We start from the raw sequence: 115,343 nt of genomic DNA on the forward strand, positions 1-115,343 counted from the left end.
ACTTCGGGCACGCGGGCGTGCGGGTCGAGCGAAGGATCGTAGGCGGTAATGCCTACGCCGGCGATGGTATACCGGTGTCGAATGCTGTCAATGGCACGGTATAATGTTTCCGGCGACAGCCCGCCGGGCGTGCTATATTCATTGACGCGAGCATAGTCGGGATCGAGCACGTCCAGGTCCAGGTGCAGGTATATTTTGCCTGCGGGAAGTCGAAAGTCATCAAAGGCATTTTCGGGTTGTGCCAGGGTAGCGGGCGTGATCAGGCGCACCGCCGAAGCGGCCAGCCGGTGGCCTTCCAGGGCATCGACGTCACGTGCGCCCGCCAAAATGATCTTATCCTCTGCCACCGGCGCATAGCCGGGAATTGATTCGGCCAGGGGTGTCCAGCACTGACCGGCAACGATCGAGAGCGCCATGCCGTCGAGGTAGCCGCCGATGGTGGTTTCGGGCGTGTTAAAGTCGCCGTGGCAATCGAACCAGATCACGCCGAGGTCTTCTTGCAGGCCGCTGAGCACGCCCAGGGCGGCGGCATTGCAATTTCCGGTGAACACGAGGGGGAACTCACCCTGTTGTTTGGCCGCGGCGACTTGCTCTGCCACGGCCCGGGCTACGGCAAAGCTCGTGGTGACCTCGGTAGCGAACGGCGTGTCGACAAAAACTTCGGCCTTGCGGGCACGATGGCCCCACGCGGGCAACTGTTGTGCAACGGCATCGATCAGGATGGGCGGCCCGGCAGCCAGACGCTTGCGATGGTGGCCACTGTCGTACGGTACGGAAAGAAGGCATGTTTTCATATGCCCAAAGGTACAAAAAATGAGAAAGGGCATGAAAAGTGGCGTTCGCTGTGCCGACCGTGCGCAGCTGCACACGGACCTGTGGCAGGTGAATAAATTATGATGAATGGTTTTGATAGAAAGATTCTGCGTGTGAATTTTGTTTTATTAATTGTAAACGTTACATTTAATAATATAAGTACGGATCACAACAGTATAATAATGAAATAACCACTATGGCGCACGATTCATTTGTGATTGGAATTGACTTCGGCACAGACTCCGTTCGTTCGATGCTCGTAAACGCCGCGAACGGCGAAGAGCTCGCCACGAGCGTATTTTATTACCCGCGCTGGCGCGACGGCCTGTATTGTGATCCGGCATCGAACCAATTCCGGCAGCACCCGAGCGATTACATCGAAGGATTGGAACACACCGTGCGTGCATGCCTCGAGCAGGCCGGCGGCGATGCGCGCAAGCATGTAAAAGGCATCAGTATAGATACCACGGGGTCGACACCGGTCGCGGTAGACCGAACGGGCACGCCGTTGGCGCTGACCGCCGGCTTTGAACAGAATCCGCATGCCATGTTCCTCTTGTGGAAAGACCACACGTCGGTAGGAGAGGCCGCCGAGATCAACGCCCACGCGCAGGTGTTTGGCGGCAACTACCTGCAATATGTCGGTGGTATATACTCATCCGAATGGTACTGGGCCAAGTTGCTGCATACCCTGCGTGAAGACGCGGCCGTGCGTAATGCGTGCTATACCTGGGTAGAGCATTGTGACTGGATACCCTTTCTGCTGACCGGAGGCCAGCGCGCGGAGGATATTAAACGCGGCGTATGCGCGGCGGGGCACAAAGGATTGTGGGCCGCGGCCTTTCACGGCTATCCGCCCGATGAATTCTTTACATCACTCGACCCGCTGTTGAAAGGGTATGTGCAAACGCTGGGGCGGGAGACCTATACCGCGGCACAGGCGGCCGGTCATTTAAGTGCTGCATGGGCCGCGCGGCTGGGACTATCGACGGAGGTTGTGGTGGGTATCGGCGCATTCGACTGCCACATGGGCGCCGTGGGCGGCCAGATCGAACCGTATTACCTCAGCAAGGTGATGGGCACGTCAACCTGCGACATGATGGTCATCCCCCGGCCGGATATGGAGAACAAACTGGTCAGCGGCATCTGCGGCCAGGTGGACGGATCGATACTACCGGGCATGATCGGTCTGGAAGCCGGGCAATCGGCCTTTGGCGATGTATACGCCTGGTATAAAAAACTCCTGTTGTGGCCGATAGAGAACATACTGGCGGGCTCCTCGCTGATCACGAGCGAAACAGCCCGGGAGCTAACGGCCGAGCTGAGCGACAAACTCATTGCCACCCTTGCCGTACAGGCGGGACAGTTGCCGCTGGACGAGCACGACGAGCTTGCCGTGGACTGGCTCAACGGTCGGCGTACCCCCGATGCCAATCAACGGCTCACCGGCGGAATCATGGGCTTGAACCTCGGCAGTGACGCACCGGCCTTGTTCAAGGCCTGGGTAGAGACGACCTGTTTTGGTGCCAGGGCCATTGCCGATCGGTTCCAGCACGAAGGTATACCGGTGAAAGGCATCATTGCCCTGGGCGGCGTAGCGCGCAAGGCTCCCTACGTCATGCAGGTGATGGCCAACGTCATGAATAAATCGATCCGCATCCATCGTTCGGAGCAAACGTGCGCCCTGGGAGCGGCGATGTTTGCCGCCACGGCTGCCGGGATACATCCGTCGGCGGAGGTGGCCATGCAGGCGATGGGACAGGGGTTTGACCTCACCTACGACCCGCAGCCGGCTGCCGTGCCGTATTACCATGCGCGGTATAAAAAGTATCAGGCCTTTGGCGCGATGATCGAGCAATCGGTCGAACCGTTGCCGGCCGATCCGCAACGTGTTCAGGGAGCCTTCGCCTAACGCCAGTGTGCCATGAAAAAAAATTATGATACTATCCGCACGGCCGCGTATGATGCCAACATGCAACTGCCTAAACTGGGGCTGGTGTTGTTTACCTTTGGCAATGTAAGCGCCGCCGATCACGAGCAGCGCGTCTTTGCCATCAAGCCCAGCGGCGTGCCGTACGACGAGCTGTCGCCGGCCAACATGGTGGTCGTGGATTTCGATGGAAATGTGGTAGACGGCGCGTTGCGACCTTCATCCGATACCAAAACCCACGCGGTGCTGTACAGCCATTGGCCCGACGTAGGCGGTATCGTCCATACGCACTCTACGTATGCCACCGCCTGGGCGCAGGCGCTGACAGACATTCCAATCTTCGGCACAACGCATGCCGATCATACCACGGCCGACATACCCTGTGCGCCGCCCATGGACGACCAGATGATCCAGGGAGACTACGAATACCAAACAGGCCTGCAGATCCTTCAATGCCTGGCTGAGCGCCGGCTGAGCCACCGCGACATGGAAATGATCCTGGTGGGGAACCATGCGCCCTTTACCTGGGGCAAAGACTGTCGCAAGGCGGTCTACAACAGCGCGGTGCTGGAGTCGGTCGCGCAGATGGCCTACCTCACACGCCAGATACAACCCGATGCCGCCCGCCTCAAAGAGTCGCTCATTCGCAAACACTATGAGCGGAAACACGGACCCCACGCATATTATGGGCAATAACAAATCAACGATATAGACAAACGACAACAATCATGACGAACTTGAAGACGCTGGAAGTTTGGTTTCTGACGGGAAGCCAGTTTTTGTATGGCGAAGAAACGCTCCGGCAGGTGGCCGCCCACTCCGAAGAGATCGCCCGGACACTGGATGCCGCGCCGGCCATTCCCGTGCGCGTAGTATATAAGCCCGTGCTCAAAACACCCGAGGAAATATACCAGGTGTGCCAGGAAGCCAACCGGCATGCCGCCTGCATCGGCCTTGTGGCCTGGATGCATACCTTCTCGCCCGCCAAAATGTGGATCGGTGGTTTGAAGATCCTGCAGAAACCATTGCTTCATTTGCACACCCAGTTTAACCGTGACATCCCCTGGTCGGGCATCGACATGGATTTTATGAACCTGAACCAAAGCGCGCACGGCGACCGCGAGTTTGGTTTTATTATGTCACGCATGCGCCTGGAGCGCAAAGTGGTGGTGGGCCACTGGCAGGATGCGTATGTGCACGAACGTCTCAATGTGTGGATGCGTGCAGCCGCCGGGTGGCACGACCTGCAGGGTGCGCGGTTCTGCCGCTTTGGCGATAACATGCGGCAGGTAGCGGTAACCGAAGGCGACAAGGTGGAGGCCGAGATCCGGTTCGGGTATTCGGTTAACGGCTACGGTATGGGCGACCTGGTGCAGGTGATCCGGTCTGTGCCCGATGCAGCCGTCACCGCATTGGTGGACGAATACGAAGCCAGCTATCGCGTGGCCGATGCCTTGCGCAAAGGCGGCGCCCGGCATGCTTCGCTGCAGGAGGCCGCGCGCATCGAGCTGGGCTTACGCGAATTCCTGAAGGCCGGAAACTTCAAAGGCTTTACCGATACGTTCGAAGACCTGCACGGCCTGGTGCAGCTGCCGGGCATTGCCGTACAACGCATCATGGCCGATGGCTATGGCTTTGGGGCGGAAGGTGACTGGAAAACGGCGGCGCTGGTCCGCGCCATGAAGACCATGGGCAGCGGCCTGCCGGGAGGAAACTCCTTCATGGAAGACTATACCTATCATTTTGACCCCGCCAATCCCCTGGTACTGGGAGCACACATGCTGGAAATCTGCGCGTCTATTGCAGACGGCAAACCGTCGTGTGAGATCCATCCGCTGGGCATTGGGGGCAAGAGCGACCCCGTGCGCCTGGTATTTAATGCGGCAGCCGGCCCCGCCCTCAACGCGTCGGTCATCGACATGGGCAATCGCTTCCGGCTGCTGGTGAACGAGGTGGAGGCGGTAACACCCGAACAAGACCTGCCCAAACTGCCCGTAGCCCGGGTGTTATGGAAGCCCTACCCGACGATGTACGAAGGCTGCGCGGCATGGATCCTGGCCGGCGGTGCGCACCACACCTGCTATAGCCAGAACCTCACCGCCGAACACCTGCAGGACTTTGCCGACATGGCCGGTATAGAGTATACACTCATCGGGCAGGATACCGACCTGCGCCAGTTCCGGAACGAGCTGCGCTGGAATGAGCTGTATTACCGGCCCTGACGGGATGGTAGCACCTTTATTTTGACAGTCCGCCGGTGGAAAGTGTTGGTGAAAGTTCGGAGGATAGGGTACCTTCGCTGCTATGGACATCCAGAACTATAAACTTCACAAGAAGATCCTCGTAGCGGTCGACTGTATCATCTTTGGGTTTGACGGCAGCGAGCTAAAGGCGTTGCTCATTAAACGCGGCTTCGAACCCGAGCGCGGCAAATGGTCGCTGATGGGGGGCTTCGTGGGGGAAGACGAAAATGCCGACAAGGCCGCGCTGCGCGTGCTCCACCAGCTTACCGGCATGAAGGATGTTTATGTCGAGCAGCTCCATACGTTCACCGATGTGAACCGGGATACCGCGGGACGGGTTATTTCGATCGCGTACTTTGCGTTGATCAACATTGCGGCCCACAACAAACAGCTGGAGCAGGAACACGAGTCGCGTTGGTTTCCGCTCGACAAAATGCCGGCGCTGATCTTCGACCATAAAAAGATGGTGGAGAAAGCAAAAGCCATGCTGCGTCAAAAGGTTGCGACGCACCCGGTAGGGTTTGAGCTGCTGGCGAAGAAGTTCACACTGCCGCAGCTGCAGAACCTGTACGAGGCGATCTACGAAACAGAGCTCGACAAACGCAACTTTGCCAAAAAGATGCTTTCGTTAGGCATTCTGAAAAAGCTCGACGAAAAAGAACGCGAGTCTTCGAAAAAGGGAGCCTTTTATTATGTGTTCGACACCGTCAAATATCGCAAGATGGAATCGAACGCCCTGAAGTTTATATAACGCCCGCCGCCGGTATACCCACCGTCAGCGCCGGCCTGAGATTACAGAAAGAATTTTGCGTCCCCCGGATACATTCCTGGGACGAATGTTTATATTGAATTGTAATTTGTACAATTAAAACCAGATAACCCATGTTCTCTTCTCCTCACGCATTTTTCGTAAGACTGGCATGCCTGCTTGTGGTGTGCCTGACGACAGTCACTGCTTTTGCACAGGGCACAGCGAATAAGATCTCGATACAGACGACCGGTCCACAAACCACCATCAGCAAACATATTTACGGCCATTTTGCCGAGCACCTGGGCCGGTGTATATACGGCGGTTTTTATGTCGGCGAGAATAACACCAAAGTGCCGCATGTGAAAGGTATTCGCAAAGATGTTATTGAAGCCCTCAAGCAACTGAACATTCCCAACCTGCGGTGGCCGGGCGGCTGTTTTGCCGACACCTATCATTGGAAGGACGGCGTAGGCCCTAAAGACAAACGCCCGAAGATCGTCAACGTGTGGTGGGGCGGTGTGACCGAAGACAATAGCTTCGGTACACACGACTTCCTCGACATGTGCGAGCTCCTGGGTACCGAGCCCTACCTTGCCGCGAACGTCGGCAGCGGCACGGTACAGGAACTGACCGAGTGGCTGCAGTACGTAAACTTCGGCGGGGTAAGTCCCATGTCGGCGTGGCGTAAAGAGAACGGCCGCGAAAATCCCTGGAAAGTGAACTACTGGGGTGTCGGCAACGAAGCCTGGGGGTGTGGAGGCAACATGAAGCCCGAGCACTACGCGAATATATACCGCCAGTACGCTACGTTTATGACCGACTGGAACAACAGCAACAAGCTGTTCCGGATCGCCTCAGGGGCGAACGGTGCCGACTATAACTGGACGGAAGTACTCATGCGCGACATACCACACAACATGCTGGGCGGATTAGCGCTGCACCACTATTCCGTCATCGAGTGGAACAGCAAAGGCCCCGCCACGGGCTTCAGCGAAGAGCAATACTTCAAAACCATGAAGCAAGCCTGGCGCATGGAAGAGCTGGTGACGCGTCACAGCACGATCATGGACAAATACGACCCCGCCAAACGTGTAGCCCTGGTGGTGGACGAGTGGGGCGGCTGGTACGACGTAGAGCCCGGCACCAATCCCGGCTTTTTATTCCAGCAAAACACGATGCGCGACGCGATGATCGCCGGCATGACCCTGAACATCTTCAACAACCACGCCGACCGCGTGCGCATGGCCAACCTCGCCCAGACCATCAACGTTCTCCAGGCCGTGATCCTCACCGACGAAGAAAAGATGATCCTGACACCCACCTATCACGTCATGGAAATGTACAAGGTGCACCAGGATGCCAAACTGCTGCCGCTCACGCTACAAACAAAAGACTATGCCTTTGGCAACGACAAGCTACCCGCAGTATCGGCATCGGCATCTGTAGATGCACAGGGCCGTACGCATATCTCCCTGGTAAACGTCGACGCGAAGAATGCGCAGGACGTTAGTATCGACTTGTTTGGCGCAACGACGCATAAAACGGTTTCCGGCCGTATATTGACTTCGAAAACGTTACAGGATCATAATACATTTGACAAGCCGGCGAATATAAAGCCGGTCGCGTTTAACGACGCAAAGCTGAAAGGCGGAGCGCTGAATGTAACCGTGCCGCCGTTTTCGGTAGTTGTCCTCGAACTGAAATAACCATAGGTGAGGACTTTGCGCCAGATGCAGCAGGTCAAAACCAGGGATATAGCAGAGATGTCGAACTGATACGGCACAGATAACGCACTGATGAAGCAGCCTTTAAGGCGCTGCTATATCGCTGCCATATCCGTGGCGGATGAATGCAAATACACTTCGTCTGATGTGCCGTTGATAGGACGCTGCTCTACGGAAGATAACAAGGAAAGAGGCCGGAAGGCCTCTTTCCCATTTAAAAGCTCTGGAAAACCACTATCGCTCGATCAAAACCTTCTCTACCCGCACGGCCTCTGCTGTCCTTACTTTCACAAAATACAGCCCTCCGGGCAGGTCGTGCGTGATCACCCCCGAGCGCTTCACCCTCGTTTCCAGCACAGGCCGGCCGTGTACATCCTGGATTAGCACAGCCGCCGGTATGGCGTCGGGTAATTCCGGTACCTGCACATGCAGCTGATTGCCCCGGGCGGGATTGGGATACACCGCCACCGCCGATAAAGATCTCTCCTCATACACGGGCATCTCCGATGCTGCCGTGCGGCCGCCGGTGCTGACCGGTATTAGCTGCCATTGCGCGCTATACCAGCCCTCCTGTGCGCCGGCGTATTGCGCGGAGCCGGTTTGGCCTTCGACGTGGATGATGCTGCCGGTTTGCCAGTGGTTGCGCAGGCGTACATACGTGCCGTCTACGTTGTCCTGCAACCATTGGGCGCTCCACCATTCCAGCGTTACCGCCGTGCATTGTACCGATCCGGTTTGGTTTTCAATGTGCATATACTCGCCCGTGCCGCGGTTCTTCAGCCAGAAGTAGTTGGCGTCGATGGCCACCTTCTGCCATTGGTAGTTGTTGTTGGCCGCGGTAGCGCCATAGCCCACGCTGCCGCCCGCATCGTACAGGTACGTGTTTTTCCAGCGGTTGCGGATGGTATAGTAGGTATCCGTCACCGGTGGCGTGCCGGGGTCGGCGTTGTACCACGTGTTGTTTTGATACCAGCCCGTGGTGCTGCGTATCAGGTCGGCCGTCTGGTTCGTGCCGTCGTTAAAGATCAGGTTCGTGGAGGTAACATTCGTAAAGGTATAGCTATACCAGCCGCCGCCGGCGTTGGCCATGCTTACCCCCGGCCAGGTAACGGTGGGGATCGATCCGGCCGGCAGGGTGTTCCAATAGTAGATGCGTAGGGTGGTGCCCCAACTGGCCGGCTTGTAGAAGTATACCGTAAACGACGATGCCGGAGTTACCGTGATGGCGGCGGTGGCCGTCTTGCCGCCACTTACCGTCGTGGCGGTAATGGTTGCGCTGCCGGTCGATACTCCTGTTACTAAACCGCTGCTGTTGACCGTTGCCACGGCGGTATTGCTCGACGCCCAGGTAACGGACTGGTTGGTGGCATTTGCAGGACTGACCGTGGCCGTAAGCTGCTGGGTAAGCCCCACCTTGATGCTGGCGCTTGTCGGGCTGACCGCCACCGACGCGACGGGCACGTCCGGCACATTGGCGTTGGTAAGCACCCGGTATTGAAAGTTCGACAGCGACTGTGTGGCGCCCGCCGTGAGCGTAACGGCCGCGCCCGTATAGGCATCGACATAACTGCCGGCCAGCGCCGCCGGGATCACATAGCTCGCACCGTTGTTCCGCAGGTTGGCCAGCACGACAACCTTCTCCGTGCCCGATACTTTGGTAAAGGCGCATACATCGTTATTGGAATACGTCGTGAGCGTGCCCCGGCGTACGGCGGTACTGTTGGTGCGGAAGGTCAGGATTTTGGTAAAATCGGCCGCCGCCGTTGGGTTGGCGCTCCAGTTGATCTTGACGGTAGTATACGGCCAGGGTATAGCCTGGTTAAAATCCACCTCCTGGCCGCTGGTCAGGAACGGCACGCCTCGCATATAGGCCGAAACCACGAAGTTCACGACGACGCCCGCATGGTTCTGAAACAGCTGAAAGGGCAGGAAGCCGTCCGTGCGGGTTTCGGTGTCGTGGTTCGCGGTGTAACGCACTACCTGTTGGGCGGCGCCGGCATACGTATACTCGGTGTTGGTGACGGATTGAAACAAGGATACAGATCCGCCCTTGGCGACATCCTCCAGCGCATCGTAAAACCATTTATCGCCGAAGTTCATGTCAAAGCCCGCCTGGAAGTTCTCGATCCGGTCGCCTTCGGCAAACATCAGCAACTTGTGCGATGTGATGCCGCGCAGGTTGTTGATGACCGCCGTCCAGAAGGGCAGGGGGGCATTGTTGGCAAAGTCGCATCGGTAGCCGTCGATGTTGGCGGCAAAGATCCAGTAACGCATCGCGTCGATCATCGCGGCACGCATCGTGGTATTGTTCATGTCGAGCGCGGCTACGTCGCTGAACTCCGCGAGCTGTTGAATGACGCCATTCACGCGTACGTACCAGTCGGGATGTTGGGTGATCCACGGATGGTCCCACGACGTTTGGTTGACGACAAAGTCCAGCATGACCGCCATGCCCCGGCTGTGGGCGCCGTCTACGAGCGTACGCAGGTCGGTTAACGAGCCATACTCCGCGCCAACCGCCTTGAAGTCTTTTACACAGTACGGTGATTGTGAGCTGCGCGCATCGGTGCCGTGCGGATAGAGGGGCATGAGGTAGATCACGTTGGTGCCAAGGGCCTTGATCTGGTCCAGGCGGCTGATGACACCCTGCAGGTTGCCGGCCGCGCTGTAGGGGCGGATGTGTACCTGGTACATGTTCACATCGCGGGCATCGGGCACGCCCGAAAACGGGGTGCCGTATGGGGGCGGGTCCTGGGCGTATAGCGCCTGTGCCAGCAGCATCAGGAGTACTGCCAACCCCTGGAGCCGGATTCGGAAAAGGGCGTAAAACAAGGGGAAACGTTCTTTCATAAAGTGTGGTGTTTAGTTTTTTTAGGACGTGGAATTAACGTTTGAATGGCTATATACAAACGTTTGCGTGCGCACAATCAAAGCACGTCCATCACGCTGCCGGAATCAATTTGTCGGTAAAAAATCTAGAAATAAGATGCGCGATAAATGGCTAAGCGGTTCAGCCAGAGCGCGTTGCTGCCGGGGGCGATCTAATGGCGATTAAGAGTGCTCGGATCGTTCACGGCGGGGTAGCCGGTCAGCGTTTGCAAACACTGCGCATTTTGCAGCGCATCGCCCAGGGTGTTGTTGAAGTATACATAGACGTCCTGGCCGGCCTTCAGACTGGCCCCGATATAGGTCGCATACTCGTGCAGTGTCGGGGTATTGTAGCCACCTTTATAGTCACCCGCCGGGCCGTGAAAACGCAAGTAAACTACCGGTCCGGGCACCACGGTACGCGGAGGTTTCGAGCGGGGCATATCGTGAAGGACAAACGAAATGCGCAGCCGCTGCAAGAGCCGGGCGACGGCCTCGTGCGCATACCAGCTTGCATGGCGGAACTCGACACATACATGCCAGGCCGGCGACGTGTTGAGCGTCGTGACACATTCGAGGATCTCCTTCACCCAGGCAAAGCTGGTCATCGTTACGCTCGCCGGAAATTGTATCAGCAGGCAACCCTTCTTACGCCCTACGCCTTCGGCGATCTCCATAAAGCGCTCGATATGCTCCGGGGTGAACGTGAGGTGCCGGTTGTGGGTGATTTCACGCCACAGCTTGATAGTAAACGTAAAATCATCCGGGACATCGGCCGCCCATTTTTCCAACGTAGCGGCCAGCGGCAACTTGTAAAAGGTACTGTTCACCTCCAGGCTGTTGAAGAGGCTGCTGTAATAATGAAGCCGGCTGCCCGCCCGGAAAGCTTCCGGAAAGGTGGCCTTCGGTCCGGGTAATACGATATTACTCGTACCGATGTATAGGGTGCCGGGGGTTTTATACATACGGAAAAGCGTCGGAACATCCGGTTTCAAAAACTGTACCCGGCCGGAACACCCTTGGTGGCACTGTGAAAGGCGTAAATTCTACCATTCCCGTAACATTTCGTACCTCGTAAGATACAGGCTTCGCCTACCTGCCCGGAAGCCGGGAGTACGGGGGTGGCCGTGAAAAACAAGCCGTCGTGCACAACGCACGGCCCCGGCGTAGCATGGCTTCCGATTTCTGCAAGCGAGACAAAATACGCGACGGAGTGCGTGAGGAAATAGTTAAACGGATTCTGTAGACTGACGGAATTTCATACATCCTCTCGGGAATTCCCGGAATACTAAACAGATTTGCAGCCCCAATATCCTCTACCATGAGATGTATACTAACGGTTGCCCTTGTTGCACTATGTTGTACGCCGGCCTTCCTGCAAGACTTTAATCACTATAGAACGGTGCAGTCGCAAGGCCCGGTGCCGAAAGACTTCACAGACCGTTCGGCGGCCAAATATGCCCAGGAGCTTACCAACATGACGCACGACAAGGAGGAGACACGTCGTGAACGCAAGGGGCGGAAGAAATTTTATCTGGAAAGCACTTTCAACCTCGACGAATTTCTCGGCAGCGGAAACGTACTCTTTAACGATGAGATCTCCACGTATACCAACAGCGTTTTACAGGAGGTGTTAAAACCGTACCCCGCCCTGCAAAGCAAGCTGCGCGTATATACTGTCAAGTCGCCGGTCACGAACGCTTTCACGACCAACAATGGTATCGTCTTCGTCAACCTGGGCCTGCTGGCACGCCTGGAAAACGAAGCGCAGCTGGCGTTTGTCCTGGGCCACGAAGCGACCCACTACGAAAAGAAACATGTCATCAACAGCTATGTCAATAACGTCGTGATCGAAGAGTCGCGCGATTATCGCAAGTTGTCTTCGTCCGATAAGGCCTTTGCCAAGAGCTCGTATTCGCGCGAGCTGGAGACCGAAGCCGACCAGGGTGCCATCGACATTTATATCCGGTCGGCCTATAGCAAAGATTCCGTCGGCTCTATCTTCGACGTGCTGCGCAACGGCGATCACCCGATCTTCTGGACACGCTTTGACAAGCGCACCTTCGAGTCGGCCCGCTATATCTTCCCCGACACACTGGTGGCCAAGTCTGTCAAGAGCACCTATCCGCAGGAGGACAACGACGATGAGCTGAGCACGCACCCCGACGTGCGTAAACGCAAGCGCATTGTCGCCCGCAAGTTCCGCGACGGCGGCCCCGGCGACTTATACCGCGTTTCCAAAACAGGATTTGAAAAGGTGCGGAAGATGGCCCGCTTCGAGCTCTGCCGGCTGTACTTGCTCGAACACCTGTACTTTGATGCCCTGGCCCTGGCCATCAGCCTGCAGGAGCAAGACCCGACTTCGGTATACCTGAAGGAAACAGTAGCGAAGGCGTTATACGGCCTGGCCAAAGCCAAGCTGGCGGATGACGAATACCAGCGCCAGGAAAACTGGGCCAGCACCGAGGCCTACCTGGCCGAGTTCTTCAGCCGCCAGACCGCGTATGAGACCAGCGTTACCGCTATGCGCGAATTGAACAAATGCCTGGAAGCAGCGCCCGAAAATAAGGAGATCGCGCTGATGCTCAGTGATATTATCCGCTCGCTGGCCGCCGAGCAAGATGACCTGGAGGAAAGCTTTCTGCGCACGGCCACCGAAAAAGAGATCCCCGAGCTGGAGTATCCCTATACACAGTATGCGTTCCTGGATTTTAAAGACAACGACGAGTTCTTTGAACGGTTTGACAAGCAGATCGCCATCGTCCGCAAAGAGATTGCCGAAAGCAAAAAGATCACCCGGAAGAAAAAGAAGATAAAAGTTAAAGAGAAGCCGCTGGATGTAAACAAGATCGTGGTGGTAAACCCGATCTATAAGAAGATCGACACGCGAAAAAAACAACGGGTGCGTCACATCGAGGCCGAAGAGGTCATGCTGGACATCGATGAAAAGATCGGTGTGGCCGCCGGGCGACTCGACCTGAGCTCCGAGGTGATCAACCCCAACAACGTGACGTCGGGCAGCATCCGCACGATGCAGGCCAACAGCATCCTGAACGACTGGATCGATGAGCAGATGCGTTCCGAAAAACTGCAGGTGAGCCCGATCTATAATGAGATCACAGCATTGGCGGACTCCTATAAAACAGACCACTTTGTATGGATGGGTGGCATCAGTGTTACCCGCAAGCGCCGTGGTAAGGTGTGGCTGGTCATCGCCAGCGCGGCGGCTCCACCCGCGGCACCGTTGCTGATACCGCTGGTGTTTACGCCAAAGGGCCGCAGCATGTATTTCAGCCTGGTCTTTAATGTGCGCACACAGGCGTTGGAAGTTGTCGATGTACGCGCCATGTCGGTGCGTGACAATGCCAACATCCTCCAGTCCAATATCTACTACACACTCCTGAAACTTAAAAAAACCAAAGTAAAAGTATGAGGCTCGGTTGTCTGATCGTATTCATCCTGGGCGCGCTGAGCAGCCAGGCCCAGGTACCCGGCTTTGTGGGAAAACGTTTTTCAGTATTCCTCGACGCCAATCCGTCACCGGCCGTATTTGCGCAGTCGCCCGGCAATAAGCTGATGGTCGACCTCGATGCCGGCACCAACATGGCGACGACAAACCGGTTTGCCTTCAACACCCGTCCGCAGGTAACGGCCGAATACCAGCTCTTTAAGCGCCACGCCATCGGTGTTTCCTACAGCCGGGCCAGCTTTGGCACGACACGGGGCTACTACACGTCGCCACCGGTCGAAGGGCAGGAGTACAGCTATCAATACGATCCGGATGTGGTCAAAGGCGATGCGTTGGGCCTGCACCTGAAGTTTTATTACAGCACTACCGTGGCGCCCATCGGGTACTACCAAACATTGTCGGTGTATTACACACGCCTGAACACCTATGACACAAAAAGCTCCGGCGCCAAACAATTCCGCGACGACTTTAAATATCCCGTGGTGACGATGCAAATGGGCCGCCAGAGCATGCCGTTGAAGAACCTGCTGGTGCGCGCCGGGTTCGAGTTTGGCTGGGCCTTTGTACCCGGTAACTTTTTAACCGAAAGCGAGAGCGACTGGAACGCCGACGATTTCTCGGGCTATAAAGTGCACCAGAGCCTTATGGGATACTATTTGTTCAACCTTACCCTGGGCGTAGGTTACGTTCTGTTCTGATCAATATGCGTAAACGTTTATTCTATATTATTTTGGTGGCGCTGGCCGGCGCCTGTACCCCGGAGGAACAGGACAATCCGTGGATCGGACCTACCTGCTATGATGGCATTCGCAACCAGGATGAAGAAGAGATCGACTGTGGGGGCCGGTGCATGCAATGTGAAGTTTTTGTCCCGGTCGTATCGCCTTGCACCAGTGCGTTAAGTGACAATACGCTTAGAATTAATGATCGGAACGTGGTGGCGGCCATCAGCGATTATTCCTGCGATATCAGCACGGTAGGCTATACTATTGCCATCCTGATCGACGGCGTCGATAGCTTTGTTGTTCACCTGGGCGGATCGGGCAAACCTACCAAAAGCGGTACATACACGATCGTGTCGGATATCTATTCCGTTGGCACGACCGAAGCCGCGATCCACTATGAGGAAAGCGGTTATGATTATCCGTTTACCAACTATGGTGGTACAATATATGTGACGGTGACGAAAGATAAGAAGATCACCGCCGAGTTTTGCAGTGTAACCCTCAACAGCCGGGACTATTGGGGCTATGAAGTATATTACCGCATCGTCTCCGGACGCATCAGCGGGTGCCTGCAGTAAACCGGTTATACGTATCGGACCGTGGGCGAGTGGCTTCTATTGAAGCCGTTCGCCCACGACTGTTTTATAGAAGATCTCGCTATATGATTCGCCAATGGGGATATACCGGTTCTTGATATAGACCTTGGAGTTTCGGAACGAAATGATCTTGTCGATCGAGATCATAAACGATCGGTGGATCCTTTGAAAGTTATCGGGTAACAGATCTTCCATGGATTTGAACGTTGTCAACGTCAGAATGGGGTTAGGCTTGTCGGTGTGGATCTTGAGGTAATCTTTATACCCTTCGATGTAATAGATGGATTCCAGCGGAACCTTGACGATGTTGTGTTCGACCTTGACAAAGATGTAATCGTGTTGTTGTGCGATCTTGTTCTTCAGCACGTCGAGTGCCCGCTCGGCGCCCAGTAAAAAACGGTTGAACGGCACCGGCTTTAGCAAGTAGTCGATGGCGTTGACTTCAAATCCCTGAAACGCGAAATGCTCGTGGGCGCTGACAAAGATCACACGTGGTGGATGCGCCAGGCTTTTGAGAAACTCGATGCCGGAAAGGTCGGGCATGCTTACATCCAGGTAGATCAGGTCGATCTTGCCGGTGTTGAGCACGGTCATCGCGTCCATGGGCCGGAAGAACGATCCCTTTAATTGCAGGTAGGGTACTTTCTCAACGTAGCCGGTTAACAGGTCGATGGCAAGCGGTTCGTCATCGATAATAATACAGTTGATCTTCATGACAACTTATGTTGCAGTAGGGGTTAATAATTCGGTCCAGTCATCCTCTTCGGTAAGGTGTATCTGGAGCGTTATGTGAAAGCATTCGGCCGTCTCGCGGATCTCGAGCGAATACCGGTTGCCATAAATGAGGTCTAACCTCCGTCGGGTATTGGCCAGGCCGATACCACTATAGTGCGTATCAAATTGCCGCCGGTTTTCGGCGTACGGCAGCTTGCTGTTACTGACAGTGAAGAGCAGGGTGTCGCCCGCCAGTTGCAGGTCGATCAAAATGCTGCTGCGGTGATAGTAAGAGATCCCATGCTTGAACGCATTCTCCACAAACATCACCAGCAGCGACGGCTCTATGCGCGCCCGGCGCAGGTCGCCGGCATACGTAAAACGGATCTCGATATTGCCGGTGTCGGGTATGCGCAACCGCTGCAGCGAGATGTAGTCTTCGATGTGTGTGAGCTCCTTCAGCAGTTGCACCCGGTCGCGTTTGGTTTCGTACAATACATACCGCATAATGGATGAAAGCAGCAGGATCGCCCGGCCGGCCGATGGCGACTTCTTTTCGGTCAGCGAGAAGATGGTATTGAGGGCGTTGAATAAAAAATGTGGATTGACCTGGTTCTTGAGCAGCGTCAGCTCCGTACTGATCTTTTCTTTTTCGATCTGCTCTTCGCGCCGGCGTTGTACTTCCCACCGCAGGATCATTTCGAAGCTCGTACCCATGCCAAACAACAGGAGCAGCGGGAATACATGCATCGGCCAGGTATAATTGCCGTTGGGAATGATCGGCGACCCCGGCATCAGACCCATGGAATTGAAGCAATCTTTCAGGATGGTGTTGACGAACATACACACAATCAGCAACACGGCATATGTACCATACTTACGGTTGGTCAGGTAGAAGGGCACAAGCAGGTAGGTATTGACGAAATAAAAGGGGATGGTCAGCAAACCCAGGAGTAGCCAATACTGCCCCTGACTCACCAGCAGGAAATGCGAATCGTGCCGCATCAGGATGGGCCAGGGCATAATAAAGACCACGGCCATGGTGCCATGAAACAGGTGCCGGTATGTATTGGCATTTAACGCGAACCGTATTGGTCTCATCTTCATATTATTGCCCATCGATATAATTGACGACGTCAACTATACATCCAAAAAAAATCAATCTCTTCCGTTCCGTTGGATCTTGTGTAATACGCTTAGGAAAACGTCCAGTTCCTGATCGGTCACGCCCGCCAGGAGTTTGGTCAATACGTCGGCCTCCACGGCCAGGGCCTTGACCATAATCTCGGTACCCTTCTCGGTCAGGACAAGCGACTTCTTGCGGCGGTCCTGGGTATCGGCCTGGCGGACTACGAGCTTTTTACGCTCTAGCTCATCCGTTAGCCGGAGAATGCCCGACTTGTCCTTGTGTAAGATCGACGAGAGCTCTTGCTGGGTAGATTCCTTTGTCTGGTTGATGACGTGCATCAGGGAAAGTTGCTCCTGGGTCAGGTCTACTCCCCGGGCCGGTAGCGCGGTCGCGAAATGTTTGCCGACAAGTTTAAAAGTTTCTCCCATCAATAAGTCCCTCGATAATCGGTGCTCTGCTAAAACTTTGTTCATTATTGGGCTTTTTTCTTAAAAGACTCTGACATTTTACATGGACACCACTTTTACGATGTCTTAGTGGATAATTATCCGGTGAAACGTCAAAAAGCGGAAGCGGTCCCGCAAGCACTCTGCGCACGGAACCGCTACACTATCCTGTCTGTCAGTGTCAGTACAGGTCATTTTGGGTTAACGCCGACTCGCCATTCGAGGTGCTCAGGTCGATTTGACGTTGAGGAATGGGGAAGTGCTCATTCTTACCGGCGATGAACTTTCCTCCCTGGATGTCGGTCGTGATGGTGCTCTCATAGGTAAAGAACGCAGTCAATGCATCCTCGGCAATTTCCCAGCGCACCAGGTCGAAGAAACGGTGGCCTTCCATTGCCAGCTCCAGCTTGCGCTCGAAGTAAATGGCCTTCAGACTGAACTCCCGGCCACCGGCCGTAAAGGCGCCGGCAGGGTATTCTGCTATCTCGTAGGTCGCCGCCGGCGTTGTAGTATAACCGTCGAGTGGCTTGCTGGCGTCTATATACTCGTAGACGAAGTTTTGCGGATCGGCCGCGCGTGCACGTACCTGATTGACATATCCCTGTGCGATGTTATAGTTACCCAACTGCGCTTCCACTTCGGCAGCCATCAGCAATACGTCGGCAAAACGGATCACATTCAGGTTGATGGCCGTACCCGGTGCCCACACACTTTGATCGGAATACTGGTTCTGCGTGGCTTGCATGTAAATGTTCTTTTTCGGCGAGTACGGACCGGCATAGGTTTGGCCCGGGCTGCGGATCCAGTTAGCCCCCGGGTGGTGACCCCAGTCCAGGTAGGGGAGGCCGCGGCGACCAACCGTCCAGTCCAGGCGCGGATCGAGGTTGCCCGTGTCTTCGGTGAACGCCGTGTTGGATGCAACGCCCTGGTCGCTTTTCACCGGGTGGTTGTTGTACTCGTCCAGGTAGGGCAGGCCGTCGTCATCCGTGCGGTACGAGTTTACCAGGTCCTGTGTAGGTTGGAAGAAACCACAGCAGCGGAAGGGGCTGTCGCCATACGGGAAGTTGAGCATGTCGCCCTGGTTGGCGTTGGCAATGCTGCCCGAACCATCGTTGGCAACCATCTGGATGGCAAATACCGACTCGGAGTTGTTCTCCGTAGCGGCATCGAAGTTGTCGTGAAAATGTGCCACCAGCGCATACTTCAGACCGTTGCTGGTGACACCCTGTGACACAACCTGGTCGAAGAGCGCTTTGGCTTCCGGATACTTCTTTTGATAGAGGTACGTTTTGGCCAGGTACGTCATCGCCGCCCACTTGTTCACGCGGCCCACATCGGACTGCGTCGGGGGCAGGTTATCGACTGCGTACTGAAAATCATCTTCGATCTTGGGCCACACGTCTACCGTGTTCACAACCTTGCCCGCTTCCGCAGATGGAATGGTCTCGTCGATCCACGGAATGTTGCCAAAGATCTTCTTCAGTTCAAAGTAAAAGTGCGCCCGCAGGAAACGGGTCTCGGCAGCAACGACCTTTTTCTCGTCTTCGGTCATGTCGGTCGTTTCCGCCATAACCTTCAATACGGAGTTGGTACGATTGATCCCCTCATATACCGTGCGCCACTTACTGTTAAAGTAGGAGTTCGTCGGGTCGGCGGTAAACTTCGCAATGGCGTCCACGGCAGCCTGGTCGCTACCGTCGCTGCCTTTGTGCGCATCGCCGCCCGCGATGGAGCCGAATACCCAGTTGCTCGGAGAAGCCTCCCACGCATTGCTGCCCGACAGATTCTGCACCGAGTTGTTTACATACTGTTGCCCGTCCAGTGCCGCATAGGCCGCCAGCAGCAGTGCATTGACACCCGCCTTCGTCGCCAGCTGGTCTTCGCTCAGCGCACCTTGCGCCGGTATATCGAGCTCGTCCTTACAGCCGCCCAGCAAAAGCCCGGCTGCGACGAGGGAGAGAATAATTTTATGAAATCGCATAATCAAAGCGTTGTATTTTTAAACGATTAGAACGTGATGTTTACACCCACCAGGTATTGGCGCTGGTTGGGATAGACCCCTTCGTCGATGCCGAACGATGTGGTCGTAGAGAACGACTGGTTCAAGCTGCCGCCCGACTGGTTGTTGGTATTGGCCGTCACGCCGATCTCCGGATCCAGGCCCGAGTAACCGGTAATGGTAAAGAGATTGGCGGCTTGTACATAGATACGGGCCCGCTCGAGGTGGAGCTTGCTGAGCGTCGATGCCGGCAGTGTATACCCTATTTGTACATTCTTGGCACGCAGGTAGGACCCGTCTTCTACGAAGTATGAGTTCGGTACGCTGGCAGAGCTGAAAGAACCGACGTTCTCCTGGATCGGAGCCTTGGCATTTCTGTTGGTCTCGGTCCACGAGTCGTACAGTGCCGTCTGACTTTTCGCGCCCTGGAAGCTCGACTGGAAGTCGGTCCACCATTTCACGTTGTTCCAGATGTCATTGCCAAAGGTGCCGTACAGGAAGATACTGAAGTCCCACGCTTTATAGGTAGCCCCCAGGTTGATACCCAGGCTGAAGTCGGGGTTCGGGTTGCCCAGGAACGTGCGGTCGTCTTCGGTGATCTGGCCATCGCCGTTGATGTCCGCATAGCGGAAGCGGCCCACGGCCACGTCGGACTGATACACGGCGTTGGTGTTGCCGGTCGCTTCACGCGCTACGGCGTTGGCGTCGTTGATCTCGTTTTCGTCGTCCCAGAAGCCGGCGACCTGATAACCAAAGAACTGGCCGATGGAGTGGCCGATCGCGTTGCGCACGATGTTGCTGCCGCTAAATCGGCGACCTTCCTGGTCGAAGTAGTCGAAGCCGTCTGTCAGCGTCAGGATCTTGTTGCGATAGGAAGTAAAGGCCACCGACGCATTGAGCTTCAGATCGGGTGTCACGTCGAAGTTCGTCGCGATGTTCAGGTCGATACCCTGGTTGCGCATCTTGGCAACGTTCACAAAAGGTACGGTGCCCATACCCGCCGTACCGGCCAGCTCGGGGTTGTAGAGCAGGTCGCGGATCTCCTTGCGGAAGTAGTCGACCGTTACCTCCAGCTTGCCGTTCCACAGGTTCGCGTCGACGCCGATGTTGGAGTTGATGTTCTTCTCCCACTTGGCGTCGGGGTTGCCGATACGCGTACGCTGAATACCCTCCGACGTCGTGCTGTTGGAACCACCGATGGGATAGTAAGACGACGTACGGTTACCGGCATAGGTAGTATAGGCGTTGGCCGCGTCTACGTTCAGCTGATTCCCCATCACACCGTAACCGCCGCGGATCTTGAGATCGTCCAGCCACGTAATCGATTTCAGGAAGCTTTCTTCGGAAATACGCCAACCCGCGCTTACCGCCGGGAACCATCCGTATTGATAGGTCTTGAAGCGTGACGAACCGTCGCGACGGATCGTTGCACCCAGCAGGTACTTGTCGCTCAGGTTATAGTCCAGGCGACCGATGTACGAGAACAACGCGTCTTCAAAACGGGCGCTGGAGTTTGTCTGCGTGCCCGAACCCGTCGACAATGTCGTTACATCGGGGTTGAACGAAAAGTAGTTTTGTGTGGTCGCCTGGGCATAGGTACCCTGGTTCTTATAGAACTCGGTACCGGCCAGCAGCTTCACCGTGTGTTTGGTGTTGAACGTGTGCTCGTAGCTGACCGTGTTGGTCCAGGTATAGTTGTGACCTGAAAACGAGTTCTCCGTATACGAGTTTGTCGTCGTGTTCTCCTGGTTCTCATACTCCGGGAAGCTGAACGACCGGAAGTTACCGAAGTATAATTCGCCACCAAAGCTGGTGCGTACCGTTACGTCGCGCAAGATGTCGGCCTCGGCAAACATGTTACCAAACAGGCGGCGACTCAGGCCTTTGTTGTTCTTCGTACGCTCTTGTATCGCCACCGGGTTGTCGGCATTGCCCAGGCCCTGGCCGAAGCCGCCGGCGAAGTTGCCCATGATGTCGTACACCGGAATGATCGGCTGCTCGCGGAAGGCCATGCCGATGGCGCTGCCTTCTGTCAACGCGTTGACACGGGGGTTGTCGGTTACCGAGAACGCCAGGTTCTCGCCCACACGCACATGCTCGCTTACGTTATACTGGCTGTTGGACCGCACGGTATAACGCTTGAGGTACGTGTTCATGAGCGTGCCCTGCTGGTTGAAATAGTTTACCGAGAACAGGTAGCTGCCCTGGTTGCCGCCACCGCTCAGCGCCAGGTTGTGGCTGGTGATGGGGGCGGGCTCGAAGATCTCGTGGAACCAGTCGGTGCCGCCTTTGTTGGCGCGGTTGATCCGGTAGAAGCTGTTATACTCGCCCGAGCTGGTATAAAAAGGATTGACCCTGTAGCGTGACGGGTCGACTTCCGGGTCGCCTTCGCTATAGCCTTGTGGAGCGATATAGTCGGGTAGCACCGGCGTTTGACCGTCGCCGTACAGCGGGTCGTCGATCGGCGTGCCGGGCGAGGTGTTGCGTGCCGCCTGGAACTTGAGCTCGGCCATTTCCTGCGGGCTGAGCAGATCCCACACGTTGCCGCTCTTCGGCCGCTGCGTGCCGTAGTATGCATCGTATTGTACTTTCACACGGTCCTTGCCACGCTTGGTGGTGATGATGATCACACCGTTGGCCGCGCGGGAACCGTAAATGGAAGCCGAACCCGCGTCTTTCAACACCTGCATGCTCTCGACGTCGTTCGGGTTGATATCGTTGATATTCTGCGTAGGCACACCGTCTACCACGTAGAGCGGCGCGTTGTTGCCAAAGGTGTTCAAACCGCGGATGCGGATCTGCGGAGCCTCTCCCGGCTGGCCCGAGCCCAGCACGGTCACACCCGGAGCGCGGCCCTGCATCTGGCTGGTCAGCTGGGGCGACGGCTGCAGCGCCATCTCGTTCATGTTGATAACGGCCACAGCACCGGTCAGGTCCTTCTTCAACTGCGTGCCGTAACCTACCACCACTACTTCTGAAAGAGAGGTGATCTCGGGCACCAATGAAATGTCGACGGTCGTGCGGGCACCCACCGGCACTTCTTGTACCGTGTAGCCGATAAAGGAGACCACCAGCACGTCGCTGTCGGTCACCGCCAACTGAAAGTTGCCTTGCTCGTCAGTGGCCGTGCCGTTGGAAGTCCCTTTTACCAGAATGTTCACCCCCGGTAGGGGCGAGTTGTCGTCAGAGGAGGTCACCTTACCGGTAACCTGCCTACCCTGTGACCACCCCACGACGGAGAGGCAGGATAAAAACCATAACAGGTATATCTTTTTCATACGCAGAAAATTTTCAGGCTAAGAAGGACCTTTGCCTACGAATTCATTTAAAGAATAGACTAACCCCCGGGTTATTGTCGACTAACAGGGCATCTCAACCGTCAGCGCAAACATTTCCGGAAACGTTGTAACATTTCCCCAAAACGGACTGATTGGTCGTGTGGATAAATCTAACGGAATGAATAGGTGTTGATAATCAAGGGTATATAAAAAAGTAATGCACCGCAGACGGTGCATGTGAATGTTTAAAAAATGGAAAAACCTTCTTGAGATTTACTTGAGACGCCAGACACCAAACTTCCGGGTCTTTTTTCGCTTGCGCAGGCGGATCACCTGGCTGCGGTCCTGATCGATGCGCACTTCAATGTGCTCGCGCAGGACCATATCGTTCTTGATCTGTACAATGAGCCACGGTATGTCGGCGTGAAAGGTGTCGCCCAGCTGTGATTCGCCCACCTCGATCAGCCGGCTCAGCGATACTTCCTGTTCCCATGACAGGACCGAGAGGATCATGGCGTGAATCGCATCGTATTTTCCCTTCTCGATCTTTAGTTTCTTGCCGCGTTTCGACAACGTATAGATTTCAACCATCTCCATAGCTTCCCAGGTTAAGACCCTTCAGGGCACACATACACCGTCCGTACCACGAAAAATTTTAAGGAAAGATGTGGTACACGAGAGGTGAAAAGAAATGATTTAATCCTGCCGCCACACTGATTATAGACAAAATCAATAATTCAATGGACGGAACGCCCAATTGCCTCGATCAACATAACATCGTATGGATCGGCAGCGTGTGGATGGGAGGATTTCCTATTTCTTAGCCTGCGGCTTCAGGGCGTACCACAGTCCCGCCACAAGCGGCATGCTCAACGTTAACCAGGAGGCAACATGCCAGAAACCCGTTCCGAGCAGTGCCGCCAGCAAACCGAACAATGTCAATGCTCCCAACAGCAAGGGAGTCTTCCAGATGTGTAAAAAAGTAGAACGCATAGTGAGATCAGGATACAGAGGTTACTTCTTCTGCTACGACTTCGCGTCGCGTAAGCTGTTCGCCCTGCGCCTTGCGTCGCGCAAACCACAGGTATAGACCACTGCCCAGCACCACGAGCGTGATGATGTCAAACACCGCCCAGAGGATCTTGAGCGGCAGGCCTCCATAGTCGCCGAAGTGCAACGGCTGCGATACAAACAGGGTGTTGACATACCAGGGCATCGTGCGCATGTCGGTAAGTTCACCCGTCTGTGCGTCGATCAGCGCCGGCTTGATCATGCGCGAGGTCCACGGCGTCGTGCCACGCATAAACACCGCGTAGTGATGCTGGCTGGTGAACATCGTGCCCGGGAAGGCAACGATCCGAACGTCCATGTCGGGGGCCGCGCGGCGTGATGCCGCGATCGCATCGTCAAACGAGCTGAGCGGACCTGCGATGGGCGGTGCCTCCTTATACGGCGCGGTCATTTCGGCCAGCTGGCCCATTTGCCACAGCGCTAAGACTGTTTCCGAAAGCGTATTGATCACACCGGTAACGCCTACCACCAACGCCCACACCACAGTGACAACGCCCAGCAGGCTGTGCAGGTCGAGCCACTTCAGGCGACGCGACTTCTCCGTGCGCACCATGCCGAAATCATACTTGCGCATAATGGGACCGTATAGCATCAGCCCCGAAACGATCGAGAATACAAACAGCAAGCCCATCAGGCCCAGGAACAGCTTACCGCCGATGCCGGCAAACATATCGACATGAAGCTTGTAGACAATGTACATAAAGCCTTCGTCAAATCGGGGCTGGTCCAGTACCTCACCCGTCCGCTCGTCGAGCGCCACGAAGTACGCTACATCGGGCGGCGCGTCAATGGAATCGGCCAGGCTCATCGTGACCACGTTGGGATGGTCTTCGCTCCAGAATACATACCGGATAACGTCGTGGGGACGCTGCGCCTGTCCGGCCGCGAGCACCTTGTCAAGATCCATCCGGGGCGTGTCGGCCGGCATCACCGGTGCTTCCGGCTCCTTGCCCATCAGGTGGTCGATCTCTTCGTGAAAGATCAACGGCAGCCCCGTGAGGCAAAGCATAAACAGAAAGAGCGTACAGATCAGGCTCGTCCACTTGTGGATCGAAAACCAGATACGGACCGCGGTGTTAGATAGGCGCATAGGATATAGAATAGGAAAGAAAAACAGGCGAAGCCCCGGAGCAGTATGTCCGGGACCCCGCCCTAACAAACCAGGACTAATTATTCTGCAGCTTCACAAAACCCCAGGTAAAACCATCGTGGTCTACGTTGAAGGCTTGCGTGGCGCTCGTGCCATTGTTGTCCAGTACATAGTAGCCGTCAACGCCTTCATCGGGGTTGTGTACCCAGAAATAGATGCGGCCGTCTATTTCCGTGATCCCTTGCTCGTTCGCCCATACATAGTGGTGCTGCGGTATGCCGGTGATCTTCGTTGCCTCGCCCGTGGCAATGTCGATGGCGTAGTAGTCGAAGATAATGGCTTCGAAGTTGCTGAAGTCGTTGTTCAGTGATGAGGAAGGCAACTCGATATACAGCTTGCCGTCGCGCACCAGGCCAATAGCGATCGAAGAATTTACATCGTAATCCGTTACACGTATGATCCAGTCTTCGTCCACCTCGGTAGCACCCTTTTTGATACGGATCACAGCAGACTTTGAAAAGTCGCCGCCCAGACCGGGGCTATAAATATACAGCGCACCGTCGTCGCCCAGGGTCCACATCTTGTTGGCGGAAGAGCCCCAGCCGACGGCGTTCACACCGTCGTAAGTAATGACTTTGTCAAGCTTGTTGTCGGCCATGTTAATCACCGCCAGCTCGATGTGATCGATCTGGTCATCGCCGTAGCCCTGACCCTGCGTGGTACCGTAGGTGATGCTGGCATAGAGCTTTCCCTCTTTGGCCGCCAGGATGTGTTTGCCGATCACCTGGTATGCCGCCACCTCTTCTTTGCGCAGGTCGGCGAAGTCGATCTCGCCGGTGCGCTGCATGGTGGTGGGGTTAAAGAGCTGCAGCTTCATGGTGCCGCGGATCTCGTCCTGGTAATACCCGTGCGTGTCGTCCACGATCAGGAATTGCGTAGCGTCGGCAATAAAGCCGTCCTCCTGAATGCTGCCGTCGGCCGTCACCGTGTATCGCTGCAGGCCGGTAGTGCCGGTCGGGCTCGTACGGCTGAAGAGCCAGTTCTTATAGGCGCGGAAGCCGAATGCGTCGGTCACGCTCTTGGACTGAGACGATACGCTCGCCACCGTGCCCGTAGGTTGATCTTTAAAATTGGTGATATAGCCGGCGCCGAACTTTTCAATCGCCGTCAGGATCACGTACTGCCCGCCGGCATCCGATGAATCGTCGTCGCTACACGCAGTAAACAACAAGGTAACCGCCAGGAAGCATGCGCTTAGCTTGAAGAGAGATTTAGTCATAGAACAGTAGAATTTAATAGTTAGCTTATAAAAATATATAGGTCAATTTCAGGTTCAGACTGCGGCCGGCGTTCTGGATCCGGAAGTTGTCGTAGATATCGGCATCCAGGAGATTGCGCGCTTGCGCGCTTACCGAGAATTTTTTCACCGGGAAGTAGGTGAGACCCACCGTGTGCACACTTTGGTTGGGAATGATGTTGTCGGTAGCGAACTTGGCTTTGCCCCACAGTCCCAGTAGTCCGCCCGGCTCGCGATCCCTGGGCACATAGTCCAGGTAATACTCCCGCACAAAGCTGTAATACCAAAATGCCTGGAGCTTGTCCCCCGGTCGGAACACGTTGGTGTGCGCGGTGGTCAGCCCCAGGTTGGCAAAGAAGAATGGCGTATTGCGCAGGCGCGCATCTTCCGTCAGCTTGTTATGGGTATCAAACATGCGGAAATCCTGATAGGTAAAGTTTCCATTGACCTTAAGCCATGACAGGACCGATACGGTCGCGTCGGCTTCGAAGCCCAGGCCGCGTACGTCGTTTACGTTCTCGTACCGGTTCAACAGCAGGTTGTAAGGCACGTTCAGGATCAGGTCGTGGGTAATGCGATAGAAAGAGTTGAGCTCAAGCGTATAGCGATGACGTTTTTCCAGCCGGTAGCCCAGGTTGAAATTGGTGCTGCGCTCAGGCCGCAAAGCAAAATTGGAAACACGCAGGTTACCGTCGCCAAAAAGCTCGCCTTGCTCGGGCAGACGTGTCGACACCTCGGCCGAGAACCGTATGAACGAGTTGCCACGAAAGGTATACCGAATGGCCTCGGCAGCGCCCCAGCGCTCGCGTGTTAGTGAACGATTGATCTCGTCGCCCTCATAGTCGGCGTCCAGGGCACGCGTTTCATAGCGGTAGAATTTACCCGATAGCTCGTGGGTGATGCGCCCGTCGAGAAAGCGCGATTCCCATCCGGCGGCAGCCACCAGCTTATCGTAGTCTGCCGGCACCGAGAGAATATCACGACCGGATGCGGCAAAGGTCAGCCCCAGCGGGTCTCTGCCGATGCGTCCCAGGGTCATATATACTACGTTCAACTCCAGGCGGTGCCGGTCGTTTACCCGATACGCCAGGTTTGTACGCGACGTAAAGTAGGAGAACTCGGTGTCGGCCCGTGTACCTTGTGGCGTCATCTCGCCACGGCGTGCGGGATTCGGTTTAAACACGCCATGCCAGGTATACGTTCCGCGTACGGTGTCCACTTGCTCGGTATAGATCGTGTTGCTGACCAGGAACTGGTCCAGCTGAAGTCGTTTGTTCAGAAAGCTCTTCTTGTAGCGCAGCGTCGGGATCACCGAATATTGCCGGCTGGTTGCGGCGCCAAAGGCCTGGTCCATCGTGGCACCATATTGATTGTCGCGGTGGAGCCAGAACCCCGTAATGCTGAGCCGTAGCTCGTCCGCCCACCGGGTACCGGTCACGCCGCCGTATACCTCGCCGTAGTAATGCTTGAAGGTGTTGTGAAACAGCTTGACCTCTTCTTTGCGCTGGGTAGAGGTCTCTTCGTCTGTTACATCGACGGTGACGTCGTAGTTGTTGTCGGAGTAGTTCACGAACAGGTCGGCGCCGGCAAAGAACTTACGGATAGTGTCCTGGTAATACAGGTTGACCGAGGCCCGGTGTGTATTGAAGGAACCGATCTCATACGACGCTTCGGCATGCTTGGCGTAAGAGCGTTTGGTGATCATGTTCACGGCGCCGCCCAGCGCATCGGCACCCAGCCGCACCGGTAGCACGCCTTTGTAAATCTCGAGGCGCTCCAGCATGTTCACCGGCACCAGGGCGAAGTTGTAGCCTGCGCCCAGGTAGTCCATGGGAATGTCGTCGCGAAAGTATTTGATGGCCTGGCCCTGGAAGCCGTTCAGCATCAGGTTGGCATATGAGCCTAGCCCCCCCGTTTGCCGCACGCGAATGCCGGCGGTGCGGTTCATCAGGTCTGACAGGGTTGCTGGTTGCATGGCAAAGGCACGGGTGCTGATGATCTCAGCCTTGATGGGCTGCTCCCGGGCCAGCTGCGTGTCGGTCTTGCCGACAATCTCCACTTCCGACAACTCGCGGGTGCTTTCCTGCAACACAAAATGGGCGTGTGTCGTCTGGTGGCTGACCGTAACGGTTTGTACCGCGTCCTCATGACCCACGTACCGCACCGTCACGGTGTATGATCCCGCCGGCACCTCCGTCAGCTGAAAAGCACCCCGCGCATCTGTCAGCGTAAACTGGTTTAACGCGGCAATTCCCACCGTGGCACCTACCAGGGCCTCGCCGTTTGAATTTTTGACAAAGCCCTTTATACTAGCAGGAGAGGATGGCTGAGCAGGTGACTCGGTCAACGACAGGGAAAGGGAAACGCTCAAAATGAGCAGAAAAGGGCACTTGCGGGCGGGCATTTTACGGCAAGGGGTGAATTAATTACCTTTGTTTAGACTTATTAAAAATAGGGGACCCAAAAGTGGGCTGATTTAAGAGGGGTTGGATAACGCGAAAAGCAGAATGAATACCGCAAAACACATTATCTGATGAAGCTCCGGTTCTCGTCTGACGACATCCAGGAGCTGAACTTCGTGCGCGAGTATGAAGAGGGCTTTGGGGTGGACACCAGCATCGGCATAAAGGAGGTCAGGTCGTCCTTTTCGTACAAAGGCATCGAATCAAACTCTCACCGCATCTATTTGCCCGGGGTGATCGTCTCTCTGTTCGACGGGGTACGCTCCACAGGCTACGAATATGGCCTGGAAAGTGACTTTCCCTATATGCAGATGCACTTCGAGATCACAACCGGCGGCTGCGAGTATTTTCCCAACGCCGGGGCCGAACCCGAAACGCTCATCTATACCGGCCAGCATTCTTTATTATTCTACCCCGCGCTCAAGGGCCAGCTGAAATACCTGCCCATGGCCAATGCCTTCAGCGTCGAGATCGAGCTGACCATCGATTTCCTGCGCCGCATTTTCAACAACGACCTGGGCGTACTCCGCACCTTTGGCGAGAGCATAGAAAAGCTACAGCCGTCAATCATGGGCAACCGCAGCTATCCCATTACGCCGCGCATAAAAGAGGTGATCTTCGAGATCCGCCGTTGTCCCTATACAGGGTCGCTCAAAAAGATTTTTGTCGAAGCCAAGGTTATCGAGCTGCTTACCCTGCAGATCGATCAGATCAACACCCGCCAGGACAATCCCACGAGCTCGTTTAAACGCGAAGACATCGACAAGCTGCACGAGGTACGCGACCGCATTCTGCAAAACCTGGTGACACCCTATTCCATCGAGCAACTGGCGCGCATGGCCGGGCTCAACCGGACCAAGCTGCAGGAGGGATTTAAGGAAGTATTTGGAAGTACGGTGTTTGCGTATATCACGCAGGCGAGGATGGAGCAGGCCAAGGAGTTGATCATGGATGGCAAGTATGCTTCTATCGCAGAAGTCGCTTCGTTGATCGGATATAAGAACCCGCAGCATTTCACCGCGGCGTTTAAGCGCACGTTCGGGTATCTGCCGAAGGATCTGAAGTATTAAAATCGGGCCTGCACCTTCACTACGCGTTATATTAGCTTTTCCAGTGTATAGCTTTTAACTTGGCGGCATGCTCCGTCGCATTGTATACCTTGTATTGTGTTGTCTGTCGCTTGTGACACTGGCGCAGCCTCCGAAAAATACCATTACGGCGGTGGCGATCAACCACGTGCCCATTGCGGTGACGGATCTGGCCGCGGTAAAAAAGGTTTTTTCCTCGTTAGGATTTACGATCAAAGAGGGACGCGCACACGTCGGGACCACCAACTGCTTTGTAAAATTCTCCGACGGCACGTACCTGGAGTTTGTACAGCCGCTGGACTCTACCCAGGAGATCGGCCGCTTTTACCACGACTTTCTCAAAACGCGCCCCGGAGGTTCGGAACTGGTCATCGAAGTAGAATCGGCCGACAGTGTAGCACACTACCTGCAACGCAAGCAGATCCTCTTTGCGCGGGATCATAACCGCGTCTGGAAAAACGTTACCCCCACACAGCCCGGTGCCGGCGTCTTTTATACGGAATACGCCGACAAGAATTGGCGCGACAAACCCGAATACACCACGCACGTCAACAATGCCACCGGCCTCGGCCCGGTCTATTACCTGGCGGCCGACCAGGACGATGCCACCCGCCATTTTGAAAAGCTCGGCTTTACCGACGCCGGCCCGACAACGTCGCTGCAGGCACCGGTGCGGGCCATGACCATCGGCCGCAGCCGGCTCATGATCCTGGACGCCGCCGAGCCGGGGCGCATGGCCGACTTCTTTGCCAGCCGTGGTCACACCGGCATTTGTGGCCTCTCCATTACCGTATCGTCGTTGGATGTACTGGAAAAACGACTGCGTACGCTCTCCAAACGCGGCATGCTCACGCTGCGCAAAGACGATAAGCTTTACGCGCTGCTTCAGCCATATGCCCTCTTCCTGGAATTTTCCACCCCGGGAACGCCACAAACACACCGGTAGGCCGGCAGTAGTGTAGCGCCGGGCATGGAATTTTCCCCACTCGCCGCATGACCCTCACACGCTACAAACAAAAGAGAACTTTCAGCGCCACGCCCGAGCCGGCCGGAGGCAAGGCAACGGGTACACGACTGCGGTTCGTGGTGCAAAAGCACCAGGCCTCCCACCTGCACTACGACTTCCGCCTGGAAATGGACGGCGTATTGAAAAGCTGGGCCGTGCCGAAGGGACCCAGCATGGATACAGCCGTCAAGCGGCTGGCCATGATGGTAGAAGATCACCCTTACGACTATCGCACCTTTGAAGGCACCATCCCCGAAGGCAACTACGGCGCGGGTACGGTCATCGTATGGGATGAAGGCTACTATAAACCTGCCGAAGGTACCTTCAAAACAAAAGCGGAGGCCGACAAAGCGCTTCGCCACCAGCTCTACGGTGGCAAGCTGAAATTCGTACTGCAAGGCAAAAAGCTGAAAGGAGAATTTGCGCTGGTCAAGGCCAAGGGGCGTGGAGAGAACGCATGGCTGCTCATGAAGCTCGCAGACGACCATGCAACACACGAAGATATACTCTGGCACGATAAGTCCGTGGCCTCCGGCAAAACGGTGGAGGAGATAGCAGCCGGAAAGTCCGCAAAAAGCAGACCTGTAAAAAAGAAAGTCTCTGCTCCCGGCAAGAAGACCCTCGAAAAGGTAGCCCGTGCTACGCACCCTGAAAAAGTAAAACGCCCGACACGTCGCGCCGATAAAAAAAAAGTCCGGCCCGTTGACGGCCTGATCAGGAGCGCGCCGAAACAAGCCTTTGATGCACGGCTAAAACCCATGCTGGCCACACTGGTCGATAAACCGTTCGACGAGCCCGGTTGGCTGTATGAGATCAAGTGGGATGGCTACCGTGCCCTGGCCTGCATGAACAAAGGCGAGGTCATGCTCAAATCCCGCAATGACAAATCCTTTAACGACAAATTCTATCCCGTATACCGGGCGTTGCTGGACTGGAACATCAACGCCATTGTCGATGGCGAGATCATTGTATTGAAAGAAAGCGGCATTTCTGATTTTGGCGCGTTACAGAACTGGCGGAGCGAAGCAGACGGCGATCTTATGTATTATGTATTCGATATACTCTGGCTGGACGGCCACAACCTGTGCGGGCTGCCGTTGTCGGCGCGACGGCAGATCTTACAAAACATCGTGCCCGCAGCGGGCATGATCCGCCTTAGCGATGCGTTTGACGTAACCGGTACCGAATTTTTTCAGGCGGCACAGTCCATGAGCCTGGAGGGAATCATCGCCAAAAAAGCCGAGGCGGAATATATACCCGGCGAACGCACCCTGCAGTGGCTCAAGATCAAAGCCAACAAACGCCAGGAGATGGTCATCGGGGGCTTTACTAAAAACGAAGGCTCCAGCAAACCGTTTTCATCCTTACTGGTGGGCGTCTTCGAGGGTAAGGAATTGGTCTATACCGGCAAGGTGGGCACAGGGTTTAATCAAAAGCTGCAACGGGAAATGGTAGCGCAGTTCAAGCCCCTGATCATCGACCGCGCACCGTTTGCCGAAGAGCCGGACTATAACAAGCCCTCGCGGTTTAACCCACGCCCCGCAAAAGCCACAGCCACCTGGCTCAAGCCCATACTGGTATGTGAAGTGAGCTTTGCCGAGATGACCAGCGACGGCGTCATGCGCCATCCTTCGTTTGAAGGCATGCGCACGGATAAAAAAGCAGGAGAGGTGGTACGCGAAAAACCGAAGCCCGTGCAGAACGCCGTCAGACAAGCGGATCAGGAAGAGAAAAAGAGCATTGTCAGGCCCACGGCAAAACGTGCCCGCAACACTTTATTGAACCCTACGGACGAGACACAGGTCCGCGAGATCGCCGGCCACACACTGAAGTTCACCAACCTCAGCAAAGTCTATTGGCCGGACGACGGTGTGACGAAACGCGACATGCTCAACTACTACTACCAGGTAGCGCCATACCTATTGCCGTATCTCAAAGACCGGCCCCAGTCGCTTAACCGGTTCCCCAACGGCATCCGCGGCAAAAGCTTTTATCAAAAGGACGTAACCGGCAAAGTGCCCGACTGGGTGGCGACATATCAGTATCACAGCAGCGACGAGCTGGACGTGGATAAACACTTTCTGGTGCCCAAAAGCGAAGCCGATATATTGCTCATGGCTTCCCTGGGTTGCATCGAGCTGAACCCGTGGAGCAGCCGCATCGACAAACCCAATCATCCGGATTGGTGTATCATCGACCTCGACCCGGGGCCGACCAACACCTTTAAGCAAGTTATCGAGGCTGCGCTCGTAACCCGGCAGGTACTCGACAGCGTAGGCATACCGTCGTACTGCAAAACGAGCGGCTCGACCGGTTTGCACATTTATATCCCACTCGGCGCGAAGTACACGTATGAACAATCCAAGGAGTTTGCCCGTGTGATCGTGACGCACGTGCACCACGAGATCCCGCGATACACCAGCATCGAGCGTCTGGTAGGAAACCGCGGCGGCAAGATGTACCTCGACTTTTTACAGAATCGCCCCAAGGCTACGCTCGCCGCGCCCTATTCCCTGCGTCCCAAGCCGGGTGCGACCGTGTCCACACCGCTGCTGTGGGAGGAAGTTACGCCGAAACTGAAAATGAAAGATTTCACCATCCACAATGTGGTGCAGCGTCTGCGCGAGGTGGGCGATCTTTTTAATCCCGTATTAGGCAAAGGCATTCAATTGAGCGCGGTGAAGAAGATGAATGAATGACCGCGCCCGCCGCGTGGGGCGAATACTGCCCATCTATACTATACTTTTGATCCGGGAATCCCCGCAGTGCTGGGGAAGCACGGAAGATGAGTGAGTAATACCCGCCCCCGGTGCTCCGCTTGTGACCCAGCGCTTCCGTCTTTTCGATAGGCATTATTTTTTTGCCGTTCTACAAAATTTCAACCCAACAAACATTAACACTATGGCAAAGACAGCGAAGAAAGCAGCGGGCAGATCATCCCGCGCCAAAGCATCTGCAATACCTTCCGATCCGAAACCTGCACTGCTCGAACTTTTCAAAGACCAGATCAAAGACATTTACTGGGCCGAAAAGCACCTGACCAAAGCCCTGCCGAAGATGAGAAAGGCGGCCACATCGCCCGAGCTGCAGGAAGCCTTTGAAACCCACCTCGAGCAGACCCAGGAGCACGTAGCGCGCATCGAGCAAGTGTTTGAGCTGCTGGAAGCCAAAGCACAAGCGAAGAAATGTGATGCCATGGAAGGGCTGGTGCAGGAAAGCGAGAGCATCATCGAAGAGACCGAGAAAGGCACCGCTACCCGTGACGTTGGGCTTATCATCGCCGCACAGAAAGTAGAGCACTACGAGATCGCCGCCTATGGCAGCCTCGCCCAACTGGCCCGCACACTCGGCCTCGAAGAAATCGCCGACATTCTGGGCGAAACGCTGGAAGAGGAGAAAGAGACCGATGAGCTGTTAACCGGCATTGCCGAGAACGACATCAATTACGAAGCGGCCGAAGAAGAAGAGGAAGAAGCCTAGGCCTATGTGTGCAAAGAACATGGACAAGATCCCTTTGCCGAATGAGAACGACAAAGTGAAAGACCTCGCGCCCGACACCGAAGTAAGCACCGGTGAATTCATGACCACCAACCAGGGGGTAAGAATAAACGACGACCAGAATTCGCTCAAAGCCGGCGACCGGGGGCCTACGCTGCTGGAAGACTTCATCATGCGTGAAAAGATCACGCATTTCGACCACGAGCGTATCCCAGAACGTATAGTACACGCCCGGGGCTCTGCCGCACACGGCGTCTTTAAAGTATATAAATCGCTGGCGCCGTACACCCGCGCGGGGTTCCTGCAGGACCCCGGCAAAGAGACGCCGGTATTTGTCCGGTTCTCGACCGTGGCAGGCTCCCGGGGCTCGACCGACCTGGCGCGCGATGTGCGGGGTTTTGCCGTAAAGTTCTATACCGAGGAGGGCAACTTCGACCTGGTAGGAAACAACATGCCCGTCTTCTTTATACAAGACGCCATGAAGTTCCCCGACCTGATCCATGCCGTCAAGCCGGAACCCGACAACGAGATCCCGCAAGCCGCCTCGGCGCACGACACGTTCTGGGATTTTATCTCCCTGATGCCGGAGTCTGCGCACATGGTCATGTGGGCGATGAGCGACCGGGCCATTCCCCGCAGCTACCGCATGATGGAAGGCTTTGGCGTACATACTTTCCGCCTGGTCAACGACAGGAACGAGACGCACTTTGTCAAATTCCATTGGAAGCCGTTGTTAGGTGTACACTCCGTGGCATGGGATGAAGCGCAAAACATCTCGGGGAAAGATCCTGACTTTCACCGGCGAGACTTGTGGGATGCGATTGCCAGCGGAAACTTTCCCGAGTGGGAGCTCGGTCTGCAGATCGTACCCGAAGCCGACGAACATACATTCGACTTCGACTTACTCGACCCCACCAAGATCATCCCCGAAGAGCTGGTACCCGTACAACGGGTTGGCAAGCTGACGCTGAACCGTAACCCCGACAACTTCTTTGCCGAGACCGAGCAAGTGGCCTTTCACATCGGTCACATCGTGCCCGGCATCGACTTTACCAACGACCCGCTGTTACAAGGCCGGCTGTTCTCCTATACCGACACACAACTAATACGCCTCGGCGGCCCCAATTTTCACGAATTACCCATCAACCGTACCATTGCCCCGCTGCACAACAATCAACGCGATGGGTACGGGCGGCACATGATCAATCGCGGCAAGTCGAGCTATAGCCCCAATACCCTGGGGGGAGGCTGTCCCTTCCAGGCGAAGTTCGCCGAAGGCGGATTTACATCGCACACGGAACGCATCGAAGCAAATAAAGTACGCGAGCGTAGTCCCAGCTTCCGCGATCACTTCAGTCAGGCCCGCCTGTTTTTCCACAGTCAGTCCGAACCGGAAAAGAACCACATCGTCGATGCCTTGCGCTTCGAGCTCGGCAAGGTCAAGACCGTCGCGATACGCGAGCGTATGCTCGTGATCCTGGCCAATATCGACATGGGCCTTGCCACGGAAGTAGCGTTTGGGTTGGGACTCTCCATTCCCAAAGAGCTGCCCGGTACGATCAACCAAAGTATACCGGCAGACGCCGACCCGAAAGCCTACGAGTCGGTCAACGTAGAAGGTAAGCTGGCGCGCTCCGAGGCGCTCAGCATGGCCAACACCGTCAAAGACAGCATCCGCACACGCAAGGTAGCTTTCCTGGCGGCGGACGGATTTGACGATGCGGCCGTCTCGATCGTGCGGGCGGCGTTGGAAAACGAAGGTGCCGTGGTCGAGATCATCGCCCCCAAACAAGGGTTTATTCAAAGTGAAGATGAAAAACAGCTCGAAGTACACCATAGCTTCCTCACCGGAGCATCGGTGTTATACGACGCTGTATATGTACCCGGTGGTGTAAACAGCGTGGCTACCCTGGCGGCAGAAGCCAACGCCGTGCACTTTCTCAACGAAGCCTTTAAACATTGCAAACCCATCGCGGCCGACGAAGCCGCCCGGCAGGTGCTCGAAGCGACCTACTTCCACAAGAAGTTACCGCCCGATGCCAACGAAGATACCGTGCTGCGCGAAGGTGTGGTGATCGAGCAGGACCTGAAGGCACTGTCCGACAAATTTATACTCGCCATGAAACAACACCGCTTCTGGGAACGCGAAAAGCCCAGACGGGTGCCGGCGTAAACAATCGATGGAAATAAAAAAACTTGTAAACTATGAAAGCGAACAATCAATATGCCGTCGTTACGGGCGGCACCAGCGGCGTCGGCTACGAGCTTGCCCGGCTGCTGGCAAAAGATGGGTATAACCTGATCCTGGCCGCACGCCACGAGCAGGACCTGGTGCGCGTAAGCAACGAGCTTAAGAACGAGTTCGGTGTAGAGGTGACATACATTTCGAAAGACCTCTTTGTGCCCGATCACGCGTTTGATCTGTACAACGACATCAAAACGAAGAACCTGCAGATCGAAATCCTCATTAACGACGCCGGCCAGGGGCAATACGGCGAGTTCCTCGACACAGACCTGCGGCGTGAGCTGGATATCATCAACCTGAACATCTCCAGCCTGGTGATCCTTACGAAGCTCTTCCTGCGCGACATGGTGGCGCAGGGACACGGCCGCATCATGAACCTTTCGTCGATCGCCAGCAAGATGCCCGGCCCCTGGCAGTCGGTATACCACGGCACCAAGGCCTTTGTGCAGTCGTTTACAGAAGCCGTGCGCAGCGAAGTAAAAGACAAAGGCGTCACCGTCACGGCCCTGCTACCCGGTGCCACCGACACCGACTTCTTCAACAAGGCCGACATGAACAGTTCGAAGATCGTACAGGAAGGCGACCTCGACCTGGCGGCCGATGCCGCGAAGGATGGCTACGAGGCCATGATGAAGGGCGATGACATGGTGGTATCCGGCATGAAGAACAAAATGCAGGTAGCCATGAGCAACGTCACGCCCGACGGCGCGCTGGCCGACAAAATGAAAAAGCAGCAAGGTCCCGCACGGGAGAAAAAGGAAAGACAGATCCATTAATCCCGCAGAAATATGAAAGCAGCACGCATTCATGGACCTCGCAGCGTTACATGCGATACCGTTGACGATCCTGTTATAAAAGAAAACAGCGATGTCATTCTCAAGGTTACGTCCACAGCCATCTGTGGCTCCGACCTGCATATTTACTCCGGCGGATTGCCACAGCCTCGCCCCATGGTGCTCGGCCACGAGTTCATGGGCATTGTAGAGGAAGTGGGCTCCGCGGTCACCAAACTAAAACGAGGCGACCGTGTAGTAGTACCGTTTCCGATTGCCTGCGGTCACTGCTTCTTCTGTTCGCACCACTTGCCCGGGCATTGTGAGCACAGTAACCCGGAGCACTATGGCCCCGAAGGTGGTATCCTGAAAGAAAAGGGCGGCGCGCTTTTCGGTTATACCGATCTGTATGGCGGCTATGATGGCGGCCAGGCTGAATATGTACGTGTGCCCTATGCCGACGTCGGTCCCCGCCGTGTGCCCGATAGCCTGACCGATGAGCAAGTGCTCTTTCTGACGGATATATTTCCCACCGGCTATACCGGTGTGGACTGGGGCGAAGTAAAAGGAGGGGAGACCGTGGCCATCTTTGGCGCAGGCCCCGTGGGCATCATGGCCGCCAAGAGCGCCTGGCTGCGCGGTGCCGGCCGCGTGGTGATCGTGGATACCCTGCCCTATCGCCTGGCCAAAGCGCAAGCCACCGCGGCGTGTGAGACGATCCTCTGGGACGATGATGCCAAAGATGTGATCGAAAAGATCCGCGAAATGACCCAGGGTCGCGGCGCCGATGTGTGTATCGACGCCGTGGGTTTCGAACCCGACCGCAATCTGCTCGATCGTGCCAAAGCCGTCATCAACCTGGAGAAGGGATCGCCGAAGGTACTGGAGGCCTGTATGAGTGCCGTTCGCCGAGGCGGCATTGTGTCGGTATTGGGCGTATACCCGGTGCATTATGACAACTTCCCCGTCGGACAGTTCTTCGACAAGGGCATCGTATTGAAAGGTGGCCAGGCTCCTGCACACAAATACATCGACCAGCTGCTGCAGTACGTGGTAGAAGGCAAAGTAAAGCTCGATGATATCATCACACACCGGTTGCCGCTGTCCCAGGTATCGCACGGTTACAAAATATTCAAGGAGAAAGAAGAGGACTGCGTCAAGGTAGTGCTCGATCCCTGGAAGTAAGGATTGGGGAAAATTATACTAAAGAGAGCGTCTCACATGAGGGACGCTCTTTTTTTACCCTATTGTAGCGCACGTACCACAATTGATGCCGCTCATGTATTAGAATGACATTAGAAATAAAACCTTACCGACACTTCTTCCAAATACGACCAATTATAGTTTAACTTTAGTTCACTAAATGTGTTGACGGGTTAGTATTGAAGGGTTAGCAACGTATTATTATAATCTTTATAGCTCCCAGGTCGATACAACGGGCAGTATATACCTGGCGAGTTTCAATGCAAGTATTGAATGCAATAGCGGGATGACTTACATATTCCGCCGGTCTGTGCTTTATTCTTTTTTCAACCTAAATATCACTGTCTATGAAAAAATCCCTTTTGCTTTTTACCTTGTTTGTGACACTGTTGTGTGTCACGCAGTCTTGTAGCGATGAACAGCAGCAAGCGGTTACCCCGCGCGATGTGAGCTTTTCCCTGGGGTTGCCGGGGGGCGATAATACCCATGGAAGGATGGCTGCAGAGATTCCCGATGGCGCCGCCGTCCTGATCACGCTGACGAAACCCGATGGCACGCCCGTGTTATCGCAAGAGCGCATCAATATTCTACACCTTGGCAACGGCTTGGTGACGGAGCCCCTGCGACTGGAGCCGGGTGAGTACACGATCACCGATTTTTGGATCGTACAGGATTCGTCGGAGGTATTATTCCTGATACCCCAGGCAGGTTCTCCGTTGGCCACGCATGTTTACAGACCGGTGCCGTTTAACTTTTCCGTCAATGTCGATGGTGTCACCAACATTAGCGTGCAGGTAGTCTCTACCGAAAACCAGGAGCCGGAAGATTTTGGGTATGCGTCGTTTGGCATTAGCATAGCGCCTGCGCCAAGCTATTTCCGCATCGCGGTCTTTGTAGCAAGCGAAGGAGGATTGACAATGACGGATGCAGAGGCAGTTTTTATTGAAACATTCGGCCCCTTTGCCGCGCGCCAACTAGCGGCTAAGATCAATACGATCGAAGAAAGCAGTGACTTGAAATGGGGGCGGGGCTTTGTGCTTCGGATCAACAAGCCTGGCTATGTTTCAATCGAACGGACGATGAATTTGTCGGATCTCGCGCTCCACAAAGATACTCCCCTGGAGATCGTGTTAGAGCAGGGGCCTCCTGCCGGCAGCCCTGCCATGATTCTGAGTGGAGCCTGGATGACCGGGCCTGCTCCGGAATTGAATTTTCGCATGGAGGGCAGCGGGGTGCTCTATGCGGAGTGGGGCAATGGCTTTATGGAAAAATTTACATTCAACAGCGGCCTCTTCGGAGAACGATACAACTTTGATTACAGTAGCCTGCACACGATTACCGTTCAGGGAGACCTGGATAAGATTGTGTCCATGACACTCATCTCCTTATGCGACCCGGGATTAAAAGCCATGGATATCCATGCGTTGACCAACCTGCGGCATTTTATATTTGGTCAGGACTTTATGACCCACCGTGGAACCGTAGTAGACCTCGATCTTTCCAGCCAAACCAAGCTGGATAGCATTTCACTGGAATTTCATACGGCGCATGTAATTTTGCCGTCACAGCACAACCTGCATTATGTCAACGTGTATCATTGGGTCGATGATTACAGTGTTTTTGTAGGGAATATTTACAACAACGCTGTGGCAAAAAACATTCGGAACGGGTTCTTCCATTATGGATACCAAACGAACAACCAGCTACCGCAAGATGTTGTAGAGAAGCTGGAAAGCTTGCGAGAAGACCTTGGCTGGGATGTAAGTTACCATTAATACATATACAAAGATAAAGAGGCTGCCTCGATAGGAGGGAGCCTCTTCTTTCTTATAGATCACAAGTTATAAACTTTGTACACGTCTGATTCTAAAACAGATTATAGATCATTAAAAGTTCCCCGGTTAGTATAAATTTCTTCGTGGCGAAATTGTCCTATACACAGTCCTTTTTGTCCTATATTTTGCATGTCTCTTTTTGATGCTGGGCTCGTATAACGGAGTAGAAAATTAAAATATAGTATGAAAACCATTCAAGTTCCCCTCACCGCAGAAGTGAGTCCCGTATCGCAAGCACTCTTTGATCAAATCAAAAAGAAAGTTGGCAAGCTGCCCAACCTGTATGCCACCATCGGTTATTCTGCATCGGCCTTAAAAGGCTTCCTTGACTTTGAAGCATCGCTGAACAGCGGCGTCTTTACACCCAAAGAACGCGAAGCCATCGCCCTGATCGTGTCTGAAATAAATCAATGTGCGTACTGTTTAGCCGCCCACACCATTCTCGCCACCTCCAAAGGTTTTACGAAAGCCGAAACGCTGGACATTCGCCGTGGCCACACCGGCGATGAACGGTTAAACGTCATTCTTCGTCTCGCCAAATCGATCGTTGAGGATCACGGCCATGCCGATCAGGCCCTGGTGGATGATTTCTTTGCCGCGGGATATCCGCAAGCTGCCCTGGTGGAATTGACGGGTCTGGTTACCGCGCGGATCTTCACCAATTATGTTTACGCCCTCACCGACGTGCCGGTCGACTTCCCCACTGCTGAAGCGCTGTAATCGACTATTTCGGGCCAGATTCCGCGTAAAGTCTAGCGATAAACTAATATTATTAGATTTAATAGCTAATTAAGTTAGTTTTTAGCTAGCTTTGCTCTTCCCAAACAGAATGAAAAAAAGAGCCCACCATGTCTGCGGAAAAAGCCGATATCATTGCCACGTTGCAACGCGAGATCCTTCGCCTCGAAGGGTTCCGGCCCGGCAGTCATGCGGCAGGCGATGTTAGTCTGGGACCTTTTCAGGAAGCTTTTCCCAATGGTACATTCCCCGTGGGGGCCGTACACGAATTCCTTTCGGCCAGCATGGAACAAGGTGCAGCCACCAGTGGTTTCATGGCCGGCCTGCTGGCACCGCTCATGGGCGACAAAGGCGTCGCCCTGTGGGTCAGTGCTGCACGCAGGCTTTTTCCACCGGCCTTGCAAGGGTTTGGTATATCGCCGCATCGCTTTATCTTTTTAGACCTGAAAAAAGAACGCGACGTATTGTGGGCCATGGAAGAAGCCCTCAAATGCGGCGCCCTGGCGGCCGTCGTGGGCGAAGTAGGAGAGATGAGCTTTACCGCTTCCCGCCGCCTGCAACTGGCGGTGGAGCAGAGCCGCGTAACCGGCTTTGTTCTGCGGCACGCTAAACGCAACGTGGGCACTACAGCCTGCGTGTCGCGGTGGCGCATCACACCGGTGGCCAGCGAGCCCGATGCGGGTTTACCCGGACTGGGATTTCCGCAGTGGCAGGTCGAGCTGCTGCGCATGCGCAACGGCAAGACCGGTGTGTGGAACATACGGTGGGAAGACAACAAATTCACACCGGTATATAAAACGGAGTCGGTGCACGAACAACAACAACAGGTGGGATGATATGGCGGGCAGGTATGTATCGGTTTGGTTCCGGCACTTGATGACGGATTGGTTCTCGCTCCAGGAGCCCGAACGGCGCAAGCAACCTTTTGTACTCACCGCGCCGGTACACGGCCGCGTAATGATCGTAGCCGCCAACGCCGTGGCCGAAGCCCGCGGCATTCATGTCGGCATGGCATTGGCCGATGCCCGTGCAGTAGAGCCTACGTTGCAGGCACTGCCCGAAAGACCGGGGCTGGCCCGCAAGCTGCTGCACCGCCTGGCCGAGTGGTGCATCCGGTTTACACCGGTCGTTGCCGTAGACCTGCCCGATGGATTACTCCTGGACGTATCGGGCTGTGCCCACCTGTGGGGCGGCGAAACACCCTACCTGCAGGCAATTGTCAGGAAGTTACAGGCCCGTCAGTATGATGTGCAGGCTGCCATGGCCGATACCCCCGGGCGGGCCTGGGGCGTGGCGCGCTTTGGCCGCGCGCCGTGGGTGATCGAACCCCAGCGCCACCTCGACACGCTGCTGACATTGCCGCCCGAAGCGCTGCGGCTCGAAGCCGACGCTGTTGCCCGCATGCACAAGCTGGGACTGCACCAGGTCCGGCAATTTATACACCTGCCGCGCCCATCGCTGCGCCGCCGCTTTGGCGAGTCCTTCTTGCAACGGCTGGGCCAGGCACTCGGCCACGAAGACGAAGTGCTGGCGCCCGTACAACCGGTCGAAGCCTACCAGGAGCGCCTGCCTTGCCTGGAGCCGATCGTCACCGCGACGGGCATCGCCATAGGACTGGAGCAATTGTTACAAACCTTGTGTAAACGCCTGCAGCAAGAGCAGAAGGGCCTGCGCGCCGCAGTGTTGAAAGGATACCGCGTCGATGGCAAAGTAGAGCAGGTGTCGATCGGAACCCATCGCCCGTCGAACAGCCCGCAACATTTGTTTAAATTATTCGAAACATCCCTGCCCACCCTCGAGCCGGCCCTCGGTATCGAGCTGTTCATACTCGAAGCGTCGAAGGTGGAAGAGCACTACGACCACCAGGAGAAGTTATGGGAAGGTCATGGCGGCCTCGATGACCTGCGCCTGTCTGAATTGATCGATCGCCTCTCGGGCCGCTTAGGCCCGGAGGTCATACACCGGTATATGCCGGACGAGCATTACTGGCCGGAGCGCTCGTTCCGCCGCGCGGTCTCCCTGCAAGAGCAACCCACCGCGCCCTGGTGCATAGGCCACTTGCGCCCGGTGCAATTGCTGGCAATACCCGAACGCGTCGAGGTCTCGGCGCTGACACCCGACCATCCCCCCATGCTGTTCCGCTACAAGGGACAACTGCACACCATCGTACGTGCCGACGGTCCCGAGCGCATCGAGCAGGAGTGGTGGCTGCAGCAAGGCCAGCACCGCGACTATTACCGCGTGGAAGATGATGCAGGACGTCGCTACTGGTTGTTCCGCCTGGGCCACTACCACGAAAAAATATACCAATGGTTTATTCACGGCTTCCTGGCCTGATCTGAAAACGGAGGAGACATGTCATATACCGAGCTACAGGTTACAACGAACTTCAGCTTCCTGCGCGGTGCGTCACACCCCGAGGAGATGGTACAGCAAGCCGCCGCGCATGGTTATACAGCCATAGCCATTACCGACCGCAATACCCTGGCCGGCATCGTCCGCGGGCACGTAGCCGCCAAAAATGCCAACATCCGGTATATACCCGCGTGTCGCCTCGATCTGCAGGATGGTCCGCCGTTACTGGCATTTCCCACCACCCTGCAAGGCTATGCCAGCCTGTCGGGCCTGCTCACCACGGGAAACCTGCGGGCTGAAAAAGGCGACTGTCATCTCTATAAACACGATGTCTATACCCAGCTGAAAGCGTGTAAGCTGATCGTGTTGCCCCCGCCGCTCAACGAGCGCTTCGAGCTGGATGCCGGCTTTATACAGGATGTGCAGGAATACCGCGAGGCACTGGGCGAAGCACTATACATCGCCGCCAGCCGCACCTACCGGGGCGATGATGCCAAGCGCCTGTTTCGCATCGACCAGCTGGCGCGGCAGCTGCACGTCCCCATGGTGGCAACCAACGACGTACATTACCATGCCCCCGAGCGGCGCGAGCTGCAAGACATCGTTACCTGCGCGCGAGAGAAATGTACCATTCATACCGCCGGCTTCCGGCTGCATCCCAACGCCGAGCGGTATCTCAAGCCCGTAGACGAAATGGAGCGGCTGTTCCGCCAATATCCCGAGGCATTGCAACGCACCCAGGAGATCACCGCCGCCTGCACATTTTCACTCGACGAGCTGAAATATCATTATCCGCAAGAGCTTACCGAAGAAGGACGCACGCCGCAAGAGGAGCTGACCTACCTTACGTGGAAAGGCGCTCACGAGATTTTCGGCGAAAAGATCCCCGACAAGGTACAGGCGGCTATTCGCTATGAGCTGGCGTTTATGGAGCAGATGCGCTATGCTCCGTATTTCCTGACAGTGCACGACATCGTGCGCTACGCCCGCAAGCAGAAGATCCTCTGCCAGGGGCGTGGCTCCGCCGCCAACTCCACGGTATGTTATTGTTTGGGTATTACCTCGGTAGACCCCTCTAAGTTTGACCTGTTGTTCGAACGGTTCATTTCTTCCGCACGCAACGAGCCCCCTGACATCGACGTGGACTTCGAGCACGAACGGCGCGAGGAAGTGATGCAGTATATCTACGGCAAGTATGGCCGCGACCGTGCCGCCATTGTGGCCACCGTCACGCAGCAGCACCACCGGGGCGCTATCCGCGATGTCGGTAAGGCGATGGGCTTATCCGTCGATACCATCAATCGCCTGGCCGGACTGATCTGGAGCTTTCGCGAAGAAGGCTTCGACCGCGACCGCATTATCAGTCAGGGGCTCAATCCCGATGAGCCCACGATAAAAAAGGTATTAGCGCTCACCGCGCAGTTCATCGGTTTCCCCCGGCAGCTCGGGCAGCATACCGGTGGCTTTATTATCACACAGGGTAAGCTGTCCGACCTGTGCCCGGTGCTCAATGCGCGCATGGAAAACCGTACGTGCATCGAGTGGAACAAAGACGATATCGAAGCGTTGGGGTTTCTGAAGATCGATGTGCTCGCGCTGGGTATGCTTACCTGTATTCGTAAAGCGTTTGTTTTGGCGGAGAAACACCACAATCTCAATCTTACGTTGGCAAATATTCCACAAGACGATGCTGAAGTATATAAAATGATCAGTCACGCAGATACCATTGGCGTTTTTCAGATCGAGAGCCGTGCACAGATGTCGATGTTACCACGCCTCAAACCCAATTGTTTTTATGACCTCGTGATCGAGGTGGCTATTGTACGGCCTGGTCCAATACAAGGTGACATGGTGCATCCCTACCTTCGCCGTCGCAACGGTGAAGAGAAGGTAGAATATCCTTCGCCGGAGCTGGAGGACATACTTAAACGCACCCTGGGAGTGCCGTTGTTTCAGGAACAGGCGATGAAGATCGCCATTGTGGCGGCTGGTTTTACACCCGCCGAAGCGGATGAATTGCGTCGCAGCATGGCTACCTTTAAAGCCAAAGGCCAGGTTTCCTATTTTCGGGACAAGCTCATCCGTGGCATGATTGGGAAGGGATATCTGCAGGAATATGCCGAGCGGGTGTTCCGGCAGTTGGAAGGGTTTGGTAGTTATGGCTTTCCTGAAAGTCATGCTGCAAGCTTTGCGTTGCTGGTATATGTGTCCTCGTGGCTAAAATGTTATTACCCTGATGTCTTTGCCGGGGCCTTGCTCAACAGTATGCCCATGGGGTTTTACCAACCCGCCCAGATCATCATCGATGCGCGTAAGCACGGTGTAGAAGTGCGCCCCATCGATATCAATCACTCGCAATGGGACAATACACTGGAAGAACGTACCGATAAATATTGCGCCCTGCGTCTCGGCTTCCGGCAAGCCAGCGGCCTGCGCCAGGAAGATATGGAAGCGCTCGTAAAGCAGCGCAAGGGCGGATATACATCCATCCATACCCTGCGCGAGGTGGGCGTGCCGCAGGCAGCCCTCGAAGCATTGGCCGAAGCCGACGCCTTTCGCTCGGTAGGCCTCGACCGCCGCCAGGCGTTGTGGGAAGTATCGGTCAAAGATGGCCCGAAGGCATTGTTCCCCGGGCAGCATGCCTGCGAGGCGGTCGAAGAAAATATCACATTGCCGTCCATGGCGTTGTCCGAGCACGTAGTGCAAGACTATGCCGCCACGTCGCTGTCGCTCAAAGCCCATCCCGTCAGCTTTGTCCGTGCACAACTGGATCAGCTGCGCGTTACACCCCTGGGTGGCTTGTCTGCCCTGAAAGACGGCGACCTGGTAAAAGTTGCCGGCCTGGTATTGGTACGTCAACGGCCCGGCACGGCGACCGGTATTTGTTTTATTACCCTCGAAGACGAGACTGGCCCGGGCAACCTGGTCGTCTTCCAGCGCTTGTTTGACAAATACCGTAAAGAGATCATCCAGTCCAAGCTGCTGATGGTACACGGCAAAGTGCAACGCGAAGGCGAGGTCATACACGTGGTCGTGCAACGCTGCTTTAACGTATCGGCCCTGTTACAGGGATTGGTCGGCCCCCGCGAAACGATGGCGGTAGGCCCACGCTCACGCGCCGACGAAACTACCGAACCCACGGCCGTCAGCAAAGACCGGCAAGCCGTGATCCAGGGAAGCATATTCCCCAAGGGAAGGAATTTTCATTAGAAGAACAGACGCTACCGTTTCTTACGGGACGCCTTCGCATCGTCGTTAAAAGCCAGGGCCAGTGATACCCAATAATCCAGATCCTTCTTGGTTTTAGTACCTTCGGGATCGACCAACACAAAGCCTTTCAACACTTTTCCGGTAAAGTCCATCTGCCGGCAGCCTTTGCGCCGGAGAGAAGCATCGTATGCCTCGGGTGCCACGCGCACCATCAGTGCATCCTTCATAATACCCACGCACATTTTACCATCGACCATAAACGCCAGCCCGCCCATCATCTTTTTTTCTTCGACATCTTTTTCACCAAGAGCCGGGTGGAAGGCTAGTGCTTCGCGCGTGCGGTCTGCCAGGGGTTCGTGATAGGCCATGGGAATCTTATTAAAGTATTGAATGAAAGATATCGGTTATATACGGGAGATACAAGCTTATCCGGCTACCGGCAAATGAAACGAGAACGTACTGCCTTTGCCAGGCTCGCTTTCCACCTGTACGCCGCCACCCTGCGCTTCGATAAACTCCTTCGAGATCGCGAGGCCCAGCCCGGTGCCCGTAGGCGTGCCGGGCAGTCCATCGGTCAGCGCGTGCGTCTCGCGCCGGTTGTGCGTTTCAATATAACCGATCTGTACATCCACGCCGTTGCGTACCAGGCCGTGCGCCTCTTGCAGCATGCGATACGTCTTGCCTACACCGGCGCTCATGCCGATGTATACCTTGAACTTGCCGCGCCGGGACTTCCGGATCAGGTTCAGAAAGTGCTGAACAGATTCTTCTTTTTCGCGCATAAAAGAGTCGGCTGGAATCACGGCGTGGTGTTTAAAGAGTACAGAAGCACCCGGTGTGGGTGCTTCTGTGGTGGTGGTGGGCAGCGATATGACATGCCCTAAAAACTTATAGCCAGTGCAGTCGTTACAAAGGTATTGTTTTTTGAAACGTCGTTATCATCTTCGAAGATCGCGTCTTTGCTGGTGAAATGACGCACTTCTACCCGCCACAGGGCGTTGGCGTTGAGCTGATAATCGAAGTTGGCTGAAACGCCCGCGGTCTTAAAGCCGTTCGGTGTACCGGTGGCGATGATCACCCCGTGCGCATCGTGATAATATTCACCCCGCACCGCCAGGGCCAGCTTGTCGCTAACGGTGAACTTCGCAAGGATGATCGGTGAGATCCAGGGGTTGGTCGAGCTGGTCTCCGGGCTCTTTTCTTCTACCCCATAATCAAACCCTACGGTGATGCCCACGTTCTTCGACACCTGAAAGATGCCATAGAAGTCATGGAAATAGCGCATCTGGCGGGCGCTGTCGGGTTTGTCCGTGCCTACAAAGCTGCTGCTGTTCAGCGTAACCTTGTCGGATGGTTTGAAGGTGACCTGGGTGCCGAACGAAGGAAGCGAATTGCCGTCCACCCGCTGAATGCGTTGCCAGCCGTTCAGGATCAGGCCCGACACAAACCATTTACCATTGTCGGTGGTATACGAGATCTTCGCACCCGCTTCGTAGTAGGGCGAATTCTCGGCCATAATGCTGCGCGTCAGCGACCAGCAGTCCTTGCCGACGGCGCTCTCAAAACCGATGTGTGAGCTGAAGATACCGGCATCCACCCACAGGTTCCGCGTAGACGAAAGTCTGACACCGGCGTTGGCTTCGTAGATGTTTTTAAGCACACCCGGCTCCGCCGCCAGGTTGGCGTTGGCATACGTGCCGGTCATGATCGCCAGGTTGGCGCGTACATTTTCTGTCGTATAGGCACCCCGTATAAAACCCAGGTTGATGTTTACTTCGTTATGCCGGTTGTACGCGTATACGAACGGCGGCCGTGTATTGCTGCCGGGTTGGTTAAAATCATACAGATAATAGGCCTCTATATAGCCGCTCACCGCAAAAGGCGAGGGCTTGAGTGTGTCCTGCGCCACATGCGCCCGGACGATGGTGGTGATACAAAGAAGGACGAGAATAAAAGTGTTTTTCATGAATATAGATTGGGTGAAAAGCTACGGGTTTATTTGATCAAGGGCAATGTTCAGGCGGAGTACATGCACCCGGGCCGGGCCGAACAAGCCCAGCAAGGGGGCCTCGGTGTACGTGTTGACCAGGGTTTCCAACGCCTGGGGCGTCACACCCCGCACGTGGGCGATGCGGGCAATTTGCACCCGCGCCGCTTGCGGCGAAATGTGTGGGGCAAGGCCGCTGCCCGAAGCGGTGACCAGGTCGGCAGGAATTTGTTCCTTCGTAACCCCCGGGTTATGCACCAGGAAGGTATCGATGCGTGCCTGGACGACCACCAGGTAATCGGGGTTGCCCGGACCTTTGTTGCTACCGGCAGAACCGGCGGCGTTATAGTCTACCGCCGAAGGCGGCCCCAGAAAACTGGCGGGCAAGTTGGGCGTTGTCGTGGCCGGCGGGAACTTCGCCCTCCAGCATTACCAACGCGATTTTTTCAGTGATCATAGTCGTTGTTGTTTACAATCGCAGTCCCTGGACCAAAGACTGTGCGGAATTTGTAAGGGCTTGTAAATCAGGGTTCTGATCATCGACGGCCCCGCGCCACCCTTCGGATTCCGAAGGGTGTATGCAAAAATGGAAGGGGAGGACGCGCCCCGGCGCTGGGAATGGTTTTTTATCGCATACGGTGGAAATACTAAACAGATCGCGTATGCATATCATATTGGGAGCCACCGGACATATCGGATCGGTGTTGATCAGGCTGCTGGCGGAACGGGGCGAGCAGGTCACGGGTGTGACACGTAACCGGGACAATGTGGCACAGATCGAAGCCGCCGGCGCAACGGCCGCGGTCGTCGACGTGCAGGACACCGACGCGCTGCGCGCACTTTTCAAAAAGGGCACGCGCCTGTATTTACTCAACCCGCCGGGTAATTTTACCGGCGACGCCTCTGCCGACGAAAAGCAATCACTGAGTTCGATCCTGTCGGCCCTGGAAGATTCTTCGATTGAAAAGATCGTAGCCGAATCCACCTATGGTGCCCAGCCGGGCGATCAGCTCGGCGACCTCGACGTATTGTATGGCATGGAACAATCCCTCGCCATGACACAACGGTATGTCACCATCTTGCGCGGCTCGTACTACATGAGCAATTTTGATATGGACCTGCGCACCGCCCGCTCGGTAGGAAAGATCTTCACACTGTTTCCAGTGGATTTCAAGATCCCGATGGTCGCTCCGGCCGACATCGCACACTTCGCCGCCGACCTCTTACTGGAACCCAAGGAAAGCACCGGCCTGCACTACGTCACCGGCCCCGGCGACTATACCCCGCACGATGTTGCCGATGCCTTCGGCAAAGCGCTCGGCAATCCTGTGAAAGCAGTGACCGTTGAGCGCAACAAATGGAAGGAGTTTCTCATGGGAGCAGGTTTCTCGGAAACTTCCGCGGTATCGATGATGAACATGACAGACGTTACGTTGGAACAGAATTTCGAAGTAGCAAAGACCCCGAAGCGTGGTACCACCACCCTGGAAGATTACATCGACAACCTGGTGAAAAACCAGGAACATGAAATGGCATAGATCTGACAGTGTCCCAACCAGGGGTATGGAAAGGAGGGCATCTTTCAATGTACTGAATAATCAAGGTTCTCTAAAGGAGAATATTTCGAAGAGATATTCAATATCTATAAAACTATTGGATATCTATTGGAAAAAGCTTGGTTAACTATTGGATATCTATTGGATATCCTGGAAGATGGGCGAAACTATACCGAATTTTTCAGGGGTAGTTAGTATGCATCTGGCAGGTCTTAGCCCGCTCGCCAGCAGGCCTGTCTGGGGCGACGATCGCCGCTACTCCACGGCATGCCGCAGCAGTTCGCCCTTGATCGTATTTGTGATCTCCATAAACTGATCCAGTGTCTCATCCAGCGCCCCATTTTTGTGCTGCAACGCCCTCCGGAGGTTTTCGATGCATTCGTCCAGTTCCTGGCTCTTCAGGATTTTCAGCGCGGTCTTCACCTTGTGGACCATCACGGCGAACTCTTCGACAGAGTCGAGACCCTCGCCTGCGTGCGACAGGGAGGCTTGCAGCTCCGTTAAATTGCCCGCGATCAGTTTCGACAGATTCGCTTTATACGATGCATCGCCCAGGGTAAAGGCGTCGAAGTTTTCCAGCCATTGCCGTGCGCCGGTGTCGGGTGGAAGGTATTGTGCTATGGCGTGCTTCAGCTCTTGCGGGTCGAACGGTTTGGATACATGTCCGTGCATGCCGGCCTCTTCGATCCGGGAGCGTGTCTCCGCCATGGCGTCGGCGGTAAGCGCGATGATGGGGAGCGTGTGAAAGTACTCGTCGGGTAGTTGGCGAATGGCCCGGGAGGCCGAATAGCCGTCGAGTACGGGCATTTGCAGGTCCATCAGGACGAGCTGATGCGATTTGTCGCGTACCCGTTGGAGGGCCTCCTGGCCGTTGTTGGCAATGGATACCTGGAGCCCCCACTTCTCCAGGAATGTACGGGCGATATATTGGTTGGTGTCGTTGTCTTCTACGAGTAAGACTTTGCCTTTGAGGCGGGTGTCGAGCGCGTCGGGGCGGGCTTCGGTTTGCAGGCTCGTGCCGTGGGTGCTGTCGAGGGTAAGCGGTAGCGTGACGGTAAAGGTAGCGCCGCGTTGGTACTCGCTGGCGACGGCGATCTCGCCCTGCATGAGTAACACCAGGTTACGCGTTATGGCCAGCCCCAGCCCCGTGCCACCGAACTTGCGTGTCGTGTCGGTGCTGGCCTGGGAAAAGCTTTCGAAGATGAGGTCGAGCTTGTCCGGTTCGATGCCGATGCCCGTGTCGTGTACCGTGAACGTTACCTGGCTCAGGTCTGCCGACTTTTTCTCCGACGTTACGGTAATGTATACCTGACCTTGCTTTGTAAACTTGAGGGCGTTGCTTACCAGGTTGGTCAATACCTGGTTGAGCCGCACGGGGTCGCCTACGACGAACGTCGGCACGGTGTTGTCTATCGTCAGCGTGAAGGCGATATTCTTTTCGCGGGCGCGGGGTTCGTTCAGGGCCTGGAGTTGCGCAAGCATCTCGCGCAGGTTGAAGGCAATGGACTCCAGGCTCATCTTGCCCGCCTCGATCTTGCTGAAATCGAGGATGTCGTTGATGATCGCGAGCAGGTGGCTGCCCGAGAACTTCAGCAGCTTCAGGTTGGTGAGCTGGTCGGCACGCGGATCGTTGTCGAGCAGGATGTTGGTGAGGTTGATCACCGCATTCATGGGCGTACGGATCTCGTGGCTCATGGACGACAGGAATTGAGACTTGATCTTCGTCGCCTCTTCCGCCCTTGCCTTGGCCTCTTGTAAGGCGATCTCGATCGCTTTGCGTTCGGTGATGTCGCGGTTGAGGGTTTGTATCCTGACCACCTCGCCGTGTTCGTTGAAAATGGGGTTGGAGTATGCTTCGATCCAAACGTATCCGCCGTTCTTTTTGCGAAGCCGGAAGTGGGGGCTCTGCATTTCATTGCCTTGTTCGGCAATGGTGTCGGGCGGCGTGAGCTTGACAATGTCCTCGGGGTGGATCAGGTCGATGCCCGGGGTGCCGATCAACTCGGTCGGCGTGTACCCCAGGCTCCGTTCCACGGCCGGCGACAGGTATTCGAACCGGTTTTCCCTGTCGAAGACCGCGATGATGTCAAGCGAGTTCTCGGCTAGCATGCGGTGGTGGGACTCGCTTTTCTCAAGCGCGTTCTTCAGCGACGTGATATAGTCCAGGCTGGTGCGCACTTCTTCTTCCGACGCGCGCAGTTCTTCGTTCAGTGAAACCAGGTTATCGTTTGTGCGCTGCAGCTCCTGGTTGGTAGCCGTGATGCTGGCCGTTTGGGAAGCCACCCGGCTTTCGAGTTGTTTGTTGTTGTCTTCCAGCGATGCCAGCAGCGACATGTTGCGGCGCCGGGCGCGGAGGATGACGCCATAAGCGATGACCATGACGGTGCTGATCAGGAGCAATGCGAGGTAAATGATCCGCTGCGCCCAGGAAGTGGCGAAGTCCAAATGCCCCTGGCGAGTGGCCAGGAGCCGCTGTTCTTCCTGCATCAGGGTTCGCAGGTGGTCGTCAACGGTCGAGTCCATTTTACTGCCTTCCCGGACGCGCTGGAGGTATACCGCCCCCGCAACGGATGTGCGGTCGAACATCCGGATCGTGTTCTCCATGTGGCGCAGGCGTGCCTCTATCGCCGGGATCAGCCGGCTGTCCAGGGTTCGGCTTTGCCTGTCATTATCCGAAATCAATAAACGTGTTTTGTTTAAAGTGTTAAAAAGACCTTTCAGGGACTCCTTGTTCAGGTTCAGAAAAGCGCTGTCTCCTGTTAATAGAAAAGCGCGTTGGTTGGTTTCGGCCTGGTGAAAGTTTACTTCGATACGCTGGGCATAATAGATCACCTGATTTGTATGCGATACCCATTCCTGCGCATCCCGCTTTTTGTCGTAGATCCGGTAAATCGTGATGCCGGTGAGAATACAAAGGCATACCGCAATGGCCAGCATCAGCAGGATAGCCTTTCCTTTAGCGTATTGCGATGATACAGAGGCCATGGGGTGGCATTAGTCTTTTTGCGAGGATTTGCGAGGAGTGTAAAGGGCCTCGCCGTTGCGGAACGCCGGTTGCGACGAGGCATGATCTTCCGGCCGCCGAAAAGGAGGGCATCAGGGAAGGGTTTCCAGCAATTTAGCACGAGAAAGGCCCTTTTTGCAAATGTTACACCCGGCGATTTTACGCCTATGTTCATGTATTTTTTTGCTTCCCGTTGCCCAGGACCTGGGAACCTATATCCGGACAGGCACGGCGGTATAGTATATATATTGAGCAACCTCCCGTGGTATGAGGTATATATTCCCATGCATGCCGGTATACACCGGGCATTTAGAATAAATCGTATTACGTCAGGATAATTTCTGGAAAAACGTGCGTGCGCGATTTCTCTACTTTCAATGTATCGTAACAGACCTAATTAAACCAAGATTACATGAGAAAGTATTTTACCAAACGCTTGATGGCGGTGTTGGCGCTTTGTGCGTCGGTGTTGCTGTATCAGCAGGCCGTGGCGCAGGTGGCGGTTTCCGGAAAAGTCGTTTCGGAAGACAACGAGCCGCTGCCGGGGGTGAGCGTGATGTTGAAGGGAACATCGCAAGGGACGACGACGGATGCCGGCGGACAGTTTACCTTGTCCGTGCCGGGGCCCGAGTCGGTATTGATCCTGAGTTTTGTCGGCTATCTCAGTGAAGAAGTCGTCGTGGGCACGCAGACCTCCGTCGAGGTGCGGCTCATGCCCGACCTGCAATCGCTGCAGGAGGTTGTCGTGATCGGGTACGGCACGCAAAAGAAGGAGAATGTTACCACTGCTATTGCCAGTGTAAAAGAAAAGGATTTTACCACGGGGGCTATGCGCGATGCTTCCGAGCTGATCAAAGGCAAGGTGGCGGGTCTCGTGATCGACAATGGCTCCGGCGATCCGGGCGCGGGGCCCAATATCTCGTTGCGCGGGATCGCGACGATCAGCGGGTCGACCACGCCGCTGATCCTGATCAACGGCATCCCGGGTGATTTTAATACGGTGGCGCCGGCCGATATCGTGTCGATCGAAGTATTAAAAGATGCTTCCGCGGCGGCCATCTATGGTACACGGGGCGCCAATGGCGTAATCCTGATCACTACCCGTGGTGGCGAACGCGACCACGCCCCCTCGGTAGCCTACAACCACTACTCGGCGGTTTCCAATATTTACCGCAAACCCGAGTTCCTCGATGCGGGCGAATACCTCGAGCACGCCAAGACCTTCGACTTCGTCAGCAACTATGTGGAGGAGGCCGAAGCCAACGGCGGTGTGGGCGCCACCGACTGGCTGGACCTGATCACCCGCACCGCCTATACGCAGAACCACAACCTGTCGGTACAGGGCGGCGGTGCGTCGTCCACCTATTCGCTGGCCGTAAACTATATTTCGCAGGAAGGCATCTTTCTCAAGTCGGACAACGACGAGTTTCGTGTGTCGCTGGACCTGAACCAGTACCTGCTGGAAGACAAGGTCAAGATCAACGTCAACTTGCTGCGCGGGGTGCAGAAGCGCGGGGCGCTGGGCGACGGCAGCTCGTTCAACCCGCTCATTTACCGCAATGCCCTGATCAGGAATCCGCTGTTGAACGTGAAGGACGACGAAGGCAACTGGATCGATCCGGTCAAGTTCCAATATTACAACCCGCTGACCATGATCGAAGAGACGAACGGTGAGCTCAACAATTCGTGGACACGTCTGACGTCCAACCTCACCGTGGAACCGCTGGCGGGCTGGAAGACCAACCTCATGGTGGCCCAGGAAATGAAGGACGGCTTTGCCGGCTATGCCGAAACCAAAAAGCACTATTCCACCACGCGCAACGGCCGCAACGGCTTTGCCTCGCGCAGCGACACTCACAGCAAAACCAACTACCTGGAGCTGACCTCGCAGTATCAGCGGCTGATGGGCGACCACCATGTCACCGTATTGGGCGGCTACAGCTATCAGTACAACCTGAACGAAGGGGGTTGGGCCAACAACTACGACTTCCCGACCGACAAATATTCGTATAACAACCTGGGCGCCGGCAATGCCATGCGCGACGGGCTGGCGCGGATGTCGAGCTACAAGGACGACAACACGCTGATCGGCTTCTTCGGCCGGGCGGCGTATACATTCCGCGACAAGTTCAACGTGCTGGCCAGTGTGCGGCGCGAAGGCTCGTCAAAGTTCGGCACGAACTATAAATGGGGTACATTCCCGTCGGCATCGGCCAGCTGGCTGATCAACCGCGAGCCGTTCCTGGCGAATGTGTCGGGTCTTACCCTGCTCAAGCTACGGGCGGGCTACGGCGTGACCGGTGTAATCCCCGCGGATTCGTATCGGTCCAAGACGGCGCTGGACTACTCGGGCAGCTTCTTCTATAACAACGGCAAGTGGGTACCGCCGCTGCAGAACAGCTGGAACCCCAATCCCAACCTGCGTTGGGAGAAATCGCAGGAAGTGAACATCGGCGTGGACTTCGAGCTGTTCAACCGTCGCCTGACCGGTAGCATAGACGGCTATTTCAAGAAAACCAAAGACCTGTTGTTCGAGTACCGTGTGCCCACGCCGCCCAACCTGGCCGACCGCACGCTGGCCAACGTGGGCGAGATGGACAACAAAGGTGTCGAGGTCCTGCTGCGCGGCACGCCAGTGCGTACGAGCAATTTCGAGTGGAGCTCGACGGTGACGATGTCACACAACCGCAACGAGCTGCTGAGCCTGTCCAACGACCTGTATAAGATCGAAGGTGACTATATCAACACCGGCGACGCCGGCGACCCCATTTCCATGAGCACGCACCGCGTGGAGGTAGGACAACCTCTTGGTAACTTCTGGGGCCTGAAGTCGGTGGACATCAGCGAAGACGGCCTGTGGGTGATCGAGCTGCCCAACGGCGAGCGCCGCGTGATGGACGACAACGTACTGTCGCAGGATCCCAACCGCCAGATCCTGGGCAACGGCATTCCCAAATACCGGGTGGGTTGGACCAACACTTTCCGCTACAAGAATTTTGACCTGAGCGTGGTGATGAACGGCGCCTTCGGTTTCCAGATCCTGAACTTCCAGCGCATGTTCTATGAAAATCCCAACATCAACTACAACGTGCTGGAGTCGGCCTTCGATAATGTATACGGCAAGCGGCTGCTGGGCTATACGCGCCAGGCATACGTGAGCTATTACATCGAAGACGGCGATTACCTGAAGGTAGACAACGCTACGCTGGGGTATAACGTCAATGTATCGAACCTCAAGTTTATCCGGGGCGTGCGGCTGTATGTCTCCGGCTCGAACCTGGCGACCATTACCGGGTATAAAGGGGTGGACCCGGAGATCCGGCGCGACGACCTGTTGTTCCAGGGCAACGACAACCGGGATAAGTTCCCGTCCATCCGGACCTATACCGTGGGGGTGAATGTAAACTTCTAACAGCGACAGACTAACAGACTATGAACATGCTAACCATAAAACGATTTTTAACAGGCGTGGCCTTTACGACGGCGATGTTTTCCTGTACTGATCTGAACGAGAACCTGTACGACATCATCACGGCGGAAGAGACCGAGCTGACGGCAGACGACCTGACCACGATCATCGCGCCGGCCTTTACCCGATTCCAGACGGTATACTGGGGATGGAACGGCCTCTTTGACGTATACGAAGAATCATCCGACCTGATCGTGACGCCGTTCCGCGTCGGCAACGGGTGGGGCGACCTGTACCTGGATCTGCACAAGCACGCGTGGGGTCCCTTTATCGAGCACGCCAACAACCTGTGGGTAAACGTTTACAACGGCATTACCTATACGAACAAGGCCATGCTCACCATCGAGGGCCTTGCCGACGTGGAAGGCAAAGACACAGCGCTCGCAGAGCTGCGGGCGTTGCGTGCGATCTACTATTACATTTTGTTCGACAACTTCCGTGGTGTGCCGCTGGTGACGCGGTTCGATTTACCGCAGGGCTACCTGCCGGAACACAACACGGGCAAGGAAGTGTACGACTTTGTTGAAAGCGAGCTGACGGAGGTCATGCCGCTGCTGAGTGAAGTGACCGACGGCACAACCTATGGCCGGGTAACGAAGTGGGCCGCCAAGATGACGCTGGCCAAATTGTATTTGAACTCGGAGGTATACTTCGGCACGCCCCGCTGGGACGATGCCCAAGCGCAGGTGCAGGATATTATTGAAAGCGGCGAGTTTGCCCTGCAGGCAAATTATGCAGACAACTTTAAGGTAGCGAACGATGCAGCGTCTAACCTGGAGCAGATCTTCTCGATTCCCTTCGACGATATCAATGCGCCGGGATCGTATTATCCGTACAAGACGCTGCATGCGTTGAGCCAGTCTACGTACAATATGCGGGAGTCGCCGTGGGGCGGAAGCTGTGGGATTCCGCAGTTTATCGATACCTATGACGCAGACGACAGCCGGTTGGCCGAATGCTGGCTGGGCGGTCCGCAGTTTACGAGTGGTGGCGCGCCGATCATGGCGGGGGAAGATGTGCAGTTCGAGTATATCAACTACATGACGAGTGCGGATGCGGCCGAGTTTAATGAAGGCTTCCGGTTTATCAAGTACCAGATCGCGGGGTTGGATGGTAAGGGCAACGATGTGCCGTTCTACCGGTATGCGGATGCGCTGATGATCAAGGCGGAGTGTTTGCTGCGCACGGGCGCCGCCGATGAGGCCGCGGCGATCGTGACGGAGGTAAGGAAGCGGAACTTCCGCAGTGAACCGGAGAAGGCAGAAGTGACGGGGGCGGAGCTACTCGAAGGAAGCCGGTATCACTACGGGCCGTATGAAGCCGGGGTGATCAAAAAAGAGGAAGGCGGCGATGATATACTCTACGGTCGCTTCCTTGACGAGCTGGCGTGGGAGTTTGTGGGTGAGCACCATCGTAAACAGGACCTGATCCGCTTCCAGACGAATAAAGGTAAGTCGGTGTATATCTCGAAGTCGTGGTTGACGCACGCGCCGAGCGAGAAGTTCCGGGAGGTATACCCCATACCGCAGCCCCAGCGGGAGACGAACTCGAATCTGGGACAGAACGACGGATATTGATCAAAATAGTAAAAAAGGCGCCGCAGGGCGCCTTTTTACTACCGTTCATCCCAGTGGGATCGATACCGAATATTCTTTCGATTGGGGAAAGTGGAGGTAATTGGGAATAAATCGTATTAGTAGTAGGTAATGGCGTACAATCCAGGGGGGTGTTCGTGCCCTATTTTTGTCAACAGGTATTTTAACCATATTCATCATGATCACATGGAAAGGCGTGTTTCCTGCGGTAACGACCAAGTTTACGGCAGATGACAAACTGGATTTCAAGGCGTTCGAGAAGAACGTAGAGGCACAATTAAAGGCCGGTGTACACGGCATCATCATAGGCGGAACGCTGGGAGAGTCCAGTGTGCTGTCGCCGGCAGAAAAGCAGGAGCTGCTGAAGTTTACGGTGCAGACGGTGGCAGGCCGCGTGCCGGTGGTGCTTAATATTGCCGAAGGCGCTACGCGCGATGCCGTGCAGATCGCCGAAAGCGCGCAGAAGAACGGCCTGAACGGCCTGATGCTGCTGCCGCCGATGCGGTATAAATCCGACCACCGCGAGACGGTCACCTACTTCAAGACCATCGCGAAGGCCACCGATCTGCAGATCATGATCTACAACAACCCCGTCGACTACAAAGTAGAGGTGACGCCGGATATGTTTGAAGAGCTGACCGAAAGCAAAAACATCGACGCGGTAAAAGAGTCGACGCGCGACGTGGTGAATGTCACGCGCATGGTGAATCGCTTTGGCGATCGCTTCAGCATCATGAGCGGTGTGGATACGCTGGCGATGGAAAGCCTGGTGGTCGGGGCCAACGGCTGGGTGGCCGGTTTGGTGTGTGCGTTTCCGGAGGAAACGGTGGCCATCTATAACCTGGTCAGGGAAGGCCGCATCCAGGAAGCCGTGGAGATCAACCGCTGGTTTATGCCGCTGCTGGAGCTGGACACATTTGCCAAACTGGTGCAGTATATCAAATTGGCGGAAGCCGAAGTGGGCCTGGGTACCGAGACGGTGCGCGCGCCGCGGCTGGTGCTGGCAGGCGAGGAGCGTACACAGGTATTGCACGTTATCCGCGAAGCGTTGAAGAAACGGCCGGTGCTGCCGCGCAGCAATGGGCAATCCGTGAGACCTACCGCGACAGTATAATGGAACAGCAACAGATCGATACTATTTTACAACAGGCCGCCGCGGCATTTGATCGTTACCGCTGGGTAACCGGCGCGGGCAAAGCGGCCTTCCTGTTTAAAATTGCCGATGATATCGCCGCGATCACAGACGAGCTGGTAGCCCTCGCGCAAGCGGAGACGAACTTGCCGGAGGCACGCCTGCGGGGTGAGATCGGACGCACAACGAATCAGCTACGCGAGTTTTCCGCGCTGGTCGACCAGGGCACCTGGGTGCAGGCCACCATTGATACGGCCTTGCCGGAGCGCAAGCCTTTGCCGAAGCCCGACCTGCGCAAGATGCAGGTACCCATCGGGCCGGTGGTGGTGTTTGGTGCCAGCAACTTCCCCTTCGCTTTCTCTACGGCGGGAGGTGACACGGCGTCGGCGTTGGCCGCGGGTTGCTCGGTCATTGTGAAGAGCCATCCCGCCCATCCGCGCACGTCGGCACGTGTAGCGGCGGTGATCGGCGCGGCGGTGAATGCCACCGGCATGCCGCAGCATGTGTTTCAACACATCGAGGACTCCAGCATCGAAGTGGGGCAGCAACTTGTCCGGCATCCGCTGACGCAGGCTGTGGCCTTTACGGGCTCGCAGCAAGGCGGCATGGCGTTGTATCACCTGGCGGCACAGCGGCCGAACCCGATACCCGTGTTTGCCGAGATGGGCAGCGTCAACCCGGTCATTGTGCTGCCCGAGATCATGAAGACGCATGCTGCGTTGCCCGCTACCCTGGCGGCCTCCATCGTACAGGGCGTGGGCCAGTTCTGTACCAACCCCGGCTTGCTGTTTGCCCTGCGTGGCGACGGGCTGGGTAATTTCCTCACGGCGTTGGGCAATGCTATTCACGGCAGCGCACCGGCGAAGATGTTACACCCCGGCATTGCCAGGAACTATAGTATAAAAAAGGCGCATGCCACGGCGCAAGCCGGTGTATCGGTCGTGGCCACGGCGATGGATACCGACGACGATACGCAGGGCGTGCCTGCGGTGGCGCGGGTACATGCACGTGATTTTATCCGCAATCCTGCGCTGCACGAAGAGGTCTTTGGCCCGTTCTCCCTCGTGGTCACCTGCGACAACGCCGACGAGCTGGGCGACGCGCTGGCCGCCTTGCCGGGGCAGCTTACGACTTCGCTGTTCGGCACGGCAGACGAGCTGAAACACTATACGAACCTGGTGCTGGCGTTGCAAAAGCAGTGCGGACGTATGATCTTTAACGGCGTGCCCACGGGGGTGGAAGTATGCAAGGCGATGCAGCATGGCGGACCGTTTCCGGCGACGACCGATGCGCGGTTCACGTCTGTCGGTACGGATGCACTATACCGGTTTGTGCGGCCGTTCTGTTACCAGGATGCGCCGGAGGCGTTGTTGCCTGCCGAGCTGCGGAACGCGAACCCCTTGCAGATCCTTCGCTGTGTGAACAACCGGTGGACCACGGACGACGTGGCATGAACCTGATCTTTATTTTGTAGACCTGAGCATGAAGAAGACATTTTTTTGTATCGACGCCCATACCTGTGGCAACCCGGTGCGGCTGGTAGCCGGCGGGGGACCTGTCCTGGAAGGAAAAAACATGAGCGAGAAGCGGCAACACTTCCTGCGTGAATATGACTGGATCCGCCAGGGGCTGATGTTCGAGCCGCGCGGGCACGACATGATGAGCGGCAGTATACTCTATCCGCCCTGCGACCCGCAGAACGATGTGGCGGTGTTGTTCATTGAGACCAGCGGCTGTCTGCCGATGTGTGGCCACGGTACCATCGGCACGGTGACCATCGCGATTGAAGAGGGCCTGGTGACGCCCCGGCAACCGGGCGTACTGAATGTAGAAGTACCCGCGGGCCTGATCCGCATTGAATATACCCAGCGCGAAAGCGATAACAAGGTAACGTCGGTCAGGATCCGGAATATCAAATCGTTCCTGGCCGCCGAGAACCTGACTGCCGAGTGCCCGGACCTGGGCGAGTTGACGCTCGATGTATCGTACGGCGGGAACTTCTACGCCATCGTCGACGTGCAGCAGAACTTTCCGGGGCTGGAGCATTTCCGCGCCGAGCAACTGATCGGCTGGAGCCGCGCGCTGCGCAAGAACATCAACGCCAAGTATACCTTTGTACATCCCGAGAATCCCACGATCAACGGCTGCAGCCACATTCTGTGGGCGGGGCAGGTGATCGACCCGGCTTCTACGGCGCGCAACGCGGTGTTTTATGGTGACAAGGCCATCGACCGCTCACCCTGCGGTACCGGTACCTCGGCGCGCCTGGCGCAGTGGTACGCCAAGGGCAAGCTCAAACCGGGTGAGCCTTTTATACACGAAAGCATTATCGGCTCGAAGTTCATCGGCCGGGTGGAGGAAGCGACCACGTTGGGTGACAAGCCTGCCATTGTGCCCAGCATCGAAGGATGGGCCGTGGTGACGGGGTATAACACCATCATCATGGACGACAACGATCCCTATAAACACGGCTTCCAGGTAATCTAACGGCGCGACGCACGGCATGAAAGATATAGCAGTCATTGGCGGGGGTGTCATCGGACTCAGCACCGCCTATTATTTACAACAGGCGGGGCACCGCGTTACGATTTTTGAAAAAGGCCGGCTGGACGACACGTGTTCCATCGGCAATGCCGGTATGGTGGTGCCCAGTCACATCGTGCCGCTGGCCGCACCGGGCATGATCGCCAAGGGCATCCGGTGGATGTTCAATGCCCGAAGTCCGTTCTATGTGCGTCCGCGGCTGAGCGGCGACCTGATCAAGTGGGGCCTGAAGTTTTACCACCATGCCAACGCCGACCACGTGCGCCGGTCCGCGCCGTTGCTGAAGGAGATCAGCCTCCTGAGCAAAGATCTGTTCCGGCAATGGAAACAAACCGGGGCGTTCGACTTCGGCTACGACGAGCGCGGTCTGCTCATGTTATATCAAACCGCGGAAACCGAAAAGGAGGAGATCGAAGCGGCTCACCTGGCCAACCGCCACGGCGTGCAGGCCGAGATCCTGCGCCCGGCCGACGTGCAAAAGCTGGAGCCCGATGTGCGGGTCACGGCACGCGGGGGTGTATATTTTCCGGGCGATGCGCAGCTCATACCTCAGCAGCTGATCGCCGGTCTCGCCTGGCACGCGCGGCAAAACGGTGTAACGATCCATACCGACCAGGGTGTGGAAGCGATCCGCACCGAGCAGGATCGGATCGCCCATATCGTAACGGGGGGAACAGCGCGAACGTTTGACGAGTATATCATTGCCGCCGGCGCCTGGTCCGGCGAAGTATGCGGGCAACTCAACCTGGGGCTGCCCATGCAGTCGGGCAAGGGGTATAGTTTTACATTACCGGATGTTCCGAAGAATATTAAAATCCCCACGTTGCTGCTGGAAGGCCGCGTGGCGGTAACACCGATGGGCAACGCCCTGCGCTTTGGCGGCACGATGGAGATTGCGGGCACCGATCGTTCGGTGAACATGAACCGCGTCAAGGGCATCGTGGAGGCCATTCCGAAGTATTACCCCGAAATGAACGTGGGTGTGCCCGATGTCAGATCGGTGTGGAGCGGACTCCGTCCGTGCTCGCCCGACGGCCTGCCCTATATCGGCCGCACGAAGCGGTATAAGAACCTGGTGCTGGCCACGGGGCACTCCATGATGGGCGTAAGCCTGGCGCCCGCTACGGGCAAGCTGGTGGCGGAGATCGTAAACGGCCAACCGACCAGCATGGACATCACCGCATTTGATCCCGAACGATTCGACTAACCTTTTTTCTATGAAATCCTGGCTGCTGATTCCCGCATGTATCGTTTTATCTCTGGCAGCACGCGGCCAGGGCACCGTTGAAGACTACCGCCGTGCCGTGGCCAGCCACAAGGCCTATCGTGACAAGGTATGGCATGCGCCCGATAAGTTTACGTGGCTCGAGCGCGACGCGGCGTTCTGGTATATCGATCAATCGGCGCAGGGGCGTACGTATATCCTGGCCGATGTGGCGAAGAGAACACAAAAGCCGATGTTCGACCACGCGGCCATGGCGCGGGCACTCTCGGCCCAATTGCACAAAACCATCCTCGCTACCAACCTGCCGCTGAAGGCGGTGGTCCTGGCAGCCGATAAAAGATCCATCACGTTTGAAGCAGACAGCGCCCGTATGGAGTGCCAGTTGCCGGCGTGCCGATGCGCGGTCAAGGGGGTGATCACCCCGCCGGGAAAAGGTGGGTACTGGAATGATCCCTTCGATGAGCGCAACGGGAAACCGGTGCGGTCGCCCGACAGCGCATGGGTAGCATTTATCCGCGACGACAATGTTTTTATCCGGTCGCGCAAGACGCAGGAGATCTTCCGGCTGAGCTACGACGGCAGCGGCGGTAACTTTTATGCATCGCATATGACCTGGTCGCCCGACAGCAAGAAGCTGGTGGCGTATACGGTGCGGCCGGGGCAGGAGCGAACCATGTACCTGCTGGAATCGACCCCTTCCGACCAGCTGCAGCCGCGGTTGCAGCAGCGCCACTATCTCAAGCCGGGTGATGCCCTGCCGCACAAGCGACCGCAGCTGTTCCTGATCGACAGTAAAAAGCATGTGCCGGTGTCGGACAGCTTGTTCCGCGATCAATATGCGCTGGAGGAGATCCGCTGGACGCGGGACAGCCGCTATTTTACCTTTGAATACAACGCGCGTGGCCACCAGGTATACCGGGTGCTGCAGGTGGACGGGCAAACCGGCCGGGTGCACACCGTGGTGGACGAGCGCAGCGATACGTTTATAGACTACAGCGGCAAGCGGTTCCGCCACGACCTGGCCGACGGCACGCAGCTGTTCTGGGCGTCGGAGCGCAGCGGCTGGAACCACCTGTATCGCTACGATGTGGCTACGGGCAAGGTGATCAATGCCGTGACCTCCGGTCACTGGGTACTGCGCGAGGTCGTGCATGTAGACGAAGCGCGGCAGCGGATCATCTTCCGCGCGCTGGGCATGGACCCGGGGCAGGATCCGTACCTGGCGCAGTATGCGGTTGTGAACTTCGACGGCACGGGGCTGCGCCGGTTGACTTTGTCGGATGCCAACCATGTGGCGTCCTTTTCCAAAGACTATACATATTTTGTCGACCATGCTTCGCGGGCCGACCTGCCGCCGGTAAGCCGGGTGTACGACATCGAAACGGGCCGGGAAGTGATGCCCGTACAGCAGGCCGACATCACAGCGTTGCAGCAGGCGGGCTGGCGTGCGCCGGAAGTATTTTCCGCCAAGGGGCGCGACGGGCAGACAGACATCTGGGGTGTGATCATACGGCCTTCGAAGATGGATGAGGGCCGGCAGTACCCGGTGATCGAAATGATCTATGCGGGCCCGCAGGACTTTTATGTGAACAAGTCGTTCAACAAAGACTATATGCGGTTGCACGTGCTGGCGGAGCTGGGCTTTGTGGTGGTGCAGCTGGACGGTATGGGGACCTCGTGGCGGTCGAAGGCCTTTCACGACGTATGCTGGAAGAACCTGAAGGATGCGGGCTTTGAGGACCGGATCGCCTGGATCCAGGCGGCGGCAAAAAAATATACGTACATCGACGCCCGGCGCGTCGGCGTGTTCGGAGGCTCCGCCGGTGGACAGAATGCCGCGGGGGCGGTGATCTTCCACCCGGAGTTTTACCGGGCGGCGGTGGCGTCGTGCGGGTGTCATGACAACCGCCTCGACAAGATGTGGTGGAATGAGCAGTGGATGGGGTATCCGATCGGTCCGCAGTATGCGGCCTCGTCCAATGTGGTGCATGCCGGCAAGCTCGGCGGCAAGCTGCTGCTGATCGTGGGCGAGCTGGACGACAACGTAGACCCGGCATCGACCTACCAGCTGGCGGATGCGCTGATCAAAGCGAATAAGGATTTCGAGCTGGTGACGGTGCCCGGCATGGGGCATTCGGGCGGCGGTGAGTTTGGCGAGCGCAAGCGGTGGGACTTCTTTGTGCGGCACCTGTTGCAGCGTGAGCCGCCAGCCTGGGAGGATTCTTACCCCGGAAAATAGCGCAGCCCCTGTTTGAGAGGTAAAATCCTACCGGCAGTTGATAATATCGACCAAAACCGGTGTCGGGATTCGGGGTAAGTTTGGAATACCATCCAATAGAACCTATGCGTTATTATACCATGAAAGGCAGCAGTATACTGGCCATGCTACTCTGGCTCGGCACGCGGACCGCCACCGCGCAAACCGCCCCGCTGCAAGCGGGCGATTATCCCATTCAACCGGTGCTGTTCAATGCAGTAAAACTGCAGGACCACTTCTGGGCGCCGCGCATCAAGACCAACCATGAGGTGACCATTCCCTTTACGCTCGGAAAATGTGAGTCGACGGGACGGATCAAGAACTTTGAGATCGCTGCGGGGCTCAAGACCGGTGTATTCGGTACGGAGTTTCCCTTCGACGATACGGATGTTTACAAGATCATCGAAGGTGCCAGCTATTCGCTGCAAATCTTTAAAGATCCCGCGCTGGAAGCCAAAGTCGATACGCTCGTGGCGCTTATCGGCAAAGCCCAGGAGCCTGACGGCTATATTTATACCAACCGTACCATCATGGGCGCGAAGGGCCACGAGTGGGCCGGTACCAAACGGTGGGAAAAAGAGTCGGACCTCAGCCACGAGCTGTATAACATCGGTCACCTCATCGAAGCGGGCGTGGCGCACTATCACGCCACCGGTAAACGTGCGTTGCTCGACATCTCCATCAAGGCGGCAGACCGCGTATGTGCCGACTTCGGCCCCGACAAGCTGCATACCTATTCGGGACACCAGATCATCGAGCTGGCCATGGCCAAGCTGTACAAGGTCACGGGCAACAAGAAGTACCTGGACATGGGCAAGTTCCTGCTGGATGTGCGGGAAGGAGGTAATGATTACAACCAGGCACACAAGCGCGTGGTGGACCAGCACGAGGCCGTGGGCCACGCGGTACGCGCGGCCTATATGTACGCCGGCATGGCCGACATCGCGGCGCTGACGTCGGATGCGCGGTATATCAAAGCGATCGACGATATCTGGGAGGATGCCGTCTACAAGAAGATGTATGTTACCGGCGGCATCGGCTCGACGGGGAATGGCGAGGCCTTTGGCGCGGCGTACGAGCTGCCCAACATGTCGGCTTACAACGAGACGTGTGCGTCCATTGCCAATGTATACTGGAACTACCGCTTGTTCCTGCTGCACGGCGAGGCCAAATACTACGATGTCCTGGAACGCACGCTGTACAATGCTTTTTTGTCGGGCGTGTCGTTGACCGGCGACCGGTTCTTTTATCCGAATCCGTTGGAGTCGCATGGGCAGCACCAGCGCAGTCCGTGGTTTAGCTGTGCCTGTTGTCCCAGCAACGTGACGCGCTTTGTGCCGTCGGTGGGCGGCTATTTCTATGCCCAGAAGGATCGGTCGCTGTATGTAAATCTGTATGGCGAAAGCTCCGCTGACTTTACCGTGGGCAAGACGTCCGTAACGCTGAGGCAGAAAACGAACTACCCGTGGGAGGGAGCGATACAGATCGACGTGGCACCGGCCCAGGCTGCGACATTCGATATCCGGGTGCGGATCCCCGGCTGGGCGCAAGACACGCCCATGGCGGGCGATCTGTATAGCTTTCGCGACAAGGCTACCGCAAAGCCCCAGGTGGCGGTAAACGGCAAAGCCGTGCCGTTGATGACCGATAAGGGATACGTCGTCTTACAACGCCAGTGGAAGAAAGGCGATGTCATTCAGGTGACCCTGCCGATGCCCGTGCGGCGGATCGTCGGCAATACACACATTGCTGCCGACCAGGACAAGTATGCCTATCAGCGCGGTCCATTAGTATATTGTGCCGAGTGGCCCGACAACGCCGACAAGAAAGTATTAAACCTTGTCGTGGCCGACGATGCTCCGGTAAAGGCCGTTTATACGCCCGATCTGTTTAACGGCGTATACCGGCTGCAGACCAAGGGTCAGGCCGCCGCGCGCGCCTCCGAGACGGAGATCAGGACGCAGCCCGTAGACGTCACGCTCATACCGTACTTTGCCTGGGCCCACCGCGGGGCGGGGGAGATGACGGTATGGATTCCGCGCAAGGCCGGCGCGGCGCAACCTACACCGGCGCCGACGATCGCGTCGAAGAGTAAACTTTCGGCCTCGCACAAAGCGCGTACGCTGATGGCGCTGAACGACCAGATGGTGCCGAGCAGCTCCAACGATCAGCGGATCATCTTCTACCACTGGTGGCCCCTGAAAGATACCGTGCAGTGGGTGCAATACGACTTTGAAAAACCGGCGCGCGTTGCGGGTTCGCAGGTGTACTGGTTTGACGATAGCCCGTTCGGAGACTGTCGCCTGCCGCTGGGGTGGCGACTGTTATACCGGCAGGGCGAGCAGTGGCTGCCGGTGAAAAACACGGCTCCTTACGGCGTGGACAAAGACCGCTATTCGGGCGTGTCGTTCGAGCCGGTCACGACCGATGCCTTGCGCATGGAGGTCACGTTGCCCAAGGAACATTCCGCCGGGATCCTGGAATGGTCCGTGCAGTAAGTTTTGTTTATACCATACCCATTACCCAAAACCTATGTCCTTTTGTTTGTTTACCATAGCCCGCCGCGGTGTGGCATTATCCCTGGGCGTATTGTCGGCCTGGTGCGCCGGTGCGCAGTCCTATATTCCTGAAGACGCTAACCCGCGGGTAAAGGTCGCCGACAAGATGCCGGTGGCCGTCTACCCCTTTCCGTTGCAAGCGGTCAGCCTGTTGCCGAGTGTGTTTACCGAGGCGCGGGATGCCGACCGGCGTTACCTGCTCAAGCTTTCACCGGACCGTTTGTTGTCACAGTTCCGGTCGCATTCGGGGCTGACGCCGAAAGCGGATAAATATGGCGGCTGGGAAAGCGATGGCCTGGCCGGCCATACCCTGGGGCATTATCTGTCGGCCTGTGCGTTGGACTATGCCGCCTCGGGCAATCCGGAAATGCTCAAGCGTGTCAACTACATCGTAGACGAGCTGCATGCATGCCAGGTGGCCCGTAAGACGGGCTATGTGGGCGCTATACCCCGCGAGGACTCCGTGTTCCTGGAGGTATCACAAGGTGATATCCGCTCGCGCGGCTTTGACCTGAACGGCAGCTGGTCGCCGTGGTATACCATTCACAAAGTGATGGCCGGGTTGCTCGACGCCTACCTGTATTGCCACAACGACCGGGCGCTGCTGGTGGAGAAGGGCATGGCCGACTGGACCGGCACGGTGCTAAAAGACCTGAACGACGCCCAGATCCAAAAGATGCTGCTGTGCGAGTACGGCGGCATGAACGAAGTGTTGGTGAACACCTATGCCTTTACGGGCGACAAGAAGTACCTCGACCTGTCGTATAAATTTCACGACCGGGTGATACTCGACTCGCTCGCGCACGAGGTGGATATTCTCCCGGGCCGGCACTCCAATACGCAGATCCCCAAAGTAATCGGCACGGTGCGCCGGTACCAGCTGACCGGTGACCGCAGCGACCTGATCACCGGCGACTTCTTTTGGAAGACCGTGGTGCAGCATCATTCCTATGCACCGGGCGGCAACAGCAACTACGAATACCTGGGTGAGCGCGACAAGCTGAACGACAAGCTGACGGACAACACCATGGAGACCTGCAATACCTACAATATGCTGAAGCTGACGCGGCATCTGTTTGCCCTGCAACCGGCTGCCGGTCTGATGGATTTCTACGAGAAGGCGTTGTATAACCACATTCTGGCGTCGCAGCATCACAAGACCGGTATGATGTGTTACTTCGTGCCGCTGCGCATGGGTACCATCAAAGAGTTCAGCGACGAGTTTAATACGTTTACATGCTGTGTGGGGTCGGGGATCGAGAACCATGTGAAGTACGGCGAGAGCATTTATTTCCGCGGCAAGGACGGCAGTGTCTATGTCAATCTGTTCATCCCCTCGGTGTTGGATTGGAAGGAGAAGGACTTTCGCGTAACGCTGAACAGCCGGATCCCGCAGGCAAAGACTATTCGCCTGACGGTGGGCACGCGCAAGGCACAGGAACGCACCCTGCGCATCCGGAAACCGCAATGGGCGCCTGCCGCGGTGGCGGTGCGGGTCAATGGCAAAGCAGTGCAGGCGCCGGTGGATGCCGCGGGGTATCTCACGCTGCGTCGTACCTGGAAGGACAAGGACGTTGTGGAGGTAGACCTGGAATCGTCGCTCTACACCGTGGCCATGCCCGACAACGCCGCGCGGCAGGCCTTCTTCTATGGGCCGGTGTTGCTGGCCGGCAACCTGGGCAAGCAGGAGCCCGATCCGTCCGCCGGGATACCGGTGCTGGTCGCGGCCGACGCGGCGGCGGACAAGATGCTGGAGAAGCTGCCGGGCGATTCGCTCACGTTCCGCACCCGGGGTATCGGTATACCCACCGATGTGACGCTCCAGCCGTTCTACAATCTCGACGACGAGTATTATTCGGTCTATTGGGATGTCTTCACCCCCACAGCGTGGAAGGACGAGCAGCAGCGTTACGAAGCGCGCAAGCGGGAAGTTTATGCGCTGGAGAAGAGCACCGTCGACATCCTGCGGGTGGGCGAGATGCAGCCGGAGCGCGACCACAACTTTACGGGTGAAAAACTGGAGACGGGCGAGTCGCATACACGCAAGTTCCGCGTGGCGAACGACGGTGGGCATTTCAGCTTTACGATGAAGGTGATCCCCGGGTTCTCGTACAACCTGGTGGGCACGTACTGGGGCATGGACAACCGCGGGCGTAACTTCGACATCCTGGTGGACGGCGAGAAGATCGCCGGCGTCGACCTGAACAAGTTCAAGGAAAGTAAGTTCTATGATATCGCGTATCGGATTCCATCACACCTCGTGGCGGGCAAGACGAGCGTGAAAATAACGTTTCAGGCGAAACCCAGGAACCAGGCCGGGCCTGTCTATGGGGTGCGGCTGGTCAAAGAATCACAATAGCGTGGTGGCGCGTTAGCGCAGGACCATATCCATTTTATTCTCCTGGAGCTTCCGGAATTCCGTCGGGGTGATCGAACACACCGAACGGAATTTCCGGTTGAAGTTCGAGAGATTGTTAAATCCCACCTCCATCGAGATCTGCGAAATGCTCAGGTTGTTTTGCTGGAGCAGCTTGCGCGCATGGCCGATGCGGATCTCCGTCAGGAAATCCACGTATGACTTGCGCGTACGTTTTTTGAAGTAGCGGCAGAACGAGTTTGTGGTCATGTGCGCCAGGTCGGCAACCTCGTCGAGCGAGATCTTGCGGTGGAACTCGTTCATCGTAAACCGGTAGATGTCGGCCAGCTTGCGGCCGTCCTGTTCATCGAAGTCGCTGTATACGCCGGACGATGCCAGGGGCTCCATATTTTTATTCGACGACAGGATGCTGAGGATCTTCAGCAGCACGATGATGCGGTCCATGCCGGTCTTCCGGAACATGTGTTTGATGAGCTGTGCCACGCGGCTCTTGACAGGCTCCTGGATGAACAGTCCGCGCGCGCTGCTTTTGGCGAGCTCGTTCAGGTGCGCCATCTCGGGCATGGAGAGAAATGTTTCGCCGAATGTTTTCCATTCGAAGAAGATCGACAGCGAATGCGCTTGCCCCTCCCGTTGGTTGTCATAATATTTCCGGTCGTTCCGGAATACATGCGGCAGGTTCGGACCGATCAAAAATATATCACCGGGTTTGAAGGCACCTATAAAATCGCCGACGATCACTTTGCCATCGCTTTCGAGGATCAACGTCAGCTGTATTTCCGGATGCTGGTGGAGGTTGTCGTAAAAGTGAACCTCATGGTCTTCCTGCAACCGAAAAGATTCCTGCGATGTCTTGGGAATTTTAAAGGGTAGAATTTTCATAAGGGTTGTGTGATTACAATAATAAATATAATAAATTTATTATTAATTGTCCAGTTTACAATTAACGAAATTGTAGCGACTCGATTTTGCTTATGCATAATACTATTTTATTGACGTTATCCGGTTGTTTTCCGCGCGTGCCGGCGTCGTATTTTTCAGGTAAGATCGTATCGACAGCCGGCAATATCTATGAAACGCCTTTAGGGACGCCGGGCGTAATTTCAGGGGTATCTATGAAGCGTTTTTGTTTAAGCATGTTGATGATCGCGTGTGTGCACGCAACGATGGCGCAGACCACGCAGATCTCGGTTTCGGGCGCCACGACGGGGGCGACGGTGTCGCCGGCATTGCACGGGATCTTTTTTGAAGAGATCAGTCATGGCGGCGAAGGCGGACTGTACGGTGAGCTGATCCAAAACCGTGGGTTTGAGGAAAGTAAAATACCCGAGGGCTGTACGCTCGACTCCGGGTTCATCCGGCCGCCCCGTACGCCGCACTATAGCGCGGGCCGTGTGGTAGACTGGGCGATGCCGTTTGAAGCGAAGAACGATTATCCCGCCTGGTCTCTTGCAACCGGTGGCGGTGCGGTGGCCCGCCTGGCGTTGGATCTTTCGCAACCGTTATACCCCGAGACGCCGCGATCGTTGAAAGTGGCTATAACGTCCGTACCGCATACCGGTAACGTTAGCGTGGTCAACGAAGGGTTCTGGGGAATCTCCGTGCAGCAGGATGCGGCCTATACCCTGACCTTCTATAGCCGTGCGGAAAAGTATCACGGCAGTATTACCGCCCGACTGGTAGGGGCCAACGGCAAAATGCTGGCAGAGCATGTTTTCGAACGCGCGCGGGGTGACGGGTGGAAGAAATATACCGCCACGTTGCGTGCCCGGGCGGGCGATGCACGGGCTACGTTTCAATTGTCGTTTTCCCGACCGGGCACGGTGTGGCTGGACTTTGTTTCGTTGTTCCCGGTGAAGACGTTCCGCGATCGTGCCAATGGCCTGCGGCCGGACCTGGCGCAATACCTGGCGGATCTGAAACCGGCGTTTGTACGCTGGCCCGGCGGATGTTTTGTCGAAGGCATCAGCCCCCAGAGCGCACCGAACTGGAAGAAGTCGCTGGGGCCGGTCGAACGGCGCCCGGGTACCTACAGTCCGTGGGGCTATTGGTCCAGTGACGGGCTGGGCTACCACGAGTTCCTGCAGTTCTGCGAAGACGTTGGCGCCGACGCCATGTATGTATTTAACTGCGGCGTGTCGTGCGAGATGCGCAGCGGGGTATACGTGGAGGATGAGCACCTCGACACGCTCGTGACCAGCACCCTCGACGCGATCGAATATGCCCTGGGGCCGCCGGACTCGCGTTGGGGCAGGGTACGCGCCCGGCAGGGCCATCCGGAGCCATTTCCGCTGCGGTATGTGGAGGTTGGCAACGAGCAGGCGGGCGAACGGTATGCCCGGCGCTTTAACATCTTTTACAAAGCCATCAAGGAAAAGTATCCGCAGCTGGAAGTGCTGGCGGCGATGGGCATTGCGCACCTCAGCCAGCCCACGATCCGCACCATCGAAAAGATGGACATCGCCGATGAGCATGCCTACAAAGCCGCGGGGTGGGCGATGGCCTATGCCGACTGGTACGACAAGTACCCGCGAAAGGACTGGAGACTCTATGTGGGGGAATATGCCTGCAACGCCGGTGTCGGCGCGGGTAACATGACGGCGGCATTGAACGACGCTACGTTTATCCTGGGGCTGGAACGAAACTCCGACCTGGTGACCATGAGCAGCTATGCGCCGTTGCTGGAGAATGTACACGACACCGACTGGCCGGTGAACCTCATCCGGTTCGACGCCGCGCGGAGCTTTGCGCGCATCTCGTATTATGCCATCCGGATGTTGAACGAACACAAGGCATCGGTAAACCTGGCCACACAGGTGACGGTGCCGGCGGATACGGTCACGCCGGCGTTTACCGGCAGGATCGGGCTCAGCACCTGGGATACGCAGACGGAGTATAAAGACGTGGAAGTGACACACAACGGCCGGGTAGTATATCAGTCCGGGGTGATCCGAAAAGAAGACTGGCGCCTGACGGGCGGGCAGTGGGAGGTACGCGACAGTGTCCTGGCCCAGACGAAGGAGGGGGCGTGGCCGCTGGCCTTGCTGGAGGGCAGATCATTTGATACCTATACCCTGACGCTGAAGGCCCGCAAGACGGGTGGGTATAATGCGTTTATGATACCCTTTGCCTTTCGCGACGACCAGCAATACATGCGCGTGCACCTGGGGGCCTGGCTCAACAAGGTGGCAGTCTTTGAAACGGTCACGAAGGGCGTCGATGCCATCGTATCGCAGCCGGTGCGGTTGGAAAAGCCCTTTGAACTGAACCGGTGGTACACGATCGAATTGCGCGTCGGGACCACGACCGTCGCGTGCTATGTCGACGGCAGTTTGTTGATGACCTATCATAAGCCGGCAGACCTCTTTGCCATCGCCGGCCGCGACGATAAGACGGGCGAGGTGGTGGTCAAGGTCGTGAATGCCGTCGGACACGCCCGGCCGGCATCGATCGCCGTCAGCGATCTCACGCTGGAACCCACCGGCACGGCCGTGGTATTGGCCGCCGATACGCCCGACGATGAGAACTCGTTCGAGCAACCGACGCGGTTCGTACCGCAGACGACACCTGTGCCGGGTATCGGCCGGCGCTTTGACTATGTATTTAAACCCTGGTCCGTCACGGTGCTGCGGGCCCGGATCAAACGACCTTCACCGCGGTAACGCAGAACGCTATCGAATAACGCCGATTGGAGTTATTTGGTTTGGGTGAGCCCCGTCTGTCCGGACGGGGCTTTTTGATGGAAGGCAGTTAAGATCCTACCAGGAATGATTAATTTACGATCAACGGACCGGATGTACCGGTCCTTAACTTTAGTCCTATGCTCTCTTCGTCCTATACCCTCCGGATCGCCTGTGCGGTCCTCCTGCTGTTCACTCTCCTGCCGGCGTGTCTGCAGGCGCAAGGCCCGGTGTTCACCCACGATGACACGCTGCGTGGCACGGTCACCCGCGCGCGGGCGTGGTGGGATCTGTTGTATTACCATCTCGACATCAAGGTCGACCCGGCGAAGAAGGAGCTGTCGGGTAAAGTAACGGTACAATACAAGGTACTGGAGCCTTACACCGTGTTGCAGATCGACCTGCAGCAACCGCTGGTCATCACACAGGTGCTGATGGGCAAGAAGAAGCTTTCGTTTACCCGCGACGGGAAAAATGCCTATATGATCAGGCTGCCGCAAGCACCGGCCAAAGATGCCATCCAGTCGCTGGATGTGTATTACCAGGGCAGTCCGGTGGTGGCGAAGAATCCGCCGTGGCAGGGCGGCATTCAGTGGGCCAGGGCGACGGACGGCTCGCCGTTTATCGCGACCTCGTGTCAGGGCCTTGGCGCCAGCGTATGGTGGCCGTGCAAAGATCACATGTACGACGAGCCCGACAGCATGCTCATGAGCATTACCGTGCCGGAAGACCTGACGGATGTTTCCAACGGCCGGTTGCGCAGCGTAGTCGCAAACAAAAAGGCGAAGACCAAAACCTATAATTGGTTTGTCGGCAATCCCATCAACAACTACGGTGTCAACCTCAACATTGCCCGGTACGCGCACTTTGCCGATACACTGCACGGCGAAGCCGGCACGCTCGACCTGGACTTTTATGTACTACCCGAAAACCTGGAGAAGGCCAAGATACAGTTTAAGCAAGCCAAGCTCATGCTGAAGGCGTTCGAATACTGGTTTGGCCCATACCCGTTCTACCGGGACGGATACAAATTGGTGGAGGCACCGTACCTGGGCATGGAGCACCAAAGCTCGGTGACCTACGGCAACGGTTATGGTAATGGTTACCGCGGTCGTGACCTGTCGGGTACAGGCTATGGCTTGAAATGGGACTTTATCATCATTCACGAATCCGGCCACGAGTGGTATGCCAACAACATCACCTACCAGGATATTGCCGACATGTGGATCCACGAGTCGTTTACGAATTACTCCGAAGGGTTGTATACCGAGTATTATTTTGGCAAAGAGGCGGCCACGGATTATGTGGTCGGTACCCGCCGCAGCATTCAGAACAATACACCGATCATCGGCGTCTACAACGTCAACAAGAGCGGCTCCGGCGATATGTACCCCAAGGGTGGCAACATGCTGCATACCATTCGCCACAGCATCGGCGACGACGTGTTGTTCCGCGACATCCTGCGTGGCATGAATAAAACATTCTATCACCAGACGGTGCGTACCGAGCAAATCGAGGGCTATATCTCTCAGCGTGCCGGCCGTGACTATTCCAAGGTGTTTGATCAATACCTGCGTTCGGTAAAGATCCCGCAGTTCGAATACTACTACGCCGGCAGCAAGCTGTTCTACCGCTGGTCCAACGTCGTGCCGGGTTTTGATCTGCCGGTGCGGCTGTCGGATGGCGTTGGGGCGATCGTGTTGTATCCTACGGCGCAGTGGCAGTCACAAGAACCAATCATCGACAAGCCTGTCGACGCCAAATACCTGGAGCGCATGTATTATATCACGGTGCGCGAGACCGTTCAATAAACGGCTAATATCCTATTATCATCAGCTAAGATCAGCGAAGCAGACCCGTGCTTCGCTGTGTAATTTCATTTATGTTTTGCGATGCAGTGTGTGCTATGTATAGCATCGCAAGGCTACGTTCATGCCGCTATTTTTCGTTGGGAGGGATCATCGTTGGGTCGCGCATGGCCGGTATTGCTCTGTATAGTTGGTGATAGTCCTGATGATATAGTTCTTTTTCAACCTTAAAAACAGTTAGTTATGAGAAAATCTACCAGACTGAAAGTAGCCGTGTGGCTATTGGCGTGTTGCGCGTGGGCGCAACACGTGGTAGCGCAGACCAACGTGGCCCTGACGGCTACGGCATCAACGTCGTATGTGTCGTCGTGGGAAACCCTGGCGGCCGTAAACGACGGTTTTACCCCGGCCAACTCAAACGACAAGTCGCACGGTGCGTACGGCAATTGGAACAACCCCAACTCCACGCAGTGGGTACAATACGATTGGACACAATCCTACCAGGTCACTTCCATCGAAGTATACTGGTTCGATGACAACGGTGGGGTGCGTGTACCGACGACGGCAAACGTGGAGTACTGGAATGGTGCTACGTGGGTGACGCTGGCGGCCATCCCCAAGGTGATCAATACCTTTAACGTGGTGTCGTTCTCCGCGACGGCATTGAGCCGCATCCGGGTGTCCATGCTCAACACCACACAATCCACGGGGATCCTCGAATGGCGTGTGATGGGCACGCCGGTGACCAACTGCCCGGGCACTGCCATCGTGCCGCAAACACAGATCAACGGCGGCAGTTGGACGCAGACGGCATCAGCCACGGTGGCCGCGGGCGGTTCGGTACGCTTTGGTCCGACACCGACCTCGGGCGGCGCCTGGAGCTGGACCGGACCGAACGGCTTTACGGCCACTACGCGCGAGATCCTGATCAGTAATGTACAAGGAGCGCAGGCCGGCACGTATGTGGCCCGGTATACGAATAGCTGCGGTACACAGACCACGCAAAACTTCACGCTCACGGTGAGCGGCAGCGGTACCGGCAACCCCTATACCTGGCCGGCCTATTCACCCACGATCGCCTATAACTTTCGCGACGAGTTTCCCGCGCTGAATACGCCGACGCAAGTACTGAACGATTGTCCGCAGGTGGTGTCGACACAGTCTTCGAACTGGTGGTGCTTCCGCAAAGGGCCTTCGGCCAACACGCTTGTGACGAGCGCCGCCGTAACGCCTATGCTGGCGCGGATGAATACGGACTTTGCCTACTTCCGCGACGAAATGGGCTGGCCACCAGACCTGCGTGCCAAGAACGGTTATCGCAGTGCGGTATACCTGTACGGTTCCGGATTGTGTACCGACAACGCCTCCAACACCGCATTGGGCGGCTGGCAAAGCGCCATCAACTACAACGGTGTCAGCTGGCCGATGGTCCTGGCATCATACTACCCCATCTATAGCTTTGACCCGGCCTGTCCGTATAGCGACCGCGTGGCGCAGCAGGGTGCCATGGTCCACGAAGGCATTCACGCGCTGCTGGCAGACTTGCCGGGGGTGAAGCAATCGGCGTGGTTTCACGAAGGGGGCAACGTGTGGCTGCAGCAAACTGCCGATGCCCGTCGTACCAACAACTTCGGCAGCATGGGCGACCTGAACGGCACCGACTTCATTGCGCCGTTCATGCCCATCGAATGTTACTCCGGCTGGTTGCAAGACGGCAGCTTTGGCGGCCCGTCGGCCGAGGGCGTGAACATGTTTAACGGCAACCAGCAGATCTGTACCTGGCGCACGTACCTGGGGGGCCACCAGTATAGCAGCTCGTTCCCGACCTTCCTGGGCAATACGCTCGGCGACGCCTCCGTGCCGTGGATCTGGCGCAATGCTCCCAGCCGCGTGCTGGCGGGTATTGCTTCGGGCATCGGGGCGACCCAGATGCGCCGACTGATCACTGAGTATCGCGCCAAGCAGGCGCTGATCGACTTCGGCCCGTGGAACAACGCCATCCTGGCGCTGATGAATGCGCACTTCGGTCAGGCCATCCAGGCGGAGTGGCAACCGTCGTGGCTGAACCCCGCCGTGTGGAATGCCACGCCCTACGTGCAAACCACCAACAATAACGGCCTTCTTACGCCCGAGGCGCGCACGCTACCGGGTTGGTCCGGTGCCAACCAGATACCGCTGGTGGTGACAGGCAATATGGTGACGGTAAACTTTCAACCCATCGGTGCGAATATGACGTGTCAGCTGGTCTATCGTTCGACGACCGGTGTGCCGGTGTATAGCGAGTTTGTTTCGAGCGGCAATGTAAGCCTGCGGCTGGATCTGCCGCCCGCGAGCAATGTCGTTATCGCGGTGATCACAAACACCGACTATATCTACAACGGTGAAAGCACGCGTACCGCGCACTACGACTATCGTTTGCAGCTGGTGACCGGTGTGACGGGTACGGCGAGCGTTAACACAAAATGGTTCACGTCCGTATCGCTGGCGAGCGCGCGTACAGCAGAAGCCGAGGTGGGGGTGGATATGTCGAAGTATTGTAACCACTCTTATCAGCATACGCAGGAAGTGGCGGAGGTGCAGAAGATCATCAACCCGAATACGTTCCAGATGTATCCGAACCCCGTCGGCGAAAGCGAGCGCCTGACGTTGGAGTTTGCCAATGCAGAAGGGGAGGAGACGGCCATTGCTGTTGTCACGACGCAGGGCAGGAAAGTGTTTGAGACGGTTACGAAGGATAAGCATTATGTGCTGGAAGCGAAGAACCTGCGGAAGGGGTCTTATGTTGTGAAGATCACGAATAGTAAGACCAGTACGACGCAGACGTTGATCGTGCAGTAGGCTTGCGGATACGGAAGGCCAGGACGGTAATTGTCCTGGCTTTTTTGTAGGTGCGGATGATTAGTGCCTGGCGATTTGTTAACGCAAGCAACGCACTGCGCGAGTAACATCTGGTTCGAGTCTTCCGACCGAAGGGAGGGCGACTCGGACCTAGCATGGGGGCAGTCTCACGACTGCCCGGCGGTGACGTCGTAATCTGGGTAACCATATACGTGCCGTGGTTCCGCTGACCAGCCGCGCCCAACGCCAGTCTGGAGACTGGCCGCATCCGCCAACCGGCCGACAAGAGAAGCATTTGCGCTAACGCTTGATGCTAACTCTTGCCAGATATTTCTGGTCTTTTTTACAGTAGTGAGGGCATAAAAAAAGCAGAGGGGAAGCTCGATCACTAAGTAGCATAGAAGGAAGTGATCCAATAGCCCTCTGCAGTTTCTTTATAAGAACTTTGCGGCGATGACTTGTGTGTCAAACGGGGTGATGCCCGCGTCGGCAGCAAAGATAGTATCTGCTTTTTCTTTTTCCAATACCCGTTCGCCGCGTGCTTCGATGTGTAACGAGAACAGATCGTACAGCGAGGTTTTGACCAGCGACGTCATGGCGCGTGTCAGGACCATCATGGCGGGCATGTTGTTGGCGGCGTTGTTTCCGCCGTAGGAGGGCATGCGCGTTAACGACAGGTCTGTCCACAGGATGGTGCCGTCGACCAGGTCGAGGATCATGGGGATACATCCGCGGGCATTGGCGGTGATGTCGACTTTGTTCTCTACCGTGCGCGGCTCGTAGACCTCACCGCTGTCGGGCTCCTGGCGTACCATCACGCCGGCAAAACACTCGGGCAGGTCGCAGAAGGGCTGCGCCGTGTAGGAGTTCAGGCACATGATGATATATCGGGCGTTCTTTTCGCGCAGCGTATGGATGTCGATGTCGATGAATTCTGACGCGCCGTTGGGGGCGGAGGTGATGTCGCCGCTGTGATAGCCGCCGAGCGTTGCCAGGTTGTAATAGGCCAGCTCATCGACCAGTTGATGGTCGCCGGTGATGGCCACAGCGCTCAGGTCGATGTCTGCGCGCGAAGTGCTTTCCCGCCACCAGATAAAGAACCGGAGGATGTTGCCTTGCGGCAACGGCAGCTTGCTGCCGCGCGAAACGGTGCGCAATGCTTTCGACGCCGAGCGCAACGTGAACGGTACGGTAAAATTACGCAGCGCTTCATCGAGGAATACCTTGCCCAGCGGTGGCAACGTCCGGAAGCGATCGACCAGGTGCTTGCGGCAGCTGTTCACGACTTCCCGACACGTTTCCGGACGTAGTGCCGGCAGGTTGTACGGAAGAGCAAACGCTTTGCTCACCTCACCTTTGGGAAAGAATACGCGCAGGCCGTTGGGCGTCAGGCGGTGCTCAAAGTGCGTGAGCAACTGCAGCAATACTGGTGTCGAGACGCGGTCGGCCGTTGCGTCGAACGCATGGATTACAGCATGTGTATCCGCAGCGTTGCGCAGCAGGTGGTCCAGCCGTCGGGCCAGCTCGCCGGGCCGTGTAGCCAGCAGCGCGGTGGCTGCGGCGATGTCGTGTTGTTTCACGGCCAGTTCCACTTTGCTGTAAAATGTGCGGTAGTGGTTGTCGTTACGCAGCACGTCAAAGGCTTGCGCGCTGCGTGGGAATTGACCGGCATACTCCGATGGGTGCAGTTTTTCTCCCAGGCGTTTCCAGGGTTCGCGGTATTTCACCATGTCGTCCAGCGAGCAGGTGGACTGCTCCAGCAGCCGCAACAGCGTTTTCCGGCGCGGGCGGCTGAGCTTGTAGTATTTGGTCTTTTCGGCCAGGCTCACATCGCCGTTAAAATACGCTGCTACGATACGCAACACATCCGTCGCTGTTTTGACGTGGCGTGCCAGCAGGCGGTCGGCGATGGTCGTGTAGAGCAACAGCAGCGCGCCGACAAAGGCCATGTTCTCCTTGTGCGGCATGGCCTCCGGCACCAGGCGTTCGATATCGTTCTGGTAGTGGTTGACGAACCACAGCAGGGTGTGTTTATCGGTATTGGAAGTGGATACTTTCGCGCCGGCCAGGTCGGTGAAGATGCTTTCAAAATCTTCCAGCGTGCCGAGGTCGATGATCCTGGGTGGCGGCGCGCCTTGTAAAGGAGCACGCTCTTCTTTCTCGTATTCCGGCAGGATGCGCATATTGATCCTGTCGCCCAGGTAGTGTAGCCAGGCGTTGGTGCAGATTTCCGCTTGGGAAGCTTCCATGACCTGTCGCGGAAAATTTGGATACATGGGTGTGTACACCACATGCGCTCCCACAAGGGTTTTTAAAGCCGGCAAGAGCGCGTTATAAAATGTTTCCAGATCCTCCAGCGACAAGGTAGCGACACGCCCGGCTAACGGCTTCGAAAAGGTAAAGCCCAGACTGCCGATGTTTTCGAGCAGGCTCTGCACGTACTGGTCGGGTTGCGAAGCATTGCCCGGTGGCAGAAAAACCTTGCGTTTGCGTGCGATGTAGATCTCGTGGTTCATGATTCAACTGGAAGTAACAAAGAAATCGGGACTTTTAAAATTTCCCGATTCCTTTGCAAAGCAGTACCACGTGTGCGCAGTCTATTTGCGCAGTGAATGAAAAAAATTAGTCTTTTTGAACGGCAGGCGTTTCGTTGTGTAGCGTTCGTTCCGCCGTGACGCGACGCTCATTCCTGTATTTTAAACCAAACAACGGTCGTACAAAACCAACCCTGCGCACAACACCCTCATAAAAAGCGAAGCATCCCGCTACGGTAAATAATACCAGTAATACAAATTGTACCGGCGCCGGCACCCCGAGCGGAAAGATGACGAACGATCCCAGGGAAAGGAAGATCATGTGTAAAATATAAATGGGATAAGCGACTTCGCTCAAATATCGCAGCCCGTTACCCGGCCGGTTCAGGTATTTGTGTCCAAAAGCAAAGACCGATAAGATCCATCCGTGCGATTCCGGTACCAGCAGATACGCCGGCGCCTGCATATTGAATACCATCAACCGAACGATGAAGAGTGTTATGGCGATCGCCAGGAACGCCCAGCGCCACCGTAGCAGCATTTTCCAAAACGGTTCGCCGCTCAGTACAAAACAAAACCCGAAGAAGAATGCCAGCATCCCCAAAAAGAACCCGTGCCACGTCAGGGCATACAGCTCATACGGATGTGCATCGGTCAGCCGGGCCTCGAGTATAAAGGCTCCCGTCATCGCCAGTAACCCAATGGGGGTGCTGAATAACCTCCGGAGGGCACCGGCTATGCGCCCGGTTTCATGCCGTTGGAGATTGTATACGACCGGCAGCAGCACGACGATATAGATAAAGATGTTGCCGAGAAACCACAGGTGGCCGGGGTTGGGGCTGTATGACTGCGTAAACCCGTTATACCGCTGCCACAAGTATATATGCGCGGGCACGATCAATGCTATGCCTGTGAGGAAAGGCACCAGGATACGCCGCGTGCGCTCCAGTAACAATTGTCCGGCGGTACGGTTTTGCAATGCGAAGTATACTCCCATGCCCGATACAAAGAATAACAGCGGGATCCGCCAGATGTTCAGCATGCCCATCGGCAGCCAGAGTTCCGGCCACGGCGTGGTGGAGGTGATAAAGGCGAGCATAATGCCCCACGGTTGAAAGGCAATGGCCACATGGTAGATCAAAAGAAGGCCGATCGCGATCACCCGGATCCAATCGATGTCATAACGTCTGCTGTTCGGTAACATCTGGCGGAAGGGTTGGGGTGATCACTTCAACATGCCGGCGATGACCAGGCGTGTTTTTTCGATATAGGCGTAGTCCAGCTTCAGTCCCATGGGCGCAAGCATCTTGCCCATCATGTCGTACGTGTCCTTTACAGCGGCAAACGGACCGGCTACCGATTCGTAAGGCGTTGCGCCATACTTGTTTTTGATGGTCTTGTCGGCGCCTTTGTCGAGCAGCATGCGTACGATTTCCGGGCGGCAGAAGAAGGCCGCCGTGTGCAGGGGCGTGGAGCCATCGTTGTTGGTAAAGTTGAGGTCGGCGCCGGCATCGATCAGCGTGCGTGCCATTTCGGTCTTGCCAAAAACCGCGGCGGTGATCAGCGGGCTGGACCCGCCGAAGGGGTCTTTCTCATTCAGGTTAGTGCCGGCCTGGATGTGCTGTTGCAGGGCGCCCAGGTTTTCGGTGACGACCGCCGTATGAATGTCTACCGGGGGCGCGGCAACGCTCGTCGTGGCGGTGCTGTCGGTCAGTGCCTTTTCGGTGGGACCTTTGCAGGATGGAAGGGTACATGCAACGCCGACAGCGAGCAGGGCGGCAAAACATACCGTGTTGAATGGTTGTGTTTTCATGTGTTTGACGGTTTCGGATTTGTGTGTTTTCATGCTGTAAAGGTGGGATGGAACGCTGCCGCAGGCTAAACAGGCATGCCGCCAAAACCGTCAAGTTTGCGGGAGGCACTATAAATTATGGTGAATCGATATAAAAATTGATGCAAATGATGTTTCTTTCCTATCATGTCGCCCCTGCCGGTTTCCGATAAGGATTTTCTGCGCGAGATCACCGCGCTGATCGAAGAGAACATTGCCGATGAGCAGTTCGGGGTATCGGAATTGGCCGAAAAAATGAACATGAGCCGGTCCAACCTGTTACGCAAGGTCAAAAAACACACCGACTCGCCAGTAAACCAACTTATCCGCGAAGTGCGCCTGAAACGCGGCATGGAGCTGCTGCGGACCACGGGGCTGAATGTCTCGGAGGTGTCGGACCAGGTGGGCTTTGGCAGCGTGTCATATTTTATCAAGTGCTTTCGTGAATATTACGGCTATCCGCCGGGCGAGGCGGGCAAGCGGGTGTTGGAGCCTGAAGCCGAAGGGGCCGTTGCCGAAACCGCCGTGCCGGTACGTACGACGCGCTGGCCCATACGGCTCCGCTGGGGGGCTGCGGCGCTGGTGGTATTGGTGGCACTGGTGCTGGTGGGGTATTATGTGTGGCGCGGTAGGGACGCGAAGCCTTTGCCTGAAAAATCCATCGCCGTGCTGCCTTTTAAGAATGACAGCGGCGACTCGACTAACCTCTATCTCATTAATGGCCTGATGGAGTCGACGCTCAATAACCTGCAAAAGATCCAAGACCTGCGGGTGATCAGTCGCACTTCGTCGGAGAAATACCGGAACACCGCCAAGTCCATTCCCGAAATGGCGCGTGAGCTCGACGTCAACTATTTTATCGAAGGCAGCGGTCAGAAGATCGGCGACCGCATCCTGTTAAACATCCAGCTCATCGAAGGTACCACGGACAGACACCTCTGGTCGCGACGTTACGAGCGCGAAGCCAAAGACATCTTTGCCTTGCAGCAGGAGATCGCCCACAACATCGCCGAAGAGATCGAAGCCATCATCACGCCCGAGGAAGTAAAGCAGATCGAAAAGATCCCCACCGACGACCTGGAGGCTTACAACGAATACATGGAGGGACGCGAGCTGTTGTACGACGCATCCACGGAAGCACTGCAAAGATCCATCGTCCTTTTTCAGCGTGCGATCAAACGCGATCCCCATTTTGCGCAAGCCTATGCCGACGCAGCCGTCGCCTACTATTACCTCGATCTGTTTCAGATCAACAAGAAGTATGGGAAAGAGATCAGCGAGTACGCCGACAAGGCCTTGCTGTATGACGAGAAGTCGGCTGAGAGCCTCATCGCCAAGGCGCTGTACTTCATGCACAAGAAGGAATACAAGGAGGCAGCACCCTACCTGGAGAAGGCGCTCGACTATAACCCCAACTCGGGCATCGTGGCGCACTTCCTCTCGGAGCTTTACAACGGCTATCTGCCCAACGCCGCCAAATACATCGAGTATGCGCTGCTGGGGGTGCGGATCGACGGAAACTCGGGCGACTCTTCAACTGTCAGCTATAAATACCTGCACCTCAGCAATGCGCTGATGCAGGCCGGCTTCATCGACGAGGCCCTGGAGTACATCGACAAGTCGCTGGCCTATAAGGCCGACAACCCTTTCTCGGGGTATCTGCGCGTTTATATCCTGTATGCCAAAAACGAAGATGTAGGTGGAACCTGCGAGGCCCTGGTGAAAGAGTTCCGGAAAGACACCACCAATTTTATCATGATGCAGGAGATCGGCAAGATGTATTACTTCATGCGCAACTACGCCGAATCGTATAAGTATTACAAACGTTACCTGGCCATTGTCGAAGAGAAGGAGCTCGACATCTTTAAACACGAGAACCTCAAGATCGGGATCGTGTTGCAGAAGATGGGGCAGCCGGAGAAAGGACAGCGATACATCGACGCTTTCGAGCGGTATGTGAAAACAGACAGCTCCATTTACCGCCACGCTAACCTGGCGGGGTATTATTCCTACCTGGGCGATGCCCCCAAAGCCATCGAGCACATGAAGCTGTTTGCCCGGGAGAAGGACTATCAATACTGGATCTTGTTCTTTACGATCGATCCCATAGCCGATTCCGTCAAAGACCTGCCTGAGTTCAAGAAGGCCATGCAGCAGGTACGCGACCGCTTCTGGGAGAACCACAGGAAAGTGCGTGCCACGCTGGAGGAAAAGGGGCTGCTCTGATAAAAGATAACAATTTCGAAAAGCCTCTGGGCTGGCGGGGTGTGCGTGTGATCGCTATATTGGCCCGAACGTTTTTAAACTTATGAAAAAGTCGCTTATCATGCTGGGGAGTTTCCTCTTATCGTCGGTGTTATCGGGTCAGGCACAGCCAGGCACCGCCGCGCGTTTGTTCCTGACCCACTACATGTTCACGGCGAAGGATAATGTCGTGGGCCAGGTGAGGCTTACCACCCAGGAGGCTATACGCACCGTAGTGTTAAGCGGGAAGGACGCATCGGGCTTTACCGTCGACAAAGAGCACCGGTTGTTGGGCAGGTCAGTGGGCAAGGACAAGAATACCGGTCGTTATGCCCTTACCGTTACGGCTACGACGGCATCGGGTCAGCAGATCTCCCAATCTTTTACCATCATAGAAGATCACTTTATCCACAACAAGGTCATCGCCCATCGTGGCGCCTGGAAGAACACCGGTGCCCCCGAAAACTCCATTGCCGCGCTGGAACATGCCATCGGGTTACGCTGTGAAGGCAGCGAGTTCGACGTACACATGTCCGCGGATTCACTTCCCGTCATCAATCATGATGCTTCCATACAAGGGATCTCTATTGCCAGGACACCGTCACGCGAGCTCCTGGCGCTGAAGCTGACGAACGGCGAGCCGATGCCGACGCTGGAGCAGTATATCCAGGCCGGCCTGGATCAGTTAAATACAAAGCTCATCCTGGAAATTAAAGCTTCGGAACTGGGTAAGGAATACTCCCTCGCACTAACGCGTAAGATTGTAGCGCTGGTAGAAAAACTGCAGGCGCAGGCGTGGGTGGATTATATCAGCTTTGACTATGATGTGTGCCTGGAGGTTATGAGGCTGGCTCCCTATGCGCGTGTTGCCTATTTGAAGGGCGATAAGACGCCGGCTGAATTAGCAGCCGATCATTTCTATGGACTGGACTATCACTTCAACGTGCTGAAAAAAAATCCTGATTGGGTGACCCGTGCCAAGCAACATACGTTGACCGTCAATGTCTGGACGGCAAACGACAAGTCACTGCTGGAAGACCTGCTGCAGCAGCAGGTGGATTTCATTACCACGAATGAGCCGGAGCTTTTGTTGTCGTTGGTAAAATAATTTGAATGTGGTGCTGTCGGGTGTCGCTTAGCGCTAACATCGGCGCCAGCCATGCTTCCTTGCAAAATCCTTCCGCTTCCGTGTATCAGTGGCTTTAGACGCCATCCACGCGCCGCATTCCTGCGTTCTTGCCTAAAAAACAAAATCGTATGAACGCAGCACTTGAACGGAAAATTATTCGCTGGTTACACATCCTGGCCAGCATTCCTATTATTGGTTATATCTATGGGCCGGTGTCGGGTATTCCTGAGGCTGTCATCGCGGTGCGGTGGGGGATATTGCCGGCCGTGGCGTTGTCGGGGCTTTGGTTGTGGAAGGGGCCATGGGTGAAACGGTTGTTTCGGTGAGCGTGAACTGGAAATGAGAACTGAAATATCGAATTTGGTAACGTCATGACCTGGATCGAAAACAAATATGTGCAACGCATCGGCATCACGGCCGTGGTTGCTGCTGTCGGCTGGGCGGTGCGTGATGCGCTCATGCCCGGTATGAAGCTGTTCCAGCACATCGTGGCCACGGTGGCCTTCATCGTGTTCATCCAACTGGTGTGGGAGATCTACGAGCGTGTGCACCGCGGCCTGAACCGGTGGATGCCGTTCTCGCGCTTTTTGTATGGGCGTATCTTCGTGCAACTGGCCTCGGGCGTAGCCATTATGATGGTGTTGCGCACGGTCATGATGTATCCGTTGCAGCACCGCTTTCCGGAGGTCTTTCGTGACGATGTCATGACCGTCATGTTCATTGCGCACGTCGGCATCGCGGTGGCGATCAACATGATCTTTATCAGCGCACACTTTATACGGCAGTGGAAAGAGGAGCTGTTGCGCGTGGCCCGCATCGAAAAGGAAAAAGCACAGTTACAGTACCACCATTTAAAGAACCAGGTCAACCCGCATTTTCTTTTCAACGCTCTTGCCTCGCTGGATGCGCTGGTGAAGACCGATCCCGCGCTGGCGTCGCATTACATCAACCACTTGTCGAAAGTATACCGCTATGTGCTGGACCACGAAGCGCGCGAGGTGGTAGGCCTGCAGCTGGAGCTGGACTTTATTCAACACTATATCGCGCTGCAGCGTATTCGCTTTCGCGAGGCGTTGATCGTGGATCTGGCACTGTCGCCCGAGGCGGGCGAGAAGAAGATCGTGCTGGTCACGCTGCAGCTGCTGATCGACAATGCGATCAAGCACAACGAGATCCACCGCGACCGACCGTTGACCATCCGGATCTTCGATCGGGATGACCTCCTGGTGGTGACTAACAACGTGCAGCCGAAAGCTTTGCTGGAGCCTTCCACGCGGCAGGGCCTGCGGCAGCTGGTGGAGCTGTATGCCTATCTGAGTGACCGGCCGGTGAAGATCACGGGCACCGATGCTATGTTTACCGTTGAAATACCTTTGCTATGAAGATCCTGATCCTGGAAGACGAGCCGCTGGTAGCCGAGCAGTTGATGGGCCACATTCGTCAGCTGGCGCCCCAGGCCACGCTGGCCGGCCCGTTGGCAAGTATACAGGAAGCGCGGGCGTGGTTTGAAAAACATCCGGAACCCGACCTGATCCTGGCCGACGTACAGCTGTCGGACGGGATCAGTATTGACCTGTTGCTGGCGCTAAAGCCCGCCAGTCCCATCATCTTTACCACGGCCTTTGACCAGTATGCCATCCGTGCCTTTAAGGTCAACAGTATTGATTATTTGCTGAAGCCGATCCAATACGAGGAGCTGCATGCGGCCCTCGCCAAGTACCGCGCGCTGCGGCAGCAGGGTGGAAGCCGGTTGTCGCTGGAGGAACTGGCCCGCTTTCTGGAAGGAAAGCCTGGGACATCGCGCTATAAAGAGAACTTTATCATCCATAGTGGACCGCAGGCGCAGCGCATCGAAGAAAGGGAGATTGCCTGTTTTATCAAGCGCGACTTGATCTTTCTTCAGACGGTCGATCAACGCCTGCTGGTAACAGCGTACCGGTCGTTGGACGAAGTAGAAGATGTCGTAGACCCGGCGCGTTATTTTCGCGCCAACCGGCAGCTGCTGCTACACCGGCGGATGTTAACGGGCTATAAAACCGATCTTCAGGGCAAGCTGCTGCTCACCCTGAAGACCGGTATACACGAAACGCCGGCCGTCAGCAAAGAAAAGGCGGCAGCGTTTAAGCGTTGGTTTGAAGGCTAAGGACGGTTAGCCACCACGATGCGGGTGGTCTGCTGCATGGCGCCATAGAGCACCCGCACCAGGTAGACCCCCGCCGGCAGGTTGTTCACATCCCAGGTGATCGCGGTTTCGCGCGTCTGTTCACGGCGCAGCGCTACACCCTGTATGGTGCAAAGAATAAAGACGCGGTCGCCGGGCGTCTCCGTAGTTTGAATGGTGATGTTCCGCTGTGCCGGGTTGGGGAAAGCGCTGAGCCGGATGATGGCGATATCATTGCCGCCCGACGCCGTGACGGTACCGCTGGTGCTGAGGCCTTCATAGGCCCCAATGTCGACGCGGCCGTTCAACAGGCGTGGCTTGCCGCCAAAGTCGGTTTCACCGTCGGGCAGCGAGGTAGCGGGGTTACCCATGTCGGTGGCCGCGCTGCCGGTGTTGAGCTGCAGGTTGGGTGTCGGCAGCGTGGCGGAGATCAACCCGGGCGCGAGGAACCGTGAGTTGGCGTCTTGTGCTGAGCCGGTTTTGTATTTGCCAAAGTCGCTGTACTCCTTATTGCGCCAGAGAACGTTGATGTCGTGAGCCTTGCCCGTGGCGGTATAATACAGGTTGTAGTCGAACGTGTTGCCCGCCTGCGGTGAGATGTTCTCCAGCGAAAGCAATGTGTTTTCCGTGCCGGCAAAGACAATGTTGTTCTGGAATACGCACTGCGAGGCTTTGGTGATATAGAATTCTCCGGAACCATTCTTTTTCGAGTCGTTTTTCAGCAGGGTATTGTTCCGGAAAAGCGAGCTCAACACCTGGCCCGTGGTTTCGGTGGTATACCCACCCACGGCGATGCCCGCGTCTTCGTTGTTGTAAAAGAGATTGTTTATCACGGTGATGCGCTCTGTCGTACCGTTCTCTTCGCAGCCTACTTCTATGCCGTAGCCGTTTTCATAGCAGGTGTTCCGGTGGATGACAACATCCAGCGCGCCATCGGCATAGATGCCGCCGCTGGTGGCGTAGAGTGCCGTGTTGCGGTAGCAGGTGTTTTTTTCGATCAGGCCGTTGCGTGCATGGTCCAGCGCGGGTACCGTACACTCGCCGTAGTTACCGCCGGCATAGATGCCGATGTTGATGTTGTCGTGTACACGGTTGTTGGTGACGGTAAACCCGTCGACGTTGCCGTCGATCGAGAGTACTTCGCTGTAGCCGGGAATATTGTCGTAGAACTCGCAGCTGTCCACTACCAGGTTGGTGATGGCACGCTGCGCCGTGGTGCCGCGACCGTAGACAATGAAAGGCTGTGCATTGTCATTGTCGCCGGGAATCGCCGTCTTGCTGGTCGTCCAGCGGATGGTACGGACCGTCAGCTTGCGAAAGGCCAGTGTTGTCATCGTAGCGTCCGCCTCACACTCTACAAATATGCCCTGAGCGTTGTTCTTCGTGAGATTTTGCAGGGTGATGCCCTCGATCGTCAGGTAGCTTTTGTTCTGAATGGTCAGAAGCCGTGTGCCCGATGTACCGGTGCCGTCGAGCAGCACGGTTTCCTGTGGGTATGCTTTAAAGACGATGGGCTGACCGGCAGCACCGCTCACGTTGATCGTGACGTTTTCGTTGTAGGTACCGCCGCGGATCAGTACGGTGCTGTTGGGCGTCGCGCTGTTGCCCGCTTTCTGAATGGTTTTCCAGGCCGAGCCCGGTGTAAGCCCGTTGTTGCTGTTGTTGCCGTTCGCGCCGTCGACATAATATACGGTCTGGCTAAAGGCCTGGGTAACGGAGAGTTGCAGCACCAGGCACGCTGCGAGTCGTAACAGGGTTGTAGTGATAACGTTCATAGAGTATAAGATTTTAGTGTATACAGGGGCATAGCCGTGGACGAAGGAATGGCAAATTTACTCCTTTATGAACATTCGGTCTTCCAGGGTATACTGGAGTCGGCGGGTGATTTCTTTTGAGGGTCGGGAAGAAGTATAGCGTGGGCATGACCATCACACCCACGGTACACGGAGGAAAAATGTTGCAACAGTTAACGTAAGAACATCCGGAGATATCCGGTATACATTGTCAGCGCGACAGGGGTACTTTTTTACCCGTCTTCGCCGCCTGGTAAATCGCGTCAATGATCTTCATGTCTTTCAGGCCCTCGGCACCATCCATCGGTACCACCGGTTGTTTTCCGTTCAGGATCATCTCGGCCATCTCGTCCATTTGTACCGTCTGGTGGGTGACGTGCGGGAAGTTCAGCTCGCCAAAACTTGTTCTTCCCTCGATCGGACCATAGCCGGTAGCCGGCTTGAGCTCTGCAAAACCTTTCTCACCGTCGAGGAAGAAGCTGTCGAGGTTGTTCATGGCATACGTCGAGAGACACGAAGCAACGGCGCCCGAGGGGAAGCCCAGCTGGAACTGGATCGTTTCGTCCACGCCGTCTTTAAACTTGACCGGATCGGTTTTGGTCTCCTGCGCGGTAACCCACACAGGTTCTTCGCCCACCATATACCGTGCGCCGTTCACCGAATAGATGCCGATGTCCATCATCGAGCCGCCGCCCGCCAGTTGTTTGTTCAGGCGCCATTGTGTGGGGTCGCCAATGCGGAAGCCCGACAGGCCCTGGAAGAACAGGATCTTGCCAAACTTGCCCTCCTTGCGGAGACGGATGATCTCCAGTGTTTTTGGCTCGAGGTGCATGCGGTAGCCGATCAGTAATTTTACATTTGCCTTTTTACAGGCATCTACCATCTCTTGCGCTTCTGCGGCGTTCAACGCCATGGGCTTTTCACAGATGGCGTGTTTACCGGCTTTGGCTACGCGAATGACCTGCTCGCGGTGCAAGGCGTTGGGGGTGATGACATAGACGGCGTCGATGTCGGGGTTGTCTTTGATGGCGTCGAAGTTGCTATAGTTGTAGCAGTTCTTTTCCGGGATGTTGTATTTCTTTTGCCAGTCCTTGATCTTGGACGGCGTACCGCTGATCACGCCGGTGATCCGGGCTTTTTTACAATCTTGCATCGCTTCGGCTACACGGCTGCCATAACCGCCCAGGCCCATGATGGCGACGCGAAGCATGGGGCCGTCGTACGGCGTGGTGTCGAGGATGGGCATGGCGCTGCCTTTGGCCATGGTCGATAGAACGGGAAGTGCCAGGCCGGCAGCGGCGAGCTTTTGTAAAAAGTCTCTACGGGTTTTCATAAGCATGCGGGTTTAACTTGGTCAGGAAAAGTTAGCGATTTATGCCGCAGCGACGAAGGATGCCGTTGTTTTTTACGGCACTGTATCGGTATTAGTGACAACCGGTAAAGCGACGCAGGGCGGCCACGCAGGTTCGGGAACCTGCCTGGAATGTCTCATGAAAGTAAAGTAGTATAGGGTCGGGTTACCGGAACACGAGCGTGCCAAACTTCTGATAGGTGTGAAAGCTCGGGCCGGTCTTCTTCCACGTCCACGTGGTGTACCCCTGGTCGTAGTCCAGGCGGTAGAAGTTGCCACGCCATTGGGTGCCGGCTTGTGGTGGTTTGCCCATCAGCGGATGCAGGACCCGGTACGGTATAAAGAACTCGCCGCGCCAGCGGGTGACCGTGGCCATGCTTTTTTTTGTGCCACCTTCCACACTGGTGGCGTGTTGTACTTTTTTCTCGCCGGTATAGTGCATCGGCGCCCAGCCCCCGGACCGGCCGTTGAGGTGCACCATCAGCAGCGGCCACTCGTAGTTAAGTGGCGAAAGTTCGTATTCAAAGTATATTACCTGGGACGTATCCGGCCACAGAAAAACTTCAATGGCATCTTGCCTGAAGAGCGGTTGAAAATCTTTGTCGTATGTCGTGCTCAGTTTTTGATCGACGCAGTCGAAAAGAAAATATAAGCCCTTGTCGGAATAAAGTGCTTTGATGCGCGTCAGGGGCGGCTCGCCCGATACTTCCTGCACCGGCAGCGTAACCCATTCTGTTTTATTCCAGGCAGCCGCGCGGCCATCGCCGGTAATGGTAAAATCGGTGGTTTTAGAAATGAACAGGCGTGATGTATCCTGTGTCGATACAGGTTGTTGGGCCGCCAACCGGAAGGACCCGACAAAAAGGAACATGATCAGATAGGGTCTGATAACAGTAGTCGTTTGGGGTTAATAATGTGATGCCACAACCGCATGGGTTGGTTCATGACGGCATGTTGAGTATAAATAAATTGTGGGCGTTTTGAATGGAAATTGTGATAGGATGCACAGGGCTTATATGAACGCGTAATCCGCGGCCCTTGAATGTGTGCGTGAACGCACATAGTAGATTGGTATGCGTGTGAACCCGATCGCCATCGCGTTCACACGCATACTGTTTACTTGCGGTCCCAGAACGGAGGCGGCTCGATGCCCAGCGAACGCAGGTATACATACCCCTGGCCGCGGTGGTGGATCTCATTGTCGATAAAATACATCACCGACCAGTACACCGGGCCTTCGTATTGACCAAAGACCTTTTCGATCTCCTGGAAACGTTCGGGCGTGATCTGTGGCCAGTATTCATTGATCTCATCCGTAGATTCGTCCCACAGCTTCAGCAACGCGGCCTTGGTTGTGGCTGACTGCAGCTTGCTTTGTACCGCTTCAAACGAATCCCATTTGCCGCTCACGAGCCCGCGTACGCCCGGGCCGGCCATAGTCAGCATTTCAATGGCCAGCTGTGCGAACGGACGCATGCCGCCAATGGAATAGGTAAAGAGCTTATCTTCGGGGAAGGCTTCGATTACCCGTCGGGTCAGTTCCCGGTGGCCTTGCCAGTGGTTCAACAAAATTTGCGAGGTCAGTACCGGTGCATCGGCAACAGCGGGTGATAGGGGGAATGTTTTGTTTTCCATACCGTGATAATTTATAATTGTTAAGCAAAGGAAACGACGGGCTGTGTCAGCCCTATGTCAGGATCTCGCGGCGAAGACAAAATTTTTTGAAAAAATATGCCCGGTTGCCACGCGGTTACGTAGAGTACGGAAGTTACATGGAATATTATTATAAAAGAATGCCATCGCCGGTGGGGCAGCTCCGGTTGCTCGCCCAGGACGACAGCCTGGCGGCGGTGTTGTGGGAACACGATACGCCGGGGCGGACCACGGGCGACGACAGTGCCATCCTGCGGGATGACCACCCTGTGCTGCTGCAAACCGAGACGCAACTAGGCGAGTACTTTCGCAGCGCGCGTGAACAATTTACCGTTAAGCTGTCCTTTGCCGGCACGCCCTTTCAGCAACAGGTATGGCAGGCCTTGCTGACGATACCCTTTGGCGAGACGCGCACCTATGGTGAGATGGCCCGGCAGATCGGAAGTCAATGCGGCGGTCGTGCGATCGGCGGCGCCGTCAACAAAAATCCCATCGCCATCATTGCGCCCTGCCACCGGGTGATCGGTGCCACGGGCAAGCTGGTGGGATTTGGCGGGGGGCTTGAAAACAAGGCCATCCTGCTGAAACTCGAACACGAAAAACGAAACCCTTCCCTGTGGGGCGCATAGCCCGCTTTTCTGTTTACATGGCAAAGACAACATCAGCTCCGGTCCCGACCTTCTCTACCGAAAACTTCCAGGCGCTCTGCGACCGCGTCGCCGCCCGTGATAAAGACCTGAAGGCCATTCTGATGGCCTACGACTATCCGCCGATGTGGACGCGGCCGAACACATTCGAAAGTCTCATCCACATCATTCTCGAGCAACAGGTGTCGCTGGCGTCTGCACTCGCGGCCTTGAACAAGCTGCGCGATCGGTTGGGCAAGATCACGCCGGCCGGTCTGCTGGCGCTGACGGATGAAGAGCTGAAGGCCTGCTACTTCAGTCGTCAAAAGACCGTATATGCACGGCACCTGGCCGAGGCGATTGAAAGCAAGCAGTTTAACCTGAAGGCCCTGGAGAAGTTATCGGATGAAACGGTGCGCGAAAAGATCGTCGCCCTGAAAGGTCTGGGCAACTGGAGCGCCGATATTTACCTGATGTTCGTATTGCGTCGCACGGATATATTTCCTCCGGGCGATCTGGCGGCGGTAAATGCGTTGAAGGATGTTAAAAGGCAGTCGAAGGATGTAGCCCGGGAGAAGCTCGCGAAAATTACCATGCGCTGGGCGCCATATCGCACAGTGGCGACGATGATCTTGTGGCATTACTATCTTTCTGTACGGGCAAAGAAAACGCCCATCACGGAAAAAATAGAGAAAGCCGTTGTACTGTGACAAGGTATTGCAGGCGCCAGTCCTGGTTCCGCGACCCGGACTGGCAGGGGCTGCGGTATTAGCTATTGGAAGATTTATACTGTTTGTTATCGGAAGTGGTATTCCGCTTGGCAATATCCTCGACCTGGCGCATAACTTTTGCTACATCCTCGTCAGCATACGTTCCATAGGCATCGACCAGGGTACCTTTCGCGCCGTCGTCGGTTTGAATGACGTACAGTACCGACATGTCGGCGGGGTCGGTGATACCTTCGAACCGGTAAAAGTTCATGACGTGGATCTGATCCGGTTGGTAACTGCGCGACGTTTCCAGCGACTGCAGGCCGTCTTTCGTAGCTTTAAAGTTTTCCTTATAGCCGTGTTCCAGCGCTTTGTTGGTGCAATAGGCCAGCGTACGGAGCTCGGGCATCAGCTTTTCTGATTCGGTCAATAACTCGACGGTACGGGGAGCATCTTTCTCGGCCTTATGGATCTCCCGTGAATTTTCCTTTATGGTTTTCAGTGACATAGCTTTTTTGAATTATACCTGTTAAACAATTATGCCCGTGTCGCCTCGGGTATGCCCGCATACTGTCTGATCGAAATCCATGCGTGTCGGACAAGATTGTTTTAGTCCAATTTTCTCCTCATTTTCTATTATCCGCGCGAAAAGAGCTTCGCACCTCGCAAACATGGTCAAAAAGGTACTTCGCCAACGATGCGCGCGTCACACCTGCGGTTAACACCTGCACACTGAACCCTGCCGCCGGCTCAACACGAACAACCGGTCGCCCGCGCTCGGGATCCTCCCGCCACGACGCAATTAGTGAGCACGATCAAAAAGGCACAAGCTGTCGTAACATATTTCCGAAACCCTTTCTACGATGACTTCGTTCTCAACACGCGAGCAAGTCAGACGGATGCGCGTATACTCACAACGATTTCAGCCCGCCTTAAGGAAGGTTTAAGCTTTTTTTAAGGCGTTCTTTATCAGATGGTTGGGTTACTTACCAGGGTTGAAAAGAATTTATGAAAAGATACATCTATGCAATCGTTCGTTACATGCGCTCAACCTTTTGATACTTGCCATTACAATCATCTTTCTATAGATTAGCGGCCCAATGAAAAGATACTGGCTTACGTTGTTCCTTCTTCTGAGCGCTGTCCTCTTCGGCAGCCTCGCTCACGGGGCGACGTGCGTCGTATACAAAAAGACCACCACGACGGTTAAGCAGTCGGTGGCACGCAAGATGCCCGGCACGACGACACAGGTCGACGCCGACATTGCGCTGCAGGGCCGGTTGCTGGTAGACTGCCCGGATGGCGCCGGCTCGAGTCACGAAGTTCTCAAGATCGAGATCACCGAGTTGGAGGAACGCGAAGAAGATGAAACGGAAAAGGATGCCAGCTCTCTTCGCAAACACGTTGAGAATAATAAATATACCGCTGCCTTTCCGCTCACAGACCTCGACTACTTTTTTAATAACGGCCAGAAGCTGTTGCCGTTCGTTCAGCACTTTTCGTTTACAGCGATATATCGTTATCTCGCATTGCTTGTAATCCGGATTTGATCCGTGTTTCTTTCCCGGGGGGGCTTTATTTCCAGGGTCCTCATCAGAACAACTTTTTAAATTACTTAACCCGCTAGTCGTCGCGCCAACGCGGTGGCTGCACTAAATGTGTCCCACGTACACATTACACTCGGAAGTACTCACAAAACACATCTCGAAATAACCATTTATTGTCATGAAGCACGTACTGCTTATTGGCTTGGCGGCTGTATTATGCCTTTCAAGCTGTCATTCAGAAAAAGAAGAAAAAGGAGAGGAAGGGGAGAAGTTTTTGGTTACCCACCCATTACGCAAAGACACCGTAGCCATCCGCGACTATGTGTGCCAGATACACTCCATCCAACACATTGAAATGCGGGCACTGGAGAAAGGTTATCTGCAGGATATTTATGTAGACGAAGGTCAGGCCGTAAAGAAAGGTCAGCTGATGTTTCAGATCATGCCGCTGATGTATAAAGCCGAACTGCAAAAGGCACAAGCGGAAGCTAATTTTGCGGAGATCGAATTCCAGAACACCAAGCGTCTGGCTGATAGCAACGTCGTGGCTCCGAACGAGCTGGCGCTGAGCAAAGCCAAGCTCGACAAAGCCAAAGCGGAGCTCGCCCTGGCACAAGTACACTTAGGATTTACAGAGATCCGGGCACCGTTCAACGGTATCATGGACCACTTCCAGGTACGGTTGGGCAGCCTGGTAGACGAAGGCGACCTGCTCACGACGCTGTCGGACAACAGCAAGATGTGGGTTTACTTTAACGTGCCCGAAGCCGAGTACCTCAATTTCAAAGCCAAGGCCAAAGGCGACAGCCTCATGAAGGTAAGCCTGATCATGGCCAACCACGAGAAATTCCAATATCCCGGCATCGTAGAGACCATCGAAGCCGACTTTAACAACGAGACCGGTAACATCGCGTTCCGGGCCACGTTCCCCAACCCCGAGGGCCTGCTGCGTCACGGCGAGACGGGTAACGTGCAGATGGTGGCGCCGCTGACGAATGCCATGCTCATTCCGCAGAAGGCCACCTTCGAAGTGCTGGAAAAGAAATATGTATATGTGATCGATAAGGAAAATACAGTACGCTCACGGGAGATCACCATCGCCGCGGAACTGCCCCACATTTTTGTGGTCAAGAGCGGCCTGGCGGAAACCGACAGGATCCTGCTGGAAGGCTTGCGCCAGGTGCGGGAAAATGAGAAGATACACTATACCGAAGCGAAAGCAGATTCTGTCATTTCGCATCTGGAACTGTATGCCGAATAATCACATCCTAACAAGCGAAAGACATGTTTAGTAAGTTCATACGCAGGCCAGTCTTTGCGATTGTCATCTCGATCGTAATAGTCTTTGTGGGGGTACTGGCCATTAAGAAACTGCCCATCTCGCAGTTTCCGGACATTGCGCCGACCACGGTTAACATTTTCATCGCGTACCCCGGTTCGAGTGCCGACGTACTCGTGAAATCTACGCTCATTACGCTTGAGCAGGCCATCAACGGCGTGCAGGATATGCGTTATATCGCGACCGACGCCACCAGTGCGGGGGAAGCGACGCTTCGTATCATCTTTGAGCCCGGGACGGATCCAAACGACGCCGTGATCCGGGTAAAGACACGCGTGGACCAGGTTATGCCCCTGTTGCCCGAGCTCGTGCAACGCGAAGGTGTGATCATCACGCCCATCCAGCCGAGTATGTTGATGTACGTCAACCTATACTCCAAGGAAAAGAGCATGGATGAGAAATTCCTGTTCAACTATGCCACCGTAAAAATGATCCCCGAGATCCAGCGTACCAAGGGTGTAGCCCGTGCGCAGATCCTGGGTAGCCGTCGTTACGCCATGCGCGTCTGGTTGAATCCGGAACGTATGCGCGCCTATAAGATCTCGGTAGAAGAAGTTATGGAGGCGATCGGCGAGCAAAGTATCATCGGCCGTCCGGGTCGTATCGGTCAAAGCTCGGGCATCGCCGCCCAGTCGCTGGAGTACGTGCTGACCTATAAAGGACGCTACAACAAACCCGAAGAATACGAAGGCATCATCATCCGCGCCAACGCGGAAGGCGAAAGCATTCACCTGCGCGATATCGCGACTGTGGAGCTGGGAAGCGAGTTCTTCGACATCTACTCCAACCTGGACGGTCACGCATCGGCGGCGATCGTGTTGAAGCAGAACTACGGCAGTAACGCCAGCGACGTCATCGCAGAAGTAAAAGCCAAGCTGGAGGTCATGAAAGAGTCGTTCCCTCCGGGCATGGACTACAAGATCAGCTATGACGTATCGCAATTCCTGGATGCGTCCATCGAACAGGTGATCCATACCCTGCGCGACGCCTTTATCCTGGTGGCCATTGTGGTGTTTGTGTTCCTCGGCGACTGGCGCTCGACCCTGATCCCGATCCTGGCGGTACCGGTATCGTTGATCGGTGCATTCTTCGTCATTCAGTTCTTCGGGCTCTCCATCAACCTGGTAACGCTCTTTGCGTTGGTACTGGCGATCGGTATCGTGGTCGACGACGCGATCGTGGTCGTGGAAGCGGTGCACGCGAAGATGGAAGAAGAGCCGCATTTGAGCCCGTACAGCGCCGTTCGAAAAGTATTGGGTGAGATCAGCGGTGCCATCATCGCCATCACCATGGTCATGGTGTCGGTATTCGTGCCGATCTCGTTCATGTCGGGTCCTGTAGGTACTTTCTACCGCCAGTTCTCGATCACCATGGCGAGTTCGATCGTGATCTCGGCATTGATCGCGCTTACGCTGACGCCGGTATTGTGTGCCATGTTGTTGAAAAACCACCATGGACACGAGAAGAAAAAGAACATCCTGACGAAGTCGCTCGACAAGTTCAACAGTGGCTTCGAGAAGATGACCGGTCGCTACGTGGGCTTATTGAAGCTGATCGTAAACCGTCGTATGGTGACGTTCGCCATCCTGGTGGCATTCTGCGCGGGGATCTGGTACGAGAACCACGCAGTGCCTTCGGGCTTTATTCCCAACGAAGATCAGGGTACGATCTATGCGATCATTCAGACACCTCCCGGTTCTACGCTCGAAAAGACCAACCAGGTGTCACAACGCCTGCAGAAGATCTGCGAAGAGATCGACGGGGTGGAATCGGTATCGTCACTGGCCGGTTACGAGATCATGACCGAAGGCCGTGGCTCGAACGCTGGTACCTGTCTGATCAACCTCAAGCCGTGGTCGGAACGTCACCACACCGTGAAAGAGATCATGGAAGAGCTCGAGGAAGAATCGAAAGGCCTTGGGGCGATCGTCGAGTACTTCGAGCCGCCGGCCATCCCCGGCTTCGGTACGTCGGGTGGTTTTTCGATGCGTCTGCTGGATAAAACAACCGATACCGATTACCACGAGTTCGATCAGATCAACAAGCAGTTCATGGATAACCTGCGTAAGCGTAAAGAGCTTACCGGCTTGTTCACCTTCTTCGCGGCCAACTATCCGCAGTATGAGCTCGAGATCGATAACAACCTGGCCATGCAAAAAGGTGTGTCGATCGGTAAAGCGATGGATAACCTCAATATCCTCATCGGTAGTACCTACGAGCAGGGCTTCATCAAGTTCAACCAGTTCTTCAAGGTATATGTGCAGTCCGATCCGAAGTTCAGAAGGCTGCCGTCCGACCTGCTGAACCTGTTTGTAAAAAATGATCGTGGTGAAATGGTGCCGTACTCGGCGTTCATGAAACTGAAGAAAGGCCAGGGGCCGAACGAGATCACGCGCTTTAACCTGTACAACTCGGCGGCTATCCAGGGTCTGCCGGCCAAAGGATATACCACGGCCGACGCCATTCAGGCCATCCGGGAGGTAGCAAAAGAGACGCTGCCCAAAGGCTATGACATCGCGTTTGAAGGGTTGTCGTACGACGAATCGATCCGCGGTAACGAAGCGCTGTATGTGTTCCTCGTCGTGTTGCTGTTCGTATACTTTGTACTGGCCGCCCAGTATGAAAGCTTCATCATACCGTTGGCGGTGGTATTCTCGCTGCCGGTCGGTGTGTTCGGATCGTTCCTCATGCTGCAGATCATGGGGTTGGAGAACAACATCTACGCGCAGATCGGATTGATCATGCTCGTCGGCCTCCTGGGTAAGAACGCCGTACTGATCGTGGAGTTTGCCGTGCAGAAACGTCAGCAAGGAGAGACCATTCTCAACGCGGCGATCGAAGGAGCACGGGTACGTTTCCGGCCGATCCTCATGACGTCATTCGCCTTCGTGGCCGGTCTGATCCCCCTGATCATCGCTCACGGGGCCGGTGCGATCGGTAACCGTACCATCGGTGGCTCGGCCCTCGGGGGGATGTTATTCGGTACCGTCTTCGGTGTGATCATCATCCCGGGCTTGTACTATATCTTCGGTAAGATCGCCGACGGCCGTCACCTGATCAAACACGAAGACGAAGATTCCCTGACCGAAAACCTGGTTCACCAGATAGACAGTTTTCCTCAATCCACTGAAACGGAAGATGATAATGGACACTAAGATCAAATTGCATTCCATACTTGCGACAGGCTGTATCCTCTTCCTGGTGACAGCGTGTAGCTTACCGCCTTCTCTGGTACATCGATCAGAGAATAAAACAACTCCTGCGAGCTTTACCGGCTCGCAGGATACTACGAACACTGCCCGGATCCAATGGCGCCAATACTTTACCGATCCTAACCTGGTGGCGCTGATCGATACGGCGCTCCGGAACAACCAGGAGCTGAACATCACGATCCGTGAGATCGAGATCGCCCGCAACGAGGTACGCGCCCGGAAGGGGGAGTACCTGCCGTTCCTCGGCATCCGTGCCGGCGCAGGCTTTGAAAAGGTAGGCCGCTATACCAATATCGGTGCCAGCGAAGCCACGACCGAGATCAAACCGGGTAAAGAAACGCCCGAGCCGTTGCCGGACTATATGGTCGCCGCGGTAGCCAACTGGGAACTGGACATCTGGAAGAAGCTGCGCAACGCCAAGAAGGCCGCGGTAAGTCGCTACCTGTCGTCTGTCGAAGGCAGGAACTTCATGGTCACCAACCTGATCGCCGAGATCGCCAACTCGTACTACGAGCTGCTGGCGCTCGACAACCAGATGGCTATCCTGGAACAGAACATCGCGATCCAAAGCAACGTGCTGGAGATCGTGCGCATGCAGAAGGATGCCGCCCGGGTAACCGAGCTGCCCGTACGCCGGTTCGAGGCGCAAGTGCTCAACACGAAAAGCCAGCTCTACCTCATCCGGCAAAGCATCGTCGAAGCAGAGAACCGCATCAACTTCCTGGTGGGCCGCTATCCGCAGCCGGTACAGCGCAATGCCGAAAGCTTCCTGACCCTGGTGCCCGACAGCATCCATGCGGGCCTGCCGGCACAGCTCCTGGCCAACCGGCCTGACATCCGCCAGGCCGAAATGGACCTGGCTGCCGCCAAGCTGGATGTAAAGTCGGCGCGGGCACAATTCTATCCTTCCCTGGGGATCTCGGCGGGCATCGGCTTTCAGTCCTTCAATCCGTCGTACCTCCTGCGCACACCCGAGTCGTTGATCTACTCGCTGGCCGGTGACCTGGTCGCTCCGCTTGTAAACCGCAATGCCATCAAGGCCACGTATTACAGCGCCAACGCGCGGCAAATCCAGGCGATCTATCACTACGAGCGTACGATCCTTAATGCGTATGTCGAAGTTGTCAATCAGCTGTCGAAGATCAACAATATGAAGCAGAGCTATCAGTTAAAAGAACGGGAAGTACAGGCGCTCACGGCGTCGATCGATATCTCTAACAACCTCTTTAAGTCGGCCCGTGCCGACTACATGGAGGTGTTGATCACGCAACGCGACGCGCTGGAATCACGCTTCGAGCTGATCGAGACCAAAAAACAACAACTCAACGCCATGGTCAATGTCTATCAGGCATTGGGCGGCGGCTGGAACTAGAATATCAACTTCCGTTGAGATGTGGGGACTCCTCCTGGCTTCGGCCGGAGGAGTTTTTTTATGCCTGCAAATGGGTACCTTGGGATACCAAACCCCGGCATATGTTTGTGATCAACCTGCACTATATCGTGCCCCTCGACGAACTGGACGCCCACATGAAAGAGCACGTGGCGTTCTTGCAGAAGTACTATAAGGAACAGGTGTTCATCGCCTCCGGCCGTAAAGTACCGCGTACCGGCGGGATCATTCTCGCCGCAGGCCGCACCAAAGAAGAGATCGAGGCGATCATGCAGGAGGATCCGTTCTCTACCCACGGGCTGGCAGAGGTCACCGTAACGGAGTTTCTCACGTCCCAAACGCATCCTGCCTTCAAAAAGCTCCTGAAGGAGGTGTTTAACAGCTAACGCAATTTTTCGTATCTTACAGGTCATCTATACCTGTTTGTTATGAGGATCAAGGCCTTTCTGGTGTTGGGGTTGTGGACGGCTGTGCTTTGTCCGGCGTTCGCACAGATGGAGTGGTTGGGAGAAGCCATTCGCGAATTCTCCACCAGTCAGCTTTGGGAGTTTGAGCCACTCGCCGTCGATTGGAAGATGAACCCCGCGTTGCAGGCCGATTTTAACGAAGGGTTAAATAATCTGCTGGAAGATAGGGCGGCCATGGCGGAGGAGAACCTGACCGTCGTGATTGGAAAAGATCCTGCCGCGTGGCAAGCCTATTATTTTCGGGCCGCTGCCCGCAAGGAGCAACGAAAGCTGAAGGTTGCCCGCGAAGACCTCCAGAAGGCCCTCAAGCTGCACGACAATTTCTATGAAGGCCTGGTAGAGCTTGCGAAGGTTGAATACCTCCAGCGTCAGGTAGCGGAGAGTGAGCAGACCATCAACAAAGCGATCCGTCTCGACCGTTCCCGCGGCACGGCCTACTACCTGAAAGGCGATATCAATCTCGCGCAGCAGCAACTGCGCCCCGCCATCAACAGCTACCGCGACTGCCTGGCGGCGGACAGCCTGTACCACGATGCCCGCATCAAGCTGGCATTGCTCGACGCCTTTGAAAAACGCGATATGACCAAAGCCCTGGCGCACCTCAACAAGGTACTGAAAAACGATTCACTGCAGCGAACGGCCTTACTCTTCCGCAGCATGCTGGGGCGCGAAAAAAATATACGCCAGTCTATAAAAGACTTGTCTATCCTCATCCGCTTGCGCCCCGACGATCTCATGGCGCGGTATTACCATGGGCTCTTTCTGACCGATGTCGGCGATTATGAAAGCGCCTTTAATGATTTTCAGGTGGTGATCACCCGTACCAACATCGGCGACAACCAGTTTGACGGTAAACAAACAAACATCGACAAGTTCATCAATGTGCAAAATGTGGGAGCCTATATCCTGCGGCGCGTATACGGGTTGCCCGATACGGCGGCCGCCCGGATCAAAGAATCCTTTTGCCTGCTGCTGACAGAAAAGCATGACAAAGGCATTGCCGCGCTCGAGCAGGTGCCCGACGGTATGAAAGAACCCTCGGTGGTTTATTTAAAAGCGGTGACGTACGAGCACAAAGGGCAACATCCCAAAGCCCTGCAATATTATGGCATCGCCCTGGGACTGGACGACAAACTGGTAGACGCCTATAAAAAGCGTGGTATATACCGCCAGGAAATGAAACAATGGGCGCTGTCCGTCGAAGACTTTACTACGTATCTCAAGCTCTTTCCGGATGGCTATTACATTCATCGCATCCGCGGTGTTTCCTATTATTACCTGGACCGTTATCCCGAGGCCATTGCCGATTACACGGCCTACTTAAAGAAGGATAGCAGTAATGTCGAAGTGCTCGGCAACCGGGGCATGGCATACCAGAAGTCCCGGCAGTGGATCGAGGCATACGTCGATTTTGCGGCATCGGGTAATATTCATGCCGTGGATTTTTTCCGGGTAGAAAAGATAGTCGACTCGGTTTTGCATGCAAAAGATACCACCCGGGCTTTGTTCTACCTCGATACATTTGTCAAGGCTTCACCGCAGTTCACGGAGGGATATGTACAGAAATTCAAAATACACATGGCGCGCAAGGAGTGGGCCCCGGTATCGGCGGAGATAGGTCTTGCCTTAATTTATGCCCGCAGTGACGCGCCTAAATCCGCGCGTTCCTATATCATGACCCTTACCGCACTGGTACAGGCCCGGTCCAGTGACACCAGCGAAGCCGTCAAGTCGCTCAACGAGGCGATTAAGCTCGATCTCAAAAACGATTTTGCCTACCTGGAGCGGGGTCGGATATACCTGGCCCAGGGCAAGACATCCAAAGCCGCAAGCGATTTTAAAGAAGCCTCGGCCCTGGGCAACGAGCAAGCCCGGCAATTGCTGGCGTCGATGGCGAAGTGATACGCGCGGCGGCATTTCATGTGCCAACCGTAACTTTTTGTGGGGCGAACCCGGCTTTCGGTATAAACCGCGTCCGGAAGGGATTTTTATTTTGTAGTATTATACAAGAATCATGATCCCATGAACCCACGCGCGGATATTTCCAGGAGAGCATTTTTGCGACAGGCCGGTTTGTCGGGCGTGGTGCTCACGCTCGGGTGTTACTGGCCGACGGCTGGAAAAAGTGCCCCCGACATCGTACGGCTGGCGGGAGCTGCCCCGGCGACCACGCCGCTGCTGGCGTGGATCTCGATCGATGGTGCCGGCAAGGTCACGATCTTTTGCCATCGCTCTGAAATGGGCCAGGGTACCTGGCAGTCGTTGCCACAAATCGTGGCCGAAGAGCTTGAAATAGATCTGGACGCCGCCGCGATACAATACGCACCGGCAGATCCCAAGCGGTATGGCCCCCAGCCGCAGGAGGGAAGCTTCTCCGTGCGCGGCTGGTACGAGCAGCTGTTACGCGTAGGCGCCTCGGCGCGGGAAATGTTGATCGAAGCTGCCGCCAGACAGTGGAAGGTACCCACCAGCACCTGCTATGCGAAGCATGGCGTTGTGATCCACCGGCCCACCGGCAGTAAGCTTACCTATGGCGCGCTGGTGCAAGACGCCGCGCAGCTGCCACCGCCGCAGCAGGTCACGCTCAAAAAACGAAAAGACTATACCGTTATTGGTAAATCGCTCCGTCGAAAAGATATACCGGCCAAAGTCAACGGCAGTGCCGTCTTTGGCCTGGACAAGAAACTGCCCGGCATGCTGTATGCCGTGGTCGAACGCAGCCCCAGGTTTCGGGGCAAGGTAAAGAGCTTTGATGATACCGCGGTTCGGGCCGTACCGGGCGTGAAGCACGTGCTCACCGTACAGCGCGCCGTCTTCAACCTGCTTTATGAAGGCGTGGCGGTGGTGGCCGACTCGTCGTGGGCCGCCATGCAGGGCCGCAAGCTGTTGAAAGTGGAATGGAACGACGAGGGCTTCGACCACCTCGACTCCGCCGGGATCACCGCGCGTATGCGCGAGCAGATGCTGCGGCCGTTGCCATCGGAGGCGTTTGAGACGGCGCTGAAAGGCGCCACGGCGACCCTCGAAGCGATCTATGAATCGCCCTATCAGTCGCACAGCTGCATGGAGCCGCTCAACTGTACGGCCGATGTAAAAGAAAACAGCATCGAGGTCTGGGGCCCGATACAGGAAGCCAACTGGATACAGGCCGACCTCAGCGAGCGCCTGAATATTCCGAAGGAGAACGTAAAGGTGAACATGACCTTCCTCGGGGGTGGTTTTGGCCGGAAGGCATTTCCCGACTACTCGTTGGAGGCAGCCTTGCTTTCCAAAGCCGTCAAGGCGCCGGTACAAGTGGTATGGACCCGCGAAGACGACATGACGGGTGGTCCCTTTCGCGCAGGCGCCATGCACCGCTGCCGCGGTGGCATCGATGCGGCAAAGAAGATCTTTGCTTTTCAAGTGGTGTCGTCCTCACAGTATATAGGGCAGGGCGAAGACAACGTTGCCGCACCGGTTCCTGTCTCGACCAACGCGGGCGAGCTTGCCGGCCTGAGCAACGATTATTATAAAACGATACCGCACTATAGCTTCGGTGGCATCCCCATCAAGTCGCCTATCCCTACCATGTGGTGGCGGGCGCCCATTGCCAACGTCGATGCCTTTGCCGGCGAAAGTTTTATCGACGAGCTGGCGCACCTGGCGGCGCAAGACCCGCTGGAGTTTCGCAAGAAACATTTTATATCGCCCCGGTACCTGGCCCTGATAAACAAACTGGCCAACGTCAGCCGGTGGAGCACGCGTGGTAAAAACGAGGGATGGGGCATCGCAATCACCGACAGCTTTGGCGGTATAGTAGGGCAGGTGGTACGCGTCTCGCGTCGCCCCGACAACAAAGTAAAGATCGATAAAGTATATGCCGTGATCGACTGCGGCTGGTACGTAAATCCCGACATCATCCGCGCACAGATAGAAGGCAGCATCATCATGGGCCTGGGCGCGGCTACCACGCACGCCACGCATTTCAAAGAAGGCAAAGCCGTTGAGAAGAATTTTAATGCCTATCCCATGCCGCGCATCGCCGACATTCCCGCCATCGAAGTCCACATCATGGAAAATGATGAAAAAGCCGGCGGCGTAGGCGAACCGGGCCTCCCCGCCCTTGCGCCCGCGCTCTGCAACGCCATTTACGATCTCACCGGCAAACGCATCCGTACCCTGCCGTTCAAGCTCGACGAAGTATAGATCGTTGATAGAAACGATGCGCTTCGGCGCACACGCGTGTGGCCTTTATAACAATCGGCGCACATCCCTGTTATCTTCTCAGAAGAAATGACCCCTCAGTCGACTGGTTTGGCAGAAAAAGAGCGGTTATAGATAAATCCTATGGATCGATAAAGACAATCGATTTGATCTATCCCGGCCATCTGTGAACCTTTGACCCGAAATCGTAAGAGTTATCACCAAACAATTAACCATAATCGCATGGAGAACAACACGGCAACCGGGCAGAAATCGCTCAATGTCAATGACAGTGAAGCAAAATGTCCGTTTCACAATGGGGCGTTAAAACAGACCGCCGGCGGCGGCACCAGAAACCGCGACTGGTGGCCCAACCAGTTGAAGCTCAACATCCTTCGTCAGCATTCCACGCTTTCGAACCCCATGGGCGAAAACTTCAACTATGCAAAAGAATTTAAGTCGCTGGATCTGAACGCTGTCAAGAAAGACATCTTCGACCTGATGACCACGTCGCAAGACTGGTGGCCTGCCGACTATGGTCACTATGGTCCGTTCTTTATTCGTATGGCGTGGCACAGCGCCGGTACCTATCGCGTGGGCGACGGTCGTGGTGGCGCCGGTGCCGGTCAGCAGCGCTTCGCACCGCTCAACAGCTGGCCCGACAACGCCAACCTGGACAAAGCGCGTTTGCTGCTTTGGCCCGTCAAGCAGAAGTATGGTAAAAAGATCTCGTGGGCCGATCTCATGGTCCTGGCAGGCAACTGTGCGCTCGAGTCGATGGGCTTCAAGACCTTTGGCTTTGCCGGTGGCCGTGAAGACGTATGGGAGCCGCAGGAAGAAGTATACTGGGGCTCGGAGACCAAGTGGTTGGGCGACGAGCGTTATACCAAAAGCCGCGAGCTGGAAGCGCCGCTCGGCGCGGTACAAATGGGGCTGATCTATGTAAACCCCGAGGGCCCCAACGGCAATCCGGATCCCCTCGCTTCCGCACGCGACATTCGCGAGACCTTCGGCCGCATGGCCATGAACGACGAAGAGACCGTGGCCCTCATTGCCGGCGGACACTCCTTTGGTAAGACGCACGGCGCCGCCGATCCGGGCAAGCACGTAGCCGCGGAACCCGCCGGCGCCGGCATCGAGGAGCAAAGCCTTGGCTGGAAAAACTCGTTCGGCAATGGACACGGTATACATACCATCACCAGCGGCCTGGAAGGAGCGTGGACGACAACACCGACGAAGTGGAGCAACAACTTCTTCGAAAACCTGTTTGGCTTCGAGTGGGAGCTGAGCAAGAGTCCCGCCGGCGCCCACCAGTGGAAGCCGAAGAACGGTGGCGGTGCAGGCAGCGTGCCCGATGCGCACGACAAATCACTGCGCCACGCGCCCACGATGCTGACAACCGATCTGGCGCTGCGCATCGATCCTGTTTACGAAAAGATCTCGCGTCGTTTCTTTGAAAACCCCAACGAGTTTGCCGACGCCTTCGCACGTGCCTGGTATAAACTTACACACCGCGACATGGGCCCGCGTGCACGTTACCTCGGCCCGGAAGTACCGGTCGAAGAGCTGCTGTGGCAAGATCCGCTTCCGGCGGCAACATACAAGCTGATCGACGACAACGACATCGCCACATTGAAAGGCAAGATCCTCGCGTCGGGCCTCTCCGTATCCGAGCTGGTATCGACCGCCTGGGCGTCGGCTTCGACGTTCCGCGGTTCCGATAAACGCGGAGGTGCCAACGGCGCACGCGTTCGCCTGGCACCGCAGAAAGATTGGGAAGTGAACAATCCCGCGCAGCTGAGCAAAGTACTGAAGACACTGGAAGGTATCCAGAAAGAATTCAACGGTGCGCAGTCGGATGGTAAAGGCGTGTCGCTGGCCGACCTGATCGTGCTCGCCGGAGGCGCCGGCATCGAGAAAGCCGCGAAGAGCGGCGGACGCGACGTAAAGGTGCCGTTCACACCGGGCCGTGTCGATGCCTCGCAAGAACAAACCGACGTCGAGTCGTTCGAGATCATGGAACCGGCAGCCGACGGTTTCCGGAACTACCTGAAAACCCATCACAAGACTGCGGCCGAAGCGATGCTGGTGGATAAAGCCCAGTTGCTGACATTGACTGCACCCGAGATGACCGTACTGATCGGTGGTCTGCGTGTACTGAACACCAACTACGACAAGTCGAAGCACGGCGTCTTCACGAAAACACCGGAGACACTCACCAACGACTTCTTCGTAAACCTGATCGATTTCAGCACCACGTGGAACGCAACCTCCGATTCACAAAACGTGTTCGAAGGCCGCGACCGTCGCACCGGCGCTGTAAAATGGACCGGCACCCGCGTCGATCTGATCTTCGGCTCTAACACGGAGCTGCGTGCCATAGCCGAAGTCTATGCGTGTTCCGACGCGCAAGACAAGTTCATGGAGGACTTTGTCGCTGTGTGGACAAAAGTCATGAACCTGGACCGGTTTGATCTGATTGGCTAAGTATATCGTGACGAGGTATATATATAGAAGGGTCGGCTCAATTGGGCCGGCCTTTTTTTATATCCGTATAGCACATGGCGGAGTACTTCGGAATAGAACCAACGCCAACGATATAACGATTTGGAAAAAGATAATAGAAAGATCAAAGTGGCCACTCACCGGCAGCCTCCTCGTGTGTAATGGTAATCCCCGATCTGGGTAATTTTTACCTCTTATTGTCGTCTTCGGAAAACGCCCGAACGAGCCAGGTGTTGTTGCGTCTCGGGCTTGCGCACGCTCGTGGCAAAATGTTCAAAGCACGCCCGAAGGTCTGTGGTGCCGACAGCCACCAGGGCTACACGAATGGCGCGATCGCGGCTCTGCAGGAATGTAAGCGACACCGGGTCGGTATTGAGCTTGTGGAACTGTGTGCCATTGGTACTGTAGGTCACCAGGGCCTCGCGGCCGTCGCGCACCACAATGCGCACGACCACGCTGTCGGTCTTGCGAATGAATCTTTCTGCCAACAGCACGGGGTGGTGCCCCTTGGAGATCTTCCACAACGACACTTTGCTGCCGATCAGCGTCGCGCGCAGCAGGTTCTGGTCGTCGCTCACCAGCGCAATGCCCGACTCGGCCGTGCAGGCGGAAGGTTTCATCGACACCTCGGCTTCGAGGTCGGTGGTAAAGACTTTCTGCGCCACGTAGGCGCCACACGGCGAGGGGATACTCTGAAGCATCAGCTTGCCTTCGCTCACGTTGTATTGCGGCTTCTGAAAGGCGGAGTGGTGCCACTGCGGCGCCAGGTAATCGCCGTCGAAAGCGTCGGTCACACGGGCGGGTACCGGCGCATCACGGCCGTCCTGCGGTTGAAAGCGCAGCCAGCCGTCGTTGGTATAGGTAAACTCCGACAGCACGCCCTGGCGGCCTGTAAAGACAGCATTGGCGTCGTCGTGAGCATCGTGCAGAAAGTAAAAGCGACCGTTACGCTCTACCGGCGTGCCATGGCCGGGGGCCTTCCAGCGGGCGCCGGCTTCCAGCACGGGGTTGCCGCGATACTTTTGCCACGGCCCGTGCAGGTTGCGCGAGCGGGCAATGCCGGTGGCGTAGAGACAATCGCGGCCCTGGCAGCTGGCCGCCGTATAAAAGGCATACAGGTATTTTCCGTGGCGGGTGATCGACACACCTTCTACCAGGCTTTTTTCCCAGGGCGCGTCGTTTTGAAAAAGCTTGAAAGGCTCGCCGACCGTGCCGGTGCGAGTAGGGTTGAGCCTGGCGGCCCAGATAGGGGTGGGTTTGCCGATGCTGTTGCCGTGCTCCTTCCAGACCAGGTAGAGCGTGCCATCGTTGTCGCGTACGGGAAAGGCGTCGATCGAGCCGGCATCCTGGCACATAATAGGCCCGAGATCCTGATACGGGCCTTCCGGGCTGTCTGCGTGCGCAACCCCTACGCACAGGTTGCCGCCACGCTTGCGGGCCGTGTAATACACGTAAACCCCACCGCTATCGTACGTTATCTCCGGTGCCCGGAAGTACGATTCCGCCCAGTCCGGCAGTTGCGGGAACACATGGCCCCGGAATTCCCAGGTCTCCAGGTCTTTGGAAGCCAGCAGCGGAAATGCGGGGGCCCAGTTCGCAGAAGAGGTTGAAGCCCAGTACGTGTCACCGATTTGCACGACCGACGGATCGGGAAAATCACCCGGCATAACGAGGCGTTGTCCCGCTACAGGCGTAGCGAGCCAAAATAACAGCAATACAGTGTACGCCGGGAGCGAAGTGCGGAGGGAAAGGGTCATGGCAATGGATAGGTTTGCGAAGATAACATAATTATCGTGCCCGCCCTACCGTCCAAACGACAAAAACACCCGGCGAATGGAAGAGTAGGGGGTTAAACCCGTAAAGAACCTCTAAAAGCGCGTGCCGCGTAATATGAATCGGCCCCGTTGTGGTACGTAAAAACGTGGTCGTAGCGACGGTCGCAGAACAGCGCTCCCTTTAATTTCCGGATCGCCGGCGGCGTTTTTATCCAGCTCGATGTCTTCAGATCGAACTCTCCCAATGTTTGCAGAGCCCGGTATTCTTCCTCCGTCAAAATTTCGATGCCCATCTCTTCCGCCAGGTCCAGCGCGCTGTTGGCGGGTTTGTGTTCCTTCCGGGCGTCCAATGCTTCGCGATCGTAGCACACGCTTCTGCGCCCTTTCGGTGTCTCGGCCGAACAATCGTAAAATATATACTCGCCGGTCTTTTTGTCGTAACCCACTACGTCCGGCTCCCCGCCCGTTGTTTCCATTTCATCCAGCGACCACAGTTTGGCCGGGTGCGTTTCCAGGCGTGCCTGCACATCGGCCCAGGCAATGCCCTTGTGACGCTTCATGTTTTTCTCGAAGCGCTTTTGTAATACGTCCAGTAGTTCTTCCGTTTGATCGGCCGACAGTTTGCCGCCTTGTTTTTTTGTCTTTGCCATGGCGTATGATCGTTAATCTTCTAAACCGAACCCATCCAGGATCTTAGGTATATATTTTTCCACCCGTGCCTCGCGCGTTGTGGCCTGCTTGGCAGACGAGAAGTAGAGCAGGTAGCCGCGTTGCCGGCCGGGCGTCAGTGCTGCGAATGCTTTCTTAAGGCCCGGGCTGCTTTGTAGCTTGGTCTTAAATTCGTCCGGCATGGCAAACTCGGCGGTCTTTTTCATTTCTACCTTCTGCCCGGATTTCTCCAGCACAATGGCTTCTTTGATATACGCCTTCAATGTGCTTTTCAACTTCACGATCTCTTTGGCGTCGGTGAACCGTACCTGCCGCGCAGCCTGTACGTTTTCGGTTTGCTGGATCAGGATGCCTTTCGGATCTTTCATCAATGCGCCTTTAAAGAACAGCACCGCGCAATAATCTTTAAACGTGTGGATCAACACAACGTTCTTTTTCTCGAGCGAGTAGCAGGGCACACCCCACTTCAGCTCTTCGTTCAGCCCGCAGCTCAGTACGATCTCGCGCAACAGCCTGGTTTCCTCCTGCCATTGGCCTTTTCCAAAAAAGAAATCTACTTTCGGATTCATAGCATTATGCGTTAGCGGTGATAACTTTTCGACTCGCCGGGCGGAAGGACCACGACAGCACCGTCAGCGCCAGCAACAGCGCGGAGGGGAACAGCTCGGCAATCGCATGGTGCGTGGCAACATGCGAATAGATCGCGCCCGTCAGCAGAAAAACAAAACCTGCATAGGCCCATTCCTTAAGTAAGGCAAATTTTGGGACAAGCAGCGCGACCACACCCAGAATTTTCCACAAGCCGATGATCGTCAGGAAATATACCGGGTATCCTAATTGCGTAATACCATAGACGCCGGGGGGCGACAGGGCACCGTCCGCCGGCGCGTGCATCAGTTGTACCAGCCCGCTGGCTACCATACCTAATGAAAGCCAGATCGTGGCAATCCAATAAATGATCTTGTTTCGTGTTGACATGGGGCATTATTTTAGTTTACTAACAATTTCCTGCAAGCGGTTATGGGCCATGTTCAGCCCGAAGGCGAAGGGTAGTTTGAGCTGCTCATCGCGGGCCGCGTTCGAACGATATATACTTTGTATCGTCAGTTTGCTGGTGTCGTCGGTCAGCGCTTCGAAGTCCAGGAACTCCAGCTGCGCGCCAAATCCATTTTCCATCTCAAACGTGCGCGTGATATTTTTGTCGGGTACGAACGAGTGGATCACACCGTTGGCCCGGAACACCACGTTACCCTGCGGGTCGCTGGTTTCAAACTGGTAGCCGCCGTGCTTTTTGTTTTCCAGCTTGATCACCTTGGTGCCCATCCACTGCGCCACAACTTCAGGGTCTTCATAAGCTTTAAAAAGCAATGCTACCGGCAATTCAAATTCCCGCGTGATGATGATATCCTGTTGGCCGTTTCCGGCCGTGACCTGTGTTTTACGTTCCATAGTTACTTCTTGGGTTTATATTTTTTCATGATGGCCTCCAGTTTTTGAAATCGTTCTTCCCACATGTTGCGGTAAGGTTCGATGAAGTCGGCGATCTCTTTCATTTTTTTAGGGTTGAAGTGATAATAGATCTCACGTCCATGTTGCTCTTGCTTTAATAATTCGCATTCCGTCAGGATCTGTATGTGCTTGGAGATCGTCTGTCGGGACGAATCGAAATTCTCGGCGATGGCACTCGGTGTCATGGCCTGCATCGCTACCAGCGCGATGATGGCCCTGCGGGTAGGGTCGGCAATGGCTTGAAATACATCTCTTCTTAATTCCATAGCGCAGCTATTTGACTGCTAATTTAAGTGCAGTTAAATGACTGCGCAACAGATTACATGATTTTTTCTTAGACAAGTGTCAAAAAGCGCTTAATTAAAGTGGAATAGGGGAAAAATCCGGCTTGTTAAAATGCAGGCGGCAGGCTACTTTCACACAAGAGGGAGCCCATCTACCCATCGTCCGCCAATAGCGGAAGGTGCGGAGGTGGGCTCTCTTTTTCGTTAACGACACACGCATGGCAAACGAGTTTGATACAATACCTTTTCTAACACAAGACGGCGTTACCTGTAACCTGAAACATCTGAAGAGCAGTAAGGGCGGCGAGCCAGTGTTGCTTGTTCACGGCGCCGGTGTGCGCGGCAATATCTTTAATCCTCCCACGGCAAAGAACCTCGTGACTGTGCTCGCAGAGGCAGGTTATGATGTATGGCTCGAGAACTGGCGCGGCAGCATCGATGTAACACCCAACGAGTGGGACCTCGACAAAGCCGCACGCTACGATCATCCCGCCGCCGTACAAAAGGTCGTCGAGCTGACCGGCTACAACCGCATCAAAGCCATCATACATTGCCAGGGCAGCACCAGCTTTATGATCTCCGTCATGCTCGGCCTTGTGCCCCAGGTCAGGCTCATCATCAGCAATGCCGTGTCGCTCCATCCCATCGTACCGCCATATTCGGTCTTTAAGCTCAAGGCGTATGTGCCCTTTGTAAAACTGTTCTTTCGCTACCTCAATCCGCAATGGGGCCTGAAGGCGCCGGGTATAAAAGAAAAGTTCTTACGCTTTATTGTTAAAACCACGCACCGCGAGAAAGATACCCTCGTAGGTAAGTTTGTGAGCTTTACCTATGGGGCCGGCTTTCCGGCGCTGTGGGAGCTGGAAAACCTGGACCGGCCCACCATGGACTGGATACAGCACGAGTTTGCAAATGTACCCCTGACATTTTTCACGCACATCAGCCGTTGTGTGAAGGCTGGCGTGCTGGTGCCCAATCAGAAGGACGCCATCACGACGTATGCACCCGACCTTCCGCCGCTCACCGCGCGCGTGGTGCTATTCGGTGGCCGCAAGAACAAGTGCTTCCTCGCCGACAGCCAGGAGCGCACCTACGACTACCTGCAACGCGTCGATCCCGGCAATCATAAACTGTATATACTCGAACAGTACAGCCACCTGGATGTATTCCTGGGTAAGAATGCACACAACGATGTATTTCCCCTGATGCTCCAGGAGCTCAATCAGACATAACCCTCTTAATCTTAAAAAAATGCCCCCGCTCAGAATCAAACACTATACCGGTCGGTATGCCCTGGTCGACAACATACCCTATCAAATGCCGATCTATGCCAAAGACTCACCCGCATTGATGGCGGGCTTTTCCTGCGACTTAAAAAAAGCCAACGACCTGCTGCCCGGCAACGAAGTGCACGCGCTCAAGCTGCCCAATGGCCGGGCCGTGCTGCTGATCACCGTCATCAACTATTTGCAGACCAGCATCGGCAAGTATATCGAGTACAGCATTGCGATCGGCTGTACCCACGGTCGCAAGCCGGCGCCGGCGCTCCTCAATGTCATGTTCATGAAAGCCTATGGCGTAGGGCAGTATATACTCGACCTGCCCGTAAGCAGTGAAGTATCGGTAAAAGGCGGAAAAGGCATTTGGGGCATGCCCAAGCACCAGGCCAACCTGGACTTTAAGATCAGCGACTCGGTCGTGAGCGCGCAGTATGAAAAAGACGGGCAGTTCGCGTTTCGTATCGAGATCGACCGGCCAAAGTCGCCCTCGCTGGGACTCAAGGTCGGCACCACCAACTATTGCCGTTACCGCAACATGCTGATGGCGTCGTATATCTACTTTCAGT

At 55.8% G+C, this 115,343-nt stretch carries 82 protein-coding genes and 2 pseudogenes (2 of these 84 cut by a window edge); 50 read left to right on the top strand and 34 right to left on the bottom strand.

Going from position 1 to position 115,343, the window contains the following annotated elements; genetic code table 11:
- Positions 1 to 794: the 5' portion of an arginase family protein gene (locus KK078_RS05135; protein WP_254089179.1), read on the bottom strand. The gene continues 34 nt to the left of window position 1, outside the view; the window shows 794 of its 828 coding nt (coding positions 1-794); the start codon lies at positions 792 to 794; its stop codon lies beyond the left edge, outside the window.
- A gap of 215 nt (positions 795 to 1,009) precedes the next feature.
- Here KK078_RS05135 and KK078_RS05140 point away from each other — a divergent pair, with 215 nt between their 5' ends.
- The 5 genes from KK078_RS05140 to KK078_RS05160 all read left to right on the top strand — a co-directional run bounded on the left by KK078_RS05140 (position 1,010) and on the right by KK078_RS05160 (position 7,443).
- A complete protein-coding gene (locus KK078_RS05140) occupies positions 1,010 to 2,725 on the top strand; it encodes a ribulokinase (protein WP_254089180.1) in 1,716 nt (571 codons plus the stop codon).
- A 12-nt stretch (positions 2,726 to 2,737) separates the two neighbouring features.
- On the top strand, positions 2,738 to 3,439 hold the full coding sequence (gene araD, locus KK078_RS05145) for an L-ribulose-5-phosphate 4-epimerase AraD (protein ID WP_254089181.1): 702 nt from the start codon (positions 2,738 to 2,740) through the stop codon (positions 3,437 to 3,439).
- 32 nt (positions 3,440 to 3,471) lie between these two features.
- On the top strand, positions 3,472 to 4,965 hold the full coding sequence (gene araA, locus KK078_RS05150; RefSeq protein ID WP_254089182.1) for an L-arabinose isomerase: 1,494 nt from the start codon (positions 3,472 to 3,474) through the stop codon (positions 4,963 to 4,965).
- A gap of 82 nt (positions 4,966 to 5,047) precedes the next feature.
- On the top strand, positions 5,048 to 5,737 hold the full coding sequence (locus tag KK078_RS05155) for an NUDIX hydrolase (RefSeq protein ID WP_254089183.1): 690 nt from the start codon (positions 5,048 to 5,050) through the stop codon (positions 5,735 to 5,737).
- Positions 5,738 to 5,868: 131 nt separating this feature from the next.
- On the top strand, positions 5,869 to 7,443 hold the full coding sequence (locus KK078_RS05160; RefSeq protein ID WP_254089184.1) for an alpha-N-arabinofuranosidase: 1,575 nt from the start codon (positions 5,869 to 5,871) through the stop codon (positions 7,441 to 7,443).
- Positions 7,444 to 7,695: 252 nt separating this feature from the next.
- Here KK078_RS05160 and KK078_RS05165 read toward each other — a convergent pair whose 3' ends face one another.
- Both KK078_RS05165 and KK078_RS05170 read right to left on the bottom strand, forming a co-directional pair.
- On the bottom strand, positions 7,696 to 10,311 hold the full coding sequence (locus KK078_RS05165) for an alpha-amylase family glycosyl hydrolase (RefSeq protein ID WP_254089185.1): 2,616 nt from the start codon (positions 10,309 to 10,311) through the stop codon (positions 7,696 to 7,698).
- Between the two features lie 191 nt (positions 10,312 to 10,502).
- Positions 10,503 to 11,294 carry a DUF72 domain-containing protein gene (locus KK078_RS05170; RefSeq protein WP_254089186.1) on the bottom strand — a complete coding sequence of 264 codons (792 nt, stop codon included), beginning with the start codon at positions 11,292 to 11,294 and terminating at the stop codon, positions 10,503 to 10,505.
- Between the two features lie 356 nt (positions 11,295 to 11,650).
- Here KK078_RS05170 and KK078_RS05175 point away from each other — a divergent pair, with 356 nt between their 5' ends.
- Genes KK078_RS05175 through KK078_RS05185 form a run of 3 tightly spaced genes read left to right on the top strand, consistent with a single transcriptional unit; the run spans position 11,651 to position 15,101 of the window.
- Entirely contained in the window at positions 11,651 to 13,762 is a 2,112-nt protein-coding gene (locus tag KK078_RS05175) for a M48 family metallopeptidase (RefSeq protein WP_254089187.1), read from the top strand.
- Entirely contained in the window at positions 13,759 to 14,496 is a 738-nt protein-coding gene (locus tag KK078_RS05180; RefSeq protein ID WP_254089188.1) for a hypothetical protein, read from the top strand. Before KK078_RS05175 ends, KK078_RS05180 begins: the two co-directional genes overlap by 4 nt.
- Positions 14,497 to 14,501: 5 nt before the next feature.
- Positions 14,502 to 15,101, top strand: coding sequence for a hypothetical protein (locus KK078_RS05185; RefSeq protein WP_254089189.1), 600 nt, complete (start codon positions 14,502 to 14,504; stop codon positions 15,099 to 15,101).
- 36 nt (positions 15,102 to 15,137) lie between these two features.
- Here KK078_RS05185 and KK078_RS05190 read toward each other — a convergent pair whose 3' ends face one another.
- The 10 genes from KK078_RS05190 to KK078_RS05235 form a co-directional block, all read right to left on the bottom strand.
- Positions 15,138 to 15,833, bottom strand: coding sequence for a LytR/AlgR family response regulator transcription factor (locus KK078_RS05190; protein WP_254089190.1), 696 nt, complete (start codon positions 15,831 to 15,833; stop codon positions 15,138 to 15,140).
- Between the two features lie 6 nt (positions 15,834 to 15,839).
- Positions 15,840 to 16,940, bottom strand: coding sequence for a sensor histidine kinase (locus KK078_RS05195; RefSeq protein WP_254089191.1), 1,101 nt, complete (start codon positions 16,938 to 16,940; stop codon positions 15,840 to 15,842).
- A gap of 51 nt (positions 16,941 to 16,991) precedes the next feature.
- A complete protein-coding gene (locus KK078_RS05200) occupies positions 16,992 to 17,390 on the bottom strand; it encodes a MarR family winged helix-turn-helix transcriptional regulator (RefSeq protein WP_254089192.1) in 399 nt (132 codons plus the stop codon).
- Positions 17,391 to 17,589: 199 nt separating this feature from the next.
- Complete coding sequence (locus KK078_RS05205; RefSeq protein ID WP_254089193.1) at positions 17,590 to 19,389, bottom strand: RagB/SusD family nutrient uptake outer membrane protein; 1,800 nt, start codon at positions 19,387 to 19,389, stop codon at positions 17,590 to 17,592.
- Between the two features lie 26 nt (positions 19,390 to 19,415).
- The gene (locus KK078_RS05210; protein ID WP_254089194.1) at positions 19,416 to 22,685 is read right to left on the bottom strand and encodes a SusC/RagA family TonB-linked outer membrane protein; all 3,270 of its coding nucleotides are present in this window, start codon (positions 22,683 to 22,685) and stop codon (positions 19,416 to 19,418) included.
- A gap of 273 nt (positions 22,686 to 22,958) precedes the next feature.
- The gene (locus tag KK078_RS05215; protein WP_254089195.1) at positions 22,959 to 23,282 is read right to left on the bottom strand and encodes a DUF6958 family protein; all 324 of its coding nucleotides are present in this window, start codon (positions 23,280 to 23,282) and stop codon (positions 22,959 to 22,961) included.
- A gap of 216 nt (positions 23,283 to 23,498) precedes the next feature.
- Positions 23,499 to 23,678 (bottom strand): hypothetical protein, encoded by a 180-nt coding sequence (locus KK078_RS05220; protein WP_254089196.1) that lies wholly within the window; start codon positions 23,676 to 23,678, stop codon positions 23,499 to 23,501.
- A 7-nt stretch (positions 23,679 to 23,685) separates the two neighbouring features.
- The gene (locus KK078_RS05225; protein ID WP_254089197.1) at positions 23,686 to 24,846 is read right to left on the bottom strand and encodes a PepSY-associated TM helix domain-containing protein; all 1,161 of its coding nucleotides are present in this window, start codon (positions 24,844 to 24,846) and stop codon (positions 23,686 to 23,688) included.
- Between the two features lie 76 nt (positions 24,847 to 24,922).
- Positions 24,923 to 26,125: a hypothetical protein gene (locus KK078_RS05230; protein WP_254089198.1), complete on the bottom strand. Its 1,203-nt coding sequence runs from the start codon at positions 26,123 to 26,125 to the stop codon at positions 24,923 to 24,925.
- 25 nt (positions 26,126 to 26,150) lie between these two features.
- Positions 26,151 to 28,514 (bottom strand): TonB-dependent receptor, encoded by a 2,364-nt coding sequence (locus KK078_RS05235; RefSeq protein WP_254089199.1) that lies wholly within the window; start codon positions 28,512 to 28,514, stop codon positions 26,151 to 26,153.
- Between the two features lie 162 nt (positions 28,515 to 28,676).
- On the opposite strand from KK078_RS05235, the gene KK078_RS05240 reads away from it, so the two are divergent.
- The 12 genes from KK078_RS05240 (at position 28,677) to KK078_RS05295 (ending at position 46,556) form a co-directional block, all read left to right on the top strand.
- Positions 28,677 to 29,675 (top strand): helix-turn-helix domain-containing protein, encoded by a 999-nt coding sequence (locus tag KK078_RS05240; protein ID WP_254089200.1) that lies wholly within the window; start codon positions 28,677 to 28,679, stop codon positions 29,673 to 29,675.
- A gap of 67 nt (positions 29,676 to 29,742) precedes the next feature.
- Positions 29,743 to 30,639, top strand: coding sequence for a VOC family protein (locus tag KK078_RS05245; RefSeq protein WP_254089201.1), 897 nt, complete (start codon positions 29,743 to 29,745; stop codon positions 30,637 to 30,639).
- Between the two features lie 47 nt (positions 30,640 to 30,686).
- Positions 30,687 to 33,398: a DNA ligase D gene (gene ligD / locus KK078_RS05250; RefSeq protein WP_254089202.1), complete on the top strand. Its 2,712-nt coding sequence runs from the start codon at positions 30,687 to 30,689 to the stop codon at positions 33,396 to 33,398.
- A 202-nt stretch (positions 33,399 to 33,600) separates the two neighbouring features.
- A complete protein-coding gene (locus tag KK078_RS05255) occupies positions 33,601 to 34,179 on the top strand; it encodes a ferritin-like domain-containing protein (protein WP_254089203.1) in 579 nt (192 codons plus the stop codon).
- Positions 34,180 to 34,198: 19 nt separating this feature from the next.
- Entirely contained in the window at positions 34,199 to 36,370 is a 2,172-nt protein-coding gene (locus KK078_RS05260) for a catalase (protein ID WP_254089204.1), read from the top strand.
- A 32-nt stretch (positions 36,371 to 36,402) separates the two neighbouring features.
- Positions 36,403 to 37,218, top strand: coding sequence for an SDR family NAD(P)-dependent oxidoreductase (locus tag KK078_RS05265; protein WP_254089205.1), 816 nt, complete (start codon positions 36,403 to 36,405; stop codon positions 37,216 to 37,218).
- 12 nt (positions 37,219 to 37,230) lie between these two features.
- The gene (locus KK078_RS05270) at positions 37,231 to 38,400 is read left to right on the top strand and encodes a zinc-dependent alcohol dehydrogenase (protein WP_254089206.1); all 1,170 of its coding nucleotides are present in this window, start codon (positions 37,231 to 37,233) and stop codon (positions 38,398 to 38,400) included.
- 365 nt (positions 38,401 to 38,765) lie between these two features.
- Positions 38,766 to 40,193 carry a hypothetical protein gene (locus KK078_RS05275; protein ID WP_254089207.1) on the top strand — a complete coding sequence of 476 codons (1,428 nt, stop codon included), beginning with the start codon at positions 38,766 to 38,768 and terminating at the stop codon, positions 40,191 to 40,193.
- A gap of 243 nt (positions 40,194 to 40,436) precedes the next feature.
- Positions 40,437 to 40,973: a carboxymuconolactone decarboxylase family protein gene (locus KK078_RS05280; RefSeq protein WP_254089208.1), complete on the top strand. Its 537-nt coding sequence runs from the start codon at positions 40,437 to 40,439 to the stop codon at positions 40,971 to 40,973.
- Positions 40,974 to 41,101: 128 nt separating this feature from the next.
- Positions 41,102 to 41,827 (top strand): ImuA family protein, encoded by a 726-nt coding sequence (locus KK078_RS05285; RefSeq protein WP_254089209.1) that lies wholly within the window; start codon positions 41,102 to 41,104, stop codon positions 41,825 to 41,827.
- 1 nt (position 41,828) lies between these two features.
- Positions 41,829 to 43,328 carry a Y-family DNA polymerase gene (locus tag KK078_RS05290; protein ID WP_254089210.1) on the top strand — a complete coding sequence of 500 codons (1,500 nt, stop codon included), beginning with the start codon at positions 41,829 to 41,831 and terminating at the stop codon, positions 43,326 to 43,328.
- An 18-nt stretch (positions 43,329 to 43,346) separates the two neighbouring features.
- Positions 43,347 to 46,556, top strand: a complete 3,210-nt coding sequence (locus tag KK078_RS05295) for an error-prone DNA polymerase (RefSeq protein ID WP_254089211.1) — start codon at positions 43,347 to 43,349, stop codon at positions 46,554 to 46,556.
- 11 nt (positions 46,557 to 46,567) lie between these two features.
- Here the strand turns inward: KK078_RS05295 and KK078_RS05300 are convergent, their stop codons facing one another.
- The 5 genes and pseudogenes from KK078_RS05300 to KK078_RS05320 all read right to left on the bottom strand — a co-directional run.
- Complete coding sequence (locus KK078_RS05300) at positions 46,568 to 46,924, bottom strand: TfoX/Sxy family protein (RefSeq protein ID WP_254089212.1); 357 nt, start codon at positions 46,922 to 46,924, stop codon at positions 46,568 to 46,570.
- Positions 46,925 to 46,981: 57 nt separating this feature from the next.
- On the bottom strand, positions 46,982 to 47,134 hold the full coding sequence (locus KK078_RS30615; protein ID WP_317195870.1) for an ATP-binding protein: 153 nt from the start codon (positions 47,132 to 47,134) through the stop codon (positions 46,982 to 46,984).
- A pseudogene (locus KK078_RS30620) lies at positions 47,108 to 47,338 on the bottom strand (sensor protein KdpD); the annotation flags it as partial. The gene KK078_RS30615 and the pseudogene KK078_RS30620, both read right to left, overlap by 27 nt.
- A 98-nt stretch (positions 47,339 to 47,436) precedes the next feature.
- Positions 47,437 to 48,522: a porin gene (locus KK078_RS05315; protein ID WP_254089213.1), complete on the bottom strand. Its 1,086-nt coding sequence runs from the start codon at positions 48,520 to 48,522 to the stop codon at positions 47,437 to 47,439.
- A 21-nt stretch (positions 48,523 to 48,543) separates the two neighbouring features.
- Positions 48,544 to 48,918, bottom strand: a pseudogene (locus KK078_RS05320) (potassium-transporting ATPase subunit C); the annotation flags it as partial.
- A gap of 287 nt (positions 48,919 to 49,205) precedes the next feature.
- Between KK078_RS05320 and KK078_RS05325 the strand changes: the two are divergent.
- On the top strand, positions 49,206 to 50,081 hold the full coding sequence (locus KK078_RS05325) for an NmrA family NAD(P)-binding protein (protein WP_254089214.1): 876 nt from the start codon (positions 49,206 to 49,208) through the stop codon (positions 50,079 to 50,081).
- Positions 50,082 to 50,354: 273 nt separating this feature from the next.
- On the opposite strand, the gene KK078_RS05330 is transcribed toward KK078_RS05325, so the two are convergent.
- Positions 50,355 to 53,084 (bottom strand): ATP-binding protein, encoded by a 2,730-nt coding sequence (locus tag KK078_RS05330; protein ID WP_254089215.1) that lies wholly within the window; start codon positions 53,082 to 53,084, stop codon positions 50,355 to 50,357.
- Positions 53,085 to 53,515: 431 nt separating this feature from the next.
- Between KK078_RS05330 and KK078_RS05335 the strand changes: the two genes are divergently transcribed.
- The 9 genes from KK078_RS05335 (at position 53,516) to KK078_RS05375 (ending at position 70,242) form a co-directional block, all read left to right on the top strand.
- A complete protein-coding gene (locus KK078_RS05335; protein ID WP_254089216.1) occupies positions 53,516 to 56,515 on the top strand; it encodes a SusC/RagA family TonB-linked outer membrane protein in 3,000 nt (999 codons plus the stop codon).
- A gap of 20 nt (positions 56,516 to 56,535) precedes the next feature.
- Positions 56,536 to 58,149: a RagB/SusD family nutrient uptake outer membrane protein gene (locus KK078_RS05340; RefSeq protein WP_254089217.1), complete on the top strand. Its 1,614-nt coding sequence runs from the start codon at positions 56,536 to 56,538 to the stop codon at positions 58,147 to 58,149.
- A gap of 199 nt (positions 58,150 to 58,348) precedes the next feature.
- Positions 58,349 to 59,281, top strand: a complete 933-nt coding sequence (locus tag KK078_RS05345; RefSeq protein WP_254089272.1) for a dihydrodipicolinate synthase family protein — start codon at positions 58,349 to 58,351, stop codon at positions 59,279 to 59,281.
- Positions 59,281 to 60,753, top strand: a complete 1,473-nt coding sequence (locus KK078_RS05350) for an aldehyde dehydrogenase (NADP(+)) (protein WP_254089218.1) — start codon at positions 59,281 to 59,283, stop codon at positions 60,751 to 60,753. The genes KK078_RS05345 and KK078_RS05350 overlap by 1 nt, the downstream gene beginning before the upstream one ends.
- Before the next feature lie 28 nt (positions 60,754 to 60,781).
- Positions 60,782 to 61,786, top strand: a complete 1,005-nt coding sequence (locus KK078_RS05355) for a 4-hydroxyproline epimerase (RefSeq protein WP_254089219.1) — start codon at positions 60,782 to 60,784, stop codon at positions 61,784 to 61,786.
- Positions 61,787 to 61,802: 16 nt separating this feature from the next.
- Positions 61,803 to 63,050, top strand: a complete 1,248-nt coding sequence (locus tag KK078_RS05360) for an NAD(P)/FAD-dependent oxidoreductase (protein WP_254089220.1) — start codon at positions 61,803 to 61,805, stop codon at positions 63,048 to 63,050.
- Between the two features lie 10 nt (positions 63,051 to 63,060).
- A complete protein-coding gene (locus tag KK078_RS05365; RefSeq protein WP_254089221.1) occupies positions 63,061 to 65,307 on the top strand; it encodes a S9 family peptidase in 2,247 nt (748 codons plus the stop codon).
- Positions 65,308 to 65,411: 104 nt separating this feature from the next.
- Complete coding sequence (locus KK078_RS05370; protein ID WP_254089222.1) at positions 65,412 to 67,823, top strand: glycoside hydrolase family 127 protein; 2,412 nt, start codon at positions 65,412 to 65,414, stop codon at positions 67,821 to 67,823.
- Positions 67,824 to 67,857: 34 nt separating this feature from the next.
- A complete protein-coding gene (locus tag KK078_RS05375) occupies positions 67,858 to 70,242 on the top strand; it encodes a glycoside hydrolase family 127 protein (RefSeq protein ID WP_254089223.1) in 2,385 nt (794 codons plus the stop codon).
- Positions 70,243 to 70,254: 12 nt separating this feature from the next.
- Here the strand turns inward: KK078_RS05375 and KK078_RS05380 are convergent, their stop codons facing one another.
- Positions 70,255 to 71,142, bottom strand: a complete 888-nt coding sequence (locus KK078_RS05380; RefSeq protein ID WP_254089224.1) for an AraC family transcriptional regulator — start codon at positions 71,140 to 71,142, stop codon at positions 70,255 to 70,257.
- A 233-nt stretch (positions 71,143 to 71,375) separates the two neighbouring features.
- Here KK078_RS05380 and KK078_RS05385 point away from each other — a divergent pair, with 233 nt between their 5' ends.
- The 3 genes from KK078_RS05385 (at position 71,376) to KK078_RS05395 (ending at position 78,586) form a co-directional block, all read left to right on the top strand.
- Positions 71,376 to 73,922, top strand: a complete 2,547-nt coding sequence (locus KK078_RS05385) for an alpha-L-arabinofuranosidase C-terminal domain-containing protein (protein ID WP_254089225.1) — start codon at positions 71,376 to 71,378, stop codon at positions 73,920 to 73,922.
- A gap of 158 nt (positions 73,923 to 74,080) precedes the next feature.
- Entirely contained in the window at positions 74,081 to 75,751 is a 1,671-nt protein-coding gene (locus tag KK078_RS05390; protein ID WP_254089226.1) for a M1 family metallopeptidase, read from the top strand.
- 240 nt (positions 75,752 to 75,991) lie between these two features.
- Positions 75,992 to 78,586 (top strand): T9SS type A sorting domain-containing protein, encoded by a 2,595-nt coding sequence (locus KK078_RS05395; protein WP_254089227.1) that lies wholly within the window; start codon positions 75,992 to 75,994, stop codon positions 78,584 to 78,586.
- A 434-nt stretch (positions 78,587 to 79,020) separates the two neighbouring features.
- Here KK078_RS05395 and KK078_RS05400 read toward each other — a convergent pair whose 3' ends face one another.
- From KK078_RS05400 to KK078_RS05410, 3 genes are all read right to left on the bottom strand, one after another.
- Positions 79,021 to 81,102 carry a TerD family protein gene (locus KK078_RS05400; RefSeq protein WP_254089228.1) on the bottom strand — a complete coding sequence of 694 codons (2,082 nt, stop codon included), beginning with the start codon at positions 81,100 to 81,102 and terminating at the stop codon, positions 79,021 to 79,023.
- Positions 81,103 to 81,208: 106 nt separating this feature from the next.
- A complete protein-coding gene (locus KK078_RS05405) occupies positions 81,209 to 82,324 on the bottom strand; it encodes an acyltransferase family protein (protein ID WP_254089229.1) in 1,116 nt (371 codons plus the stop codon).
- Between the two features lie 21 nt (positions 82,325 to 82,345).
- Positions 82,346 to 82,933, bottom strand: a complete 588-nt coding sequence (locus tag KK078_RS05410; protein WP_254089230.1) for an ankyrin repeat domain-containing protein — start codon at positions 82,931 to 82,933, stop codon at positions 82,346 to 82,348.
- Between the two features lie 165 nt (positions 82,934 to 83,098).
- Here KK078_RS05410 and KK078_RS05415 point away from each other — a divergent pair, with 165 nt between their 5' ends.
- The 5 genes from KK078_RS05415 (at position 83,099) to KK078_RS05435 (ending at position 88,467) form a co-directional block, all read left to right on the top strand.
- Positions 83,099 to 85,177 (top strand): helix-turn-helix domain-containing protein, encoded by a 2,079-nt coding sequence (locus KK078_RS05415; protein WP_254089231.1) that lies wholly within the window; start codon positions 83,099 to 83,101, stop codon positions 85,175 to 85,177.
- Positions 85,178 to 85,259: 82 nt separating this feature from the next.
- Positions 85,260 to 86,303: a glycerophosphodiester phosphodiesterase gene (locus KK078_RS05420; RefSeq protein WP_254089232.1), complete on the top strand. Its 1,044-nt coding sequence runs from the start codon at positions 85,260 to 85,262 to the stop codon at positions 86,301 to 86,303.
- 149 nt (positions 86,304 to 86,452) lie between these two features.
- Positions 86,453 to 86,650 (top strand): hypothetical protein, encoded by a 198-nt coding sequence (locus KK078_RS05425; protein WP_254089233.1) that lies wholly within the window; start codon positions 86,453 to 86,455, stop codon positions 86,648 to 86,650.
- Positions 86,651 to 86,695: 45 nt separating this feature from the next.
- Positions 86,696 to 87,706, top strand: coding sequence for a sensor histidine kinase (locus KK078_RS05430; protein ID WP_254089234.1), 1,011 nt, complete (start codon positions 86,696 to 86,698; stop codon positions 87,704 to 87,706).
- The gene (locus tag KK078_RS05435) at positions 87,703 to 88,467 is read left to right on the top strand and encodes a LytR/AlgR family response regulator transcription factor (RefSeq protein WP_254089235.1); all 765 of its coding nucleotides are present in this window, start codon (positions 87,703 to 87,705) and stop codon (positions 88,465 to 88,467) included. The genes KK078_RS05430 and KK078_RS05435 overlap by 4 nt, the downstream gene beginning before the upstream one ends.
- Here the strand turns inward: KK078_RS05435 and KK078_RS05440 are convergent.
- The 4 genes from KK078_RS05440 to KK078_RS05455 form a co-directional block, all read right to left on the bottom strand.
- Positions 88,464 to 90,260 (bottom strand): right-handed parallel beta-helix repeat-containing protein, encoded by a 1,797-nt coding sequence (locus tag KK078_RS05440; RefSeq protein WP_254089236.1) that lies wholly within the window; start codon positions 90,258 to 90,260, stop codon positions 88,464 to 88,466. The two genes, KK078_RS05435 and KK078_RS05440, sit on opposite strands and share 4 nt — an antisense overlap.
- 229 nt (positions 90,261 to 90,489) lie before the next feature.
- Complete coding sequence (locus tag KK078_RS05445; protein WP_254089237.1) at positions 90,490 to 91,611, bottom strand: Gfo/Idh/MocA family protein; 1,122 nt, start codon at positions 91,609 to 91,611, stop codon at positions 90,490 to 90,492.
- 184 nt (positions 91,612 to 91,795) lie between these two features.
- Positions 91,796 to 92,500 carry a carbohydrate-binding family 9-like protein gene (locus KK078_RS05450; RefSeq protein ID WP_254089238.1) on the bottom strand — a complete coding sequence of 235 codons (705 nt, stop codon included), beginning with the start codon at positions 92,498 to 92,500 and terminating at the stop codon, positions 91,796 to 91,798.
- A gap of 245 nt (positions 92,501 to 92,745) precedes the next feature.
- On the bottom strand, positions 92,746 to 93,264 hold the full coding sequence (locus KK078_RS05455; protein WP_254089239.1) for a DinB family protein: 519 nt from the start codon (positions 93,262 to 93,264) through the stop codon (positions 92,746 to 92,748).
- 137 nt (positions 93,265 to 93,401) lie between these two features.
- Here KK078_RS05455 and KK078_RS05460 point away from each other — a divergent pair, with 137 nt between their 5' ends.
- The gene (locus tag KK078_RS05460) at positions 93,402 to 93,911 is read left to right on the top strand and encodes a methylated-DNA--[protein]-cysteine S-methyltransferase (RefSeq protein WP_254089240.1); all 510 of its coding nucleotides are present in this window, start codon (positions 93,402 to 93,404) and stop codon (positions 93,909 to 93,911) included.
- 17 nt (positions 93,912 to 93,928) lie between these two features.
- Entirely contained in the window at positions 93,929 to 94,618 is a 690-nt protein-coding gene (locus KK078_RS05465) for a DNA-3-methyladenine glycosylase family protein (RefSeq protein ID WP_254089241.1), read from the top strand.
- Positions 94,619 to 94,676: 58 nt separating this feature from the next.
- On the opposite strand, the gene KK078_RS05470 is transcribed toward KK078_RS05465, so the two are convergent.
- A complete protein-coding gene (locus KK078_RS05470) occupies positions 94,677 to 95,126 on the bottom strand; it encodes a hypothetical protein (protein WP_254089242.1) in 450 nt (149 codons plus the stop codon).
- 592 nt (positions 95,127 to 95,718) lie between these two features.
- Here KK078_RS05470 and KK078_RS05475 point away from each other — a divergent pair.
- The 8 genes from KK078_RS05475 to katG all read left to right on the top strand — a co-directional run bounded on the left by KK078_RS05475 (position 95,719) and on the right by katG (position 109,242).
- Positions 95,719 to 96,168, top strand: coding sequence for a hypothetical protein (locus tag KK078_RS05475; RefSeq protein WP_254089243.1), 450 nt, complete (start codon positions 95,719 to 95,721; stop codon positions 96,166 to 96,168).
- Between the two features lie 175 nt (positions 96,169 to 96,343).
- On the top strand, positions 96,344 to 97,426 hold the full coding sequence (locus tag KK078_RS05480) for an efflux RND transporter periplasmic adaptor subunit (protein WP_254089244.1): 1,083 nt from the start codon (positions 96,344 to 96,346) through the stop codon (positions 97,424 to 97,426).
- A 23-nt stretch (positions 97,427 to 97,449) separates the two neighbouring features.
- Positions 97,450 to 100,659 (top strand): efflux RND transporter permease subunit, encoded by a 3,210-nt coding sequence (locus tag KK078_RS05485; protein WP_254089245.1) that lies wholly within the window; start codon positions 97,450 to 97,452, stop codon positions 100,657 to 100,659.
- Complete coding sequence (locus tag KK078_RS05490) at positions 100,649 to 102,088, top strand: TolC family protein (protein WP_254089246.1); 1,440 nt, start codon at positions 100,649 to 100,651, stop codon at positions 102,086 to 102,088. Before KK078_RS05485 ends, KK078_RS05490 begins: the two co-directional genes overlap by 11 nt.
- A 101-nt stretch (positions 102,089 to 102,189) precedes the next feature.
- The gene (locus KK078_RS05495; protein WP_254089247.1) at positions 102,190 to 102,492 is read left to right on the top strand and encodes a YciI family protein; all 303 of its coding nucleotides are present in this window, start codon (positions 102,190 to 102,192) and stop codon (positions 102,490 to 102,492) included.
- Positions 102,493 to 102,534: 42 nt separating this feature from the next.
- Positions 102,535 to 104,475, top strand: a complete 1,941-nt coding sequence (locus KK078_RS05500; RefSeq protein ID WP_254089248.1) for a tetratricopeptide repeat protein — start codon at positions 102,535 to 102,537, stop codon at positions 104,473 to 104,475.
- Between the two features lie 120 nt (positions 104,476 to 104,595).
- Complete coding sequence (locus tag KK078_RS05505) at positions 104,596 to 106,758, top strand: xanthine dehydrogenase family protein molybdopterin-binding subunit (RefSeq protein ID WP_254089249.1); 2,163 nt, start codon at positions 104,596 to 104,598, stop codon at positions 106,756 to 106,758.
- A 240-nt stretch (positions 106,759 to 106,998) separates the two neighbouring features.
- On the top strand, positions 106,999 to 109,242 hold the full coding sequence (gene katG / locus KK078_RS05510) for a catalase/peroxidase HPI (RefSeq protein ID WP_254089250.1): 2,244 nt from the start codon (positions 106,999 to 107,001) through the stop codon (positions 109,240 to 109,242).
- A gap of 212 nt (positions 109,243 to 109,454) precedes the next feature.
- Here katG and KK078_RS05515 read toward each other — a convergent pair whose 3' ends face one another.
- The 6 genes from KK078_RS05515 to KK078_RS05540 form a co-directional block, all read right to left on the bottom strand.
- Complete coding sequence (locus KK078_RS05515) at positions 109,455 to 111,017, bottom strand: glycoside hydrolase family 43 protein (RefSeq protein ID WP_254089251.1); 1,563 nt, start codon at positions 111,015 to 111,017, stop codon at positions 109,455 to 109,457.
- A 92-nt stretch (positions 111,018 to 111,109) separates the two neighbouring features.
- Complete coding sequence (locus KK078_RS05520) at positions 111,110 to 111,685, bottom strand: DUF4256 domain-containing protein (protein ID WP_254089252.1); 576 nt, start codon at positions 111,683 to 111,685, stop codon at positions 111,110 to 111,112.
- Positions 111,686 to 111,697: 12 nt separating this feature from the next.
- Positions 111,698 to 112,273: a YdeI/OmpD-associated family protein gene (locus KK078_RS05525; RefSeq protein WP_254089253.1), complete on the bottom strand. Its 576-nt coding sequence runs from the start codon at positions 112,271 to 112,273 to the stop codon at positions 111,698 to 111,700.
- 4 nt (positions 112,274 to 112,277) lie between these two features.
- Positions 112,278 to 112,682 (bottom strand): DoxX family protein, encoded by a 405-nt coding sequence (locus KK078_RS05530; protein ID WP_254089254.1) that lies wholly within the window; start codon positions 112,680 to 112,682, stop codon positions 112,278 to 112,280.
- A gap of 6 nt (positions 112,683 to 112,688) precedes the next feature.
- The gene (locus KK078_RS05535; RefSeq protein WP_254089255.1) at positions 112,689 to 113,153 is read right to left on the bottom strand and encodes an SRPBCC family protein; all 465 of its coding nucleotides are present in this window, start codon (positions 113,151 to 113,153) and stop codon (positions 112,689 to 112,691) included.
- Between the two features lie 2 nt (positions 113,154 to 113,155).
- Positions 113,156 to 113,479: an ArsR/SmtB family transcription factor gene (locus KK078_RS05540; RefSeq protein WP_254089256.1), complete on the bottom strand. Its 324-nt coding sequence runs from the start codon at positions 113,477 to 113,479 to the stop codon at positions 113,156 to 113,158.
- Between the two features lie 236 nt (positions 113,480 to 113,715).
- Here KK078_RS05540 and KK078_RS05545 point away from each other — a divergent pair, with 236 nt between their 5' ends.
- Together KK078_RS05545 and KK078_RS05550 are read left to right on the top strand one after the other, a co-directional pair.
- Positions 113,716 to 114,729, top strand: a complete 1,014-nt coding sequence (locus KK078_RS05545) for an alpha/beta hydrolase (RefSeq protein WP_254089257.1) — start codon at positions 113,716 to 113,718, stop codon at positions 114,727 to 114,729.
- Positions 114,730 to 114,748: 19 nt separating this feature from the next.
- Positions 114,749 to 115,343: the 5' portion of an acetoacetate decarboxylase family protein gene (locus KK078_RS05550; protein WP_254089258.1), read on the top strand. The gene runs 290 nt beyond the window's last position; the window shows 595 of its 885 coding nt (coding positions 1-595); the start codon lies at positions 114,749 to 114,751; its stop codon lies off the right edge, out of view.

The organism is Dawidia soli, from assembly GCF_018598185.1.
Taxonomy (GTDB): Bacteria; Bacteroidota; Bacteroidia; order Cytophagales; family Cyclobacteriaceae; genus Ohtaekwangia; species Ohtaekwangia soli.

Coding starts and splice junctions, on each gene's coding strand:
- KK078_RS05140 (WP_254089180.1), top strand. CDS start 1,010: ATGGCGCACGATTCATTTGTGATTGGAATTGACTTCGGCACAGACTCC.
- araD (WP_254089181.1), top strand. CDS start 2,738: ATGAAAAAAAATTATGATACTATCCGCACGGCCGCGTATGATGCCAAC.
- araA (WP_254089182.1), top strand. CDS start 3,472: ATGACGAACTTGAAGACGCTGGAAGTTTGGTTTCTGACGGGAAGCCAG.
- KK078_RS05155 (WP_254089183.1), top strand. CDS start 5,048: ATGGACATCCAGAACTATAAACTTCACAAGAAGATCCTCGTAGCGGTC.
- KK078_RS05160 (WP_254089184.1), top strand. CDS start 5,869: ATGTTCTCTTCTCCTCACGCATTTTTCGTAAGACTGGCATGCCTGCTT.
- KK078_RS05165 (WP_254089185.1), bottom strand. CDS start 10,311: ATGAAAGAACGTTTCCCCTTGTTTTACGCCCTTTTCCGAATCCGGCTC.
- KK078_RS05170 (WP_254089186.1), bottom strand. CDS start 11,294: ATGTATAAAACCCCCGGCACCCTATACATCGGTACGAGTAATATCGTA.
- KK078_RS05175 (WP_254089187.1), top strand. CDS start 11,651: ATGAGATGTATACTAACGGTTGCCCTTGTTGCACTATGTTGTACGCCG.
- KK078_RS05180 (WP_254089188.1), top strand. CDS start 13,759: ATGAGGCTCGGTTGTCTGATCGTATTCATCCTGGGCGCGCTGAGCAGC.
- KK078_RS05185 (WP_254089189.1), top strand. CDS start 14,502: ATGCGTAAACGTTTATTCTATATTATTTTGGTGGCGCTGGCCGGCGCC.
- KK078_RS05190 (WP_254089190.1), bottom strand. CDS start 15,833: ATGAAGATCAACTGTATTATTATCGATGACGAACCGCTTGCCATCGAC.
- KK078_RS05195 (WP_254089191.1), bottom strand. CDS start 16,940: ATGAAGATGAGACCAATACGGTTCGCGTTAAATGCCAATACATACCGG.
- KK078_RS05200 (WP_254089192.1), bottom strand. CDS start 17,390: ATGGGAGAAACTTTTAAACTTGTCGGCAAACATTTCGCGACCGCGCTA.
- KK078_RS05205 (WP_254089193.1), bottom strand. CDS start 19,389: ATGCGATTTCATAAAATTATTCTCTCCCTCGTCGCAGCCGGGCTTTTG.
- KK078_RS05210 (WP_254089194.1), bottom strand. CDS start 22,685: ATGAAAAAGATATACCTGTTATGGTTTTTATCCTGCCTCTCCGTCGTG.
- KK078_RS05215 (WP_254089195.1), bottom strand. CDS start 23,282: ATGGAGATGGTTGAAATCTATACGTTGTCGAAACGCGGCAAGAAACTA.
- KK078_RS05220 (WP_254089196.1), bottom strand. CDS start 23,678: ATGCGTTCTACTTTTTTACACATCTGGAAGACTCCCTTGCTGTTGGGA.
- KK078_RS05225 (WP_254089197.1), bottom strand. CDS start 24,846: ATGCGCCTATCTAACACCGCGGTCCGTATCTGGTTTTCGATCCACAAG.
- KK078_RS05230 (WP_254089198.1), bottom strand. CDS start 26,125: ATGACTAAATCTCTCTTCAAGCTAAGCGCATGCTTCCTGGCGGTTACC.
- KK078_RS05240 (WP_254089200.1), top strand. CDS start 28,677: ATGAAGCTCCGGTTCTCGTCTGACGACATCCAGGAGCTGAACTTCGTG.
- KK078_RS05245 (WP_254089201.1), top strand. CDS start 29,743: ATGCTCCGTCGCATTGTATACCTTGTATTGTGTTGTCTGTCGCTTGTG.
- ligD (WP_254089202.1), top strand. CDS start 30,687: ATGACCCTCACACGCTACAAACAAAAGAGAACTTTCAGCGCCACGCCC.
- KK078_RS05255 (WP_254089203.1), top strand. CDS start 33,601: ATGGCAAAGACAGCGAAGAAAGCAGCGGGCAGATCATCCCGCGCCAAA.
- KK078_RS05260 (WP_254089204.1), top strand. CDS start 34,199: ATGGACAAGATCCCTTTGCCGAATGAGAACGACAAAGTGAAAGACCTC.
- KK078_RS05265 (WP_254089205.1), top strand. CDS start 36,403: ATGAAAGCGAACAATCAATATGCCGTCGTTACGGGCGGCACCAGCGGC.
- KK078_RS05270 (WP_254089206.1), top strand. CDS start 37,231: ATGAAAGCAGCACGCATTCATGGACCTCGCAGCGTTACATGCGATACC.
- KK078_RS05275 (WP_254089207.1), top strand. CDS start 38,766: ATGAAAAAATCCCTTTTGCTTTTTACCTTGTTTGTGACACTGTTGTGT.
- KK078_RS05280 (WP_254089208.1), top strand. CDS start 40,437: ATGAAAACCATTCAAGTTCCCCTCACCGCAGAAGTGAGTCCCGTATCG.
- KK078_RS05285 (WP_254089209.1), top strand. CDS start 41,102: ATGTCTGCGGAAAAAGCCGATATCATTGCCACGTTGCAACGCGAGATC.
- KK078_RS05290 (WP_254089210.1), top strand. CDS start 41,829: ATGGCGGGCAGGTATGTATCGGTTTGGTTCCGGCACTTGATGACGGAT.
- KK078_RS05295 (WP_254089211.1), top strand. CDS start 43,347: ATGTCATATACCGAGCTACAGGTTACAACGAACTTCAGCTTCCTGCGC.
- KK078_RS05300 (WP_254089212.1), bottom strand. CDS start 46,924: ATGGCCTATCACGAACCCCTGGCAGACCGCACGCGCGAAGCACTAGCC.
- KK078_RS05315 (WP_254089213.1), bottom strand. CDS start 48,522: ATGAAAAACACTTTTATTCTCGTCCTTCTTTGTATCACCACCATCGTC.
- KK078_RS05325 (WP_254089214.1), top strand. CDS start 49,206: ATGCATATCATATTGGGAGCCACCGGACATATCGGATCGGTGTTGATC.
- KK078_RS05330 (WP_254089215.1), bottom strand. CDS start 53,084: ATGGCCTCTGTATCATCGCAATACGCTAAAGGAAAGGCTATCCTGCTG.
- KK078_RS05335 (WP_254089216.1), top strand. CDS start 53,516: ATGAGAAAGTATTTTACCAAACGCTTGATGGCGGTGTTGGCGCTTTGT.
- KK078_RS05340 (WP_254089217.1), top strand. CDS start 56,536: ATGAACATGCTAACCATAAAACGATTTTTAACAGGCGTGGCCTTTACG.
- KK078_RS05350 (WP_254089218.1), top strand. CDS start 59,281: ATGGAACAGCAACAGATCGATACTATTTTACAACAGGCCGCCGCGGCA.
- KK078_RS05355 (WP_254089219.1), top strand. CDS start 60,782: ATGAAGAAGACATTTTTTTGTATCGACGCCCATACCTGTGGCAACCCG.
- KK078_RS05360 (WP_254089220.1), top strand. CDS start 61,803: ATGAAAGATATAGCAGTCATTGGCGGGGGTGTCATCGGACTCAGCACC.
- KK078_RS05365 (WP_254089221.1), top strand. CDS start 63,061: ATGAAATCCTGGCTGCTGATTCCCGCATGTATCGTTTTATCTCTGGCA.
- KK078_RS05370 (WP_254089222.1), top strand. CDS start 65,412: ATGCGTTATTATACCATGAAAGGCAGCAGTATACTGGCCATGCTACTC.
- KK078_RS05375 (WP_254089223.1), top strand. CDS start 67,858: ATGTCCTTTTGTTTGTTTACCATAGCCCGCCGCGGTGTGGCATTATCC.
- KK078_RS05380 (WP_254089224.1), bottom strand. CDS start 71,142: ATGAAAATTCTACCCTTTAAAATTCCCAAGACATCGCAGGAATCTTTT.
- KK078_RS05385 (WP_254089225.1), top strand. CDS start 71,376: ATGAAGCGTTTTTGTTTAAGCATGTTGATGATCGCGTGTGTGCACGCA.
- KK078_RS05390 (WP_254089226.1), top strand. CDS start 74,081: ATGCTCTCTTCGTCCTATACCCTCCGGATCGCCTGTGCGGTCCTCCTG.
- KK078_RS05395 (WP_254089227.1), top strand. CDS start 75,992: ATGAGAAAATCTACCAGACTGAAAGTAGCCGTGTGGCTATTGGCGTGT.
- KK078_RS05400 (WP_254089228.1), bottom strand. CDS start 81,102: ATGAACCACGAGATCTACATCGCACGCAAACGCAAGGTTTTTCTGCCA.
- KK078_RS05405 (WP_254089229.1), bottom strand. CDS start 82,324: ATGTTACCGAACAGCAGACGTTATGACATCGATTGGATCCGGGTGATC.
- KK078_RS05410 (WP_254089230.1), bottom strand. CDS start 82,933: ATGAAAACACAACCATTCAACACGGTATGTTTTGCCGCCCTGCTCGCT.
- KK078_RS05415 (WP_254089231.1), top strand. CDS start 83,099: ATGTCGCCCCTGCCGGTTTCCGATAAGGATTTTCTGCGCGAGATCACC.
- KK078_RS05420 (WP_254089232.1), top strand. CDS start 85,260: ATGAAAAAGTCGCTTATCATGCTGGGGAGTTTCCTCTTATCGTCGGTG.
- KK078_RS05425 (WP_254089233.1), top strand. CDS start 86,453: ATGAACGCAGCACTTGAACGGAAAATTATTCGCTGGTTACACATCCTG.
- KK078_RS05430 (WP_254089234.1), top strand. CDS start 86,696: ATGACCTGGATCGAAAACAAATATGTGCAACGCATCGGCATCACGGCC.
- KK078_RS05435 (WP_254089235.1), top strand. CDS start 87,703: ATGAAGATCCTGATCCTGGAAGACGAGCCGCTGGTAGCCGAGCAGTTG.
- KK078_RS05440 (WP_254089236.1), bottom strand. CDS start 90,260: ATGAACGTTATCACTACAACCCTGTTACGACTCGCAGCGTGCCTGGTG.
- KK078_RS05445 (WP_254089237.1), bottom strand. CDS start 91,611: ATGAAAACCCGTAGAGACTTTTTACAAAAGCTCGCCGCTGCCGGCCTG.
- KK078_RS05450 (WP_254089238.1), bottom strand. CDS start 92,500: ATGTTCCTTTTTGTCGGGTCCTTCCGGTTGGCGGCCCAACAACCTGTA.
- KK078_RS05455 (WP_254089239.1), bottom strand. CDS start 93,264: ATGGAAAACAAAACATTCCCCCTATCACCCGCTGTTGCCGATGCACCG.
- KK078_RS05460 (WP_254089240.1), top strand. CDS start 93,402: ATGGAATATTATTATAAAAGAATGCCATCGCCGGTGGGGCAGCTCCGG.
- KK078_RS05465 (WP_254089241.1), top strand. CDS start 93,929: ATGGCAAAGACAACATCAGCTCCGGTCCCGACCTTCTCTACCGAAAAC.
- KK078_RS05470 (WP_254089242.1), bottom strand. CDS start 95,126: ATGTCACTGAAAACCATAAAGGAAAATTCACGGGAGATCCATAAGGCC.
- KK078_RS05475 (WP_254089243.1), top strand. CDS start 95,719: ATGAAAAGATACTGGCTTACGTTGTTCCTTCTTCTGAGCGCTGTCCTC.
- KK078_RS05480 (WP_254089244.1), top strand. CDS start 96,344: ATGAAGCACGTACTGCTTATTGGCTTGGCGGCTGTATTATGCCTTTCA.
- KK078_RS05485 (WP_254089245.1), top strand. CDS start 97,450: ATGTTTAGTAAGTTCATACGCAGGCCAGTCTTTGCGATTGTCATCTCG.
- KK078_RS05490 (WP_254089246.1), top strand. CDS start 100,649: ATGGACACTAAGATCAAATTGCATTCCATACTTGCGACAGGCTGTATC.
- KK078_RS05495 (WP_254089247.1), top strand. CDS start 102,190: ATGTTTGTGATCAACCTGCACTATATCGTGCCCCTCGACGAACTGGAC.
- KK078_RS05500 (WP_254089248.1), top strand. CDS start 102,535: ATGAGGATCAAGGCCTTTCTGGTGTTGGGGTTGTGGACGGCTGTGCTT.
- KK078_RS05505 (WP_254089249.1), top strand. CDS start 104,596: ATGAACCCACGCGCGGATATTTCCAGGAGAGCATTTTTGCGACAGGCC.
- katG (WP_254089250.1), top strand. CDS start 106,999: ATGGAGAACAACACGGCAACCGGGCAGAAATCGCTCAATGTCAATGAC.
- KK078_RS05515 (WP_254089251.1), bottom strand. CDS start 111,017: ATGACCCTTTCCCTCCGCACTTCGCTCCCGGCGTACACTGTATTGCTG.
- KK078_RS05520 (WP_254089252.1), bottom strand. CDS start 111,685: ATGGCAAAGACAAAAAAACAAGGCGGCAAACTGTCGGCCGATCAAACG.
- KK078_RS05525 (WP_254089253.1), bottom strand. CDS start 112,273: ATGAATCCGAAAGTAGATTTCTTTTTTGGAAAAGGCCAATGGCAGGAG.
- KK078_RS05530 (WP_254089254.1), bottom strand. CDS start 112,682: ATGTCAACACGAAACAAGATCATTTATTGGATTGCCACGATCTGGCTT.
- KK078_RS05535 (WP_254089255.1), bottom strand. CDS start 113,153: ATGGAACGTAAAACACAGGTCACGGCCGGAAACGGCCAACAGGATATC.
- KK078_RS05540 (WP_254089256.1), bottom strand. CDS start 113,479: ATGGAATTAAGAAGAGATGTATTTCAAGCCATTGCCGACCCTACCCGC.
- KK078_RS05545 (WP_254089257.1), top strand. CDS start 113,716: ATGGCAAACGAGTTTGATACAATACCTTTTCTAACACAAGACGGCGTT.